Below are 111,663 nucleotides of genomic sequence, written 5' to 3'. Positions count from 1 at the left end.
TTAGCCATCTCGGCCTTGCCCCAAAAACAGCCACATCGCTTGAGGCGAAATGGTAAGTGAAAAACCCAAAGTGCTCCTTTGGAACCCCGAGAACCGGGTCTGTGGCAATCACAAGGTAGTTGTCTTCATCGTATTCCAGAACAGCTGCATCAAACCCTTCTTTTGGCCCTATTAGTATTTTATCATCAACTATGGGAAGATTTTCCAGGACGACTTCTTTCAAAATTTCGTTTCTAAGTTTTCCCAGAGGAAGCATTGGCAAACCTCCTTTTGAGCTCTTTAATGACATTGTTAGCCTCTTTCAGGATTTCATTATTACACCCGTGGCACATTATCTCGAAAGAGGGCACGCGGACGCTCATTCTAACCTTATACTTCCTCGCTATTTTGCTTATTTCATAGTTTGCCTCATAGGCCAGATCGAGGTACTCCTCTCTTATTATCTGCTCCTTGTCAATATACTGCAAAGGACACCCCTCTCTCCACTGTCTCCTCCTTCCGTACTCGTACATCCTAAAAACTCTTATTCTCGCTTCCTCTGCGAGAATTTCTACTTCTTCAGCTGTATAGTTTATCAAAGGCCTTAGAATTGGAATCCCGATTCTTGGAAGGTTGCTTAGCCTGTGGTCACCCTTCCATTGATCAAGAAGTGCGCCCTTTACCTTATCGTTTGCATTGTCCCCCTTTGCGATAATGTCGAACCCATTAACTTTTGCAAACCAATAGGCGTTTTTCATCATGACTTTTTTGCAGTGGATGCATATGGGGCCTTTTTTTCCAATGGCATTTTTTAGAAGGCCCTCAGTTATATCCACAATGTAGTGCTCTACACCCATAGAGGCGGTAAATTTGAGCATATGTGGGAGAGGCTCCTTCCAGCTCCACTTGTGGATGAACGTTATTGCGGAAACATCTAATCCGGCATTTTTGAGGAGATAAAGTGCCAGACTGCTGTCCTTACCCCCACTAAACATTAGCAGAATCTTTTTTCCATAGAGCCCCTCTTTCCTTGCGAATTCCTTTAGCTCCTTTAGGGCTTTGGAGAGCATTTTTTCACCTATCATGGCTTTTCATGGCTTTGAAGCAACTATGCCTAAAGCTTCATCGACACGTTTGATATTTTTGAACCCTACATTTCTTAGTCTTTCCCTTACTCCCTTCTGGAGATCTTTTCGTCTGTATTTCTTGCCGGGATTTCCAACATAGTGGAACAACCTTCCCTTTGGCTTTAAAATTCTGAACAGCTCTGCATAGAATTCTTCGCTGTACAGCTGTCCGGCGAGGGAGAACCTTGGTGGGTCGTGTATTACTACATCAAAGCTTTCATCATTAAACTTTTTTACGACCTCAAATGCATCCCCTTGGATAAGCTGAATGTTTTGAGATGTAAACACTTCTCTGCTCCAGGGATTAAGTCGTGCGAGCTCAATAACGTTTGGATCCTTCTCAATTGTAATCACATAGGCTCCTCTTTTCGCGCTTTCTATTGCAGTGTAGCCGAGTCCCATACAGGTGTCCAAAACAAACTCCCCTTCTTTTGGGTTTACTGTCTCTATCTTATTTCGGGTATCTTTTAATGGGTTTACTTCTTTGGTGCGGTGCATTCTGATGCCGTTTATCTCTATGGTAGGTGGTATTGTGGGAACTAACTTGTAAAAGCCATCGGTGGCAATTGCGGCTTTGTACAAATGCCCTCCCCTTAAAAAATAGACAGTGCTATCGTCCTTTGCTATTTTCTTTAAGAGGTCTTTCTCCACTTCGCTTCCATCTGGGAAGATAACCTTGTCTTCCTCAACAATAACCACATGTGATCTGTTAGTTTTCCTTAAATCAAGGTTTGCCCTAACCTCTCCTTTGGAAAGCAGTAACTTTCTGGCCTCTCTGAAGGTTAGAAAATAAACTTCCTCCATTTTCTCCACTCAAAAGAGAAAAACATAAATGGGTTAAAAGGTTTTGGCTACCCAGCGACTCTTTCAAAAACCCTTTCAAAGTTTTTGAAGGTTATTGCTTCCACTTCTTTTTTGCTGAAAGTTTCGTTTAGCCTGTTTAAAAGCTCCGGGATTTTGCTTTCGTTTTCAAATCCCTCAACACTTTTTCCGCTCCATCCTTTGAGGTAGTACACAAAGTCAAACCCGAATCCGGCGTGTTTGTAGCCTACCAAATCCACAACGTACTCTATGTGAGCTATCATTTTTTCTAGTGTTGGGTTTTCCTTGTCAACAAAGCTTGGAATAGCATTAATCCCTATGACTCCTTCCCTTTCGGCTATGGCCTTTATTTGATCATCTTTAAGGTTTCTGGGATTGGGGCAGAGAGAATAGGCGTTTGAGTGGGATGCTATGATTGGAAATGCCGTTGTTTCAATGACGTCCCAAAAGCCTCGCTCGTTTAGATGGCTCACGTCCACGATTATACCAAGCTCCTCCGCTTTTCCCAGCACCTCTATGCCAAAGTTAGTTAAGCCCCCGTTAGTCCTTTCGAAGACGCCGTCACCGATTGCATTTCTTAGGCTCCACGTTAGCGTTAGGACTCTTACACCTAGGGCGTAAAATACCTCAAGAAGGTTCAGGCTGTCTTCTATTGGTTCTCCTCCTTCCAGTCCAAGCCAGAGCGCAACTTTTCCATTTTTAATGGCGTTTCTCATTTCCTTTACGCTGGTTACAAACTCAAAGCTTGGACTCTCAATGATATCTTTGTGGAAGTTGTTCAAAACCTCTAATGCGTATCTCAAAGCTATAGGTCTTCTTTCTGGTGGCGTCCAGATGGCCATTACCCGCGATTTTATATAGCTTCCAAAGAACCTTTCAAAGTTTTTCTCCAGAACTGCATTGTCGTTCTTTCTTTCCTCATAGATATAGGTTGGCAAATCAGAATGTGCATCAAATATCATTTTTTCACCCTATTTAGTTATTTTATTTTTAGTATTTTAATATTTTTCTCAGCTCCGCTAGTGTAGCGGTGCGAACATAAGTATCCGGTATCGACTCAGCTATCTTAAAAGCGCCCTCCACTTCTTCGCTCCTTAACATCTTAATGGCTATCTCCGCTAGAATTTCGGATCTTATTCTCATGTCTTCAATGTTCATAGAGAGCTTTAACGCTTCTTCAAACTTTTCAAGCTCGGCCAGTAACCTAATCACATAATGGAGATAGCGCTCGGATACCTGAAGTTCCTGCAGATATTCAAGGGCGGCTTTAACGATGCGAGTATAGCCAAGGGTTTCGTTCTTTTTCATCCACAGAGCTACTTCTAAAAGACCAATAGCTGCCTCTTCATCTTTGAATATCTTTAGAATTAACTTGGCGGCGGAGATATACTTGCCCTCGGAAACGGCTTTCCTTACTTCAGGTAGACCAACTGTGATAAGAGTCCTAGCTAGGTCGATTTTCCTCTCAACGGTTGCAGCTTTCGAAGGTACGTGGAGCTTTTCAAACAAATCGCGAGCTCTTTCGTAAAATTTAAGTGCCTCTTCTGAGGGGAGTTCATCACCAACGCTCTCTATTACGTTGCCCAGATCTATTAAATACTCAGTTTTCTTCACGTAGTTTACTTTTAGGTTAACCACTACGTCAAAAACTCTCTCAAATAGCTCCATTGAAAGGTCAACGAGTCCAGAAATGCCTAGATAGTATGCAACACTTGCCAGAGGATATATCCGATCCTCGAGCTTCTTTATTTTTTCCGCTTCCTTTATTGCGTCTTCAAACATCTTTAGAGCGTATTCTGTGTCCCCTATTTCGTAATATGCAGAGGCAATGTTTGCGAGTGCATTCGCTTTCTCTCCCCTGTCTTTAATTTTCTCGGAAAAGTACTCTGCATCTTCCAAAAAACCATAAGCTACCTCCATATCTTGTGGATAAATCTCCTTGGCCATAATACCAAGAGCTGATACTTTATCCAAATTACTGCTTAAATTGTTAACTAACTCCAATGCCTCTTCATATTTTCCATTCCTCACCAAAAATATAATGTCATCAATCTCGACCATTGTTATCAAAAAACATATTGGGGAAACAACTTAATAAACGTTCCCACTTTCTTAATATAGGGGAGTGAGATGCTTACCTTGGCACTCTACAATTCATACGATCCTAAGAAGCTTCACGAGGCCCATCTAAGAGCCATCGCTAGGTCAGCTCCCATCTGCTATGCCTTTGATTTCCATCTTGCCCTTATAGGGTTTCCCTTTGAAAAAAAGAAGCCTGTGGAAGTAGCCAAGGAGATATCCCAAAGTACAACCATCGGAGAAGATGGGAAGTACCTCCTAGAGCTTGCAAGAGCCAATAAGTTTCATCTTCTTGAGTTTCCAAAAGGGGGTTTCCCTCCCCAGTTTGGGCATGCTGTAGCAACTACACGAAAACCCAACGAGAATAAGGAAATCTCCCCACGCCATCTTGCGGAGAGGGCACTTAAAGGGGAAAGCTTTATGTTGATTGTGGGGCTCGGAAGGCATGGACTACCGAAGGAAATCTTTAAGTTGGCCAACTATCATTTAGATATCACGGACGGGAAGAGAATAAGTTTGGAAACCTGCACTGCCATAGGAGCGATACCAGCAAAAATTAGAACAATCATGGAGGAGTTAAAATGGAGGAGAAGCTGTTAAGTGGGTGGAAAGGAGACGTTGCATTCCTGATTATCAGTCTTGTAGTTGTTTTTGCCGTACATAACGGTTTAAAAATTGCCCTTCACACCGATTCACCCCTCGTTATTGTAATAAGCGGTTCAATGGAACCAACGTTTTATAGGGGGGACGTGGTTCTTCTCAAAGGGGTTCCCCCGAGCGAGATAAAGGTAGGAGATGTTGTAGTTTATAAGAGGCCATATACAAGGTATCCAATAATCCACAGGGTTAGGGATATAATTGAGTACAATGGAAAAAGATGCTTTGTTATTCAAGGGGACAACAACTGGATACGCGACTTCTATCCCCTCGACATAGAAGAGTTTCCATTTCTTAGAGACTATATCGGCCTGGCTGAAGGGGGTGTTCTCCCATGCATTCCCCAAGAAGCCATTGAAGCCAAAGCATTGCTCGTCTTTCCAAAAATTGGGTATCCTCCGCTTATTGTAAGGGAACGACTTGGATTGGGATGATGTGAAGGGTAGGTTGCTGAGAAGTGATGAACTAATCGGCCCCTGACCGAACCTTTCTATTTTTAATCCATTTTTAAGCACACATTTTTAAGCCCTTGCCACATTCCTTCCTTGGTGGTGTTATGAGATTCATTCCCCTAATAGTCGCAAGACCCGAAGTGCAGATGGCGATAGATGAGGCAATAATGAGGGCAAGAATTGAAGGAAAAGTGGAAGATACTGTTAGACTTTACGTCTTTAAACCGAGCTCCATCACTATTGGCAGGTTTCAGAGTGTTGAGCACGACGTTAACTTGGAGAAGTGTAGGGAGCTTAACATTCCCGTTGTGAGAAGGATTACAGGTGGAGGGAGTGTTTTCCACGATCAATACGGAGAGATAACCTACAGTGTAATTATAGGCGAGAATTTTCATGAGAGTTTGAAAAATGTAGAAGAGAGCTACAGGTTCTTGGCTGCTCCGCTTGTTAAAGCCCTTGAGGAAGTAGGAATAAAGGGCGGTTTTGCCGGGCTGAACGATATAGTTGCTAACGGTAAGAAAATCAGCGGGTCCGCTCAGACGAGAAGAAAAGGAGTCATCCTACAGCATGGCACTTTCATGTATGCAACTCGGCTTGAAGTTCTCGCTTCAGTGCTCAAAGTTTCCCAGAAAAAGCTACAAGATAAAGGCGTTTCAAGCATATGGGAAAGGGTAACAACGCTGGAAAGAGAAGGGGTAGAACTTAGAAGGGATGAAGCTTACGAGCTGTTGAAAGAGAAGTTCTTTGAGGAATTCCCCCTTGAAGAAGGAAAACTGACAGATTACGAGTTTGAACTTGCAGAGAAGCTTATAGAAGAGAAATATGGAAACGAGAACTGGAACTTTCAAAAATGACGCTCAGCGATCACCTTTCCATCCTCATCCTTCGGTTCGCCCATCACTCATCATCGCGTATTTTTCTTGAGGGCTTTTGTTTTTAAAGGGTATGCACTATCTTTTTAAACTTCTTTTTGGAGTGAAATTAGGTGGAGGAAATGGTGAACCTGCTTACAGCAATAGCATTAATACTCGGCTTCTGGGGTGTTTTGTACCTCGCATTTGGAAGAAAAGCCGAAGAAAGCGAAGAAGGGCTACAAGTTGGGGCTTTCATTGCGATATGGAGAACCAAAAGATTTGTCGATTTTATAGACAAAGTTGGAACGAAGTATAGAAAATTCTGGAAAGGGTACTCTACAGTTGGTATAATCATCGGCTTCATTGGGATGGCATATGTTTTTTATACCCTCTTTACCCTTGCCATACAGAATCTCCGCACAAAAGCCGCAACTCCGGGCGTTCAGCTTGTTATACCTGGCGTTACGATTCCCCTTTGGTACGGATTGATAGGGCTTATGGTAGTTATGTTTGTCCACGAGCTGAGTCACGGATTTGTGGCCAGAGCTGAGGGATTGCCTTTAAAGTCAGTTGGCCTCGTGCTTTTCTTTGTAATTCCCGGAGCGTTTGTTGAGCCGGATGAGGAAGAACTACTCAAGGCTCCCTTGCTGAGCCGACTAAGAGTTTATGCCGCAGGCTCTATGGCAAACATTGTAACAGCTCTGCTGGCGATCTTGCTTTTAAGTTATGCGTTGAATCCCGTACTGCAGCCGGCTGGAGTTGAGGTTTCAAAACTTGCTGTGGAAGGACCTGCTAAGGACTATCTCCAAGAAGGGGACATAATAGTTGGAATAAACGGTCAGCAGATAGCAACTGTGGAGGAGTTCTTTAACTTAATGAACAAAACCCGGGCTGAAGAAACAATAGAGGTTGAGGTAATAAGGAAAGGAGAAAGAATAGTTCTCAAGATTCCTCTGGGCTCTCATCCGGACAATCCCGAAAAAGGTTACCTAGGGGTTTATCCCGCACAGCATATAACCTCCAAAGTGGGCTTTAGTGGTATTGTGCTCCCGCTTGCGTTTTCGCTTTACTGGATATACGTTCTGAATCTGGGCATAGGGTTGATGAACCTCTTCCCGCTGATCCCATTGGATGGGGGAAGGATGCTCGATGATATTTTGAAGGCCATCTTTCCACCAAAAGTTGCCAAGTCCATAACGTATCTCTTCGTAGGAGTAGGGTTGTTCTTGCTTGCAGTAAACATGTTCCCAGCTTTAAGGAGCCTTCTGGGGTGATAAAATGATCCAGATAGCCATAGCGGGCTCAAGCGATAGCGAGCCCCTACCAAAAGCCGTTGCAAAGACAAAGGAATTCATAAAAGAGTTAGCCAAATATAAGGATAACGTTGTTCTCCTTACCGGTGGCAGAGGGGGCATTATGGAAGTAGCAAGCAGAGAGTTCACCAAGTTTGGAGGAATCGTTGTAGGAATTCTCCCAGAAAGGCAGGAAGGAAATGAGTTCAACACAATAAGAATAAAAACCGGGATGGACTTTGTCGAGAGAAGCGCGGTTATGGTTAACTCCGCTGACGTCCTCGTGGTTCTTGGGGGAGGAATAGGCACAATGGTGGAAGCATTGATGGCATATGATTGCTCAAAGCCAATAATCGTAGTCACTGACACCGGTTACCCCAGTGATCGGCTTGAGCTTTTGGCAGAGGATGGCTACTTTGACCACAAAAAACTCGTAAAAGTGCGTTTTACAAAAGATGCAAAAGAAGCCGCCAGGCTTGCATTAGAACTTGCTAGGTAATGATTATCTTTCCGTTTTCTATTTTGAATATACGTGTGGTTGGTCTAAAGCCTGACAAAGGAGATTTCCTTATGAGCATCGTCTCCTCCAGCTTTCCTTCTTGAGATTTGAAGTCGATCTGACACTGGCTGTAGAGAGCAAGCCATGAGAGATATCTTTGCGAAACTCTGTCCCTGTTTAGGAGTACTATATTTATCGGTCTTTTCCTTTTCTCGTAGAGTCGAGCGTTTTCTTTTTCGGCCAGATTCTTTTGAAGGTTTCTAAGTTCTCTTTCTTCTCCCAATAGGAATGCAAATCCATCTGCAGTTAGCTGGATTCCTATTGGTCTTCTGTCTTTTATTCTCTCCTCCAGCATCTTTCTATAAAGGCTCGTGAACTTCGGGAAGTACGTTTCCCGATCCATATCAGTGTAGTAGACATAAGGCTGGTTATATTTTATCCCATAGAATGACGCGAAAACATCAATTATCCCGAGATTTCCCTTTTCACCTTCCTCGAAGATATCAAAGCCAATTCTCTCAAGCTCCATGTTCAGCATTGAAAGGGGAAGCACAGAGTTTATTATCACTCCAAAATCCCCTTCTTCTATTCTTCTTCTTAGAATCTCAAAAGCGAGAGTCCAGCCTTGTGAGTAAGTGTCGTATGTTATCAGAACAATGCTGTCCTCAATTAGCCCCCCTCCAAGGGCTTTATCAAGCGGAGGAATATTAGTCTTTATGAGTTCCATAGTCATCACCATACGAATGAGAATATTGGGCTTATTTTATTTAAGTTTTTCATTCTACCTTGATCGAAACGGGCAATAAAGGGTTACATCTTGGAATTTACAAAATAAAAAATTAAGATAGTAGTATTAGCGAATGCAAACTAAATTCTTTAGTAACGAGGTTACTGACCCATATTTTCGATATATTTTTCAAATTCTCAAGAGTAGCGTTGAAAATATCTTCACGGAGTCAATGAGTTGCTGAATTTCAATATATTCGTTTGCCACATGAGCTAAGTTTTCATCTCCAGGACCAAAGGTGAGTGCCTTAATTCCTTTGGCTCCAAATAGTGCCATTTCTGTGAAACCCGTCTTGACACCAACCCTTGGCTGAACACCGGTAATGCTTTCTGTGATTTGAGAAATAGCGCTAATAATGCTTCTATCTCCTTTCAATACGTATGAATTTTCGATATCCTCAACAATAACTTCATAAGACGCCCCTAACTCTTTGCTCTTACTCTTTATGAATTCAATAATCTCGTTATAAGCCTCTTGCACGTCCTCATCAGGCAGTACTCTTCTGTCTATTGAGAAGCAGAATTCATCTGGAATAACGTTGGTTTTACTTCCTCCTTTGACGTATCCTCCTAGTTCCATTGTTGCCCTCTTCGAATTTTGATCGTGAAATTCATATTTGGATGTTCTTGCTGTTACTTTTGGCTTTAATTCTGTCAATATTGCATGGACAAGTAAAACGCCCTTCTCAAAAGCATTCTCTCCAAGCCATGGCCTTGAAGCATGAGCGGCTTTCCCCTTAACGCAAACTTGCATCCATATTCCGCCCTTGCATCCAATGTCTATGCTCTTCAATGAAGTCGGTTCTGTGATTATTGCATAATCCGCGTTGACGAGGTTTTCTTGGATTAGGTACTTAGTTCCCATTGATGTAGTCTCTTCATCTGGAACGAGCGAAGCATTTACCCCAACGTCTAAATGATCCTCAAATTCACTAAGGATTCTCAACGTGCTAATAATGCTCGCAATGCCGCCCTTCATATCGCTTGCTCCTCTTCCATACAATTTGCCATCTATGATTTTTCCGGAAAATGGGTCTATGTCCCAGCCTTCCCCTGCGGGAACGACGTCATAATGGCCGTTAAAGTGCATTGTAAGCTCTCCCTTCTTTAGCTCGGCTAGAAGAATAAATCGTGGGTATTCTTGGGGATTTTCGATGAAGTTCTTTGCAAAGCTTTCCGGAATTCTCACGACTTTTGTTTTTATTCCTTTTTCATCTAGGTATTCTTTAGCTGTCATAACGAATTCTTCGTAATTCTCTCCAGGAGGATTTTGAGTAGGGATTCTAACGAGACTTTCGAGTATTTTTATCATATCCTCTTTTTCTTCTTTAATTTTCTCAAAAATTTTTTCTTCAATTTTCTTTTCCATTAATCTTCCCTCCTTAGATACCAAAAAGAAAAGAATGAAAAAAATGGCTCAGAATGGCCCGAGATTTATTACTACTGCTATGTAAATTAAGATTATTGCTGCTATTGAAAGCTTTATCACAAGTGGGACTGCATATCTTAGCCATCTGTCATATGGTATTTTTGCCATTGATATTGTTGCCATTACAACTCCACAAGTTGGATAGATTATGTTTGTTATACCATCACCAAACTGGAACGCAAGTACTGCTACCTGTCTTGTGATCCCAACGACATCAGATAATGGAACCATGATAGGCATTGTTGCAACTGCTTGACCACTTCCGGAGCAAATGAGGAAATTAATTAGTGTTTGCACGAAAAACATGCCTACTCCGATTAATCCATGAGGTAGTCCGCTGAGTGGTTGAGATAATGCATAGACTATTGTGTCCAAGATTTTACCGTCGCGTAAGATTACTGCGATTGTTCTACCAAATCCCACAATCAATGCACCGTATGTTAGTGAAGCTGCACCTTTTATGAATTGCCTGACTATTTCGTTGGGTTCCATTCTTGCAACGAGTCCGATAACAATAGCGCTTATTATGAAAAGGGCAGATAATTCGTTTATGTACCATCCATACTTTAGCACGCCGAAGATTAAGACAACAAAAGTGCCCATGAATGCTAGGAGAGCTAATTTTTGATTTGAAGTAAGCTTAACTCCTTCCATGTTCTGAGGAACTTCAATTTCTTCATAGGGTATATCTGCGACGATACTGGCTTCTGGGTTCCTCTTTACTTTTGAAGCATAAGATAGAACATGGTGGATGGTTATTGCCATAAATACTAGCCAAACAACAATTCTAAATTGCATGCCCGAGAAAAGTGGCAGTTCTGCTATTGTTTGGGCGACACCTATTGTGAAGGGGTTCATAAATGCTCCTGCGAACCCTGTGGCTGCTCCTAAGAACGATATAGAAATTCCGACAACCCTGTCATAACCCATAGCTACTGCAAGTCCTATCATAAGAGGGACAAAAGCTAGTGTTTCTTCTGCCATTCCAAATACAGAGCCTCCAAGACCGAAGAGAATCATCAAGGCTGGTATAAAGAGAGTTTCCTTACCTTTCATCTTTAGAGCTGCTGCCGATAAACCTGCTGTTAACGCCCCTGTGGCTTCAACTACTCCTATAAGGCCTCCAATTATGAATATGAAGAATATTATTGGTGCAGCTTCGTTGAGCCCTTTTACTATCGAGAGGAACATTTCCCAAGGTCCTATTGGATTTTTCTCAACATAGTGGAAGGTCCCTGGGACTACTACAGTTCTTCCGCCTACTTGTGTGCGTTCAAATTCTCCAGCGGGAATAATCCAAGTTGCAATTGCCGCCAAGACTATTACTATGAATATTATCACGTATGCATCTGGAATCCACCTTTTTCTTTTTCCATTACAATTTTCGTTATTTCCTTTGCATCCCATTATTATCCCTCCGACTTCTCTTTGGGCCTCTATTTTCTTCAGCTGGTGTCAGTATCAAGTATTTCCACGTCATTCACCAGCCTCACGATTTTCACAAAAACATGATTTAATATAAAAATCTTACGGTTTTATAGGGCATATGACACAAAAATTTTGATGATAATTTTAATGATGTTGTATATTATCAAGATGTGCTGTGCATGTAAGGTTTAACGCTATATCAAAAAGAACAGAGAGTTCGTAGGAAAGGCTTTTTAAGGGATGTTCTTTCCCTTCAGTGAGGCGAGGGAAATGAAATGCACAAAGTGTGGAAGAGAGGCAGTATATCATGCGAGATATGAAGGTAAGTTCTACTGCCACAAACATTTCAATGAGATGGTTGAGAGCAAAGTAAAGCAGACTGTGAGAAAATACGGGCTAATCAAGAGAGGAGATAGAATAGCAGTAGGAGTGAGCGGTGGAAAGGACAGCGTCGTTCTTCTCCATATCCTTCACAAGCTCAACCAAAAGTTTCCTTTTGAGATAATCGCAATAACCATAGATGAGGGGATAGAAGGGTACAGGCCTGAGAGCGTTGAGATAGCAAAGAGGAATGCAAAGAAGCTTGGAATTGAACACAGGATTTATTCGTTTAAGGAATACATAGGCTTTACCCTCGATGAGACTGTTAACATAATGGGGAGCTTTGAGAAAAAGGAAAGGGTTGGGGCGTGTTCTTACTGCGGCGTTTGGAGGAGGTGGCTCCTCAACTACGCGGCCAAAGATGTTAATGCCGATAAGCTCGCCGTTGGCCACAATTTAGATGATGAAGTGCAGATGTTCCTCATGAACATAATGCGTGGAGACGTTGCCAGGCTGGGAAGAACTGGCCCTTATTACGAGGTTATCCATGAGGGGCTTGTGCCGAGGATAAAGCCCCTCAGAGAAGTGCCGGAAAAGGAGATAGTGCTTTATGCTGTTCTGAATAACATTGAGGTGGACTTCAGCGAGTGTCCTTATGCAGTAGAAGCATTTAGAGCAGAAATTAGAGATTGGCTAAATGAGATGGAGGAAAAGCATCCCGGGACAAAATACCAGATACTAAGGAGCTATGACAAGATGTTTCCCCTATTGGCAAAAGCCTACGCTCATAGAGACCTCAACAGGTGCAAAATCTGCGGCCAGCCTACAACTGGAGAGATATGTAAGGCTTGCAACTTTAAGCTCCAAGTGCAGAAGAAAGCAAAAGAGAAGGGAATCACTTTTAGGGTCGAGTGAACTTTCCATAAATTGGAATTTTTTCTCCACACCTCGGGCATTTGCTGTCCTTTAGGTTCCATTTTAATACTCTGAAACCAGAACGTATTATCAGCTTTTTGCCGCATTTGGGGCAGTACGTTGTTTCGTGCTCAACTGAGCCGATGTTTCCAACGTAAACATACCTCAAATTGTACTCTTGCTGAGCTATCTCTTTTAGCTTTAACAGCTTCTCAACTGGGGTAGGCGGCTCTTTCCAGTAGTTCATTGGGTAATAGCGATTTATATGTAAAGGGACTTCTTCTCCAAGCATTTTTAAGTGCATGCTGAATATCCAGCGGTAGCACTCTTCAAAATCGTTGGCATTTGGAACTACAAGGTAAACCATTTCAACGTGAGCTCCGAGAGTTATGGCTTCCTTGGCGTTCCTGAAAACCTTTTTGTGATCAACAGTCCCTAGAACCTTCATTTCGGGGCAGCCTTTGATGTCTATACTAAAACCGGAAGCTCCGCTCTCAATAAGGTTCCTCAAGGCTTTGGTGGTAAAATAGCTGTTTGTCACCAAACAGCAGTACAGCCCTTTTTCCTTTCCAAGCTCAAAAACGTCTAGGAGGTAGGTATAGAGGGTTGCTGGTTCGTTAAAGCTTGCACAGAGCCCTTGGTCTTTATTTCTCAAAGCCAAAGTTAAAAGCTCCTCTGGGGAAATCTCTCTAATCCACTCCGGGATATCGGAGAAACTTAAATGGTAGTTTTGGCACCAAGGGCAGTAAAAGTTGCACCCAAAGCCGGAGAAAGTTAAAGCGGTGCTGTTTGGATAATAATGAAAGAACGGCTTTATTTCAATGGGTCTGCTTTCAAGGGCACTCAGCTTTCCATAACCTACGTGCACCAGCCTCCCTTTCAGATTGGCATAATTCTTGCATAGTCCTCTTTTGCCCTCATCTATCAGGCATTTCCTCTCACAAACAAGACACCTAACACCTTTGTCGTGTTTTTCATAAAGCCACTCAACTTTCATCAAAATACTCTTGCTTTCACTAAGCTTAAGGTTTTCTCTGAAATTCAGAGAAACGTCACACTATAAATAAAAGGATATAGTACTCTAAGCTGAGGTGAGAAATATGGAAGAAGTTAAGGAGCTCAAGGGCATGCTTGAGAGAGTTGAGAGAAAATTGATAGCGGCGCAGTATATGTATGGGGCAATGTGGTTTACAGCTTTCCTCGTAGCTATGGGGCTTTACTATGTTCTTGGAGCAATTTTAGGCTTTAGCGGTATCTTCTCCGCTATTTACTGGATTGGGGCTTTTGTTTTTATAGGATGGATAGGGACTATGATAGGTAAACGGCTTGAAGCTCTCCTCAGAGCACAAGAAAAAAGAGAAGGATCTAGTTACTCTCCCATATTTCTCTCTTGGATTGTTGGAGCAATAATCGGATGGGGCATAGTTCCAAGACTTAACCTGGGAATAACGGAGGAGGCAAGTGTCGCCGCAGGCTCTCTTACGTTCATATTCCTTGGAGTCTTTGGAATGTGGCTCACATCCATAAAAGCGGGAATAGTAGACAAGGCAATGATTCCAGCATACTTGCTGCCTGCCTTGGGGATACCAATAGTCCTTGGAATGGAAAAAGGCGCCATAATTTGGGCGGGTTTTCTCGTTACCACGGGGTATGCTTTAACATCTCTGCTCTACCTCTACTTTGCTTTCAAAGTCATTGAGCGGTGATAAGATGGATCGGCTCAAGGAATTCATCAGCAACCACGTACTTGGAAATCCAACTAGGCTGGCTATAATGCTCTACCTTCTCCCAAGAACTCGAGTTTTGTTTAAGGAGTTACTCGAAGTGCTGGAAATAACCCCCGGTAATCTCGATTCCCACCTTAAAGCTCTTGAAAAAGCAGGGTACGTTAAGATTAGGAAAGTCTTTTCCGATAGGCCTAGAACTGCGGTAGAAATAACCTCAAAAGGTGCCCAAGAGACTGGAAAGTACCTAAAATTACTCCGCGAGATCCTAGATGAGGTCTAATGACCTTCTTCAGCCTTTTTCTTAAGCTCCTTAATTCTCTCCATCCGGTATTCCTCTACGAGTTTCAAAAATTGCTGGACTCCTCTCTCTTTTTCCTCCTCTTCCCAGTGCTTTAGCTTAGCTTCTATTGCTCCTTCGAGCTCTTTTCTATCCACTATTGCGAAGTCATCAACCCTCTTAACCTCGATTTCATCCTCGTATAGAATCGGTATTCTTTTCTCTCTTAGCGTTTCGTACACAATGCTTGGAAGTTTTTTCGCACTTATGAGTGCTTTTATCTTCTTTTCGGCTATATACTCGGCTATGCTCTTTCCAGCCCCGGCCGGGTTGATAACGTAGAGCACGTCTTCTCTTTTAATTCCCGCGGAGCGTTCTAGCTCTTCGAGCTTTCTCCATGTCAGGTTTTCAATCACTTTAAGCGGAACTGCAGTACCCCTAAGCTCCAGTAAGTGCATCCTTTTTGCCAAAACAAGGTCTCTGCTCAGCTTCTCTATTATTGACTTTGCCTCTCTAAGCTCTTTTTCGAGGTATGCTATTCTTTTATCCCTTATTTCCAATTCTTTCTCTCTGAGAATCCTTTCCCTAATTTTTTCGTCGTAAGTTGCTAACTTATTCTCCAGACTTTCTATGATTCTTCTTTGCTCTTCGATCACAGCTCTCAGCTCTTGGTTTTCTCTTTCCATTATTTTTATGGTGTTTTCGAGCTCCCTTATCTTTTCAATGTATGGTGTAACATCAACGGGAGCTTCGAGGGCTTCAGCGGTTTTTGTTTCTTCTTTGACCTTTTCTTTTTCTTTAACCTTCAGAATAGCCTCTCCTAGGTTGTATCCCTGAAGGACGAGAGCCTTTATTTCTTCACCCTTTTTCGTAATTCCCATTTCCCTAAGCTTTGCCTCTACATGGTCGAGCTTCGGTTTCAGCCGGAGGTAGGCCTTATAGGCAGCAGCAAGGGCATCGCGTTGGTGATCATCATCAACAGTTATGCCCAGGTTTTTTAGAAGCTCGTTTTTCTCTTCCACGCGGAGGCTTTCTCTCGGAACGAAGAGCTGAGCCTTAAACGAGCGAGAAATTTTTTCCACCAAGCCGGGAGCAGGATTGACATCAGTGGCTATTATTATCGGATGACCAACGTCGCTTATAAACCTCACAATATCGCTAATGGCCATGTTTCTCTCACTGTAAAGCGCCAAAACCTCTCCATTCAAATCCAAAGCCGCTATACCAACTGTAATGCCAGGATCAAGCCCAACAATAATGCTTTTTCTTTCCTTTATGACGCTTTCACTCTTTAGCGGAACAAACTCAAACGTCTTCCTTTCTACTGGACGGATTCTGATTTCAACGTCTCCTCCTCTCATGGGCTTTATAAGTCCCGCAAGCTCCTCTCTGGAGGTGTAAACCCTGAATTCCCCTCTCTCCAATCCCTGATCCTTTTCCTTAATTTCGAGGTCAAAGGGAATGTTAGCCCTTTTGAGAGTCTCCTCGATTTCCCTGACTTTGTTCTGTATCAAGTTATGGACTCTTCTTCTATACCTATCCTGACTCCATCCACCTTTTCCTTGGCTCCTTCCACGCGAAACCTTTATAATGACCTCGTCCTCAAAGGGAAGGACTTCGTAACCGACTCCTCTAGCTGCTAAAAGGGCGCATACCTTTGCCTCTTCGTAGGGGTTGAACTTGTCACTCACTCTAATTCCATACTCTCTTGCCAAGCTCCAAAGGGATCTTTGCTCTCCGGGTCTGCCTGTTACCTGCACTATCTTTGTTCCTTGTGGGATTGCATGTATGAACTTTCTAAGGTATTCCCCAAGCTCATGAATGTTGTCCATGGCAACTATGTCGGGCTTCTTTGCCCTTATGAACCTCAGGAGGCGGTAAAAAGTAAACTCCCCATGCTTAATCAACTTTCCATTGAACCAGCTAACCACGGCAAAGCGTTTTGGCTCTTCGCTGATTATATCAATTCCCACTATCAGAATAGACATCACCCTCACTTCACTTACGTGTTTTATTAAGATTTTGGATGCTTTAAAAAGATTGTCTCTTTGAACTGTGGAGAAAAACTTAAATATTCATCTGTACACAACATTGTATAAGAGGTGGTCAAAAATGATGCTTATATTGGAGGCTTACTTTAAGAACTTTCCAGCCAGGAGGAAAGTTGCTGAGTTTCTTTTTGAAAACGGATTAAGTGTAAGAAATGGAAAAATTTATTTGAGAGATGTCGAGGTGCCAATAAGCGAACTTTCCCGTATAATAGGCGTGAATAGAAAAATAATCTATCACACAATAGATTACATTGAAAACACATATCCTCTGCGGATGATATTTGAAAGACTTAATCCCCTACCAAGCCTCGTAAATGTTGCCCCTATCATGGGATGGGAAGTTCTTGAAATAGAATTCGATAAAGAGGAGTACTCTCGCGCCCTTTCAGAGTTGCTTGAATATCTTTACGAGAGTGGTGTTCCAGTCATGGAAATCTTCAGTAGGAACCTCAGACAAGAGGATGCAAAAGCGTACATCGTTATAGATGGAACTCTGCCGGTAGATGTTTTCATGAAGATAAAGGACATCCCCGGGTTTAAAAAGCTCGTTCTTCACACCCCAGAAAAGAGCAAAGAAAAAATTGTATGCAGCCACTGTGAAGTCAATTATTGTCCTAAAAAAGTTGTTATTGAGAATCTAAACTACAAACATTAGCCTATAACCCTAAATCCTTTTTCTCCTTTTGGCTCTTCCCAAGTAATCTCTACTCTAGTGACTTTTGCCAGAGGAGGCCCCTGATGCGCCCATGCAATTAACGCCTCAACTCTCTCCCTTTCCCCTTCGACTACTGCCTCTACACTGCCATCGGGTAGATTCCTTACCCACCCGTTAACACCAAGTTTCTTTGCTTCTCTCTGCATACTCCATCTAAAGCCCACTCCTTGCACCCGACCATATATCCTTAAATGTGCTCTTACTATCTCCATATCCTAACCCCCATTAAAAGTAACTTCCATAAAATTTAAGTTTATCTTCTCGAACTTTTTTGGGATGTGAAATGGGAGAAATGATCCTTGTATATACAACATTTCCTGACTGGGAGAGCGCTGAAAAAATAATAAAAGAGCTGTTGGAAAGAAAGTTAGTTGCCTGTGCAAATCTAAGGGAGCACAAAGCTTTTTACTGGTGGGAGGGGAAGATTGAAGAAGACAAAGAAGTTGGGGCAATACTGAAAACAAAAGTTGAGCTTTGGAGTGAGCTCAAAGAGGCTCTAAAGGAGCTTCACCCGTATTCTGTGCCGGCGATAATAAGAATAGACGTGGATCACGTCAACAAAGAATATTTGGACTGGCTTTTAGAGGTAACAAAATGATAAGGAAAGTAAAGCCGCAAATAAGGGTTATTGGCTTTGATGATGGCACCTTTTCTTTTAAATCTAAACTTAAGCGGGAGAAGACCATTTTGGTTGGAGTTATCATGAAAGGCTCGCAAGATATCGTTGGGATTGTCACGAGATGGATTGAAGTTGATGGGAGAGATTCAACAGAGAAAATGATCGATGCTATAAACAACTCCCGATTTAAGGATTTGCGGGTTATAATGCTCAAGGGAATAACGTATGCGGGGTTCAACGTTGTCGATATCGAAAAGCTTAGCAAGGAAACTGGACTGCCAGTGATAGTGGTGATAAGGAAAAAGCCTGATTTAGAGGCAATGGAAAACGCATTGAAAAAACATTTTGCTGATGCACATGAAAGAATAGCCCTCCTCAAAAAAGCGGGGGAGATAAGGGAGTTAATCCCGGGGAAGATTTTTTACCAGGCTTATGGAATTCCACCAGAACAGGCTGAGGAAATAATAAAACTAACCCAGAAGAGCTCTCTTATACCCGAACCTTTAAGGCTGGCCCATATGATAGCCTCTGCCGTGATGACAGGGGAGTCTAAGAGGGAATAACTTGGGATGTGGCTTTGTTCTAGATGGGTGAATAGTATTACAAAACCTTTATATACTCTTCACGGATAGTATTAAATGGCGGCGGACTAGGCCGGGGGGTTCGGCGTCCCCTATACCCGAAACCGCCGATATGCGGGGGCCGAAGTCCGAGGGGCGGTTCCCAAATCCAGCGGCGGAAGCCGAGAGGAGCCATGAGCCCCTGTCCCACGGGGCCGGCGGTGGGAGGGGCGGAGCTGAAGGGCTCCGTTAACTCCCTTTGCTCGCCGAACCCCGCAAGGCCCGGAAGGGAGCAGCGGTAGGCGGGACGTTCGGCGCTCGTGGGGTAGCGGGGGCGAGCAAGTCTCGGTGGAAGCCGCTGGAGGAGGGTTCCCACCCTCGGGCGTGTCCGCCGCCGTAAAAAGATTCGACACACTTAAACTGGAGTTCTTTTCACAAAGTTCTAAGCTTCGGCTCGTAACAGGAACCCAATACACTGCTCCCTAACTCGGTTACACGGACTTCAATGGAACTCGCAAAGAAAAGGGAGAGTGCCGTTTGTTCACACTGGAGCTTATTAGTATTCTCATAGAAAACCTCTGAAAAACATTCCCAAGAACAACAAGCATTAAATACTTAACTTAAAAATTAAATTGTATTGCGATGATGCTTAGAGATAAGCTCAAATATGTTGCCTTCGGCTATCTTTCAACGACACTTGTGATAGCTTTGTTAAGCTTCGCTCAGGATTACTTTAGATACCTTCATGACCCAAATCACATTCCCTTCTCGCCTCTTTTTCATGCTTTTGCGCTTTTTCCCTGGATTTTAATTCCATTTTTCTCGTATAAGCTCTGGACATTTGGGATAGTCATATGGGGCTTCATGTCATATTTTCTGATTAAATTTGACTCAAGAATTGAGGAGCTTTCGATTATTAAAACAGTCATAAAGCTCGGCGCGGGGTTTACCCTTGTGATGTGGACACTCTTCGTCGTACGGTTCTTTATGTTCCCTTTCGTGTTCAATTAAAAGATAAAAACCTTAATAGCAAACTAACTCTTCTCCCTTTGAGGTGTCAAGATGGCGGACTTAAGGTCGAGCTCTTCGAGATACGCTTTGAGAACCTCATTCTTGCGTCTGAAATCAACAATTATGATAATTATGATTTCATGCAGTGGGCCAGGTGCACAAAGAAGACACTGGAGTAAGGTATTTATAGTATAAAACCATACTATACTATGGTGAGTTACTATGCCAATAACCAAGGTCACCCGCAACTACCAGATAACGATTCCCGCCGAGATTAGAAAGGCCCTCGGGATAAAAGAGGGGGAATACCTTACCGTTGAGCTTAGAGGAGAGGAGATAGTCATTAGAAGGGCAAAGAAGTCTTGGAAGACTTTTAAGCTTGGACGGAAGCTCACGGCAGAAGAGCTTGAAAAAATCTCGGAAGAGGCCATAGAGGAGGAAATGTCATGGAAGCAGTGATAGACGCCAACGTTTTCATATATGCCACGGTTGAAGATTCAGAGCACCACGAGAGTGCGCTGGAGCTTATTCACTCCCTCGACCGCTGGCTCGTCCCGATAATAGTTATCTATGAGACCGTCTGGAACTTCAGAAAGCTCGGTTTCAGCACCGATGAAGCAAGGGAGCTAGCTGAGCAGATAATTCTTGATCCCCGAGCCACTCTTGTGGACGACAGAAAGTATCTCTTGGAGGGCTTTGAGCTCCTCAAGAGCCTAAGCTTGAGGCACTACAACGACTCCGTAATCCTCGCGATAGCCAAAAAAGCTAGAGCCCTCGCGACCTACGACAAAAAGCTCAGAAACCGTGCGAAAAAACTGGGGATTAAATTGCTTCCGGAGGTGGTCTAATGAAGCGCGCCGTGGTATTGTTTAGCGGTGGTCTTGACAGTACTGCATGCCTATATTGGGCAAAGGAGAACTACGATGAAGTTATCATGCTAACAATAAACTACGGGAGCAACGAGGAAAAAGTCATGAACAAAGTTGCGGAGTTCTTTTCAAAGGAGCTTAGCGTTCCGCTTAAAATAATCCGCCTAGACTTTTTAGAAGAGTTCTCAAAGCTTAGGGGGACAACTTTAGTTGGTGGAGAAACTCCAAAGGTCACAGCAAAGGAATTAGAAAACACGGAGAAAGCCCAGGAAACCGCAAAGAGTGTTTGGGTGCCGGCGAGAAACCTTGTGCTGATTAGTGTTGCCGCTTCACTTTTAGATGCCCTTGGTGGAGGAGACATTATAGTGGGCTTTAACGCAGAGGAGGGTGCTACTTTCCCTGACAACACGTCCGAGTTCGTGGAAAAGGTTAATGAAATGCTGAAATACGGGACATTGAGCGACGTAAAAGTGGTTGCTCCTCTTATTAACCTCGATAAAAAAGGTATAGCAAAGCTTCTGAAGGAACTCAACGCAAAATACGAATACTCCAACTCATGTTACATGCCCAGAGGTTTTACAGAAGATGGGAAGCCCGTCCACTGTGGAGAATGCGAGAGCTGTGTCAGGAGGCACAGGGGACTTCTTGAGGCTATTGGTGAGGATAAGACAGTTTATCAGATAGAGCCACTCACTTAACGTAAATGTGTTTGGAATAATGCTTTTATACTCCTATCTCCAAAATACTAATCTCTCAAAATACTAAAAACGCACACATGTGGGAGGGAAATGTCATGAACATAGTAAAAATACGAGCAATACTCTCCACAATTTTGCTCGTGGTATTCCTCGCTGTTTTGATAATTACGATAGGAGTGTTATACACAACAAGAACTGGGCATACATTTCTTGGCATAAGTAAAGCAGAGTTATTTAATGCTAGGAACATTTTAGGCCCTATAATGAACATATTGATAATTATCCATCTGAGTATTAACTGGGGCCTATACAAAAGAGAACTAAAAGTGTTGTTCAAAAAGTAGATCTTCATAAACTGTAAACTGTGGGAAAAAGATTTCGCCTTGCAAGAACTCTTTAGGGCACTTCGCCTGTAGGGAATAAGGGGATTAGAAAAAAGTTTTTGGATTTAGCTAAGATATTAAATATTGTTTGAGAAACTTTTATTGATCACTTCACTAAAGTTCTTGATTTTCTTTTCTATCATAGGGAGTAAGATATTCAAAAGAAAAAAGCAACAGAATACCTCTAGAAGAGTTGAGGAGTTAGCGGAATTCGTCTTGCATCTGTGGAGGTTGTTGATAGAAAGTATATGATTGAAGTTTTAAAGGGAGCATAAATAAAAGGTCTACTAATTTTGGTATTTGATTCTTTGAGTATCTTCTTTCTTCTTTAGGGGTATAAGGTAGTTCAGAATTCCACTCTTTTCCTTATTATTTCTTCTGGCCTAATGACACTTATACCCGTTTGCTTTCCAAGAACCTCAATCCAAACGTACCAGTCTGGATTTGTAAGGTCAACCCTAGCCTTCAAGCTTTCTTTTATTTTTGCTCCGAGTTCTATCTCTATTTCCTTTCCAGACCGAATCCAGTTGCCCCTTCTTTTGCACCTTACCGCAAAGCTGTCTCCTTCTTTAATGTATTCCCTTGCAAGCTGGAAAGCCTCATCCAGGATTGTTTCTTTTTTGCTCTCAACGAATTTCTCTATTGGTATTACCTTGAATATAGCCGTCGTGTCGAACTCTCTGATCCTTTCAAGGGCTTCTTCTTTCTCTAGGGGCGTTCTAGCTATCAGAACTCCCCTCCACTTTGTTCGCCTTATCTTCACATCCCCAAGTGCCCATTCCAGCTCAAGAGCGGCATCTCCTTCTCTTCCACCAGGCACAGTTACAAGCAGAGTCGTCATTTTCTTCCCTCCATGGACAAACTTATATATCTCCCCGCCTAAAACTTAGAGTTGGTGGGTAAAATGGAAAGACCAAGCACACTTAAAGTTTATTCCCCTCCCTCTTATGAAGTCTACGGTCTGGCGAAAAATCCTTTCGAACAGTTGGCAAGTGAAGGGATAGAGGATGTGGAAAGCATACACGTTTATCAAGAGGTGGACATGCGCCTCTCGATGATAATCTCAGAGGTCATAGGAAATAAAAGCTCAATAGCCTTTTCCATAGTCGGTCCACTTGGAATGGGAAAAACCCAGAGACTCAAAACCATCTATAGGGCGATGTTAGAACAGGGAGGAAAGCCCATCTACATCAAAGTGGACACAAACGATATCCTAAAACTTACAAGGGACATGTTCAACGGACTGAAGCCCCCAAAGACAAGGACTAACATCTTTTTCGAGAATCTCTCAAAGAAGCTCGGCTTTATAGACAGGCTCGAAAAAATGCTCTCTTCAACAAAAGAATACAAATCGAGGGATATTGCAGAGATGCTTACAAAGGAGCTCAGCAAGTATCCTTATTCCGCCCTCTTGCTGGATGAGCTTGAAAACATGCAGACAGCAAGTGAGCAAGATAAAATCTTATTCTTCGAGATGCTTAGACACTTTATAAGCAACATGCCTCCTGGATGCATTTTTGCCTTTGCATGCGTGCCAGAGGCGTATGAGGAATATTCTAAACTCTTTCCAGCGTTCTTTATGAGGCTTCACTATGAGTTCAAGCTTAGACCAATGAGCCTTGAGGAGACCTTTGAGCTCGTTAAGAAGAGGCTCAACAAGGTTAGGATAAGGGACACGGACGATCCGATATATCCCTTTACAGAAGATGCAATAAGGCTTATCCATGAGCTTGCAAAGGGCAACCCGAGACAGATTTTGAGACTCCTGCATTACGTTTTAAGCGAAGCTAGCAAGCACAAATTCGACCCGATAGACGATTACGTTGTTACAACAATCCTGGAGGAGCCCAAGAGCCTTGAAGAATACTTGACAAGGATTCCCAAGGAGTACAGAGACCTTGTAGAGGTTATAGTGTATAAGTTCAACGGCGGACCAGTGAGCTATATTCAAGTTGCTAAGGAAGTTAAAAAGCCGGGAGTTCAGGTTTATGAACATCTTGAAGAACTCATACGGTTAGGGTTTTTGGTTGGGGATCCAAAGGGCAACTATAAAGTGCCGGACTACGTCAGGAAGTTCCTTGAAGAACAAAAGGAGGTGAAGGAGAAGTGAATTACGAAGAGCACGTCCTTAGTGGTATCTTAACTTACCCTCTTGTTATTTTGCTTGCATCTTTTTTGAAGCATTATGCGAACCTTCCTTTTGAACTAACTACTCTCTCCATGATAGTTGGGTATGGGGTTTACGTTCTGGGGTCTGATTTACCGGATCTTGATCATCCCGATTCGCTCATCCACATGGGAGTAAAGCCATTAGTAGCCCTAATGGTCGGCGGTGCGGTTTTTGTTAAAGGCGGAAACCTCGTATCTGTTGGAAATTCAATTGTGGATCTAACTCTTGGATGGGCTATAGCAGCTTTGTTCGCTTTTGCATCGTGGTATGTTTTCTCAGCTTTAATGCCAAGGCATAGGGGAATAGTCCATTCTCTAGCGTTTGCCTCGATATATGGCATCGTAATTTTTGCTTCTTTCGAGCGCGGTCTTGGGTTTAAATTTGGAGAAGCCTTGTTTATTGGCTTTGCAGCCTTTTTGGGGTACACTCTCCACCTGATAGTTGATCGGGAAGTGAAGGTAATTTAGGTCTCAAATCTGTTCCATAACGTTTTTAAGTATTCAACCAAAAGTTATAAACCGGAGGTGAAAAAATGTTCAGCTTAGGAGGACTCTCACAGAGAGTTGATGAGACAAAAACATGGGACGTTCTAATAATCGGAGCAGGCCCGGCAGGTCTTACCGCAGCGATATATGCAGCACGTTATGGGCTGGAGACCGTTATAATTTCAAAAGACATAGGCGGGAACGTTGCACTCACGGATTTAATTGAGAACTACCCCGGATTTCCCGAAGGAATAAAGGGAGCAGAGCTTGTCAGCAGGATGCACGAGCAAGTGAAGAAACTTGGAGTGCCAATAGTCTTTGATGAAGTTGAGAGAATAGACCCTACAGAATGTGCTTATTATGAAGGCCTATGCAAGTTCAATGTAAAAACGAAAAACGGCAAGGTTTACAAGGCCAGAACAGTCATAATAGCTGTTGGAGCAGAGCCAAGGAAGCTTAGGGTTCCTGGAGAGGACAAATTCTACGGAAGGGGCGTCAGCTATTGTGCAACCTGTGATGGTCCGCTCTTTAAGGGCAAAAAGGTCATAGTGGTAGGAGGAGGAAATACAGCGCTGCAGGAGGCTCTGTACCTAAAAGAGATAGGAGTCGACGTTACTCTGGTTCACAGAAGAGATAAGTTCAGGGCAGACAAAATACTGCAGGATAGGTTCAAAAAAGCTGGAATCTCTGCGATTTTAAACACCGTTGTTGTGGAGATAAAGGGAGACCAGAAAGTTGAGAGCGTTGTGCTCCAAAACGTAAAAACTGGTGAAAAATTCGAGATGAAAGTTGATGGGGTGTTTATTTTCATAGGCTACGAACCTAAAACGGATTTCGTTAAGCACCTCGGCATCACCGATGAGCAGGGCTACATTCCAGTTGATATGCACATGAGAACAAAAGTAAAGGGAATCTTTGCGGCTGGCGACATAACAAATGTCTTTAAGCAGATTGCGGTAGCTGTTGGACAGGGAGCTATAGCGGCCAATTCCGCAAAGGAGCTTTTAGAGGAGTGGAAAACTCAAGTAAATGAAGAGTGATCTGTTGTTTTGCTTCTTTTTTACGGCCATTTTTTATTGCAGAAGTCCACTTTAACCCCAGTTATTTTCGAAAGTTTTTCGAGCAAAAAAGGAGTTTAGAGAGCATAAAATTATATAGGTGAGAAATATTCTATACATCGGTGAGCGAATATGGTGAAGGGACCCCAAGTTAAAGGAATCCCCGGACCAAAAGCTAGGGAAATAATAGAGAAACACCACAAATATATGGCAACGACAACAAACGATCCAAACGAGTACTTCTTGGTTATAGAGAGGACGGAAGGCAACTACTGGATTGATGTTGATGGGAACAGAATTCTTGATTTCTCTTCTGGTATCGGAGTCTTAAACGCCGGTCTTAGAAACCCAAGGGTTGTTGAAGCATTGAAGGAACAGCTTGACAAAGTCATCCACGCTGCTGGAACGGATTATTACAACCCATACCAAGTTGCTCTGGCAGAGAAGCTCGATAGCATTGCTCCAGGTGATTTCGAAAAGAAGACTTTCCTTTCAAACAGCGGTACTGAGGCAAATGAAGCGGCTTTAAAGATAGCAAAGTGGTCGACACAAAGAAAGCTCTTCATAGCGTTTATTGGGGCTTTTCACGGAAGGACACATGGAACGATGAGCCTCACCGCAAGCAAACCTGTCCACAGATCAAGAATGTTCCCCACAATGCCAGGTGTTGAGCACGTTCCCTATCCAAACCCCTACAGAAACCCGTGGCACATAGACGGTTATGAAGAACCCGATGAGCTTGTGAACAGGGTTATCGAGTACATTGAAGATTACCTCTTTGATCACTATGTTCCACCGGAGGAAGTGGCTGCCTTCGTGGCTGAGCCAATTCAAGGTGAAGGTGGTTACGTTGTCCCACCAAAGAACTTCTTCAAAGAGCTTAAGAAAGTTGCAGACAAGCACGGCATACTTATCATAGACGATGAAGTCCAGATGGGAATGGGAAGAACTGGTAAGATGTTTGCAATTGAGCACTTTGGAATTGCCCCGGACATAATAAGCCTCGCAAAGGCCCTCGGTGGAGGCGTTCCAATCGGAGCGACTGTATTCAGGAAGGACCTTGACTTTGGAGTCCCCGGAGTGCACAGCAACACATACGGCGGAAATGCATTGGCATGTGTAGCCGCCTTGACTGTCATTGATGAGCTTGAGAACGGCTTGATTGATAATGCCAAGAAGCTTGAGCCGCTGTTCAAAGAGAGGCTCCAAGAGATGTACGACAAATACGAGATCATTGGCGACGTTAGGGGTCTTGGTCTTGCCTGGGCGATTGAATTCGTAAAGGACAGAAAGACGAAAGAGTACGCAAGCAAGGAAAGGAACCAAGTCGTTGTTGAGGCACTCAAGAGAGGACTTGCAACCCTCGGCTGCGGAAAGAGCGCCTTAAGACTAATCCCACCACTCACAATCGACGAAGAAGAAGCCAAAATCGGTTTGGACATCCTTGAAGAGGCTATCAAAACTGTTGTTAGCTGATTTCGTATTTTACTCTATTTTTCAATTTCTAGTTTTGTCTTTTCTGCACGTATACAAAGATAAAGTTTTTTAAGTTCGATTTCAAGTTAAAACTTGAGAAACTAATAAAGTGAGGTGATGAGAATGAGTATGGAAGCAATTGCGCCTTATGGTAAGTGGGTCTTAATAACCGTTGCAGTCCTTTACTTTGTTTACCTCTTCGTGCTTAAGAAGAAAGTGTTTGAGGTTGCAGTTGGTGTGGCTCTTTCAGGCATAATGGCCGCACTGGTAGCTGTAGTGACAATGTTCATCCAAATTCCGACTCCTCTAACGAGAGGATACATTAACGTTGGAGACAGCATGGTAATGCTTGTGGCAGTCCTCTTTGGGCCAACGATAGGTGCATTCGCAGGTGGCTTTGGTTCTGCAATGGCTGATGTAATTACCGGCTACGCACATTGGGCGCCATTTACGCTGGTGATAAAGGGAGTGGAAGGATTCGTCGTTGGATACATAACATCAAAAAAGGACGACTTCACGACAATCCTCTTGGCAACAATCCTTGGTGGAGCGCTGATGGTCTCAGGGTACTTCCTTGTTGAGGTATATTTCTACGGATGGGGAGGAGCCATCTCCTCACTTCCCGGAAACACCCTCCAAGCAGTTACCGGAATCGTCGTGGGTGGTGGAGTAGGACACATAGTAAAAAGAAGAGTCAAAGACATGCTGGTATCTCTTCAAATTTAAAGTCCCTTCAATTTTCTTTTGAAGATTCGATTTCTTTTTGACTCTTTTTGGCACCCTCTACGATCTGCACACCACTTGAAGTGCCAATTCTGTTTGCGCCTGCCTTTATCATCTCAAGAGCTTGTTCGTAGGTTCTTATACCCCCTGCGGCTTTCACTCCAAGCTTGTCTCCCACGACTCTACGCATCAGCTTGACGTCCTCGACTGTTGCTCCCCCGGTTCCAAATCCTGTTGATGTTTTGACGAAGTCTGCTCCAGCTTCCATAGCGAGCTTACAGGCTATTTCTTTTTCTTCGTCGGTAAGGTAGCACGTCTCAATTATAACCTTCACTATTGCCCCTTTCTCGTGAGCAACTTTAACGACTTCTGCTATGTCGTTTTTAACGTACTCATAGTCTTTATCCTTCAATGCGCCGATGTTGATTACCATATCAAGCTCGTCTGCCCCATCTTCGAGGGCTCTTTTTGCTTCGAAAACCTTCACTTCAGTAGGTATTGCTCCAAGGGGGAACCCAATTACGCTTGCAACTTTAATGTCTGTGCCTTTGAGTTGTTCTTTTGCGAATTTTACTCTATAGGGATTTACACAGACAGCATAGAATCCGTATTTCTTTGCCTCCTCACAAAGCTTTTTTATGTCCTCCTTTGTAGCATAGGGCTTCAGGTTCGTGTGGTCTATATACTTCGCAATATCCATATCTTTCACCTCACCGAGAGTTGGTCTAAGTTGTATTTAGAGTTTTCACAAAAAGCTTTAAAAATTAACCCCTTGAGTAACCTCCGGGAGGGAAAAAATGGCAGTAGAATACATTATAACCTTTGGAATCTTCGCTTTGGGGTTAGTAATGTTAATCAAGGGAAGCGACTTATTCGTTGAAGCTGCCACGAGAGTTGCCAAAGGGTTTGGAGTTAGTGAATTCATAATAGCCTTAGTGTTGGCGAGTATTGCCACAACTTTGCCGGAAGTTACAACTTCGGCTATAGCCGCGTATCAAGGGGCCAGCGGCATAGCTCTCGGAAATGCGATAGGGAGTGCTTTGGCAAACATTGCTCTGATTTTGGGACTATCTGCACTCATAATGCCGCTTGATGTTCATAGAATTGCCTGGGAAAATACACTCTTTATGATTGGTGTTACCCTTTATGCATGGGTTTTGATGAGAGATCTCGTAATTTCGAGGATTGAGGGGCTGAGTTTGGTTTTGATGTATCTGGGCTTTTTATACTACCTTTACAAAAAGCACGTAACCCTGGAGGAAGCCAAAGAGGGCAAGGGGCATCTAAAGAAAGACATCGCGATTTTGTTTGCGAGTGGACTTGTGGTTGTTCTTGGAGCTAGGCTTGTCGTTGATAGTGCAGTAAAAATTGCAACCGCCTTTGGAATTCCCGAAGTGATTATCGGCCTTACGCTGGTCTCAGTTGGTACATCCCTTCCAGAGATGGCAAACTCCATAGCAGCCACACTGAAGAAAATTCCTAACATAAGCGTTGGCAACATAGTCGGAGCGAATATATTGAATATCCTGATAGTAATTGGTGTTGCAGCTCTAATAAGGCCTATAAACGTGAATCCCGACATTTACTCTTTTACAATGCCCTTAACGCTTGTTGTAATGGCGATATTAGCAGTTTCTCTAAAACTAAATAACAGGGTTGGAAGAAAAACAGGGGTTGTCCTTTTGGCCCTCTACGCATACTTCCTCTACGTTAGTTTCACATAACGCAGCATTCGTAAATGATTTCCACTTCCCTTATCTTTTTTGCCCATTCGATGACTTTTCTTGGGGGATTCGTTATTCTGTCGATCCCATTCTCTATTGCTCCTTTGTCAAACTCCAGCCTCCATTTTCCGAGGGGCCGCATGCATCCAATGCTCAGCTCGCCATTAAATTTCTCCCTTGCGTATTTGACAACTTTTAGACTCTCTTCTACAGAAGGAACAGCTATGCCTTCCATTTCTGTCCCTTTTGTGGGAATCAGCACATTAAGAACCAAGACATCAATTGGATATTCCACAAGCATGTCAATGGCCTTATACTCCCACCAGACCTTTCCAAAGTCCAGGCCAATCGTTATGTGCGGTGCAACTTTAACTCCATTCGATACTAAAAGCTCCAATATCTCAATGTAATCTTTAACGCCCTTTTCTATTTTATAGACCCTTTTGATGACTTCATCACTACCCACAAAATCGAGCGAAACCACATCTACATGCCTTATCCATTCTAAGTCCCTTTCATCTATGAATCCAACGTGGGCGTTGAGTTTTAACTTTGTTCCCTTTTTTATTCGCTCTATCTCCGAAGAATAGAGATCGAGCGGTACTTTCAGGCGGGAATCCATTCCTCCACTTAAGAGACAGCCTTTACAACCCTCTTTTTCAAGAGACTTGCAGTATTCAAGGAGACTCTGTTTTGTAACCTTCTTCATTCCTTCAAGATAATGCCTCCCGCAGTGAGCGCAGTTTAAGGCGCAGTAGTTTCCAGTAAGAGAGATTGATGGAAAAGAAACTCCCGGTATGTAAACTTTGAGCTTTTTCAAAGCAATCACTCCTCGTCAACACTTGGTTCTATTCTTTCTACCTCTTCGAGAATATCTTCTTCCTCTTCTTCAAGAAGGAACTGCCCCTCCAGTCTTCCTTCGAGGCTAATCTTCTTCTTTTCTTTCATGGTAAGTTTTTCTGCCTCTGCCACCATACTTAAAAGCACAGCCGCTAATCTCGCAGCAGTCTCGGTTCTCATTGAAGCCTTTGCCTCGATGTCCTCGTTGTGAATTATCATGCTTATGTTTGCAGGTCTAAAATTTCCATACTCATCTGTACGGGCGTCCCATAGGCTTAGAGCGATATACTTGTCTTTGCTTCCCATGTAAATCCTTATCGTATACCTCGGCTTATTTGCCATAATCTCCACCACTTGTTGTTTTTTGCCTACTAATAAAAGTCTTTTGAAACAATGAAAAACATTTAAAAACTCCAAGTTAAGTGTATAACACCCAATGAAGAGTTCAGCCTTATCTGAGTTGTGATGAGGGAGTGACGGACTGAGGGGTTTACAATGGAAGAACTCTACAGGCCTCTGATAGTCAGTATTTTTGGAAATATTCTTTTGGCCATTCTCAAAGTTCTTGTGGGGCTCATGTATTCAAGTTTAGCTTTGATTTCCGATGGCATTCACTCCCTCTCAGACGTTGTTACGAGCGTTATAGGCTACATAGGAGTTAAGATATCCTCAAAGCCAGCCGATAAGACTCACCCCTTTGGGCACTCCAGATTCGAACCCTTGTTTGCCCTCTTCATTGGTATGGGACTCTTTCTGGTTGCCTATGAGATAGGTAAAGATGCTTTAGAGAGAATTTTCGTTGGATACGTCATTGAAGTCAACTCGCTTATGTTTGCCGTTGTTGTGGTCTCTATTCTCTCAAAAGAAGCTATGACACAATACTCCCTTAGAGTGGGGAGGAAACTCAACAACCAGATATTGATTGCAGATGCATACCACCACAGAAGTGACGCCCTGAGCAGCGTAGCAGTGTTAATAGGCTTGCTCTTTCAGAAACTTGGGTTTGGCTATGGAGATGCCTTGGCAGGGCTTATTGTGGCATTGATGATAGGAAAAGCAGCCGTTGAGATAGTCCTCAGGAATGTGCACTACCTAACCGGCACTTCTCCGCCGTTTGAACTTTGTGAAAAAATTAAAAAAACTGCCCTTGAGGTGGAGGGTGTTATCGGCGTTCACGACCTAAGGGCGCACTATGTTGGGCCAAAACTTCATGTTGAACTGCATATAGAGGTTCCCCCGCATTTGACTCTTAAAGAGGCCCATGACATAAGCGAAGAAGTTAAAAAGAGAATCGAAAACCTCGATGAGGTTGAGGTTGCATTTGTTCATGTTGACATCAAAGGGGTAACGGAGTGAGGCAGATGAAGCTCGAAGAGCTTTTGCAAAAGATAGTTCATCAGGAGAATGAGCTTTACAACCTTTACAAACTTGGAGAGACCTTTGCGACTTATGAGTATCCTCACTTAACCGGGCATTTCCAGTGGCTCGCAAGTGAGGAGTTAAGGCATAGAGACACAATCGAAAAATTTATCAGTGAAAAGACGCTTGAGGGTACTCCGGTTATAGACTACGTTGACTTGCTAAGTCTGGAACCTTACTTCCAAGATGGGAGGGCTGAGCCGCAAACTCTAAACGATCTCGTTCTTGAAGCGCTTATAAGGGAGAAACACAGCTATGAACTGTATAACAAGTTGAGTGAAATCTTAAGCGGCTCCCTAAGCGAGATATTTAAGATGATGGCTCAAGAAGAGCTCAAACATGCCTACAGGCTGAAGATTATCTATGAAGGCCTAGAGGAATAGTTGGATAAAATATCCGACTTAAGGGTTTTTCTACTCATTATTATTTCGACAGAGCTTCTCTATAATCTTTGTCATCTCGGCAATCTACACCGGGGCAAGATATATTTACCTCACTTGCTCATTACTCTCTACTGATACTTTTACTAAGGTATCATGGAACAACAAAATACTACGACAGGGGGGTTTATATGCCAGTTGAAAAAGTGATGAAAAGAGATGGCCGAATAGTTCCTTTCGATGAGAGCCGTATAAGATGGGCTATACAAAGGGCAATGTGGGAAGTTGGAGTTAGGGATGAGAATCTTCTCGATAAGATTGTTAAAGATGTCGTTGATAGAATTAATGAGCTTTACGAAGGGCAGATTCCCCACATAGAAAACATTCAGGATATAGTTGAGCTCGAATTAATGAGAAATGGCCTTTTTGAGGTTGCCAAAGCTTACATAATCTACAGAAAGAAGAAAGCCGAAATTAGGGAGGAGAAAAGAAAAATCCTGAATAAAGAAAAGCTCGATGAAATAGACAAGCGCTTTTCAATAAACGCTTTGAGAGTTTTGGCAAGCAGATACCTCATAAGGAACGAAGAAGGAAAGATCATCGAAAGCCCAAAACAGCTCTTTGAGAGGGTAGCTATTTTAGCAGCGATTCCGGACCTTCTTTATGACGAAAGAGTGTTCTCTAAAGACGGAAACTACACTCAGGACTTGAAGAGGGTTGAGTACTATCTGCAGAACTTTGAGAACTTTGACGGCGTTTACAGCATAGGCCGCTTTAAGCTTAACAAGTACCACTTCGAAAGAATGGTAAACCTCTACAAAGAGCTGGCAGAACAAGGGAAAATGAAAGTAAGCATCGACGAGTTCTTGAAGATGCTTGAGAACGGTGAGTTCGACAAATACGAAGAGGTTGTAGAGGAGTTCTTTAACTTAATGGTAAACCAAGTTTTTATGCCCAACACCCCCGCTTTAATAAACTCCGGAAGACCCTTGGGAATGCTTTCTGCGTGCTTTGTTGTTCCAATAGAAGATGACATGGAAAGCATAATGAAGGCTGCCCATGATGTAGCCATAATACAAAAAATGGGTGGTGGGTGCATAGACGGGAATGCTAGGATACTCTTCGAGAACGAAGGCGAGGAGCATCTAACAACGATGGCGGAAATGTACGAGCGCTACAAAACTCTCGGCGAATTTTACGACCCAGAATATCATCGCTGGGGAATAAATGTTGAAAAGGTTCCGATATACGTAAAATCATTTGATCCTGCAAAGAAGAGAGTCACCAGAGGGAAAGTCACCGTTATCTGGAGGTATGAGCTTGGTGAAGAAGTGACTAAGTATGAAATCAAGACTAACAAAGGCACTAAGATTCTAACATCCCCATGGCACCCGTTCTTTGTACTCACGCCCGAGTTTGATGTCATTGAAAAGAGAGCAGATGAGCTCAGGGAAGGGGATATTTTAGTTGGAGGAGTTCCGGATGAGGATACCCCTGAGTTCCTCTTTGATTACTGGCTTGCTGGATTTATAGCAGGCGATGGATGTTTTGATAAGTATCACTCGCATGTCAAGGGACACGAATACATCTACGACAGATTGAGGATATATGACTACAGGGCTGAAACCTTTGATATAATCAACAAGCATCTTGAGAAAACCTTTGGAAGGAGATATACCCTTCAGAAGGACAGGAACATTTACTACATTGACATAAAAGCCGGAAAAATAACCTCACACTACTTGGAACTCTTGGATGGGATAGACAATGGGATCCCACCAAAAATTCTCAAGAATGGTCGTGATGCCGTGTTATCATTTATAGCTGGGCTTTTTGATGCTGAGGGACACGTCAACAACAAACCGGGTATCGAACTTGGAATGACAAACAAAAAGCTGATAGATGCTATCACTCACTACTTAAACGCTCTTGGAGTAAAGGCTAGGATGAGAGAGAAACCTAGAAAAGACGGAGTTGATTATGTAGTTCACGTTGGGGAGTACTCTTCACTTCTCAGGTTCTATGAGCTCGTAGGAAAGCACCTTCGGAACAAGGAGAAGAGAGAGAAACTTGAAAATCTCATAAGCAAACATAAGGGAGGAACCTTTGGTCTTCCGCTCAGCTTTGAGGCGTTTAAGAAATGGGCATCAAAGCATGGCGTTGAGTTTAAAACGAACGGCAGTCAGACCCTAGCCATAATCAAAAACGAAAAAATATCTCTTGGCCAGTGGCACACCAGAGGAAGGGTTTCGAAAGCGACCCTCGTGAAAATGCTTAGAAAGCTCTACGACGCAACAGGAGCTGAAGATGTTAGGAAAATGCTCCACCTTGTCGAAGGTCTTGAGGTGGTTAGGGAAATAAGCACAACAAATGAGCCAAAGACCTTCTACGACCTTACCGTGGAAAAATACCAGAATTACCTTGCCGGTGAGAATGGAATGATTTTCGTCCACAACACGGGAATTAACTTCTCAAAGCTCCGTCCTGAGGGGGATTTAGTGGGAACGACAACGGGAGCAGCTTCGGGGCCAATTAGCTTCATGCACCTCATAGATGCTGTTAGCAATGTTATAAAACAAGGTGGAGTAAGAAGAGGAGCTAACATGGGCATCCTCGAAGTCTGGCACCCAGATATTGAAAAATTCATCCACGCAAAAGAGCAGAACGTTGGAACCAATGTTTTGAGCAACTTCAACATAAGTGTTGGTCTTTGGGAGGATTTCTGGGAGGCTCTCAGAGAAGGCAAGAAGTACCCCCTAATTAACCCAAGAACAGGAAAGAAAGTGAAGGAAGTTGATCCCAAGAGCCTTTTCGAAGAGCTGGCATACATGGCATGGGCAAAGGCTGATCCTGGTGTAGTCTTCTTTGATGTAATAAACAAGAGGAACGTTTTGGAGCCTGCTAAAGGCGAAAAGATAAGAGCAACCAACCCGTGTGTTGTTGGGGAGACCAAGATTTTGACCGAAGCTGGAGAAATGACAATTAAAGAGCTGTTTGAGCTTGCCAAGTCAAAGAGCGCCGAAACTCTCGACGTTCTTGATGAAGGAGCACTTGGAGAGGGAGGCGAACCAAGAGCATACCTGAGCCCAGTTAAAGTAATAGCATCAAACGGTGAAAAAGTCGAAGCATACGTTTGGAAGGTTGGATTCAAGCCAGCGATAAAAATTGTTCTCGAAGATGGAACGGAGCTCATAGGTGATGAAGAGCACGAAGTCAAGGTTAACGGAGAGTATGTACGGCTGAAGGATCTTCAAGTAGGAGCATGTGTTGAAGTTTATCCCGAGGGATGCAAGAAGGTCATACACATAGAGCCTGTTGGCAGTAAACTAGTTTACACACTGACTATGAAAAAAGTCCATGAATACATAGCAAACGGTATAGTCAGTAAGAACTGTGGAGAAGAGCCTCTCTACGACTACGAATCTTGTAATCTGGCCTCTATAAACCTCGCAAAGTTCGTAAAGTATGACGACAAAGGAAAGCCCTACTTTGACTGGGAGGAGTACGCCTATGTGATTCAAAAGGTAGCTAAGTATCTCGACAACACTATCGACGTCAACAAGTTCCCTCTTCCGGAGATCGACTACAATACGAAGCTCACAAGAAGAATAGGTGTCGGAATGATGGGCTTGGCAGATGCGCTCTTCAAGCTCGGTATACCATACAACAGCAAAGAGGGCTACGACTTCATGCGCAAAGCCACGGAATACCTAACGTTCTACGCCTATAAGTACAGTATAGAGGCTGCAAAGAAGAGAGGAACCTTCCCGCTCTACGAAAAGACAAAATACCCGGAGGGAGAGTTGCCTGTGGAAGGCTACTATCACAGGGAAATATGGAGTCTTCCGTGGGACGAGCTCGTTGAGGAAATCAAGAAACACGGCGTAAGGAACGCAATGGTCACTACCTGCCCGCCAACTGGAAGCGTTTCAATGATAGCTGACACTTCAAGCGGAATTGAGCCTGTGTTTGCTCTGGTTTACAAGAAGAGCGTTACCGTTGGAGAGTTCTACTACGTTGATCCCGTCTTCGAGGCAGAGCTTAAGAAGAGAGGTCTCTACAACGATGAGATCCTTCAGAAGATAAGCGATAACTATGGAAGCGTGCAGGGACTGGAGGAAATACCCGAGGAAATGCAGAGAGTTTTTGTAACCGCAATGGACATACACTGGCTTGACCATCTCCTTGCTCAGGCTAGTATTCAGCTCTGGCTTACGGATAGTGCAAGCAAGACAATAAATATGCCCAACGATGCAACGGTTGAGGACGTTAAAGCCGCTTACCTTTTGGCCCACGCGTTAGGATGTAAGGGAGTCACGGTTTACAGGGATGGGAGCTTAAGTGTTCAGGTTTATAGCGTAGAAGGAGAAAAGAAGAAAAGAGTGCCAGCGAAGCCGAGCGAATATGCCAAGAAGATACTAAGGGAAATAGTCGAGAGGGAACCCTGGCTCAAGAAGTTCATCGATGTTGAGGCAATAATAGATGGAACCAACGGAAAAGAAGTTCCAACGTTCTCCCTGAACCTTCCCAAGACAAAAAAACCTGCGAAGGAAGATGTTGAGGAGAGAAACTTAAAAGATCTTCTTGGAGTAGCCTACTGTCCGGTCTGCTACGAGAAAGATGGGGAACTTGTGGAGCTTAGGATGGAGAGTGGCTGTGCAACATGTCCCAAGTGCGGCTGGAGCAAGTGCGTGATCTCTTAGTTTTCTATTTTAAATTTGTTCCACGCTGTTTTAATGATATGAGAAGTTTCTCCGGATCGTTGTAGAGTTGCATTACAATTTGTTAAGTAATGCTTAAATACTTTGAGATAATAAATCAAACGATATCGAGAACCCATAATGGGGAGTATTGATGAGGTTCCTAATAAGATTAAGCGGGGAGAATTCAGAGTTTAAAGTCCCTTACAATCACCAGTACTACCTTCAAGGCCTCATCTACCATAGAATCCAAAAAATAAACCCCGAATTAAGCCTCTCCCTCCACAGGCCGAAAGTGCCAAAACTCTTCACATACTCGCTCTTCATGAGCGAGAAGCGAAAGACAATTCCAAGAGCAGAATACTTCCTCGGAAAAGGAAAGGGCTTCTTTTACTTCTCAACGCCCATACCAACTATTGCAGAAGCCTTCATCGGAGGCCTCCTCCAAGATCCAGAGGTAACGCTCTGGGGCGAAAAATTCTACGTGGAGGAAGTTAAAGCATTAGCAGAACCCTCCTCTTATGATGGGAGGACTTACTTGACCCTCTCGCCCATAGCGGTTACTACGTTAAAGCCCGAGCTCGGAAGGCTTAAACAGTACGACCTGAGCCCGATGGAGGAGAAATTTTACGAGAACTTAAAGGAGAATTTGAAGGAGAAGTACGTCTTGCTTTATGGGGAGAAGCCTCCCAATGAGTTTGAGGTTAAAGTGCTGAAGGCCAAGCCCAAGCGCTTTGAAGTCAAGCCCGGGATTTTTCAGAGGGCGTGGCACCTCGTGTTTAAGGCTTACGGGGATGAGAAGCTGATAAAAGTTGGTTATCAAGCGGGCTTTGGAGAGAAGAACTCACTAGGATTTGGGATGGTGAAGGTTGATAAACCTGAGAGAGGAGGTGGAAAGAATCGAAAAAGGGAAGGTAAAGCCTCTTGATGCGTTCCTTGAAAACCAACAAGAAGAAAAACATACCAACTCGCTTACAAAAAAGCTTACGGGTAAAGTGAAAGAACAGAACTCTCAGTTCTATTGGACGGGCCATCCCTTCGTGGATGCTGGTCTCGTTGCAGTGCTTTTAGTTGCTGGCAAGAGCTCCCCCGAAGAGCTTACTGAAGAAGATATAGGGAATGCGATAGAATTTGCCTCGAAGCTCTATGCTCGTAAGGAGTGGAGCTCTGGATATATTCACGCGATGATGCTACCAAACAGCGGAATCCTTATGGCTAACCCAAGTATGTCTAAAAAGAGATCCCCCAATGCAATAGCTCAAAACCTGAGGGCTCTTTTGGAGGAGCCTGAAGATCCTAATGCGCCAATCTGCGAAATCTGCGGAAGAAGGCATTCTCGTCCGAAAGCCGTTTACCGTTCAGACTTTCCATTAGTCGGCACCGGTGGCGTTCCAAATTACTTTCCCTCTGCCAAAGATGGCTTTAACGTCTGTTCCCATTGCTTATTCCTTGCTCAGTTCCTGCCCCTTGTAACTTACAAAGTTGGGAGAAGAGTTCTCGTGATTCACGCTTACCCCTACGAGCTTATGCTCGAACTTCACAAGGAGGCCATAAACGATGTTAGAAAAAGCTTCCTCGCTTCGACTGCACGGGACTTCAAGAGGCCGGAGAACTTTCTATTCCATCTCCTCGGAGAGTTAATGCGGAAGACAGAGCGCGACGAGCTATGGGCAAACGCCTCCATAGCCCTCTATTACTTTGTGAATAACAACCAAGGGCAGGAACTTGACATAATCCACGTTCCAACGCCGGTTCTTCGCTTTGTTGCTCACGCAAGCAAGAAAGATTCACAGGGGTGGAGGAGAATAGTCGCAATGGGTTGGCGTAAACGGCCGAGTGAGGAAGAATTTGAGAAATACGAGAAAAGCTATGCCAACGAGGTTTACGCTAGGCTTTTATCGGGAGAAAGCATCTTGCCATACTTCATTGACATGAAAGACCGCCGTGCGAACTCGAAATGGTCGCTCCTGTCTTTCTACTGTTCGGAGGTGTTGGGTTTGGATAAGGATGCTTTGGAGTTTATTAAAAACGTTGGTGATAAGATCGTTGAAACGCTGGAGAGGCTCCCTGACAACCAGCTTTCAAGGCGCGTCAGGGAACTGGAGAGGACTGAGAAGCTCTACCAGTTTGAGGCCTTCTTTGTGAACCTTGAAAAGCTCCGCCAAAGGCTCGGAATAGAGAAACCCCTTATGACCTTCGACGAGTTCGCGACGATTCTCACATCGTACGGTGAGGATTTAAACGTATCATGGAGGACAGTAAAGCACTTGCTTCTCTTTAGGGTCTACGAAAAGCTCCACGACCGCCTTATGAAGGCCTCTGAAGAGGCCGAAGAAGAAGTTGAAGAAAATGAAGAAGTTGAGATATTCGGAATGGGGGTGGAAGAATGAGATTTGCAACTGGAATGGTGTTGATTGACGCACCTCACTCTGCGTTAAACATGCTTGGAATTGATGAGAGCCTCGCCGATAGGAATGTAACGAGAGTTAAGACCCTCAAGAGAGGCGGAAGGCGCTATCCCTACGTCTCCCCACAGGCCTGGCGTTACTGGTGGCGCTTTACCCTTAAGGAACACTTCAACTGGGAACTTTCTCCGCTCTACCGCGAGCAGAAGCAGGTCTTTACTGCAGCAAATCCACTCAAGTATCCCGACGATGATGTCTTCGGTTATATGAGAGCCTTTAAGAAGAGTGGGATTAACGTTACGGTCACAAGAGTATCGCCCTTAAAGAACACACCATTAATCTCAATACTCCCGGATAGAAACTCATTAACCGTTGATGAAGGCTATGCCTCAAGGCATGAAGGAGACCCCGTTCCTTACAGCCAGGAGTTCTACTCAACAGTTTTCAAAGGAGCTTTTTCATTAGACCTCGACTCCGTTGGAAGGTTCACAATCATTGGCAAGGCAGGTTTCAAGAATTTACTCACGTGGGACGACGTGCCTAAAGATAAGAATGGCAACCCTAAGAAGGGTACAGAAGACGTGGTTAAGGAAATTGAAGAGATGGAAAAAATAGCAGAGGAACTCGGCGTTGAGAGAAATGACAAGGAGTGGCTAATGCCCTCTAAAATCAGAAAGAAGCGCGCCACTGAAGCGATTAAAGCACTCCGCTTCCTGACTGGTGGGGCTAAGCAGACCCAGTACCACACTGACGTAACTCCGAAGTTTGTCCTGCTCCTTAACATCGATGCAGGCATTAACCCGTTCATAAGCGACATCGTCTTCGAGGAAAGTGGCGAAATCCGCTTCGACGCTGAAGCCCTTGCGAAGAGGCTCACTGAGCTGAAGACAGTAATTCCTGAAGGTACAAAGCTTTATATAGGTTATGACGCTGGTTTTGTCCGCTCTCTTGGCTGGAACGTTGACGACATCGCTAAAACAGTGAAGAAAGAGGGTATTGAAGTCTTTACAGGCACCATTGGGGAAGTTATAGAGAAGTTTGCGGGGGAAATTGAGGCATACTACGGGTGAGCCCATGATAAGGGTCAAGCTGCGGGCGTGGACTGCCTCTTTCCGTTATCCGACTTTCCAGTCAGGTTATCAACCAACACTACCAGTCCCACCACCTTCAACAATTCAGGGACTCCTCTCAGCGGCAAAAGGCGAGCCCGTTTATCTGACCGAACTGCCCTACCTTGGATATGTATTCAAAAGTGAAGGTAAAGGCGTAGAGTTAGAGAAAATCTACGCCCTCGGGAAAGTTGAAACAGACATAATGAAGCGCGAATTCCTGTACAACGCCGAGCTCTACCTTTATCTCCCTGATGAGTGGGAAGAACACTTTAGACGACCTAAATACCAGCTCCTCCTTGGCCGTTCAAGCGACGTAGCGACAGTAGAGGAGATAAGAGAAGTTCATCTTGAAGAAAAGGAGGCACCTGTTGGGGGAACTGTCCTTCCCCTCGAACTTGGAGTCCCTGGCGTCGTTCATGCTCTTGTAGTCGAATATGATTACTCTGTAACCCCCAGAAAAGCCAGAATGGTTAGACCCTTTGTTGTCCTTCCGTTTTCGAAGGGCAGGGCACCTAAACTGAAGCTTCCCTACGATGAAGAACTAGGGGTCGGGGTCTACCTACACAGGTGGCACGAATGAGGGTCTGCTATGCAAAGTTCCTACCCCACGATTTCCTTGAGTGTCATACCAACGACGCTATAAATGTACTAAAGAGCATGAGGTCTGCATTTAAGTGGTTTGAGGAGTTTTTTCCGCGCGTCTGGGAACTTTCCTTTTATTCAGTTCTTCTTCACGACCTTGGCAAATGTGCGAGTGGGTTCCAGAAAAATCCTCAAAAGTGGGGTTACCGTCATGAAATACTTTCGACACCATTTACAGCCTTTTTAGACCTCCCCGAGAATGAAAGAAACCTCGTTGCCCTCTCAATCCTAACCCATCATAGAACCCTCGACGAGATTGAGGAAATTTTGCCAAGCAAGGAACATAGGGAGGAGTTCAACGAGAAGGTAGGAGAACTCCTCCAGAACCGTGATTACATCGAGGAGATTTTCTTCGAGCGAATCCCTTACTGGGAGCTATACTTCTTTGGAAGGCGAAAGGGAGTTTTCAAACCACCCGCTAATTGGACTGACCAAATTGGGAACTACGACTTCGATTCCCTGCTTAGCTGGTACGAAAAGAATACGAAAAAATATTGGAACGAGCTGATTTTTCTCCGCGGAATCCTTAATGCGTCAGACCACCTTGCCTCCGCAAGTGAGCTAGGTATTCGCCTTCTATCGGACATAAAGACAGCCGTGGAATTGAGGGTTTCACCTGAAAGATGGCGACCAATCCAAAGACAGGCAGGCGAAACGGAAGGCAACTTAATCCTCCGTGCTCCAACTGGCTACGGTAAGACAGAAGCTGCTCTTCTTTGGGCAAACAGGAATGCATTCAGAACTAAAAAAGGAGTATCCAGCAGGATATTTTACGTTCTCCCTTACAAAGCCAGCATAAACGCCATGCATTCTCGCCTTTTAGCGCTCTTCCGAGAGCCGGAACTCGTAGGTGTCCTACACAGCTCCTCGGGGTTCTACTTGTACTCATCTGAACTTGAATACAAACGCCTCTCTTCTCTCTACAGAAAGATTTACACGCCCCTTAAGGTTACCACACCGTTCCAGCTTATGAAACCATTTTTCGGCGTCGGATTCCCCGAAATGGGACTAACAGAGCTAACTGGTTCCCTCCTTATCTTTGACGAGATTCACGCCTACGAGCCGAATATCCTCGGAATAATCCTTGCAATGCTTGAACTACTGAGGGAGCGCAAGGTCAGAGCCCTAGTAATGAGCGCTACTCTTCCAGAGTTCCTTGAACAACTCCTGCGGGATGTTCTTAAGCCCAATCTACTCAGCACTCCACCCGAGGAAGCCGATCGCTTTACGAGGCACCGTGTGAATGTCATAGAGGGTTCAATGGACGACATAGAAGAGTTACTAACTGAAATCCACGCTGATGGCCCCATTTTGGTAGCTTGCAATACAGTATCGAGAGCTATGGATGTCTATTCACGCTTGCGTGAAGATTACAAAGCAATGCTCCTTCACAGTAGGTTCACATATGGAGATAGGGAAGAAAAGGAGAGGGAGCTTCTTGCCAACTTAAACGACTACGACATCGTTGTCGCCACACAGGTCGTTGAGGTTTCGCTTGACATAAGTTTCTCTACAATACTCACTGAACCTGCACCTCTGGATGCATTGATTCAGCGCTTTGGTAGAGTCAACAGACGGGGATTTGGAAAACCGCAAGACGTTTATGTTCTGACACATGGGAGCGACGGAGACAAGAGGATATATCCGATAGAAGTCGTAAAAGAGAGCATTAGACTCTTGAAAGAACTCGACGGAAAACCACTCCTTGAATCAACTGTCCCCAAGCTCGTTACCCATGCATATGAGCCATTATCCAGCAAGCTCACCGACGAAGTTCGGACTTACTACGAACAGGCCATTGACCTGTTTAAAGACTTGAGGCCACTAAAGAGTAATGAGAGCGAGAGGAGATTCTACGAGATGTTCCACGGTCTTGAAGCTGTTCCAGGGGCTTATCAGGACAGAGCTCTGGAGCTTATCAAACAAGGAATGTCAATTGAGGTTCATCGCTACTTCGTGCCCGTCCCTCTGTGGCTATATGCAAGTGAACACGAGGTTTTTCATAGGCTCTCTGACAGTGGGCCAGGAAAGTACGTGCTTGTAGCGGAGCTTGAATACAGCTCAGAGCTGGGCCTACAGAGGGAGCCTCGGAGTGGAGGGGAAATATGGTAAGTTCCAAGGAATACCCTCTCACAGACCTTCTTATCCGCGGCACAGAAATAAACTACCTCTTCATATGCCCCACGAAGCTCTGGTACTTCTCCCATGGACTTACAATGGAACAGGAAAGCGAATGGGTGGATTTAGGAAAATTCCTTCACGAAAGGAGCTACTTTGGAGAAGAAAAAGAAGTCCAGATAGGGAGCATAAAGATAGACTTCATCAAAAAAGGAGACATTATTGAAGTTCACGAGATCAAAAAGGGTAAATCAATGGAAAAAGCTCATGAAATGCAGGCCCTCTACTACCTCCACTACCTCAAAAAGCTTAGCATCAGGGCAAGGGCTGTCATCAACTACCCCAAGCTCAGAGAGACTAAAGAGATAACCTTGGAAGGCAGGGAAAGCGAAGTTGAAGAAGCCATAGGGAAAGTCGAGCAGATAAAATCTCTTCCTGCTCCACCAAAACCCGTAAAAACAAAGAAGTGCAAAAAATGTGCGTATTATGAGCTCTGTTGGGTTTGAGGTGGTGATATGAGAAAGCTTCCCCTACTCATTGCGGCAATCTTGGTGCTTGTCTTGGCCTTCATTCCTTTATTTAGACAACAAAATTCGATCAGGCAACAGGAAGAATATCCTGACAAAGACAAAATAATCATCGTCTATGACAACAAGGCATTGAGCGGCTTTAAAAGCGCATGGGGCTTCGCTGCCCTTGTGAAATTCAAAAACTACACGATTCTTTTTGACACCGGTGGCAATGGTGAAATCTTGCTGAACAACATGGAGAGGCTTAACATTAGCCCAAGCTCAATCCAGTATGTTTTTCTCTCTCACATTCATGGAGACCATACCGGTGGATTGTGGGCAATTTTAAGGGAAAATCCAAATGTGACGGTGTTTCTTCCGGCTACCTTCTCAGAAGCTTTTAAAGAGAGAGTCCGCAGCTTTGGAGCAAAAGCCGTTGAAATTAACAACCCAAGAGAAATTTTGGAAGGTATTTACACTACCGGGGTAATGTTTCCGGTAGGGGAGCAAGCTCTTGTTTTGAAGACTTCAAAAGGCTTGATCGTGGTAACTGGGTGCTCTCATCCTGGAATAGTCAAGATAGTGGAGAGAGCAGAGAATATAACAGGAGAAAATGCCTACTTAGTTGTTGGGGGCTTTCACCTATTTGGAGCACCAGAAAGAGAAGTTAGAGCAATAGCTACAAGCCTCAAAAAGTTAGGAGTTCGAAGGGTCATGCCCTGCCACTGTACTGGGAGCAGGGCAGAGCGCGTTTTTGCAGAGGAGTTTGGAACGAATTATGTGGAATGTGGTGTTGGAAAGAGTGTAAGCTGGTGATATTATGAGAAAGAAGTCCCTAACTTTATTTTCGGATGGGACTCTCACCAGAAGGGAAAACACTCTCTACTTTGAAAACGCCCAGGGCAAAAGACCTCTTGCCGTTGAAGGAATTTACGACATCTACATCTACGGCCATGTAAATATAAGCTCACAGGCTCTCCACTTTTTGGCTCAGAAAGGAATAGCTGTTCACTTCTTCAACCACTACGGCCACTACGATGGTAGCTTTTACCCAAAGGAAAGCCTCCATTCAGGGGATTTGGTTATAAAGCAGGCTGAGCACTATTTGAACAAAGAAAAGAGGCTCAAATTAGCAAAGCTGTTTGTAATTGGTGCAGCAAAAAACATGGAGCGAAATTTGGCAAGATTTGGTGTTAAACACAAGTTCTATGAGTTGCTGGAGGAGTTGGATGAATGCGAAAAAATTACAGATGTCATGAACGTTGAGGCGAGGATAAGGCAAGAGTACTATGCTTTATGGGATGAAGCCCTGCCAGACGGCTTCAAGATTGTAAAAAGGACCAGAAGACCACCTGAGAATGAAATGAACGCTTTGATAAGCTTCCTGAACTCAAGACTCTATGCCACAATAGTTAGTGAGCTCTACAACACCCAGCTAACCCCAACGGTAAGCTATCTCCATGAGCCGAGCGAAAGGAGGTTTTCTCTTGCTTTGGACTTAAGTGAGATCTTCAAGCCGATAATTGCCGACAGGATAGCGAACAGGCTTGTGAAGCAGGGAATAATAAAGAAGGAACACTTTAGAGAGGAGTTAAATGGTGTCCTGCTCACAAAGGAAGGGATGAAGATTGTTTTGAGGACTTATAATGAAGAGCTGAGTAAAAGCGTGAGACATCGTAAACTTGGGAGAAACGTCACAAAGCAGAGGCTGATACGTCTCGAAGCATACAAACTGATAAAGCACCTCATTGGGGTGAAGGAATATGAGCCTCTAGTGGCGTGGTTTTAATAAACGCAATGGGGTGGTGTTTCATATCCACGACTAATGTTCCCAAGGAAGAGTAAAACACCATTATTCAGGCTGTTTTCCTGAGTGGTTCACAGCTCTCTTTCAAGTGTTTTAATTTTTTGAAACATATGGCCTATCCGGATGAAACATTTAATCCGTGGCAAAGCTTATATATTCTAAATGCACACTTTGTTCTGAGGTGATTCCAGATGGACTTCCCTGAGATTGTAAACATGCTGAGGTTCTTCATAAGAACGGGGAACTTTGGCTATGTGGACAGAATAGGCAATGCTTTGACCTACGAACCTGTGGAAATGGCCATCCTTGAAGCACTCAGAGCCTTTCGCTCGATACACGAGAGCGCTAAGACCGATGAGAATTATGGAAAGTATATCGAAAAGGACGGAAAGAAAATATATCTCCCGAGAATACCCAGTGAGGAAGAGATTAGAACATTTCTCAATGCCGTGAGGAAAGATATGAGTGTTGCCAAGCGCGTTGCCACGCTAGCGCTTGCCTTTCCATCCAAAGGGGGTGAGGAATGATGTTTTTAAGCGTTGGAGTTAGATTTGAGGCAAATGTAGAGGCCTTAAACATGGTTGAGACCGCAGGAAATTACACCAAGCACCGTAGGGTTCCCTACCTAGTCGAAGAGGATGGGAAGCTGAAGACCGTCTACGTTCCAGCCATAAGCGGCGAAAGCTTAGCACATGCCTACCAGTGGAGTCTAGTCAAGGAAGCACTTGGTATGAACCTTCCGGTATGTGAGGACTGCGCAAAGGGAGAGTTCTTTAAGTCAATGAACAAAGCACACCTCAAAAAGAAGATTGACCCAATACCAGATGATTCCAAGAAAATCGAAGCTACAATCATAAAGAGCTGTGTCATTGAAGATGTTGGTGGATTTCTCTACGCTGAAAAGCCTCCAGTCAGAAGAAGTTCAGCGTTTCAGGTGAGTTATGCCCTGCCAATAAAATCCATGGCACTCTTTGCTACAGCTGAGCCCCAACTCCATGCAAGGCACGCACAGATGGATGCCAAGGGCAAGAAGGGCAACGTCTCTGAGCAGATGATATACTACGTGGAAACAGGAACCGCCCTGTACGGTTTCACTTTCAACCTTGACCTCGATGCTATAGGCGTTAGCTCTCTCGGTGCTGGTCCAATCGTCCCAGAGGAGGAGATAAGGGCAAGAAGGGAAGCATCGCTAAAGGCTCTGTTCAGAATGCTCTCCTCGGCACAGTTCGGAGCAAAACTCTCGCGCTTCTTCCCTGTAGGTGGAATTACAGAGCTTACCGTTGTGGTGACGGAGCACCCCTTCGTGGTGACTTCACCAATCTATGACAGCTACATAGAGAGAACCAAGAAGAGGCTTGAAGTCATAAAGGAAGCCTTCAGGGAGGAGTACTTCTTCGACTCCACGAATGAGGTTCCTGAAGAGGTCCTCAGGAAGGCTATTGAGTACCTCAAAGAAAAAGGCTATGTCTGAGGTGATTTCTTTGATTTCCTTTTTAAAGGTGGAGGTGAGGCCCGCTGGAATAATAGCGCTCCGTTCACTCCCTCAGAGCAAGATGCGCAACGCCTTCCGCTATCCGCCGCCAAGTACGCTGATTGGAGCATTGGCGTATCCGTTGCTCCACATAGCTGGAGACAGAACGGAAACGCTCGAACCGAAGAGAAATGCACGTAGCTCTGCTGACAGGATAAGACCTCTCATAGAGTGGACAACGCTGAAAGTTTCTGGAAAGCCAAGGGTCTACGGCTCGATACTGAAGATAAACCGTCTTCACAGGGGAAGCGTTGAAAGTGCTGTAACCTCGTTTCCGATGGCGGTGATGTATGGTGAAAGCGACTACACCTTAACGTTGCTCTATCTCCTTAACGATGACCTCATCAGGGCATCGGAATTCTCAGTGAAGGACTTCGAGAGAGCCGCATGGGGGATAAGCAGGATCGGTTCGAGGGAGTCTGTAATCAGTGTTGAGAGCGTCGAGCTGGGAAAGGGCAGAATCATGGAGAAAGAGATAGCAGAAACGGCCTACGCCTTTCCTTTGACTGGTAAGAAGGTTCAAGGAAATGGTGTTGTTCAGGGTGTCATAGACTGGAAGGAAGGCATAGGGAACTACTCAAAGGCAAGAATCATGGTGATGTTCTATCCCGAAGGCAAGGTTAAGGTCGAAGGAAGGCTTAGGGTGATAGATGTAGGGGAGGAGGTGGTGCTATGATTCTCAAAGTGATTAAGGAGTTTCCTTTAAGCGGTCTCAGCAGGGAGCTTGCTCTGCTTGGACTGGGTTGGGTAGTTGACCAAGTAGGGACTGAGGTTTCGAATGAAGACTTTGCTCTTGCACTGGAAAACGCTATGGAGACCCTGAGCAATAGAGCTACAGTGAACTCCTCCAAGATGGGACGCAACGACAGAGCATCTTACGAGAAGGTTCTCAGAGCTTGGTTTGGACGTTCGGCGCCGAACACTTACACAGAGTTCTTCGGTATAGTAGTCGAGGAGACTGTGAAGCTTATTAAAGCAGGAAAGCTCGACGTCGAGAAAGCCTTAACATTCTTCTCCGTGGACAAAAAAGGCATTAACCTTGGTGTTCCCTTCAATGGAACCTACGCCATAATGCCAGCCGTTGTAAAGCAGCCGGAGTTCTACGAGTTTCAGACTGAATTTTTGAAGCCAACAGCGGGAACTAGGGCAATGGTGAACCTCGACCCAGTTTGGCTCTCGCTGATAGCGGTCGGCTTCCTCACGGCCTTCGCAGGCTACATTGGCAGGAGATACTACCTGATGACAAAGCCCGGAATGGAGACCCTTTTCCCTGACGTAGGCAATGTTCTTGATGGAGTTCTCCTCTTAACTGATGCCAACATGAAGTCTGGGGCAAGAATAGACTCAGAGGAGCTTTATGAACTCCGCCTGACAATGAAGCTCGCCGAGGAAGGAAAGAGCGTCTCTGAAGAGACTTATCCCCTGACCCTACATCTGATAAGCCTTGAAGGCAATGTCTACACCGAGCTTAAAACAGTGCAACTCGACCTCAGAGAGCTTCAAGGATACCTGAGTAAATATGTGAAAAAAGTTGAGAACCTATCAATCAGGGGTATAAACATAATGGTGGAAACCGATGACGGCAACTTCTATCCTCTGTGGGTTCTCGTTGACATAGCAGAAACAGAGCTTAGGAAGGGTGTTTCAGGTGACAACCAGATGCTAGCATACATTTTCGTGAAGGATTTGTACAGGGCTATAAACTCCGGTAACAGGGAACTCCTACAAGACTCAATTTTCAGACTCTTCAGGCAGGGAAGGGCGCTGATAGAGGGAAGCGCAAAAGCCAGTGGATTGCTTGTAAAGACGCTGAGAGCTTTTATGAGCGAAGCACACATGGAGGCTTTGCTATGATATCTGCATATAAAGAAGTTGTGAAAAAGCTCGCAGAGCTAAAAGACTTCAAACCTGAGCCGAGACCACTCATAGAGGAAGTCATTAAAGCCTTAGATTCCTCGGAGCTTCCTTTTTTCCTTGTAAGGGCTCCAACAGGCTATGGGAAAACCACGATAAGCTACACCTTAGCTCTCCACTCCCTTAGAGATGCCTCCCTCTACGACCGCGTCGTCCACGTCCTGCCCATGCGTGCCATCGTTGAGGACATTGATATGACTGCCAAAGAAGCACTTGGGTTTTCAAAGACAAAGATGATGGGCTCAAGCGAGGAGTTCATGCACCTCTTTCCGCTCAATGTAACCACAGCTGACACGTTTACATGGGATATTCTCAAGCTGAACACCAAGCGCTACAGCCTGATAAAAGCTGGGAAGGAGTTCGGCTATGATTACCTTACCCAAGCGTCGATTCTCACCTCTATCGTTATCTTTGATGAGGCACATTTTCTCCTTGAAGACAGGCGAATGAAGGAGGTTTTTCTAGCTGTTTTGAGGTTTCTCACAAAGGAGAAAGTCCCGATAATACTTATGACAGCAACCCTCTCTAACGGCTACAGGGAGCTCTTCCAAGAATACGCTAGGAATAGTGGCTATGACTTTGATGTTTTTGAGCTCAATGAAAACGACCCTTTCGCAAGGAGAGAGCTTTCCAAGGAGTTTGAAATTTCAATAGAGACTGGAAATCCACTTGACTTCGTGGGACGTGGAAGGAGGAATCTGATCATAGTGAATACCGTGAGGAGAGCTGTGCAGATATACAAGAATGCTAAGAGCTTGAGATTTGGAAATATCATGCTGATTCATGGCAGAATGACCGCAGAGCACAAAAGGCAGCTCATAGAGAGGCTCAGAAAGTGGAAGAACGAGGAGAAGTTTTTGATAATAGCGACGCAAGTTGTAGAGGCTGGTGTGGATGTCTCAGCTGACGTTATGATAACTGACGCAGCTCCAATGAATTCACTCCTCCAGCGCTTCGGTAGGGTTGCAAGATATGAAGAGGGCAAGGGAAAAATTGTGGTAATCAGAGATGCTGATGGACCGTATGATGTAGAGAAAGTTCAGAAAACAATATCACTCCTCGACAAAGCAGAAAACTTCCATCCCCGCCTGCCATGGACGTATCAGGAGATAGTCGATGCCGTTCACGGCAGGAAAAAAGTTGAGGTTCTTAAAGTAAACAGAGCATTTATTGGAACCTTAGTTTCCAAGCTTACCAACCCGGCAGAGCGCTCCATTCATGTACTAAAATGGATTGAGGTGCGGATAAGGAGAGGTGAGCCTCTGCTAAGAGACTTCCTGATTCCTGTTGAGGTTGGGAATGATGTTGTCCTTGTAAGCCCAGAATTTCTGTGGAAGCTGTGGAAGAACGGAGAGGTTAAGGTTTTGAGAGAGAATGTTCCTTGGATTCCTGCGAACAAAAACGACACCTACGAACTCGCCAAGTACGTTGCTCTTGGGAAGCCTGTTAAAGTTGTTCTCAAGAGGGAATATGACTGGGAGTGTGGGCTGGCATGACGTGCTGTGCGTTTTTTGACAAAGAAACAGGTGAGTGCATTGAGACCATGGAGGAGCACATAATGACGGGGCTTGAACTCATTGAAAAGAGGTATATAGCGAGGAACTATGGAGCATTCCTTGGAAAACTTCTTGGTCTTCAGAAGGAAAAGGCTGATGAGTTGCTTCGCTTAGCTTACATTTTCCACGACGTTGGAAAGGGACTGGGAGAGTTTCAAAAAAGGAAGCAAGGATTCAAGTATCACGAGTACTACTCTGCCCTCATAGCTAGAGAGATACTGAAAGATTGGGGCAAAGCAGGAATTGTGGCATCTACAGCGATACTTCTCCACCACCATGATTGGATACGAGACGGCATTCCTCAGAAAAAACGCCTAAAGCTATGTCCAGAATGTAGAAAATTATTCAAAAAACTAACCGGCTTAGAAGTTCCAGAAACAATCTCTGCCACAAGCACTGAAGAGCTCACCGAGACGTTTAGGAATAAATTGAGATCTGTCTACGCAATTCTACTTCCTGTAGTCGTAGCAGATAACTTTTCGGCTTCAAAAAACCGTTTAGGAAAAGGAACTTATCTCGGAAAGGAAATTTTAGAGTCATCTAAGCTTTATGGGGTGGTTTAATGCTCGTGGTCTTTCCACTCGGCTTTGATGAGAAATTCATAGTAAGGGCTCTGATAAGAAACAAGCTAAAAAAGGAAGACAAGCTGCTCGCGGTATTGCCCGAGGGTTATGAAAAAGAAGAAAGAACAATAACTGCCCTTAAAAACCTCCGAGGGCTTCTAAAAAGCCTCACTTCAGAAGACAGTATCACCATCGTTGAGGTTCCCTTAGGAAGTGGTGAGGATATGGTGCTAACGATAAGGGAAGAAGTGTTGAGGCACATTACACCCGACAGAGAGATTCTTGCCGTTCTTTCTGGAGGCATGAGAGCTCTAACAGTTACAACGCTAGCAGCACTTTCCTCTCTTCAAGATGTTTCAGTAAGGGTGGAGAGTGACTTCGAAAATCTGGCTGGCTTTATTTCTTTTGACTTAACACCGATTTTAGCACCTGCTGACATCAGGTGGGTCAGAATTCTCTGCGCCCTCTACAAAGGTAAGAGCGTCAGAAAGACTGCCGAAGAGATAGGTATGTCTCCTGCAACTGTGAGCAGGGAACTTCAAAGAATGATGAGCTACAACCTTGTTCATCCGGTGAGAGCGATTACTCAGGTTGTCAGATATGAAATAACAGAAGGAGGACTGTTCTACCTTAAGCTCTATGGAGGTGATTGCACTGAGGTTTAAGCTGATTCTTGCCTGTGATAGATCCTTCATTCTTCCCTTCAATTACCCTCGATCGCTCTACGGCTTTGCACTTAAGGCGATAGAGACGTCAGATTTACACATCGCATGGAGGGTGCACAATGTCAAAAAGGATATTAAGTTCGTTCTTTCTGAGCCAAGGGCTGTTGGAAAGAGGGGCAGAGACTGGACCGTAACGAACAGAGGAATCCTCGTGAATTCCAAAAAGTTCAAGCTATACTTCTCTACTGCCGAATTAGCAATAGCAAATGCTTTTGCTGAGGGAATAAGTCAGCTTGAGGAAGTGAAGTTGTTTGGCGTGTCCTTTTGTGTCGAAGAAATTAAGCTCCTAAAAGAACCGAATTCTCTCTCAGGAAAGCCTCTTAAGACACTCTCGCCGATAAGTATTATAGACAACAATCCTCCGAACGGAAAACATCAGTGGGATGTTTCCCCCTTTCAGAGCAAAAACAGTCCTTACAAGAACGAGCCACTCGTGTGGAAACACTTGCTCTTCGAAAATCTGCGCTCTAAGTATCTAATGCTACATGGAGAAACATATGAAGGAAGCTTCGATATTGAAATCCTAGACAAACCAAGACTAAAAGAGAAAAGGTTAATAGCAGATAGAGACAAGAAAACAGGAAAACCAATATGGGCAATAGCATGGCATCTTGGATTGAAGCTCTATGGAGATGAGGATCTCCTAAATGTTGGGTACCAATTGGGCGTTGGGGTTAGGAATACACACGGATTTGGAATGATTGAGCTACAATAAGACTTCAAAAGAATTGAAAATTTGTGGCGTGGTTTTAGATAATATCCTCAATCGGGTTCTTTTCCACTCCCAGGCTTTCCCTTTTTGGCATTGAGCGGAGCTTGTAAATGAGAATAGAATCTTCATCCTCATTGATGATATCCGTAAGACCTGCTTTTATGCGCTCAAACTCAGCTAACGTTATTTCACCCTCAAAAACGCTGTTCTGAACCCAGTGGAGGTATTGTCTTAGAAACTTTTTGACTTTGTTTACTCTCTCAACGGCAACATCGTAAACGATAATCACGTACATAATACCACCAGTGGTTATTTAAAACATACTCTCTTTTATGTTTTTTGGAGTGCTATCACGTTTAGGTTTTTGTTTTTTGATTTTGGTTATTTTTGGGAAGTTATTTTTGGATTTAAATGCTTGAGAGGGATTTGGAAGTCTTTAGTAACCAGAAGTTATTATCAAACGAGGGGTTATAAGATTTTGGGAGTTTTGTGACGAAATTTTTTCGGAGTTTTGAACGAGGCAAGCTTGTGGCATCTTTCATAATTCTTCCTCGTGAAAATTGAATCTTCTTGTTTTTAACTCGTTTTTATGGTTTTATTTTTGATTTGGGCTTTTGCTTTCGCTCTGGAAGCCTCATGAGCAAAGTTGTACACGAGTAGAACGGGAGGGTTTCAAGTTAGTAAACATTCCAAAGTCTCTTCTTAGAGCTTGGATTCGAGGCTTGTGAGAGCTGATTTATTCACCCTTCGAGAAAAAGTTTATAAGATTCAAACTCTCTAATTACTTTACAGCCGATTTAGGAGAAAATCGCCCCCCTGTTCCAATAAGACTTTAGAAGAATTGAAAGTTACTATCTGACAAAGAGTCGCAATATCCTTTGAATTGTTCCAATAAGACTTTAGAAGAATTGAAAGCAGTGGTCTAATTATGTGCACGTTCCCCATTCTCATCGTTCCAATAAGACTTTAGAAGAATTGAAAGATTAGCTACGACTTCTTAAGAAATACGTGGAAAAAGCTTGTTCCAATAAGACTTTAGAAGAATTGAAAGCGGCGATGGCGATGGGTACTTTTCCCTCTCCGTCGTGTTCCAATAAGACTTTAGAAGAATTGAAAGCTTTTATAAGCGGAAGTTTAAACTTCCTCGTTGCCGAGTTCCAATAAGACTTTAGAAGAATTGAAAGAATGTCGCCACGCTTAGAAAATGGTTCTACTTCCTCTTGTTCCAATAAGACTTTAGAAGAATTGAAAGTACGAAAGCATCTTTAATAAGGCCTAAGAATCCCACTGTTCCAATAAGACTTTAGAAGAATTGAAAGCAATTAGAAGGTTCTGGAACGGATACTGCAGAAACTGGTTCCAATAAGACTTTAGAAGAATTGAAAGTGCCTCTTTTCGTTACATATGGGAGTGCCTTATCAACGTTCCAATAAGACTTTAGAAGAATTGAAAGCTTGTTATAGCCGATTTAACCGTGTTAAAACCATTTAGTTCCAATAAGACTTTAGAAGAATTGAAAGCTGAAAAGATTGCCCAAGAAGAGGCTGAGAAAAGAATGGGTTCCAATAAGACTTTAGAAGAATTGAAAGAACATAATGGGGAGAAGGCGCTTCTCTAATTCTGGCGTGTTCCAATAAGACTTTAGAAGAATTGAAAGCTCAATTTCAGCGAATGGAGAGACGACGATTTATATGTGTTCCAATAAGACTTTAGAAGAATTGAAAGTTTTTTATTCCATATGCATACATCTCTAAGCCTCCTTTTTAATCAGTTCCAATAAGACTTTAGAAGAATTGAAAGTTACAGATGCATTTTACAAAGCAAAAGCAGTAATAAGTTCCAATAAGACTTTAGAAGAATTGAAAGGCCTCTTCTTCCGCCCCAAACTCCACCGCTGGCTCCTGGTTCCAATAAGACTTTAGAAGAATTGAAAGCTGAATTTTTCCACCAAGTGCCATCCGTCCATGCTGTGTTCCAATAAGACTTTAGAAGAATTGAAAGGCGTGCTTGTTATGTCGATCTTTTGTCTGTAAGGCCACCGTTCCAATAAGACTTTAGAAGAATTGAAAGCGTCTTCTTTTTGCAGAAGGTCTTTTGCTATAAACGCGTTCCAATAAGACTTTAGAAGAATTGAAAGCGTATAATTTTACTGACTTAAAGTTCACTGGCCACCACGTTCCAATAAGACTTTAGAAGAATTGAAAGAGAGGAATGCCATATGTTTCAGTTCAGATTCAGGCTCGTTCCAATAAGACTTTAGAAGAATTGAAAGAACCGATGAAAAAACTAATAACGCAAGGTTTGGCATTGTTCCAATAAGACTTTAGAAGAATTGAAAGAAAAAGGCACAATAACGGATGAAATGCTTGCAAAATTGTCCCAAGTTCCAATAAGACTTTAGAAGAATTGAAAGCATGGACAACAAAAGCAAGCCCATCACAATTGAATTTGTTCCAATAAGACTTTAGAAGAATTGAAAGATATATACCGTCGGATACAGCTACGACCACGACCGCGTGTTCCAATAAGACTTTAGAAGAATTGAAAGAGTGCATACTTTGCAATTGTTTCCCTCCTTCTTTCTTCAAGTTCCAATAAGACTTTAGAAGAATTGAAAGTAATTAAAGCCGTTTGCCATGGCTTCCATTCGGGCAAGTTCCAATAAGACTTTAGAAGAATTGAAAGTTGTACATGGTAGAGTAGAAGGTTAGAGTTTAAAAACCCAAGTTCCAATAAGACTTCAAAAGAATTGAAAAAGAGGGTGAGAGAATGGACAAGGTTTATCTAACATGGTGGCAGGTTGACAGGGCGATCTTCTCACTGGCTGACAGTTTAAGGGAATACAAACCAGACGTCATCGTTGGGATATCAAGAGGAGGGCTCATTCCAGGAGTAAGGCTCAGCCACATTTTGGGGGATGTTGAATTCAAGGTAATTGACGTGAAGTTTTACAAAGACATTGGCGAGAGAGGAGAAAAGCCAGTGATAACAATCCCGCTCCACGGAGACCTAAAGGGGAAGAAAGTCGTTATAGTAGACGATGTCAGCGATACGGGAAGGACTCTCCAGGTTGTTATTGATGAAGTAAAGAAAAAAGGCGCAAAGGAGATCAAAGTTGCTTGCCTTGCAATGAAGCCATGGACTTCTGTCGTCCCGGACTTTTACGTCTTCAGAACTGACAAATGGATAGTCTTCCCATGGGAAGAATTCCCAGTGGTGGTTAGAGAATGAGGGCGTTTATAGCTATCGATATTAATGATAACGTCAGACAAAAGCTCTTAGAAGCTCAAGAGAAAATAGAGAAAACTAAATCAGCAAAAATCAAATTCGTCGAGCCAGAAAACCTCCACCTTACTCTGAAATTTCTGGGAGAGATAACGGAGGAGCAGGCGGAAGAGATCAAACGAATTCTTGAATCAATAGCTAAAAAGCACAAGAAGCGCAGTGTGAAAGTTAGGGGAATAGGAGTGTTCCCGGATTATAACTATGTCAGGGTAATCTGGGCTGGAATAGAGAACGATGAGGAAATAAGGAAGATGGCAAAGGAAATAGACAACGCACTTTTCAAACTCGGTTTTAAGCGAGAAAAAGACTTTGTTTCCCACATCACACTTGGAAGGGTAAAGTTTGTGAAGGATAAGGTTGAGCTTATGATGGCTCTGAAGGAGCTTTCTAACGAGGAGTTTGGTGAGTTTGAGGTAAGCGCAATAGAGCTTAAGAAGAGCACCTTGACGCCAAAAGGGCCCATCTACGAAACCCTTGCCAGATTTGAGCTTGCGGATTAGGTGAAGCATTGATGGAGCTGTTAAAGGAAGTCTTGGAAAAAATAAAGCCCTCTGAAAAGGAAAGGGCAATAGTTAATGCCGTAACAAAAGAAATAGTTGGAATAGCGGAGGAGGAGATAGAGAAAAAAGGCGTAAGTGCAACTCCGCGCCTCGTGGGTTCAATAGCGAAGGATACCTATTTAGCGGGAGACCACGATGTTGACCTCTTTTTAGCATTTCCTCTTGAAACCTCTCTCGAAGAGCTAAGAAAAACCGGTTTAGAACTCGGAAAGAGCATTGGCGAGAGGCTTGGGCACTATGAGGTGGCTTATGCTGAGCACCCGTACGTGAGATCCACTTACAAAGGCTTTGAAGTTGATATCGTGCCGTGCTATAACGTAAAAAGCTGGAAAGATGTCAAGACTGCAGTGGACAGATCCCTCCTCCACACCGAGTGGGTTATAAAAAACATAAATGGGAGAAACGACGAGGTAAGGCTTCTCAAAAGATTCTTGAAGGGGATAAAGGCATACGGCAGTGAGGTCTATGTGAGGGGCTTTTCCGGTTACTTAACAGAGCTCTTGATAATAAAATACGGCTCCTTTATGAACTTGCTTGAGAACGTTGAGTTCTTGGGAAAGAGCAAGATAATAGACCTTGAGGGATGGCTGAGGAAAGAGCCCGAAATAGCCTATAAAACCGTGGAGAGAGAAAAAGAGAGCCCCCTAATAGTCATAGACCCAGTTGATCCAAGAAGAAACGTTGCATCTGCACTAAGCTGGGAGAAGTTCGGGGTGTTTTATTTCAAAGCAAGGGAATTCCGAGAAAAGCCCCGACTTGAGTTTTTCTTTCCACCTAAAAAAGAGACTGGCGATTATAAGGAGATACTCAAGAAAAAAGGCACACATCTGGTTACCCTTATCTTTCCAAAGCCTGAGCTTATAGATGACATACTCCTCCCCCAGCTTGAGAGAAGTGCGAAGGGATTTGAAAAAAGCCTGAAAAGGGAGGGCTTTGAGGTTTTTGATTTAAACTGGGGTTATGTTGAGAGAGCCTTCATTATGCTTGAGGTTGACAGAGTGGAGAGAACGAAGGTGCTCCTAAAGCCCGGTCCGGAATTCTTGAGTGAGAGGGCACTTGATTTCTACGCAAAGAATCAAAAGGTATGGATTAGAGGGAAGAGGCTGTACTCCGAAAAAGCTGTCAAGGAAAGTATAGTGGACGTTATTGAAGAACTTCTCGCCAAGAATCAAGTTGCCCTGGGCAAAAACCTGAGGGAGCCCATAAAGGAAGCAGAGATTTTGTTAAATTTCGTTCCTCCAGAACTTGAAGAAGAAGCTTACCTGTTCCTCAGCAAAGAAAAATGGAATATAAAAGGCTAAACCTTAGCCCTGTGTTCGCACCATTCCTTGTTTTCCCAGTTTCCGTGCAGTTCTCCCGAGATATGCCCGGTATCTGCAACCGCTTTTTTGAAGTCGTAGAGCACCTCCAAGGCATTTCTTATGTCCTCTGGGAGATCCTCTTTTCCAACGTAAAGGGCTGCCCTTGTTACTACGTTGTAATCGCAGTTTGGAACCTCACTCTTCAGGCTCTCAAACCATGCTTTTTCTGTTGTCTCCCATCCCTCAAGCCCCGGCATCTTGAAAAGCTCATAATCATAGTAGAGCTGAGGGAATGCAAGGAGCTTCATGTATTCGAGGAAGAGGTAATTGGCTCTTTCGTGCATGTTCTCTTCGATGTAAACTTTCATGAGTTCTATTAGGGCCTTGCTGATTGCAGAGACGTTTCCAAAGGTTACCCTTGTGTCTATGTTTTCCCAGAATCTTGGATCTGAGTGGTTTGCTAGAAGCATCATGTAGTATATCCTCCCCAGCTTTAGGGCTAACGTTGGGTCGAGGTCTTTTAGAGGCTCCATTACGTACTCGACTGTAGTGTCCATTTCAAAGTATTCGTAGTGCTCCCTGAAAAATATCCTCGCATATCTTACTAGAAATTCCTTTATATTCTCGATACTTGCCTCTGGAAGATATTTATGGATTAGATCAATTACACCAAAGCGTATACTCCTGTTGAGCTCTCTGAACAGCTTTGTAAAAGCGTATTTCCAGAGCTGTGAAACTTTCTTGCCCTTGTAGATGCGGTTGACTACCTTACCGTCCTCTCTTCTCATGCCGAGCCATCTTATGTCGCTCGTCCTTCCGTCAATGCTTAAGTCGTAATAGTCGCTCCAGCTTGAGTAATCTTTGATGTTTATCCTAAAGTGTTCACTGCATTCCCCTTCCAGCTTTTTGAACTCTCCAGTTTTCTTCTTTCTAATGAAGTCCACCGCGTTTATTACTTCAACTCCCCTCTCTTCAAGCTTTGAGACCCAGCTTAGGAACTTATCCAGCTGCTGCGGGTTGCTCAATAAAGCCTCCAGGTCGCTAGCTAGGTAAACCAAGTATGGAATCTCAGAGTTCTCCTTGAAGACGTCTACTCTTCCCTCTACAACTGCCCTCACAAGGCCATCAACGTCAAGGGTGTTGAATGCAAAAGCATCGCTCAGCTGGTGATCCCTTCCGAAGACATAGACTATTTTGCCGTCGCATTTGTAGGTGTTGCAGGAGAACTTCGCTTGGGGAAAGTGAAGACCAACGAACTGCCTCTCGTCCAAGAGAAATAGTATTTCCTTTTGAGTCGACTCAGCAACAATTTTGGCGGTTTCCCGTGTTATGACGTTTTCTGGAAGCCAGTAGCCAACAACATCCCTATCTTTGATGAAAGGTTCATAAAAATCAAAGGAAATTCTCGCAAGGATTTCCTGCTCGAAAGTGCTGAGGTGGGGCATTATCGGATGGAAAGGCGTTGTAGGAACGGGCTCGACTTTATTCATGAGCAGGTCAACTATTTCTCCATATATCCTTGGCTTGTACCTGAGAATCATGTAAAGTGTGAACGGCTCGAAATCGACACTCACGCTCCGAGGCTTAAGAGACCCTAAAGCATCACTGGTGTATTCATATGCCTTAATAATGGTTCTTGTCCAGTTTCTGGATTTTACTTCTATGTCTCTTATTTTCAGCGACACTGGGCTTAGTCGTTCCGAATATTTTATAGGGTCCCATCCAGAGCCATCGTGAATATAGATGATATCTCCCGGCTGATAAGCATGAAAATGGTATCCAAACTTCTGGTACATCTAATCACCCTAAAGGTTTAAAGTTGAGGTAAGTATTAAGAGTTGCGGTGGTTTTATGGAGAAGCTGAAACCATATCTGGAGGAGATAGACCGTAAAGCGGGTTATGCAGAAGAGCTTTATGGGATTAGAATAAGGTACGTTCCCCTTGTAATTGAGGAGAGAACGATTGTATTTGACAGGTTGAACTGGGAAATAAAAGTCTTGGAGAAAGGGAGACGCCTTTCTCCGGAGGAAGTAGAAAGACTTGAAGAGAAAATTCTGGAGAATATAGAAAAAGGTGTTGTAGAGCTTTACCTAACGCTCACATTTGGAGAAGACGTGGGCTTGGGAGAATAGCCCTCCATAAACTACCGGGAGTACCTTTAAGGTATCGCCATCCCTTATTGGATGATCTTTCGAGACTTTCCTTTCATTCAAAATTAAATGGTGCTCCGACTTGCTTATTCTCAAGATTTTAAGGACATCTCTAACGGTTGCTTCTCCTTCAATCTCTATTTCGACCTCTGCACCGTGTTTTAGGGCGAGCTCCCCGTAGAGCTTAACCTTTATCTTCATTCTTGAGTTCCTCCAGAAATCTCCTTAGCTTTATGTATATTTCCTCGGGAGCTTCTTTTGATGGTGAGACCTTTATTTTGGGTTTTTCTAAGCCTATAATCAGCTTTTCAAAGAACTCGAGTGCATTCTCTAATGCTTCCTCTTCTGTTGCTCCGGGAGGAATGTCGGTATCAAAATAGTACCACACGTCTTTCTCCTTATCATATAAAGCTAGGCTCGGGAACCATTCTTCACATTCTCCTCCTATGCTAAGCTCAATCAAGAGCTCCTCGTTTTCAAGAAAGCCCTGCTTAAGCTTTTCGCGCCACATTATTCCCACCAGAAAAGGGTAAAAATAAATGTTTAAAAACTTTCAGCACTTTTCAAATTCAACCTTTACTGGAGTTGGGTTGGTCAAATTATCGCTAACCGGACAGCGCTCCTCAACCTGTTCAAGCCACTTCTTGAGGGTCTCCTCGTCCGCGTCGGTCTTCACCTTAACCTTGGCCCTTATCTCCTTGTATCCAGCCCTCTGGTCTCCCTTGCCGTAGAGCTTTCCCGGGTTGAAGACGCCCTCGACCTCAACGCTCAGGTCTTCGATGTTTATCCCCATGTCCTTGGCAACAAGGGTCGCGACTATGTTTATACAGCCGGCGAGGGCGGCAAGAACGTAGTCTATTGGGCTCGGAGCCTCTCCGCCGAGCTTGTCCATCACTATCTCAAAATCTCCGGCTTTAACCTTCATCTTGGTCGGGGAGAGCCTCTCCCCCGTAACTTTTATAACCATGTCTTTGTACTCGACCATAACATCACCGTTATATTTTTGGCAGTAAAGCCTTAAAAAGTCCACCAAAACCAGAGGTTTAAAAGAAAAGGTTAAAGACTTAGGCGCTTTTTGATTCTCCGGACTTCCCTCTTCGCCTCTCCAAGCCCGAGCTCCTCCAGTACCTCCTCCTTCGGAATGCCGTTTTCGTCGTAGCCAATCTCCTCGTAGTACTGCTTTACCTTGACCTTTATGTCCTCCATGCTTGGGGCCTTTCCTTTCGCCGGCCCGCTCGGGAGGGGCTCGTAGAACCTCGGCGGGTTGTCGTCGTCCTTCCTCGGGTCCCAGTAGACGTCCGGCCCCCCGAGGAGGAGCAGGATCCTCTGGAGGTGAATTATCCTCAGGCCGGTCTCGTTGAACCACTTCTCCGGCGTGAGGTCAAAGCCTGTTAGTGCGTTTCCGAACTCAAGGATTTTCTCGAAGCCGGGTTTTGTAACGAACATACAGACTACTGCGGAGTCGTAGAACGCGTTCACTATCTCCCCTTCGTAGCTCTTCGCCGGAAGGGCGGCTGTCGAGGTGTGGTCTCCTCCCTGGACAGAGACGGCGTAGCTGATGTCCCTCGTGTAGTCGAGCTCGCTCCTTACGCCGTGGGCGCCGACGCCGATGCCCTTTACGTGGACTGCATACCTGGTAGCATCTACTCCCTTCATCTCTGAAATCTTCAGCGCAGCCCTGTAAGTTCCTTCGGCGAGTATCTCACCTATTCCCTTCCTCTCAGCTATGAGGTGCAGGAGCTTTGCAAAGGCCTTCTCGTCGCCCCATTCGAGCTTGAAGCCTATGTCTTCCTCCGTAAGGATTCCGCGCTGGTAGAGTTCCGCGGCAAAGCCAAGGACGTTGCCCGCGTTTATGCCGTCCAGGCCGAGCTCGTCAACCAGGTAGGAGAGGTAGACGATCTTCTCTGGCTCAAATATGCCGAGGTTGGTGCCCATGTAGGCCATGAGCTCGTAGTCGGGCGCGTCTGTTATCGAGCCCTTGTACGGGCCATAGCGGAGGTATGAAATCTTCATACAGTTTACAGGACAGCCGTAGTCGGCCCAGTACTTCTTTATCCAGGCCTTGTTTTCAAAGTTGACAACGCTGATCTTCTCGTCGTCGTGGTACTCCTCCTGCCAGTTCCTTATGGGCTCGCTCGACCTGTCGTGGCCAACACTGTAGCCACCGGCCCCGGTGCCCCACTCCCTGAAGGTCGTCATGGAGAACAGCTCTTTCCAGAACTCCCCCAGCAGGGACTTCATTTTCTCCCTGTCGTGAACCTCCGGCAGGGACTTGCTTCCCTTCACGAGGATAGCCTTTAGGTTCTTGCTGCCCATGACCGCCCCGTAGCCTCCGTAACCAGCCGCGTGCATGAGCTTTGTCATTATCGCGGCGTAGCGAACCTGGTTTTCGCCGGCCCTGCCGATGTACATCATCGCGGGCTCCTTGGGAACGCCCTTCAGCTTCTCCTTCTTCCTTATCTCCTCGTGGACTTCCTTCAGGAGGGTCTTGTGGAGCTCAACTCCACCCATACCCCAGTATTTGCCCGCGTCCCTTATCTCAACGGTGTCGTTGTGGACAAACAGATAGACGGGGCTCTTGGCCTTTCCCCTGATGATTATCCCGTCGTAGCCGCTCGCTTTAAGTTCTAGGCCAACTTCACTGCTTAAAACGCTCCCAACGACACCGTTGCTCTCTGGAGACTTTGACACTACAGCGGTCTTCATGCCGGGGTAGTAGCCTGTCAGCGGGCCGGTGAGGATAAGGAGAAGGTTCTCCTCGCCGAGGGGGTCAACCTTTTCCCACTTCTCCCCCAGCTCCTTCCAGAGTATATAGGTGCCGAGCCCTCTCCCACCGTAGAACTTCCTCAAGATTTCCTCGTCCAGCTCGACTTCCCTGACTTTCTCCCTGGTCAGGTCAACATCAAGGAGCTTTCCAGCATACCCGTACATGCTATCACCCCAGGAACTCCTCCCCAAAGACCTTTTTTGCCACGTCGGAGCTCTTCTCCAGGGGGTCTTTGGCGAACGTCCTGAAAATGGGTCTGTAGTCTCCCCTGACGAGTTTTAACGCATCGTGCCCCGCTTCGTGGCAGACCTCGACACACTTTGGCTCTCCTCCACAGAGGTCGCATATGACTACACTACCCTTGCCGGCTGGAATCCTCGGGACGTTGCCGGGACAGGCAAGAACACATGCCCCGCACTCGGTACATTTTTCTTCGTTCACAAGCACCGCGCCGGTTTTTTCATCAACGCTTAGAGCACCGAATTTACATGCCTCAACGCACGGGTAGTCGGGACATTGGACACAGGTGTGTGGGATGTTAATGCCGGGGAGCATTTCAAAAACTCTTATTCTCGAAGCTTCTGGCCATATTATTCCCTCGTGCTCCAGAGAACAAGTGACTTCGCACAACCTGCAACCGCTACACCTCTCAGGAGTTACCAGAATCCATATCCTCTCTTCCTTATTTTCCTCACCCATGCTATCACCTAAAATTAGTATTGCACTGCTCTCTATATAACAATTATGAATAATGCACTGCTCAAAGCAAAAACTTGAGCAATCTGGTTAAAAACTTATAAAGGTACGAACTCTATTATGAATGTGAACCGCGCTGAAATAATACTCCTTGGAATCACTGCCATTTGGGGATTTACATTTCCGGCAATGAAGGTTAGCCTTGACTATATTCCTCCGATTTTATTCTTGGTATACCGTTTCGGAGTAGCTTCTCTTCTTATGCTCCTTGTTTTCAGGAAGAGAGCCTTAGCAAAGGAAACACTCTTTGAAGGGCTTATTTTGGGAGCAACTCTTTTTTTCGGTCATGGATTCCAGATAGTAGGGCTTAAATACACCACTGCCTCAAACTCCGCATTTATTACTTCGCTCTACGTCGTCTTTACACCCTTTATAGCATACTTTATTCTTCAGGACAGGCTTAAGTTCAAAGATGTCATATCGCTTGCGGTAGCTCTTATTGGTCTCTACTTGATTTCGGGGACCAGCTTGAGCTTTAACTACGGAGATTTTTTGACAGTCCTGTGTGCAGTTTCGTTTGCATTTCAAATAGTCCTCGTTCAGAAGTTTGGAGAAAAAGATTATATTAGCCTTGCCTTTTGGCAGATCTTTTGGAATTTTGTATTCTCGACGGTTTATGCTCTGATTTTTGAGGGATTTGTACTGCCAAGGGAAGTGGCACCTTGGGTTGGTATCCTCTACACCGGAGTTTTCGCGACAGTGGTTGCGTTTACACTCCAAATAAAGTATCAGAGAGAAACAAAAGCCCACAAAGCAGCACTTATCTATTCTGCCGAACCGATTTTTGGGCATATCTCAGCGCTTTTGACTATTGGGGAAGTTTTAACCTTGAAAGGCTATCTTGGGGCATTGTTGATATTGATTGCGATCTGGAATGAGATAAGAAATGAAAACCGCTAGGGAGTTGGTTGTGGATTTACGTCGGTTGAAAATACTGGACTTTTGTTTTCTTGTTTAAGACCGATTCCCAGAGCTGCCTTAACCCTTTCTATGTCAACGATGGTGTTTATGCACCCGGCCCTCAATAATGGCACGGCTTGAAGAGGAATTTTCAGTATGGAGAGCTTTTCACCGGCTTCGGCAAGCTCGGGCCAGCACGCTATCCCCAGTGCGGCTTTTATTTCACCCTTGGGGACTTTCTCCTTCAGTATCTTCTTTACTAAACTTCCCCCTGGGACTATATAGAACTGCTTATAGCCGAGTTTCTCTCCATATTCGATTATCTCGCCTATTGCGCATTTTCCGCATTTTGTACACTTCCATCCATATTCTCCAAACTCGGCCGGGCATTCTTTTACATTCCTTAGACACTGAGGGATGAACACGGCCCGCTTTTCGACCGGAACTTTTGCAAAGTCTTCTTTGTACGCTTTATTCTTTATTTCCACATAGATTTGATCAGTGAGCTCCTCGTCCTCGCTTATTAGAGAGAGTGCCATTTTTATTGCATTTCTTGTGCTTAAATCAGCACCTACTGATGCCAGCTTGGCAATTATATTATCTATTCTCATCTTTTCACCATTTGACATTGAGTCAAGATTACATATATAAATTTTTGGAATCAGCTGAGAACCCTTTTTAGCATTTCAAGCTCCCTTTTTCCCCATGCCTCCTCCTCAATTACCAGAATTAGAACTCCGTTATATAAAACCGTGAAATCTTTTAGGGAGGCAAGGAATTTTACGAGGGTCTCAAAATTATTGTACATTTTTAAATATTCAGGACAGTCTATAACAATTATTCCTTCAAACCCCTTTTCATTAGCCTCATGCAGGTATCTGATTGCTATATCAAGAATTTTTGCAAGATCTGTTGGGAATATGGATTTTCTTTTTTCCGTGGTTGTTATGAAGAACGCATTCCAAGCCTTAGGAACGTGTAGATCTCTAATAAACGCCAGCACCGGCACTTTTTTGAGCTTCTCTTTTATTTTAACGTACTCTTGTGGTTTGACTATCATAACTCCTGGCTTGAGGTCTATTTTTATGGGGGGCTTTTCGACCCTTATGAACTCTTCCGCAAAGACAAATTTTATCATAAAGTAAACAGAGAGGACGCTGAATACTGAGCCGAGGGTAAACCCTATTGGAGAAAACCATTCTACAAGCCTTAAAACTGGAAAGTCGAGCTCATGAAGCCCGGAAATTATGAGAATGCTCCCTAGATAAAGAGCCCTGTTGTTGTAAAACTCCCTGAGGGATAATACCATAAATCCAGAGGCAATAATGAAAAGGGCTGAAACAGCGTAGGGCAGACCGAGAAGTGTAAACCAGTCAGAAGAATATCCTAAGATACCTATTAGAGTTCCATACAAGCTTATTACAATAGGAACTACTGACAGCACTTGCAGTTTTCCAATTGCAATTCCATTCTCCTCCAGAAGGACGAGCGTACCATAGAAGAGGAACATCGCCCAGAAGGCTTCTGACAGCGAGAGTAAATATACGCTCTTACTTATGTCGGCAAATATTGAAGAAGCGGCGGCAGCCCAGGAAAAAGACCAATAAAGGGCGGGCTTTCTGTTATGCTTCAAGTAAACGTGAGCGAGGACTAAAGCCCCCACTATCTTTGCTGAAAGACTGAGCACCTGGCCTAGGAGAAGCACCGTATGGTGCATGAGCTTCACATTTAATATGTTAACTCTTTCTCTATATAACAACTTTGCTTCTTTTCTTCGTAGTGTGTCTAAAGAAAAGATACATAAAGGACTCCTAAAATGAAGAATACGAATCCGGGAATTAGCATTGTTTTGTAAACTTTTCCAAGGTCTGCTTTGTAATATTCCGCGGAAAAAACCAAACATAGATGAACTGGGCTGAAAAGCATTCCCATATATCCGCTTAAGTAGGCAAGTGCAATTTTATCAAAGCCCGTAAAAAACGGTGCCAATAGGGGAAACGTCATTCCTACGTAAGCAAAGCTTATGCCCGTTATCAATCCGACTAAAAATGGCGTTAGAGTTATTACGAGTACTATAGGGAGATTCAGCTCTAAGATAGTTGCTGGGAGAGCTTCAACAGCCCCCGTAACCTCAAGAAGCTTTTTGAAGTACATAACTGAGATCAGAAGAAATATTATCTTGGGCTGTAGGGCATATTTCAAGACCTCTTTTTTGTCTATTTTCTTGAAGTGAGGTATTAATGCAGATAAAAAGCCAACGAATGCCCCGTAAACCATATCATATCCGAGAACAATGGATATGAGTATGATTACAATTATCGGATACGTGCTTTTAAGAAACAGCTTTAGGCCATCTTTTATATTTCCCCTTTCATTGTCTTGAGATTTTATCGGCTTAAGGAAGAAAAGGTAGCCAACAATTGCCATGAGCACCGTTAGGGGGAACATCTTGCTGCTGAATTCTTTTACTGATATGCTTAGAATGGCCGAAGCAATTATTATTGCCTGATACATCGGCCAAGAGTGCTCCCACATATGCCTGAACCAGTAGTTAGTTATGGTCTTCTTCTCGGGAGGAAGGTTAAACTTATCAGCTACAGTCTCTATCATGGGAGCTGAAACTAAGGCGCCGGCGGGCATTGGCATTAAGCCTATTAATGCTGGAAGCGCAGCTAAAGAATATTTTTCATTTGGGAACAGCTCTTTTGTTGCCTGTTCCATCATTTTGAGGTAGCCTATCTGGGAAAGGATGCTTGTCAAAGCCATTATAAGGGCTATAATCAGAATGAGCCTTATAGTTGACCATTCTGTGGATGAGACGTAAAAGGAACGTAACAACTCAACCGGCCTTAATCCAAAGAGAACTCCGAGCAAAAGCGAACCTAGGAAGATAGATACCCCTATATTTACCTTTAGTCTTATGAATCCTATGATAACCCCAAAGGAAAGCAAGAGATACAAGAGTTCGTTCATTGTTTTCACCACTGTATTAAGGTGTAGATTTATATCTTACTGGGATTTATAAAGGTTGTTCCGGGTTTTAGAAACAAAAGGATAATAAACGTTGGTAACGATGATATTTTAGAGGTGATGAGATATGGTGCACCAATACATTAAAGAAAAGTCAAAAGAGTTCACAAAAGAGGAAAAGGAAAAGAGGTACAAATATCTCGGCAAAGAAGTGATAGATGTCGATGATCCGGGGCTTGACAGCATTCCAGAGTTCTACGGGATAGCAAACGCAATATGGCGCGACTGGAAAGAAGGCGAGATAAGCACCAAGACAGCTTTGGGAAGGCTCGCACTCCTTAAGCTGCTGACATACAAGACGAAGAACAAGAAAATCCAAGACATTCCCGAGGATGATCTTGAAGAAGTCAGAAAGTTTATCGATTACGTTATCCAAGTCATCAAGAACGAGAGCAGGAGAAGGGGTGAACCTGAGGAAGAAAGGCAGGTCGAAGAGAAAGCTTAAAATTCAAAAAGCTTAATCTCTATTTGGCCCTCCCCTCTCACACCCCCGTGAACGGTGAGCGGGGGGCGGTCGGGGAGGGCACATTTCCTTGTTATTTCCTCCCGAAGAAGAGCTCCTTGTTTAATCTCGGTATCATAGCCATCAAAACTGCAATCTCGTTCAACTCGGTTCTCGTTAGAAGACCTTTACTCAAAACACCTATCGCACCGATTTTCTTCTTTAGCTCAAGGTCGTTAACAAGTCCACCCATTGCAATGCCTGCCTCAACGCCCTCATTGAGGATTCTTTCAATGACTATCGGCGGATACTCAAAGCCCGGGCCGTGACCAATGGTTATTACTCCATCAGGGCTCGCTATTGCGCATACTTGAATATCAAGGTAGCCCGTTAGAGTTTGAGGGAATGGATATATTCCTGCCTCGATTCCCACGCCGAAGTCAGCACTTGTCTTCTCTAATGCCATTTTTGCCCTGTTAATTGCTCCTTGCACTATCTCTTCTATACCAACTGGCTGATCTGAGACTCCACTCTCAACTTCAACGCCAAAAACTTCAACTTCACCGTAAATCTTCCGCATCACGTTCTCAACGGCTTTAACTTTTGTCGGGTTTGTTGAACCAACTGCGATTCTCATGCCACCACCAAAACTGCTTGGTAGAAAACCTTATAAAGAACATTCCCAATTTTACCCCGATGCCCATGAGGGGGGAGTGTTTTATCCTTCGCTTTGCATTTTGCCCATGATTCCCTGGGCTATTCTGCTAACCTAGTCTATTCTACAAATCTCAGGAGGTTTTTGAAATGATAAAGGAGCCAGAGATGAGGGAGTATAACCCACAGGCATTAGAAGAAAAAATAGAGAAGTTCTGGAAGGAAAACGACATCTACAACAAGGTGAAAAAAGCACGGGAAAATGGGCCTGACTACTATTTCCTTGACGGGCCCCCATACGTAAGCGGTGCCATACACCTCGGAACAGCTTGGAACAAGATAATCAAGGACATGATAATAAGATTCAGAACCATGCAGGGCTACAACGTTAGAAGACAGCCGGGCTTTGACATGCACGGTTTACCAATAGAGGTTAAAGTCGAGCAGGCTTTAGGGTTGAAGTACAAAAAGGACATCGAAGAGAAAGTTGGAGTTGAGAACTTCATAAAGAAGTGTAGAGAGTTCGCCTTAAATAACCTCAAAATCATGACAGAGCAGTTTAAAATGCTCGGAATTTGGATGGACTGGGATAATCCATACATGACAATCAAAAATGAGTACATAGAATCAGCTTGGTTTACTTTAAAGAGAGCATGGGAAAAGGGACTCTTGGAGAAGGATCAGAGAGTCCTTCACTGGTGTCCCAGATGTGAGACCGCTTTAGCCGAGCATGAAGTTAGGGGAGAGTACAAAATAAGAGAAGACCCGAGCATATACGTGAAGTTCCTAATAGAAGGTAAGGAAAACGAGTACCTTCTCATTTGGACAACTACTCCATGGACTCTTCCTGCAAATCTGGCTGTTGCTGTCCACCCCGAGTACGAGTACGCAAAAGTGAGAGTGTCCTTTGATGGAAAGGAGGAGTACTGGATAATCGCTAAGGCACTAGTCGAGAAAGTTCTCAACGAGGTTGGTGCCGAAGGCGAGATAGTAGAGGAAGTTAAGGGAGAAGAGCTTGAAGGTCTAAGGTACGTCCATCCGTTCTTGGACGAATATCCGAGACAAAAAGAGTTTAGGGAGAACTATGAGTGGGCTCACCGTGTAATACTCGGAGAGCACGTAACTCTTGGCGAAGGTACAGGATTAGTTCACACAGCTCCGGGACACGGTGAAGAAGACTTTGAAGTAGGAAAGCAGTACGGCCTGCCAATATACTCTCCTCTTGACGACGAAGGAAGATATGTAGAAGGCAAATGGAAGGGCAAGTTCGTTAAAGATGCTGATCCAGAGATAATTGAGTATCTAAAGCAGAAAGGCCTTCTTGTGAAAGCGGGCACAATAGAGCACAAATATCCACACTGCTGGCGTTGTAAGACTCCATTGATCTTCAGGGCCACAGATCAGTGGTTCCTCAAGGTGAGCAAAGTTAAGGAGAAAATAATAGAAGAAAATGACAAAAACGTCACATGGTATCCGGATTGGGTGAAGATAAGGTACGACAACGGAGTCATGAACAGCGGAGACTGGTGTATTTCAAGACAAAGGTACTGGGGAATACCCCTACCAATATGGGTATGTGAAGAGTGCGGCAACATACATGTGGTAGGCTCTTTTGACGAGCTCAAAGAGATGAGCAAAGAGCCAATAGAAAAAGACTTCCATGAAGTAGATCTCCACAAGCCTTGGGTTGATACAGTTGTTCTGAAGTGTCCAAAGTGCGGAGGAGACATGAAGAGAGTCAAAGACGTCCTTGATGTGTGGTTCGACAGCGGAATAGCGAGCTGGGCTTCCTTAGACTACCCAAGAAGGAAGGACTTATTCGAGAGGCTCTGGCCTGCCGACTTTATAGTTGAGGGCGAAGACCAAGTTACAAAGTGGTTCTATTCACAACAAGCTGCAAGCGTTATTGCGTTTGACACAGTTCCATACAAGAAAGTGGCAATGCACGGCTATGTCCTCGACGAGAAAGGCGACAAGATGAGCAAGAGCCTTGGAAACATAATAAGACCAGAAGAAGTCGTCCAAAAAGAAGGAAGAGATCCTTTTAGGTTCTACATGCTCTGGGCAACGACTCCCTGGGAGAACTTGAGGTTCAGCTGGAAAGGCCTTGCACAGGTCAAGAGAATGCTCAACATCCTGTGGAACGTCTACATACTGGCTTCAACCTATATGAGCTTGGACAACTTTGATCCAACAAAGCTCGACCCGAAGGAGCTTCCATTTAGAGAAGAGGATAAATGGATACTTTCAAGGGTAAATACCCTCATAGATGCCGTTAACGATGGAATAGAGACCTTCTATCTCACGAGGGCAACAAGGGCGATAGAGTACTTTGTGGTAGAAGACCTAAGCAGATGGTATGTGAGACTTATAAGAAAGAGGCTATGGGTCGAGAAGGACGATCCAGACAAACTTGCCGCCTACTGGACATTGTGGAAAGTATTCGACGTCCTGCTCAGGTTAATGGCACCATTTACGCCCTACATCACCGAAGAGATATACCAGAACCTCATAAGGCCGTTCAGCGGAAAAGAAAGCATCCACCTCGAGGATTGGCCCAAGAAGGACGAAGCATGGGTGGATGAAGACCTCGAAAAGGAGATGGAGATAGTAAGAAAAATAGTGGAGACAGGTTCCGCTGCAAGGCAGAAGGCAAAGATAAAACTCCGTTATCCAGTTAGGCAGATAATCATAGAGACCGAAGATGAAATGACAAAGAAAGCCGTTGAGAGGCTTAACCGCATTCTCAGAGACCAGTTAAATGCAAAAGAAGTAAAGGTTGGCCGCGTCGAGAGGGAAATAAGAGTGAAGCCAAACTTTGCCAAACTCGGCCCGCACTTCAAGGGAGATGCAAAGTTAATCGCAAAGTGGATTGACGAGCAGAACGACAGGGAACTCTACGAGAAGCTTATGCAAGGAAAGCTCAAAGTAGAGATAGAAGGCAAGGAGTTCACACTCGAGAGGGGGCACATAGTGGTGGAGGAAGAACTTCCAGACTTCCTCGTCGGAGAAGAATTCGACCACGGCAAGGTCTTTGTTGACAAAACGCTTACAAGAGAGCTCATGATGGAAGGACTTGCAAGGGAGTTCGTCAGAAGAATACAGGAGATGAGAAAGCAGCTCGACTTGGACGTCAACGACAAGATAGTGGTTTACATTGAGACGACCGAGGAGAACAAGGAGCTCCTCAAAGAGATGCTTGATTACATGAAGGGAGAGACAAGAGCCGTTGAAATCAAGTTCGAAGAGCCAAAGGGCTATGTAGTTGAATGGCCAGAAGTGGAAGCAAAGATAGGAATTGAGAAGGTAGAGAGCTGAAGCCCTCTTTTCTATATCTCTCGCCTTAGGCCTTTTTTATTATTTCTAAATTTTAACCCGTGACACGTTTTCTCCTCAACCACGAAATTCCGAGGAAGACCACCAGCCCAGGCTATGAGCGCCAAGTTCCTTGTTAAAAACTCTTCTTTCCCCAGAAAGAGATAGTCAAGCAGTATGTCTCCAGCGATGAAGAGCACTACCAGCAGCAGGCCGAATGGAGGGTTCTTCTGGAGGATTGCTCCAAGAATTCCTCCACCTTATCCTTGCTTTTAAATTTCCGTATCACAACAATGGGCATCTTCACGACGCATCACCTTTCAATTTCAGCTAATAACCTGTTCATGTGCTCCTCCAGGGCTTTTCTTTTTGTCGTATCCGGTTCGTTTGAGAGTATCTTTTTTGTTTCTTCAATGAGAGACTGCCTGAGCGCACTCTCATCGTGACACTTGAATTTCTTGGCTGCAATTTTGTACCATGAAAGCAGATACTCAATCTGCATCTTTTTATAGAGCAGGGTTCGCCTGGCGTAGCTCACATACCACAAGCCAAAGGCAATGAAGATAATCAATGATAAGCGCCCCTCTATGCTCTCCAAGTTTTTAATCCCGTAACCGAAAAATGGAGCAGCCAAAGCCGTAGGTATAAAAAGCGCCCACCCTTAGAATCCCATTGCTCTCAGGGCAGTTTTTAATTTCACGGTTTCATCCTCCTATTGAGACTATTAGTGAGGTTATGGCCCACCCTAAGAGGGCACCTAACATGGATATTAACCCGAGTATCGCGTCGTTCTTGAGGGATTTATCTCTCGACCTCTGAAGAAAGAATGTGAAGATTATCACGTATCCAATTACCAGCGCCAGCATAAGTAAATCCCGCGAAACTCTGCTTATGGTGGCAGTTATAACCCTAGCAAGCATTCCGTAGAGAAAGTTAACACCAAAAATTGGAACGAAATCTCGAAACGTGCTTCCCATAAGACTACCCCCCATAACATTTCACTCATAGAGTATCACCCATGAAGGGTACGGGAGACAATTTGTACTACTTTCAGGAATTTTTAATCTATTAGAAGTATAAGTGTGAAAATTTAAAAAAACTTCCTTTTTCGGGGCAAAACAAAACATTAAGCCCCGACAGCAACAAGAGCCCCCTGTATATCTCGCTGTCTGAGTAGATGTTCAAAAGGGGGCGTAATACTACAACGCAAGATTAATCAAAAAATCAAGCCGAATTTACCTTTTTCTCCTGAGCTGCCGGTTTTCTCCCTGAAACCAAACCCAACCAAGGGCTTTACATAGCTAAAGGCATCATATGCTCTTTTTATCGTTGGGAGTATTATTGGTGAACAAATATGTGAGAAGGTTCAAGGGAAAGCTGAAGAGGTTAGAGGAAGAGGTTGGAACGTTATAACGACACCCTGCTCTTAATGTGAGTGCGTCCACATGAGAGTCTTGAACAAAGTGTAGGCGATGAGAGGAACTGTGAGCAGTATAAGTAAAATTCCGAGTTTTCTCTTCTTGGAGTAGATTAACATTCCTTGGAGGCTGTAGAGTGCCTCTGATCCTGAGAGCAACAGGACGTATCGATACACTGTAGGCTCTTCTCGGTAGAAGTTCAGAATTGGACGTATCGCCTCAATATGGACATCGGAGTAGCTCGCAACTAAACCCACCACAACCAGGAATACAAGCGAGAGGAAAGAACCAAGAAAAATCTCCTTAGAACCCGGAGAACCGTCCTTTCCAACGAAACGCGCGTAGAGAAATATGGGGAAGTCTATAAACAGCACTCCTATTGCCAGGAATACGGGAAGGCAAATCATCACGCACATCACGGCGAAGTTGATAACGTAAATAACGCCCCTCTCAAACCCCATATCCACAAGGGCCGTGCTGAGGGAACCCCACATCAGGATTATAAAAACGATGTCCTTTGCCGAATCTTGTATGACCCTGACGTCCGTCTCGTCAATAATTTGAAGAAGTTCTCCAAACCCAAATTTGGAATTATGTTCCTTCTCAAGGCGCCTTTTGAGTATGAATAATGCTACTGCTAGAGCGACGAAGAATGAAACGCCCGCCGTTATCACTCCGGAAAAGGCAATAGTCATCTTTTTGGAGGGGGATGGAGGACGGAAGTAGTACAGTCCCCAAAATGCCAACAGAATCGCTAACGGGATTAGCACAGCTTCCAGAATCAGCTTTCGTCCGGGCTTCATCTTAGACACCCCAAGCAGAATTTAAAGGTTGAAATATGCTCCAGACTACGAATATCATGGCCACAGCAATCGAGAGCAGAACTAAAGTGAGAAGTCTTTTCCCAATCCTGCGCGGAAGATATACTCCCAGAAAGCCGAACAGAGTGTTTAGGAGCGAGAGAGCCAGGAACTTCTCGGCATTCCTAATCACGGCGTTGAACATTCTCAGAACGTCTTCCGGGTAGTTCTTGGTTGAAACGTAAGAGGAAACGACCCAGATAACGGGAATCGCGAGTGTGATGGCGAGGGATGTTTTACCAATGCCCTCAAAGACGTACTCTGCTCTTCTACTCTTGAGAAAGTACAACGGGAGAGCTACAATCCACACTGCCATTGTGGCGAAGACTGGATACATCACTACCATAAGAAAAGCCAGGCCAACGAACGCCATGATGGCAAGGAAAACATCGTGAAACCCCAGGAGAAACGTACTGAAAATTCCCCAGAGAATGAGGTGATGGGCTATGCATTCCTGTACGTCGTACTTTAGGTACCCTGAATCCCACGGTTCCTTCCAGTGCTCCTCAAGAATCTCGTCAATTCTCTTGATGTCACTTTTCCTGTATCCATGCTTCTCTAGAATGCGGGCGAGGAAGAAGACCATTGAAGCTACCATGAGGGCAAAAAGAAGGATCGTACTAAGAACCCATTCACGGGTTATGACGCCGAGTTTCACCCAGGCAAAGCCAAACAGCACCGCGGAGAGCACCATAGGAAAAACGAAGATCTTAAGAATAATTTTTCTCCTCCTCATTGAGACCACCGGGGGTTTTGCCCGAACTACAATGAGTGCAGTCGGATAAAAATCTTTATCACGAGGGGAATGAGAGCCAGGGCAATCATCAGGAGCACTAAGAGGCCAACCTTTCCCCTCCGAGGTAGAATGAAAATGCCAGTAATGCCATACAGAGCGTTCAGAGCAGAGAGCAACAGGAGGTTCTTATATAGATCTCTGTTTACGTAGAATTTTAAGAGAGAGTGGAATACCCTAATTTCTGAGGCCCCAGGATGTGAGAGTACAAACCCTAAAAGGACCAGAAAGCCCCCAGAAACCAGTGAAATCAGCAGGATTTCCTTGAAGATGGGCGAGAGCCGTTTTCCAGTTAAACTTTCATAGAGCATCGAAGGAACGTCCATAAGTAATATCACCATAGAGACAATCAACAAAAGTCCAACAGTTATAAAAACCAGAGCAAAGCCAATAGCAAGGGTTATTCCCTTTTCAGTGCCATTAATCAGAACTGCGGAACTAAAAGCACCCCATATTAAAACAACACGAAAAATTCCCGATGTCAAATCCTTGATGTTCTCCGGGTTAGTTCTCTCAAGAACTTTGGGAAGCTCTTTAAATTTGAAGTCGGTATGACCTGCCTTTCTCAGGCGCCTTTTGAGTATAAGGACGATAAAAGCCAGTGCAAGGAAGAGAGAAACTACCGCTGTAATCAGCCAGGAAGCGTTGAAATTCTCACGCCGAATACTGGAGGTTGGATGCACATAGAGAAACATCCATATAACTACCCACGCTACTAGTGGAACTATTACAGCCTCTATTACCAACCTTTTTCCAGATTTCATTTTGACTCCCTCACACTGTCCTGATTCTGAAAATTAAAAAAGATTGATGGACTCAAGACTATGAGAATACTGTGTCACAAATCTGAGGACAAATCATTGGGGCTAAAACTGCACCACAAGCATCTGCACAAACGCTTCCCAATATTCCACATTTACTCGCACAAAGTCTCTTTAGTATCTCCGAACATCCAGCAGAGCATGTTCCTCCTTTTGCAATGCTAGTCCAGAAGTCCTCACCACACATAGCGGCACAGAGACCCGAGCATATAAAGCTTCCCGCGAAGCATATAATTGAGAGCACTCCTCCACTACTCCCTGCTGCGGCTATACAGGCAAGGGTAAAAAGTCCAGTACATGACAAGTCGCAGAGATGAACGCACGCTGAGTAATCATCGATGACTATAGCATACCCTAAGTTTGCTTTTCCATTGTACTCAGGTAGTTTAAGCCTCACTAGGTGCGAAAGGTGCCTGAGCTCGTAAGCACTTCTAGTCCAGATCCACTTAGTCTCGTCGTTCTTGTGCAGCTTTAGGAGAACTTCATTAAGAGTCCAGTAATACTCTGAAAGCGTAAGGTTTTCGGCAGTAAGGATTGTATCTCCAACGGGTAGTGCTTTATCCTCCCTCGGAGCAATGTTCATTCCAGTAACGAACACCCTGTATTCTCCAGTCTCAGGGTCTGTGAAGATCCTCGTGATGAGGGTAAAGTTGTACTGGCTCCTCTCGGCTTTGTAAACGAGGGCATACATTGTGTAGTTGAAAGTCTCGTTGTAGATGTTTATCCCGAAGAACAACAACTGCTCGTCCTTTTCAGTCATGTTGTAAAGCGTGGCTACAGAAACATTAACGTTCGCAGTCACGTTGGAAGAGCATGAGCTTGAATTATGACAAGCACAGTGAGAGTTGCTCAAGTTCGCGAAGTCTATAGTCCTGTTGATCCAAGTGATGTTCATCTGGAGTCTTCCCTTCTCATCGTGCCAGGCAACAACAGCCCTGCGGAAGGTCACGCTGGCGTTGTCAGCGCTCATTGCCACGGCTTGTGGAACGGCAATCAACTGCGTGCTCAGCACGAGGAAGGCCACCAAGAGGCCAAGCCCAAACTTCCTCCACTTCATAGGACCACTTGACCAAGTGGTCAGGAAAAATAAGACTTCATCGTATATAAGCTTTTTCTTTTACGAGTTGTATTTAATAACGTTTTTTTTTTTCGTAGGATTTTTGATTTCCAACAGTTACAAAACAACGAGAATCAAACGAAAAAAGCAAGAGTAAAAGAGTGAACAAATGAACACAACGCATAAAAAGCTTGTTTTTCAACCATTTAGTTGAATCATTGAGTTCCACCATCACGAAGCTTCAGCCTCAGCCACCCAATAAGTGTCTCAAAGGGAAGAAAAATCGTCGTAAATATGTACAGAAGCCTGAACATGGTCAGCAAAGACTCCCTGATAGACGAGGCGCTGTAATCCCCCGTGACAACCATTAAAGCCACCATCACTCCAAGCCCATAAAAGACGGCATAAAACAGACGTCCGGCCCCGATTTCAGCATATTTCCTCTCCAGCAGTCCTTCCTCTATGAGCTTCCGGGTTATCTCGTAGTCTTTTTCAGACACAAACGCAAAGAATGCCCCAATGAGAGCACTAAGGACTATATTGCCGAGCACAAACAGATACAGCCCGGACGTGACCGCTGCAAAATTTACAACTGCCCTGATTTTAAGCACCCGGTCAGGAACCACATACTTGTGGGCCATCATGGAGTAGTACCAGCCCGCCAGAACGAAGACGTAGAGCGCCATCGAGACGCTCTTTTCCAGGCCTACCCCCGAGAAGCAGGCAACCGCAAACACGAGGAGGGACGTTGAAAGTTCTTTGAGGAAGTTCTGCCAAGAATAGCCGACTTTCTCAAGTTTTTTCTCACTCTTCTCCTGCAGATTCGCCACGAGAAACAGCACAGACGCACTGATTATGAACAAAATGCCGAGCATTTTAGCGATAGGGATGAAAGACGTGCCCGGTTTTGCAAACGCTACATAGATAAGCTCGAATAAAAGCAGTGCGAACCCAAACGAGACCAGAACAACTAGCATAAGCCTCATGTAAGGTGATTTTAGAGATTGAGACAATCCCTGCCGTTTATCATGTCTTTTCCGGAAGATGTATGCTGAGGTATAGAGAAGCGACAGGAAGCCCGCAAATAGGAGGCTTTCCCATAGTGAAAGCGAAAGGCCGTAGTGGAATAGAGCCGTTAGAACAACTGTCCCGAGGAGGAGGTTTAGAATGAGAAAACGTTTCTCCCTCCCCTCCATATTCATCTCACTTCCCCAAATCTTTTGGAGAATGGTTTGTAGTTGACGAGCTTTCCGATGAGGAGTGTTGTAAGGACAAAGCCCACCGCAAGGCCGACCCAGAAGTACGGTATTTGAGGCCCATAATAAAGCAGCTTGTCAGTGAAAGCGTAGAATGTTGCAGCCACACCAGCACCAGCAAAGTAAGAGTACGCGAGATGCTTATTGTACGGGTAAATGAGGGAGCCTATCAAGAATATTGTTGCAAAATTCCACAGGAATGTTAAGACCCTGTTTTTAAACCGCTTTGGAAGCGCTGCGCGGAGGAAAATGAGCGATACAAGAACAACCAACGTCAAGTAATTTAGCTCTCTCAAAGGCACTAAGATGTTAAGTACTCCCACTCCAATAGCGAGGAGAATAACTGAAAAGAGTACGTAAACTGTTTTCATTGCCTACCTCCTCTAATCCATAATTAGGGCTTAACCATTATAAGCATTGTCTGTCAGCAGCATTAAAATTGCGAAAACGAAACAAAAGAAACGAGCATAAGATGAGCAAGAGGGCACAGAAAATTTATCTCTTCAGAACCTTCACCTTAAGTCCGTATTCCTTGAAGCGCTCAAAGTCTCTGTCACAAGTGTACAGCGTTGCATTGTGCGCTATTGCAGTTGAGGCTATCAGGAGATCGTTCAGTGGTGGCCGTTTCCCTTTCTTCATCATGTCCCTAAAAATTGCACCGGCAATCTTCGCGGAGTTCTCGTCAAACTCAACCTTCGGAATCATCTCAAGCATAAGCTCCTCCCGTTCCTTCAGGTGCCCACAGTGAAGCTCAAAAAGAACAACAGTTGGTAGGGAGTATTCTTTGTTTCCCTCTTGATAAAGCCCATCTACGACTCTTCTGTTCCCGCCAAAGATCTCGATTACCACGCTGGTGTCCAAGAGTCCATCCATTCTTCGACCTCCTTTAGCTCCTTCTTGAGCTCTTCGAGCTCCTCAGGAGTCCTTGTCCCAAAGGCAATCATCAATACCTCTAAGTTACCTTTCTTTTTCTTCCCTATGAGTTCTCTCAACAGTTCTGAGAAGCTTTTGTCGCCTTTCATCTTGACGAGCTCGTTGTAAACATCATCCGCTATGGTTATGGTCTTCCCCAACTTTCTCACCTATAAGTGCATGCATGCACGAAATATTTAAAGGTTACTCTCAAATAGTTTGAAGGTCATTTGTAGCTGGCTAACAAAGGTGAGCAGTGAGTAAGAATTTAACTTAAAAAGAAACGGAGCCGAATAATAGACTGCTTGTCAAACTTATTTCAAAGGATTAAGGCAGAGGAATTCTCTCAACTTCTATCCTATCCCATGTCGGATACTCCTCAACTATGTAGAACTTCACGTCTCCCTCTATTGCATCGGCAAGCTCCTCTGCAACTTCTATGGGCATTTCAATTCTCTTCTTTTCCACGTTTATGTAGAGCCATTCTTCAGGAACTTCGGCTTCGTTTACAAGCAAGTTGTACAGCTCCATTAAGTCCTCATATTCTGCAATTCCGAACCGTAAGGTTCCTTCTTCGGTTATCTCCATATAGGGCTTGGCAACGTTTTTTGCCATCCTTTTGAGCCTGTTTCTCAACTGCACAGCGTCTTTAAGCTTGGCTGTGCACAGGTGGTAGTTCAAAGACGTGTTCTCTTCTCCCCATTCGAGGATCTTGAGCCCCAACTCAAGGCTCCCAGCTATTGCTGAACTTTCATTGCTTACCGTTCTGAAACCTCTAGCGAGGAGGGCATCTAAGTTGGTCTCACTGAACTCAAGCTCATTTATGTTAAGGAACTTTGCTCCGTGAGAATCCAGAAATTCAGCGAACCACTTAATCCTCTCTTCCTGCCCGGGAACGCTTGGTACTTCTCCACCTACATCCCAATCAAAGTCGAAAGCTCCCCTTATGTTCTCAAGCTCTTTCTGGAGAAGTTTTGAGTTGGGATTGAAGATATCCGGGTGGAAGCGTATTTCATCTAAGTCCGCTGAATAAAGCTTTTCAAGGTTCTCTTTTGTAGCCAAGACTCCAGTAGTGTAAAGATGAATGTGGAACTTCTCGCCGAAGTTTTCTTTCAGGGCTTTTATGTACTCTACCGTTCTCTCTATCCTTGAAAGCGGGTCTCCCCCAGTAACTCCTGCACCCAAAGCGTCTTGGATTTTGGCCTCTTCTATTATGTCATCAAGACTTTTTATGGGCCTTTCGTTTGCGTAGCTAACGTCTTTCCTTCTCCAGGGGCTTAGAGGGCAGTAAAAGCAATCTCTGGGGCACGCTCCGGTTGTAAATAGTACCAGCTTTGCCCCTTGAACACACAGTTTGCATCCCTCTGGGAGCTCTCCAACTGCGTATGAATAATATCTGGTTTTTCTCATGGTTCCTCCCTTATAGGAATTCTTTAAAACCTTTGCTATGCAACATCTACCTGCTCGTGTATTGGCAGCCCTTTCTTGTGCTTGAGTAACAGTTCATAAAAGAACTCCTTCATTTCTGGGCTCATATTATCGTCTAAAAGTAAATCCGCTTTTCCTTTGTAGCTTTTCTCAGCCTCTCTAATAAGGGTATGGAGGTTCGGCAATAGATGATTTATTAATGCCCTCACAAGCTCTGGATAGGCGTCTTCATCTAGCTCTTCATCGCTTTCCAAGCCTATGTAAATTATGTACCCTTTCATCTGAACGGCCAGCACGAACTCATTATCTGTGATCTCAACAAAAGAAAAGTTGTATCCTTTTGAGTCTGTTTTTGCTATCATGACGCCTTTTACCGACAAAGTTACAACCTCATCGTCAATCTCAAAGAGCAAATCCTTTGCAAGTTCTCTCTGAGCTACTGCATAGAGACTTATCATTCAACCACCTCCACAATCTCGCCGTTCCCAGGAGGCAGAATCTGCATTAAATCATCAACGTCCACTTTGTACCCCCATTTTTCGAATATCTTTGCAATTTTTTTGACGAGTTCGCTCTTTTTCATTCTTCCGGGGCGGATAATAATATACTTATCCGTGTGAGCTTTTAGGGCATCTACCGGCCCGCACATTGGAAGCTTCTCTCCTTCATATTCCACTATTCCAACGGCAAGCTTCAAAGGCAGTCCATGCATCCAGTTCCTCTTTCCGTAAACCATGAACGCTCCTTTGCCAAGATATTCTCCGCTTGGAGCTTTCTTTGTCACCTGACTTGGATCTGCCCAGTATGCATCGGCGGAGTATATTCCATCCTTCCATGCTCGTGACATCGAAACGGCGAACTGACAGGCTTCAAAAATCGTTTTTTCTCCAGCTTTCTTGCCATCTTTTATTACCACGTGAGGAGCACCGTAAATGTCAGCGTGGCAGTAGAGGTCGTTCTCGGTCATGTGCCTCTTTACGACTATTTCGTTTGTGGTAGCATCTTTTCCTCCTATTACGAGAAATCCCTCGCTGCTTATGAACCACCTAAACTTTTCAAACCACTTCTTCTTTCTCTTTTCAAGCTTTTTCACGCTGAGCTCCTTCTTTTCCTCTTCTTCTATGAGCTTTTCTATCTCTTGGATTTTCTTTAATGTGTCTTCATAAGCCTTCCTTGCTCCTTCAAGCTTGTGCTTGGCTTTTTTGGCCTTCTCATAATAAATCTCGGCGTTTTCGCCTATGCTCTTGTTGAGGTACAGCTTAACTTTTTTGCCTTCCAGCTCGATTGTCACTGCTTTTTCTTTTGGATCAACGTTTTTTATCATCTGGGCTACTTTGTTGCCCGCTTTTTTGCCTTCTTCTATTCTTTTCTTGAATTCTTCCCATCCAAGCTTTCCAGCAGCCTTTAAAAGCTCCTTGAGGAGATTTTCTACAAATGTGAAGTTAGCATAAATTAGGTCGCCGATTTCCTGGTTTTCCTGCATTTGTTTTTCGAAGCCCTTTATCATTTCTTCCTGTCTTTTGAGAGTAATTTCCAGCCCCTTCTTTTTCTCCTGAAGCTTCTTAGTTCTCTCCAGTTTTGCGCTTTCAATAGTTATTCTCCCAAAATATTCGTCCAAAGCTTCGCTGAAAGTTTCGAAGAACTTTTTCTCATAACCCTCATACCATTTAAGCTCAATGGGGAGAACATCTATTGGCGTGTCATCTTTATACACGATGTTTGGCTTCTTTGGGGAGTTAAAGACCTCTTTCATCTTTTCAAAAATAGTCTTAAGTTCTTCTTCGCTCAGCTCGTTGGCTTTCCTTGTTTTTTCTATTCCCGCCCTTAGGAGAATTTCCTCTGCATATAAACCGCCCATGTTAAGGCTTCTCGCTAGAGCCCTAACTATCTCAACTTCCTGAGAAGAAATAAGCTCTTTAAACCTCTCCCAGGAAATATCTACTGGATTTTCTCTCGCCGGAGGAAGTTTGTATTTGTGCTTGGGCCTTATTACTCTGTCTTTGAACTCTTCATATCTCATTGCAGAGATTATAATATTGTCCTTATCAACAAGGATGATGTTCCCTTTTCTAAAAAGTTCAGCTATTAGCGTGTAGTCCCCTATTTTGAGCTTTACTATTCTATCAAAGTCGTGCTGGTCTATGCTTTCAAGCCTTGAACCGCTTAAGTATTTTCTAAGCAGCATTGTGAAGGAAGATGGCTGTTGGGGGGCTTCCTTTATATAAGTGGTTAGATGAATTCTCTTCCCAGCTTCGATAATCAGGTCTTTTCTTCCCTCTCCGGTTACGTGAAGTTTTATCCTGATTTGGTCACCATCATGGTATATCTTGTCCACTCTAGCTCCTTCTAGGGACTTTAGCTCTTCTACGATGTACTTAATGTCAACACTGCTCATTTCTTGTTTCATGTTTCTCACCTAAAAGTGCTTATCCCAACGGTTTTTAAACTATGTTACGGTTTGAGTTTTTATAAAAATCTTTTATGAGCTGAAGTGATTATGGCATTTCACAACTATAAACCATTTTTAATCCATAAAAAGCATGTCCATTCCGAAATCGTTAAGTACTCAAGAGTTAATAAATTTTTGCAGTATTGTAGCATAGAGGTGGTATTCTATGGTTAGAGGATATTTTACATTTGTGTTGCACACCCATATTCCTTATGTAAGGAAGCATGGTAAATGGCCATTTGGCGAGGAGTGGGTCTTTGAGGCTATCTCCGAGACCTACATACCTCTTTTGATGGAGTTTGAAAGACTCAGGAAAAAAGGAGTAAAGTTTCAGCTGGTAATTGGTATCACACCGATATTAGCTGAACAGCTTGCAGATGAGTACATGAAGAGGGAATTCGAGAAATACATGGAAAGGAAGCTCAAGGCCATGCACCAGGACTTGGAGAAATACGATGATGAGAAGCTCAAGCACGCAATCTCTTATATGATTGAGTACTTCACCGGAATTTATGAGTACTGGAAAAGCATAAACGGCGACATATTGGGAGTTCTTAAACGGCTCCAGGATGAGGGTTACATAGAGATAATAGCATCTGGAGCAACCCATGGATATCTGCCTCTTTTGGAGAGGGATGAGGCAATTGAAGGACAGGTTGTTAATGGGATCCTTACCTACGAAAAACATTTTGGAAGGAGACCAAAAGGAATATGGCTCCCTGAATGTGCATACAGACCAGAGGGGCTTTGGCGAAGTCCAAGCAGTGAAGAAGTTGTATGGAGAAAAGGAATTGAGAAGTTTCTAGAGAAGCATGGGCTGAAGTTTTTCTTTGTTGAAAGCCATTTGATAGATGAGGGACCAGTAAGCCATGGTTATGGGAAAGTTCTCCCTGCGAAAAGTAGAAAGTCCACATTAAGACCTTATTTCATAAAGGGAACGAACATAGCGGTATTCGCTAGAAATAGGGAAACTGGCCTTCAAGTATGGAGTGCGGACATAGGCTATCCAGGGGATTTCTGGTATAGGGAATTCCACAAAAAAGCGGAGAAAAGCGGGGGCCAATATTGGAGGATTACATCTAAGGCTGTTGGCTTAGGAGAAAAAGAACCTTATGTCCCAGAGAGGGCTTTGGAGAGGGTAGAAGAGCATGCGAGACATTTTGTAGGCTTAGTTAAATCCCTCTTAGAGGACTACGAGAGGGAATATGGAGAAAAAGGAATAATTGTTGCACCTTACGACACGGAGCTTTTCGGTCACTGGTGGTTTGAGGGCGTTAAATGGCTTGGAAGAGTGCTAGAGCTAATGGCAAAAGAAAACATAGAGACTACAACAATTGCTAGGTTCTTGGAGAACTATCAGGGAGAAAGGTACGAGATAGAACTTCCAGAAGGGTCGTGGGGGAGGTACGGAACTCATTACACGTGGTGGAATCCAGAAGTGGAGTGGATGTGGGGGCACATACACCTTGCAGAGAGGAGAATGGTTGCTCTCGCGAGCAAATACATACACGAAGACAAATTTGGGGACAGGGTTTTAGAGCAGCTTGGAAGGGAACTGCTCCTCATTGAAAGCAGTGATTGGCAATTCCTTGTTACCACGGGTCAGGCAAAAGAGTATGGAAAGAGACGCCTTTTGGAACACGCGAACTACTTCCACCGCTTGGCAAATGCTCTGGAGGAGTACTTCAAGAGCGGCGAGTTTAAGGAAATGAACTTCTTGGAAGAAGTTGAAGAGAAAGACAACCCCTTCCACCCCATAAACATCGATGTCTATGTGAGCGAAGAGCCTCCAAGTGTCCCTGAGTACATCGAACCACCAGAAGTCCCATCTGAAGTAACAAAAGAGTAAGGAATTGATGGCTTAATGGCTTAAAGGTCTTAAAATGTTAATAACAAAGTTTGCAAAAGAAACAAGAATTTCAAAGAAAAGGGTGGAACAGCATTGAGATACTTTCAATTTAGAAAAGTTTATCTTTCCTTTTGCCTTATTATATTTGGTGGAACGTAATGAAAAAAATTGAAGCTATTGTTAGGGATGAAGACTTCGATAAAGTTCAAAAAGCTTTGAAGCAAATAGGAGTAGCTCCCATGACTGCCTATCCCGTCAAAGGGAGGGGGGTGCAAGGTGGAGTTCCACCTTATGAACTCATGCCGAAGATGAAGATTGAGATCATTGTTAAAGATGAGGATGTTGAAAAAGTTGTTAATACAATAATCCAAAATGCAAAAAGGGGCATTCCTGGAGACGGAAAGATATTTGTTCTGCCGGTTTATGAAGCAATAAGAATAAGAACAGGAGAAAAGGGAAACGAGGCCTTATACTAACACCTCAGAGGAAAGCGTGCCTGTGCTTGTAGAACATATAGATGGCGTAGCTTAGCAACAATAGTTCGGCAATTCCGAAGAGCACCATTACACCTGCAATAATCTGGGCTGTAGTAGCTGATACTCCTAGCCCTTGAGCAGCCTCTTGAAGTGCGTTGGGAGTTATGAATACTTCCGAATATGCCCTTACTGCAAGAGCCCCCGTTATTAACGGAATGGGGACTGCCGCGAAAGCTAACATAAGTCCCGTATAACCCCTCTTTCTCAAACTCAGGAGAGAAAGTAATATCGGGATTAACAATATGAGCGAGGTTATTTTAAACTCCACGGGTAAAAACGTGGTTGTGACAAAAAAGCTTACCATTCCCCACACGTATGCTTTATAGGCTCTGTTTACGTACTTCATATATCCAGCGAAATCATATGGTGCCGCTTTAGAGTATTTGAGCATTGCCTCTACATCTTTCATATATTCTTTTTCTCCCAGTTTTTCTATGGTTTTATCATTTGTAGCGTTCTTTAACCTAACAGCCCTCTTTAAGAAAAAGTTGGCAAGCTCTTCGTTATCAATAACAACGTCATCTGCCAGTTTTCTAAAATTTTCCTTTGCTTCCCTTATTTTATTTAGAGCACTCTGTTTCCTTCTCGGTGAAAGGACAGTTAGGCTCTTAATTTTTTCCTCTGTCTCTTCTAAAACCTTTGCAGTTTCCCTAAGAAGTTCTGGACTCTTCACAAAAACACCTCCTCCCAAATATTATAAAAAAGAAAAGGGCTTAAGACTTTTGCTGCTCTGCCTTGAGCAACTTAGTTATTGCCAAGTACATCCAGACCAATATTACGCCCCATGCAATAATCATAAATGCCAAAGCACTCGCTTTCATCTTTATCACCTCAGACCTTTATGATAACCTCGTTCTTCTCGAGCTCTTCGCCGTACTTCTTCTTGATGGCTAAATAAGCTTCAACGGCACCAATGATGAGAATGAATATTATCATACCTCTTGCATACCAGACCCAGTTGGCGTATTCTGGTGCACTCACATAACTAGGTACTGCTTTAAAGTATCCAGCCTTGTAGTAATCCCATGTACTTCCTAGCAAGAGTATTATTGTGTAAATTGGGGCTATGTACGTAATAATCGGTTTGACCCAGTTTGGAATTCTAATGTATGCTCCTTTGTGAAGTTCCTCCCAGAAGTTGTCTGGCTTGAAGAGCCACACTGCAACTATGATGTCAAAGAGTCCAAGCACGACGAGCAAGTATGAACCAACCCAGTTGTCAAGCTCTGTTAGGTAGTAAAGGTCGATAGTTGCTTTTGTTGGATCGAGGACAACTGGAAGTCCCAAGATGAAGTAAAGTGCAAAGACTATTGCGGAGCCTGTCTTTCTGCTTATCTTGAGATCCTCTTCAAGCAGGGCAACAAGGTAGTTGTACATTGCTATAGCTGAGGTGAATCCTGCAAACCATAGGAGGAGGAACCATGCTGCACCGAAGAGCTGTCCAGCAGGCATGTTCATAAAGACGTTTGGCAACGCTATGTACGCTAATCCAACGCCACCGGCTATAGCCTTTTCTGGGCCTAAGTAAGCAAAGGCTATTGGTATGGCAATTGAACCACCGAGGATAACTTCAGCAAACTCATTTAGTGAAACCGTTGCCAGACCTGAAAGTGCAACGTCATCCTCTGGACCAAGGTAAGAGGCATAGTTCTGTATGATACCCATACCAAGGGAGAGCGTGAAGAATATCTGTCCCGCTGCTGCAAGAGCTGACTTAAAGGTCACTTCACTAAATCTTGGCTCCCATAGGTACTCAAATCCCTTGATTGAGCTCCATTCCGGCTTAACTGGGGAACCAAGGGTGAGGGACCTTATGACAAGGAGTATTGCCGCCACGTACAGCAGTGGCATCATTACCTTGACCCATCTCTCAATACCTTTGCTAACACCTTGACCAACTGCAATGCCTAATAGTCCTACTGAGATTGCCCAGAATAAGAACACTTGCGTATTGTTGCTGAGATAGCTAATAAGGAATTCTACAGAGTCCTTTCCAAAGTATGCTCCGGTTGCGCTAAAGTATGTATAAGCAGCTGACCAGCCTACAATGTGCAGATAATAGCTGTTAAGCAGTGTTGTGACTGAGAATGCCAACATACCACCGATCATACCAAAGATGACGGCACTTTTTGGCTTCAAACTTTCTCTGGCCATCAGATAGAACGTTGGACCCAATGTACCATGGCCATACTTACCTCCGTACCTACCTTCGACCCACTCTGCCCACATGATGGGAACTCCGAGGAGGAACAGTGCAACAAAGTAAGGTATCATGAATGCACCGCCACCATTTACGGCGGCTTGGTATGGGAATCTCCAGAAGTTTCCTAGACCAATGGCATTTCCTGCCATAGCTAATATCAACCCTAATTTGGTTGCCCATCTATCCCTCTGCTCCATTCATTTCACCTCGTGTATCGTTGTATAAAATACCACGCCGATGTACAAATATCGGCGAATATGTATATGTTTTTGTTCATTAATAAACTTTTCTCTCGAGTTTATTTCGACAAAAGACGATTTACAAACACTTAAAACTTGAAATTAGACATTTGTCAAAGTGTGAACATAAAAAACAGGTGTAAAAAGGTTTTTTGTGTTGTATACAAAAAACTTTACAACATGAAAGAATATGTCAAAAGTTAAACAGGCTTACCTTTAAAAGGGTTTTTTGCGTAGCTAAGCACGTCCCGATGATTGGAACAAGAGTGAGCTGAAGGGTGATGACCGACTTCTCGCTGAGGGCATTATCCTACTTTAAAATATTTTGGCATAATAAAACTTTCCATACATCAATACGCTTTTTTAGACATTAGTGTATGATAAAAAAAGCTTCTAAGGGCTCTTTTACCAGAAAGCTTTTTTAGACATTTTGTATTTATAGGAAAATGTATGTACATAACCTTATTGTTTAAAAATATCGGTTCTCTAACCATTTCCAACGAAAAGTTTATATAGGCTATTGCTCAACTTTGTATCGCTAATCACCTAATTTGGAGGGATGAACATGGTTGAACTAGACCCATTTGAGATGGCAATTAAGCAGTTAGAAAGAGCTGCTCAATATATAGACATAAGCGAAGAAGCCCTTGAGTTTTTAAAGAGACCACAAAGAATTCTTGAAGTTAGCATTCCAGTTGAGATGGATGACGGTTCTGTAAAGGTTTTCACAGGTTTTAGAGTTCAGCACAACTGGGCTCTCGGTCCAACAAAGGGTGGTATTAGATGGCACCCAGAGGAAACCCTAAGCACCGTTAAAGCATTGGCTACTTGGATGACTTGGAAATGTGCTACTTTGGGATTGCCCTATGGTGGAGGTAAGGGTGGAGTAATAGTTGACCCTAAGAAGCTCAGTGATAGAGAGAAGGAAAGACTCGCTAGAGGTTATATAAGAGCTGTTTATGACATAATAAGCCCATACACCGATATCCCTGCTCCAGACGTTTACACTAACCCACAAATCATGGCATGGATGATGGATGAATATGAAGCAATTTCAAGAAGAAAAGTTCCATCCTTCGGTATCATCACAGGTAAGCCAGTTATAGTTGGTGGTTCTTTAGGAAGAAACACTGCTACTGCTCAAGGTGCTATATTCACTATAAGAGAAGCCGCAAAGGCTCTTGGCATGGACCTCAAGGGCAAGACAATAGCAGTCCAAGGTTATGGTAACGCCGGTTACTATGCTGCCAAGCTTGCTAGGGAGCAACTTGGCATGAAGGTTGTCGCAGTTAGCGACAGCAAGGGCGGCATCTACAACCCAGACGGACTCGATCCAGACGAAGTTCTCAAGTGGAAGAAGGAACACGGCACAGTCCAAGACTTCCCAGGTGCGACCAACATAACTAACGAGGAGCTCCTCGAACTTGAGGTTGACGTTCTCGCTCCAGCAGCCATTGAGGGTGTAATCACCAAGGACAACGCTGACAAGGTTAAGGCCAAGATAGTCGCCGAGATTGCCAACGGTCCAGTCACCCCCGAGGCAGATGAGATACTCTACGAGAAGGGCATACTTCAGATTCCAGACTTCCTCTGTAACGCCGGTGGTGTTACAGTCAGCTACTTCGAGTGGGTACAAAACTTGATGGGCTACTACTGGACAGAAGAGGAAGTAAGAGAGAAGCTTGACAGAAAGATGACTGAGGCATTCTGGGGCGTTTACAACATCCACAAGGAGAAGAACATCCACATGAGAGACGCTGCTTACGTAAGGGCAGTTAGCAGAGTATACGAAGCCATGAAGGCTCGCGGATGGGTTAAGAAGTGATTTCTTTCTCCTCTTTTATCTTGTTCTCTGTTTCTTAGAGAATTTAAAGAATTATTGTTGTACGCAGGCAAAAAATTAATTGAAAGGCTATGCCTTTGTCCAGTACTCCTTTTCCTCTACCATCGCTTGGATCATCTCATCCTCGTCTTTAAACATGGTTCTCCTTGAAGGATTCTGCATGCCGTAGAACTCCATGAACGGGCTTGGTCGTTTCTTAAATGGGTAATAGAGGTAAATTGCGCCCAAGGTTCTATATGCTTCAGCCATCTCACTAATAACCCCCGCGGAAACTCCTGGAGCATAGTGATAAACGGCTATGGCTTTGCTAACGTCCACTAAGTTGAAATCCCTCTCAACGAGTTGTCTTCTCAAAATGTCGGTAGCTTGTTCTATGTCTTCTCTATCTAGCTCTTCTACTTCCTCTCCATCGAAAATGTTCTTTATCTTTATCCGTTGTATCTCTGGGTTCTCTTCCACTTGGGCATCATATTCCGCAACGATCCACCAGTCATCAAGTGCTCCGGGGTCTAAAACAGTGAAATACTTGCTGAGCTTTTCGTAAAAGTCCCTGACCCTGTGATAGTACTCTTCCTCATGTCCCGTCATTGGATAGCTGAGATACACCAGAGGCTTTTCTTTTTCGTGGAAAATTAAGTCTATAAACGTCTGAGGCGGATGTCTAATTCCAAAGTGAAGAACGTATCTAACCTGAATCCCCTCTTTGTTGAGTTCATGCACAAGTGTTTTGACGTGGTTTATTGCATCTTCACGCCACATGACAAGGGTTGTAAGTTTGATGTTCTCTTTCTCATTTCCAAAGCGTTCAAACCATTCTTTGTCGTGGATTACCCTTCTTCTGACGCTTAGAATATCGTCCAGCATGATTATGACTCTGCTCGGCTTTAGGAGCTTTAAATTGCTTAGAGTGAAGCCTAAAACACTCCCGCTTCCCCATCTAAACAGTGCTGGAGTTGAGACCAAGTGGAAGGACTTTTCGCTGTTTTCAATTTCGTCTTTTATTCTTTTGAAAGCCTCATCGCGAATATCGTTCATAAGGTCTGGATGGCTTATTGCAAAGTCCAAAACGTTTTTTCTTGTGATTTTGACGCCTTTTTCTCTTCCAACTTCCTTCAGGTACTCAAATACATGATAATACTGAAAGCCCTCGTTTTTTGCGAGCTTTAGGGCTTTCTCCGTGTATTCGTCTCTTCCATTAAGAGGAGGGCCCGTTAAGAGTATTGTTTCCTTCATATCCCATCCCCCAACCTCTGTAATTGAAATTTGAGCTTTTCTCCTTTTCAACTTTGTGGGTGTTTAAATGAGTTCATGCAAAAATTTTAAAAATACCCCTACTAATAGATAGTGGAAAATATTTGCAAAAGCTTAGACTTATGAGGTTATCAAATAAACTACTGGGGGTGATGTTTATGCCAAGAAACGATAAAAATAGAACCGTTGAAGGCGAGGAAGTTATTAGAGTTCCTCTCCCTCAGGATAATCAAGTGTTTGGAATAGTAGAGCAGGCGTTGGGTTCAGGATGGATGGACGTTAGATGCTCAGATGGAAAGATAAGGAGATGCAGAATACCAGGAAAGCTGAGAAGAAGAATGTGGATCAGGGTTGGAGACGTAGTTATAGTCCAGCCCTGGGAAGTACAAAGCGACAAAAGAGGAGACATAGTCTATCGCTACACAAAGACCCAGGTCGATTGGCTTATTAGGAAGAAAAAGATTACTGAGGACTTCCTTACAGGCGGCTTAACTCTGTGATGGAGTATGAGAATCCAGGACATAGATAAAGAAATATCCCAGATTCTGGGATTAGACGAGCGTAGGGAAAAGGATAGCGAGCTTTATAAAGTGTTTAGTGAGGTATTTGACAGGACGACCGTTAGCACACTCCAGTATTTTCATCGAAGAGGAAACATAGAGAAGTTGTTGGGCGTAATTTCAACGGGAAAAGAGGCCAACGTGTTCAAGGGTGTTGACGCTGATGGTAATCCTATTGCTGTTAAAATCTATCGTACCTATACAACTGAGTTTAGGAGAATATGGGAGTACCTGGCAGCTGATCCAAGAGTTAGCTATCTACCAAAAGACATCAGGAAGCTCGTCTTTGTATGGACTAGGCGGGAATTTAAGAACCTTCAAAGGGCAATGAAATACGCCGTTAGAGCGCCAGAGCCAATAGCATTTAGCAATAACGTTCTCATAATGGAGTTCATTGGAGATGAATACCCAGCTCCAAGATTAAAAGACATAGAAAGAGAACTTGACAAAAAGGAATTCGAGGAGCTTTATACCTTTGCTATGGAGTCCATCGAGAAGCTATGGAAGAGGGGAGACATGGTTCATGGTGATCTAAGCGAGTACAATATCTTAATTTGGGATAAGCCAGTGATAATTGATTGGTCTCAGGCAACGGTAAAGAGGAACAGAATGGCACTTTCTCTACTTTACCGCGATTTGAGGAATATAATCAACTATTTCGCTAAAAAAGGAGTAAGCGTCGATAATCTAGATGAGAAATTTAGAGAGCTAACGGGTGATTGAAATGGACGAGTTCGAGGAGAAACTGAAAAAATATGAATACGTAGATAAAGAGGGAGAAAGAGAGGAGTCCTTTGAACTTGAGGAGTTTGCAGCCATTGGCGAGCAAGAAGAGTTTGTGAGAATTCCTAAAGAGAGAATTGGTGTGGTTATAGGAAAAAAGGGTGAGACTAAGAAAAAGATTGAAGAAGCCACAAAAACCAAAATAGAGATTGATAGCAAAACCGGAGAGGTGTTTATAACCTCAACGGAAAAAACTGATGATCCTTTAGCAGTGTGGAAAGCAAGAGATATTGTATTGGCTATTGGAAGGGGGTTCTCTCCAGAGAGAGCATTTAGGCTGCTCAACGAGGGAGAAGTTCTTGAAGTAGTTGATCTGACGGATGTTGTTGTAGGGAATGAGAAGAACGCTCTCCCAAGAGTTAGAGGCAGGATAATCGGTAGAAAAGGCAGGACAAGAGAGATTATTGAAGAAATGAGCGGAGCTGATATAAGTGTCTATGGAAAAACCGTCGCTATCATTGGAAACCCAATCCAAGTCCAAATAGCCAAAACTGCCATTGAAAAGCTCGCCAAAGGTTCCCCCCATGGAACCGTTTATAGATACCTTGAAAGAAGGAAAAAGGATTTAGAGCTCGAAGGAGGTATATACTATGGCAAATTCTGAAGCGAACAAGCTGTTTAAGGAGTTTAAGATTCAGAGCGTCAGTGAGTTCTTTAGAAGAAATGCTGCAATGTTAGGTTATACTGGGAAAATACGCTCCTTTACAACTTTAATCCATGAGGCTGTTACAAATTCCCTCGATGCGTGTGAGGAAGCGGGAATACTGCCGTATGTTAGAGTGGAAATAGAGGAACTTGGAACAGAGCACTACAAAATAATCGTTGAAGATAACGGCCCTGGAATTCCGGAAAAGTTCATAGCACACGTCTTTGGTAAAATGCTTGCAGGTACAAAGGCTCACAGGAATATACAAAGCAGAGGACAGCAAGGTATTGGTATTAGCGGTGCCGTGATGTTTGCTCAGATTACAAGTGGAAAAGCCACGAGGGTAATCACCTCTACGGGCGGGAATGAGATAATAGAAGCTTGGGTCGGCATAGATGTCGATAAAAACGAAGGAAAAATCTTCAAAAAGATAAAACACCCAAATCCCACGGGATGGAGGGGTACAAGGATAGAGATGGAGGTCAAAGAAGTTCGCTATGTTCGCTCCAAGCAAGGTCCTTACTGGTATCTTAAGCTAACTGCAATAGCCAATCCTCATGCTCATATCGAACTTATAGAACCAGATGGGAAGCTAATAGTCTTTCCAAGAAGCAGTGAGGAAATTCCAGAGCCTCCGGAAGAAATGAAGCCCCATCCCAAGGGTGTCATGACAGACGACGTCTATAGGATGGCCAGAAGAACAACGAGAACAACTGTGAGAACCTTCCTTATAGGTGAGTTCTCGAGAATAAGCGACAAGAAGATAGACGAGCTTGTAAAGTATATCACCGCGCTGAGGTTTATAAAAGAAGAAGAGGAAGAGAGCGTTAGAGAACAGCTTTTAAAGAGGCTCGCTGAGGGAGAAGTCGATAAGATCATTGCAAGCTTTGGAAGGAAGGGCAAAAAAGTCCTGAATGAAGTTAAAAAACTCATGGAAAAGCCTCCAGACAAGCTCACGTGGCATGAAGCTGAAGAGATTGTGGAAGCATTCAAGTACATGACCTTCCTAGCGCCGCCCACACATGGATTGAGGCCAATCGGAGAGGAGAACATAGAGAAGGGACTTTTAAGCATTTTAAAGCCTGAGTTCGTAACTGCGGTAACAAGACCTCCCAAGGTTTACCGTGGAGGAATCCCATTCCAAGTGGAAGTGGGTCTAGCCTTTGGAGGAGAGTTGAGTAGCGGTTTTGAGCTTCTTAGATATGCCAATAGAGTTCCTCTGCTCTTCGATGCAGGTTCATGTGTCATAACCTCTGCGACAAGAAATATCGACTGGAAGAGGTACAGAGTCGATGACCTTGAAAGGACACCACTAGTGCTTTTGGTTAATGTGATTAGCGTGCACGTCCCATATACATCCACAGGAAAGCAGAGCATTGCCAGTGAAGACGAAATATATGATGAGATAAGGCTTGCGGTTATGGAAGCTGCAAGGAGATTAGCAAAATACCTCGGAGGAAAACACCGCAAGCTCTATCAAGTAAAAAGAAGGAGGATATTTGAGAAGTACGTCCCAGAGATAAGTAGGGCTTTGAGCATTTTGACTGGAGAGCCTGAAACCAAGATAAAGAGCCTTCTGATGGAGATTATTGAGAAGAAATTTGAGGCAATAGAAGAAAAGCCACTGGAGGCTGAGGAGAATGCTTAAACGTGGGAAGCCTAAGGAACGCTTCAGCTACGACCCCAAAAAAGTCCTTCAGAAGCTTGAGGAATTTGGAAAAGAGATCCTTGAGGAGATAAAAGCCGGCAGAAACCCATTCATAGATGTGCCTACCAGAGGTCTTAGCAACGTCTACTTTGACGAAAAAGAGCGCTTAATTAAGATGGGTGACAAAACTTCAAGGAGATATCTCTTCCACGTTGCTCACACTAGAAAATTCATGCAGACGCTCTTGATAGCGGCTTACGTGAAGAGGTTGGTTGCTGAGGGTAAGCACGCAAGCTTGAGAGAAGCGTATTACGCAAACAAACACACAATTCCTGGTACAAAGGAGAACACATTTGAAGACCAAAGCGAGAGCGACCCCATTATAGAGGATCTTGAGAGAATGTTTGGTGTTTTGAGAGAAGAGATGCACATAACAGCGGATAGAAGAGGATACGTGTACGGAGACATAGTTATCAAGGATGGAGAAGACGAATTTAACGCTTCAAAGCTCGGTATGGGTGGATGGGCAGTTCCTGGAACTGTAGAGCACATAGAGTTTCCGGAAATTAACGTGGATTACGTCCTTGTAGTAGAGACTGCGGCTATGGCAGATAGGCTTATTGAAGAAAAGTACCCGAAGAGGGAGAAGGCCCTCATTGTAGCAACTCAAGGACAGGCATCAAGAGGTGTAAGAAGGTTAATTCACAGACTTCACTATGAGGAAGGTCTGCCAATAATCGTCTTTACTGATGGAGATCCCTATGGATGGTACATTTACTCAACTATCAAGCAAGGGTCAATAAACCTCGCCTACCTCAGTGAAAAACTTGCAACGCCAGAAGCTAGATTCGTTGGAATGACAATGGACGACATCAAGAAATACGGTCTTGAAAACGTTACTGAGAAGCTCAAGGGAATCTCACCAAACAAAAAGGGTGGCCCAACAGGAGACTACAAGCGTATCATAGAGGAAATGAACTACCCGTGGTTCCAAAACAAGGAATGGCAGAGACAGCTCAAATTAGCACTTAAATGGGGAGTCAGAATTGAACAGCAGGCTCTGGCAAATAAGAGTTTAGAGTTCGTTGCGAAGAAATATCTCCCCGAAAAAATTGCTAACGAGGAACTCCTGCCATGACGACAACTGAAGAGCTTATAGCACAAATAAACAGGGTTTTGGATGATATAAAGATAAACATGAGCAGGTTATTTGAGAATTTCGACCTTCTTTATTTGGTTTTCAATCTAAACCACAATCTTGCTCTCCTTAAAGATCTGGAAGACGAACTTTCGCGCAGAGTTAGTGAGACACTTTCTTACAAAATGTCCAGTAAAAAGGAGAGAGATCCGCACATTAGGAGAATTTTGCTGAGAAATCACTACCGTATGTTGACTCTCGAACGGCTTAGAACAGCAATAACTGCCCATAAAATGGCACTTGCCACGATAGAATCCCACTACACCTTTTACAAAGGGAAGAAGGTTATCGAAGTTAAGGACATAACCAGCAAAGAGGATTTCGAATCAATAAGAGTTTCCGAAAAGCCCATTAAACTTGGAAGAATGGAAATATTGCCTCACTTAGCTTATTCGGGGGATGTTCTCAGAATTCTGGGGCAGAAGAGCAATAAAACTAGAGATACCTTCAAGGAAATAAAATCCTTGCTTAAGGAAAAAGGACAGGTTCAAAGAAAAGGAATGAGAATAGAGGTAGAATACTGGCAGGGAGGAAGGCTAAAGAAGGAGAGGGTTGAGCTCCCAGTTGATGCCGATGTGGATGGAGAGCTTAAGAAGCGCTTTGGACGAAAATTCAGATGGAGGCTTTTAACCTACGTGAAAACCAAGGGAGTTTTGATAAACAGCCACTACACCATAGACAACCTTGCACTTGCTTATGCCACCCAGTATCCGGAGGATGGAGCTAAAATACTTGCTCTCGATCTGTTCAGGTATTATTACCTAACCTCTGAAAAAGAAAGAGAAGCAATTGGTTTATATCCTCAAATAAGACCCTGCATAGATTGCCACTATTCAATTTTTGACCTGCCATTTATGGGAGAGAAAGAATTCCGCACTGGATTTGGCAGCATGCTTATCATTAAGAAATGTGAAATTGAATCCCTCTTAAGCGGAAAAAGGAGCGAGATTTCAAACATCCCCAACTACCTTTTAGGCGGAGTTATCCTATATGGAGTTAGCCCCTTTGATGAGAAAAAGATCAGCGAGCTGCTTGGGATAAATGAAGAAGAACTCAAAGAGGCTATTGAAAAATTCGTGCTGTCCGGATTACACATGACGTTATTTGAGGATACGAGCAAATTTGAGAAGTTTATGCCAAAGAGCGATAAGGCAAAACAATTTTTGGAGCTCCTTCAAGGGTGAGAGAGATGAGGGTTGAGATAAAGGCGAGAAACAGTGAGGAGCTTCTGAGAAAGATAGAGGAGAGACTCAATATGGACGTTACTGAGGTTTACATAAATCTCAGGCCAACTAAAATAATTCTTGTGAAAATACTGGAAAAAGCTCCGAATGTAAAGACAATTGGATGTCCTCCAAGTTTGTATCCAAAGGTTTCCAAGAAAATCATTAAGGCGCTTGATCAGATGGGAATCAAGCTCGTTCCGATGAACCACTCCCGAGGAAGGCCAAAGAAATATGACCAATCTACCATTAAGCTTATCGAGGAGCTCGCTAAAAAAGGAAAAACACCTAAAGAGATAAGTGAAGAGCTAAATATCCCGCTAAGAACGGTATATTACCTAATAAATGGGCGGTAATGGAACAAATGCATTCCCTGCTTGTGCATTTTCTCTTTACCCACCCTAAAAAGACGAAACATGCACATCAGCTTGACAAGGAAGGTTTTTGAGATAAGTTTAAAAGAGCCGATTAGGTTTTCCTAATGGAGGTGAAGAGATGTTTGAAACTCAGGAGGAAGTTCCAGAAATCAAGGAGAGACTTCACAGAGTTGGCATAACTAACTTGAGAACGGTGGCGAGAATAAACTGGAAGGGCAAGCTCTACACGTTTATCCCTACATTCGAGATTACAATAGATGTGCCGGAGGAAAAGAAAGGCATTCATATGAGCAGGCTTGTGGAAAGTATTACCGAAACAATGAGCGAGGCTGTTGAGGAAGAAGTTAGGGAAGCGCACACTTCTCTTGAAGAGCTTGGTCTTGCAGTGATAAAAAGATTGGAAAAGAAGCATCCGCACAAGAGGGCTGAAGTCTGGGTTAAAACGCAGCTTATTATGGAGCGAGAAACCCCTGCCAGCAGAAAAATAAGTCTTGAGACGTACGATGTTGAGGTAGGAGTAATAAAGGAGCCTGATAAAGTTGAGAAAGTTTTGAAGGTAACTGTAATTGGAAACACTGCATGTCCTCATGCAATGGCCAACAACCAAGGAAAGACTCACATCCAGAGGGCTGTTGCAACGCTTGAAGTAAGGACGGACTACAATGAGGAAATAGCTCTAGAAGACATGATAGAGGTTGTGGAGAGTTCTTTCAGTTCTCCAACTTACACTCTGTTAAAAACCATTGATGAGAACGCAGTAGTTCAGAAGATGTATTCAAATCCCAAGTTTGTGGAAGACGTTGCAAGGGAAATCATCTTCAAGGCAAAGCAGAAGTTTAAGGGTAGAATCCATGTAAAGGTTATAAGCTATGAGAGCATACACAAGCATGACGTGATAGCAGAAACTTGGTATTGAGTTACTTCTTTTTTAACTTTTCCAAAAACATTAATTTTAAAAGAGAAGAGAAATCAAAGGAGCATTCTAGCATCAACTGCAACTGCACCGTCTTCGTAAGCGAAGATTGGGTTTATATCGAGCTCTTTGATCTCAGGAAGTTCAAGGGCTAACTCTCCAACTTTGACAATTATGTCAGCTAGGGCATCAATATCCACTGGTTTCTCTCCTCTTGCTCCAGCAAGGATTGGGTATGCTTTTATTTCTTTGATCATTTCAAGGGCTTCTTCTTTGCTTATTGGTGCAACTCTAAAGCTGACATCCTTAAGAATCTCAACGAAAATTCCACCGAGACCGAACATTACTGCTGGCCCGAATTGTGGGTCCCTTATCATACCAACGATAACCTCTTTGCCGAGTGGGAGCATTTTGTAGATTATGACACCCCAAAGGTCGGCATCTGGCTTATACTTTCTGGCGTTTTCCATAATAGTCTTAAATGCTTCTCTTGCCTCTTCGTCGTTCTTTATGTTGATCTTAACACCACCAGCATCGCTCTTGTGGATAATCTGTGGAGAAACTATCTTCATAACAACGGGGTATCCGATTTCCCTGGCAAATTGAACGGCCTCTTCTTCGTTCCTTGCGACTTTAAAATCTGGAACTGGAATGCCGTAAAGCTTGAGAATTTCTTTTGCCTCTGGCTCAACAAGTGGTCTGTTTTCGGCTTTTGCCTTCTCGATTATTTCCCTAGCTTTTGCAACCCTATCCATTTCTACCACCTCGATTATAGTGATGACAGTTTCAGTTATGTTGACAATGTTAAAAGTCTTTCCATTTCGAATGTGATTGAAGCTGTCGGCTACTATAAATAGAATGAGGCCAATGTTCTATTGGGTGATTTGTATGAGACGAAAAATTGTTGTAGGAGTTTTGATAGTTTTTGTTCTCTTGGCTGTAATTGTATTTCATCAAACAAAAGCCGAAGAAAGCCAGAGTGCACTTGCACTTTACGACTCAGCCAAGATTGGGGTAGTAGAAAAGACCATTCAAATTGAGCTGAAGAAAGGCATAAACGAAGTTCCGCTGGAAATGCTTGAAGGACTTCAGCTTGATGAGATTACACTAAAGCCCCTTGACGAAAAGGTCAAAGTACTCGGCATAATAAGCAAAGAACTCGAAGGAAAGAACCTGATAGAAGCCAATATTGGAAAAGTGATAAAGGTAACGCTGAAGAGTGGAGAAACTTTAACAGGAAAGTTTTTGGGCTATAAAGACGGAAAAATCGCAATCCAAGGGGATGATTACTATTTAATAAGTCCGGAAGAAGTGGCATATATGAAGATGACATCAATTGGAGAAGAAAGCACGGCGAAAACCTATGCCATAGTGAACTCCGAGGAAGATGGAAAATACTTCTTTAAGCTCATCTACCGGGTTGCGGGGATAAGCTGGACTTCAAGATATAAGCTTTACTTAGATGATAAGGCAGAGTTTTATGGTTACGTGGTAATTAACAACCCCACAAACAAAAGCTTTGAGAACACAGATGTTCTTCTTGTTTCTGGAGATGTGCAGTTTTATCAACCCCCTCAAGTAATCTTTGAGAGATACTATACGCTGGAAACCGCTTCCAAAGAAGTTCCCCAAGGTCCGATTCAAGGGACGAAATTAGAGGCATTTTACCTCTACAAGCTTGGAGTTGTTGACATAGAACCCCTTGAGAAAAAGCTCATTCCCTACATCTACCAAGAAAGTGAGTTCACGCGGGAGTATCTCTACGAGAGCTATCCCTATGGGGGAAGCCAAGACGTATATGAGATAATTTCCCTGAAAGCGAATGAAGTCCTTCCCAGAGGGGTTGTAGAGATATACAAAGAAATGGAGGACAAGAACGTTTTAATTGGAGAGCAAATAATAGACCACGCTGCAAAAGGTGATGTGCTGAGGCTTAAACTAGGCAGGGACATAGACTTGAAAGGAAAAACAGAGGTGTTAGAAGAAAGGCATGGAAATAGGTATTCTTACTACAAAATCAAAGTTACACTGGAAAACTTTGGTAGCGAAGGCAAAGAAGTTATTGTCAGACACTACAAATGGCATGGAAAAATCTTGGAAAGCTCTCTGAATCCAACAGAAGAAACTGCCAGCTATGTGGAGTTCAAAATAACGGTTAATCTGGGAGAAAAAGAAGAGATAATCTTCGATTATGAGGTAAACTATTAAAGCTTCCTCAGAAGGATCTCATAGCTTTTGTTTTCTTTTACTATTTCCAGCACGAGGCTTTTCTCATAGTCCAAGAATCTCGTACCCTTTAATGTGTACCCTTCTTTTTTTAAGTGGTTCATTATGCTCAACCCTAAGTCTCCAAAGAGTTCTGCCGCCATAGTGGCAAAACTCGGCTCTTTTATACCGAGTTCAACATGATACTTTTTAGCCAGCTCAAAAACATCCATACTATCACCCGTAAAGTAATAGATGCTCAAAGCTTTAAGCTCTTTCGATTAATCCTTAGAAAAGTTGTTAAGTGGCGGGCCGGACGGGATTTGAACCCGCGACCACCGGGTTAAAAGCCCGGTGCTCTAACCAGGCTGAGCTACCGGCCCTCGATAAGTTAGGGATTGCAATGCGCTTATAAATTTTTTGGTCATAGGTATTGTAATGTCGAGTTTGAATCTGATGCTTACACAATAGGGATAAGAGACATAAAGGCCGGGGTTCATTTTTGGTTGGCAAGATAGCGCTATTTTGTTATCAAGTCTTTAATCCCCTCTTTTCTCAAAACACCCAATGGCTCTGGAGAGCGCCATACCAAAAGCCTCGGTACCTACACAAAAAACTTTAATACTCCCTAAGCTGGGAATATATCAGGGCTGGATTGGAGGGCGGCATATTATGGATTCATATTTTTTAAGCACCCCTAAATATATTGGAAAAAACGAACTAAAAGTGCTTAAATACCTTTCTCAGGTGTATCCTTCACCAGCTTATCTTTCAGAAATCGCTAAAGCCACAAATCTAAGCATACAAGAAGTTGAAGATATCCTTTTGGGAACGGGCTTTACATATCGGAATGGCAACTCACTTGTGGGATTAGGACTAGTTGAGATCGTTAAAGGAGAAGGATTTAAGTATTACCGCATATCCGAGGATGGAAGGAAATTTATGGATTTTTTGGAATCCAAAGATTTTGAGGAAACATCGTTTTTCAGGAAAAATGTTGTAGAAAGCTTAATCCATGTTCTCGATACAACGTTATCTTTCGCTGTAGATTTGGCTCAGTTTAACTTGCTTAAACTCGGCTTAAAGTATGGAATATTTCACGCAATACGTGAGAGAAAGCACTATGCTGATGCCTTGGTAGATGTCCCTGTTAGTAATAAAGCTCTGCTCAAGACAATGTTGGAGACGTATACAAAGATAGGATTTGCAGACAGTGCGTTTAATAAAATTTGGAGCAAGAGCATAAACTACAATTTAAAACTGAACTCAAATTCCCTCTCGTACCTTACTCCTGATGTAATCACTATATTTGACAGAATGTATGAGTTTGCAGAAGCTTCTCTGAATTCCAGACCTCCGACGAGCTTTATGGATTTTGATAAGAATGCAGAATTTTGGGACATGCGTCTAAACAGTTACCTAACGAAAATTTACCGAGCAATTATCAAAGAGCTTGGTGGGATCACAAAGGGGAAAAGAGTTCTGGATCTTGGATGTGGGTCAGTATCTCCTGAGGAGGTTGGAAAAGCAGTTGGTCCTGAAGGATTATACGTGGGAGTTGATTTCTCTCATAACCTCTTAGACATTGCAAAAAGACGCGTGAAAAGAAATGGGTTGGACTGGGTGGTATTGAAAGAAGTCGATGTTCAGAATATTAAGCCGACGGGAGAGTATGATGTAGTGATAATGAGCTTTCTCTTGGAGTATATCCCGGACATTCAACGCGTTATAAACCGTGCTGTTGACGTTTTGAGTGAAGGAGGAAAACTTATAATAGTGGAGCCCTTTAGAGAGAATTACCCCGGAATTGAGGCGTGGGAATTTTTTGAAAAATTAACAAAAGAATTTATCGGATTTCCGAGCAAGAATGAGGTTATATCTTCCTTGGAAGCCACTGGTCGGACTTTTAGAGCCGAAGACTTCGGAAAAAGCGTTCTTGTGGTTGAAGTTTTATAGCAACCAAAGCAGTTATAAACCCACTAATTTTTCTCCTCTTGGGTGAGATAATGAGAAAAGGGCCAGTATTTTTGGGTAAGGCTCACATTTATTGGTGTGAAGAATGTAACGTTCCCCTAATAAGCGAGAAATGTGATATCCACGGTGAGGGCTTTAGGGTAGACTTGACTCCCCCAGCGGATGTAAGGTTTGCCTTTAAAAAGGATATCGAGTTTATTAGGCGTGAGTTCAAAGCCCACTACGGGGTTGATATTGGCGAGATAATTGACGGCAAGATCGTGCTTTTGAACAAGACTCCCGGAGAAGATGATGTGTATGAAATAATACTTGATGGTTACATTTTTGGGTGGCTTCGCTTTGATCCGCTTGAACTTAAGTGGAAGCCCGGATTGAAAATTGAGGGCGCAACAGCTCTGTGGAAGCACTTTGGAAAGAAGATGAAAAAGTGGGTTATAGTGGACAAGGGAGCAAAGGAGCCGATAAAGAACGGAGCAAACGTCCTCCCTGTGGGGGTTATTGAAGCGGAAGAGAGCATTAGAGTAGGGGACGACGTTATTGTAGTTTGTGATGATGAGGTTATCGCCACTGGGATAGCTAAAAAGGACTACGAAAAGTTAATTGACAAGACAGAGAGAGGGACTGGAATAAAGACAAGGCACCAACGGAAAGTTCAGTATCGTGAAGGCAAGACGGCAACCATGGGGGATGTAATAAAGGCCAACAAATCTGCGCTGGAAGAGAGAGTTAAAGAGGCTAGGTCTTTTATGAGGAAAACTGCCCAAAGCATAAACAAGCCAATGGCCGTTGCATTCAGCGGTGGAAAAGACAGTCTGGCTGTTTTGGGTTTGGCTCTTGAGGAATTTGGGGGAGATTTTGCAGTATTCTTCAATAACACCGGAATAGAGTTCCCAGAGACCATTGAGTACGTAAAAGAAATGGAAAAAGAGCTCAAGAAGAAAAACATAAAATTCATTGTAGCGGATGCGGGCAATGCCTTCTGGAATGCTCTTAGTGTATTTTCCCCTCCGGGAAGGGACTACAGGTGGTGCTGTAAGGTCACGAAGCTTGGCCCAATAACGTTAACGATAAAGGAGCACTATCCAGAAGGTGTCCTAATGTTTGTCGGCCAGAGAAAGTATGAAAGCATACAGAGATACAAACAGCCGAGGGTATGGAGAAACCCATGGGTACCAAATGAAATCGGAGCTTCTCCTATTTTCCACTGGAACGCTCTTGAGGTGTGGCTCTACATATTCTCCCGTAAGCTGAAATACAATCCCCTTTATGAAAATCGTCTGGACAGAATCGGATGTTTTATGTGCCCCAGCTCTTCTTTGGCTGAAATTCAAACGCTAAAGGAAGAGAAACCAGAACTATGGAAAAAGTGGGAAGACGAACTCAGGAAGTGGAAAGACCGCTTTGGAATGCCAGAAGAATGGATAACATACGGCTTCTGGAGATGGAGGCGGTTAACTAAAGGAGAAAAAGCCATCGCAAGAAAACTCGGAGTTGAAATTCCAGAAAAGAGAACCTGGGAGCCTGTAAAGTATTCGTTTGAAGAAAGAGATGGAGAGTTTGTTCTCAAAATAAACACGAAAATAATCTTGGAGAGAATCGAGGAAGTGGCCCCAATATTAGGGGAAGTAAGCAGGGAGGAAAACGCACTAAGAATAGGGGATATCTTGTTTACGACGGAGGAAGTTAGAGCAAAGAGCAGGGAAAATGCCATAAGGGCATATCACCTGATAAAGAGGGCATATGAGTGTGTTGGGTGCGGGGTATGTGTTGGAAAATGCCCAGAAAATGCTTTAAGAATAAACCCACATACGAGAAAGATAGAAGTTGACTCTGCTAAGTGCATTCACTGCGGGGAGTGTATGGAAGTATGTCCACTGTTAAAAATAAAAAATCCGCAAGAGGGAAGTCAGCTCTAGTAGTCCTATTTCTTTCCCTGCTGTTGTTTCCCGCCTCTGCGGCTTCCCAAGAATATGAATACAACTTAGATAGCTATTCCCTTTATTTTGATATCCTAGATGATTATAGGGTTAAAGAGACAATTGAGCTTTTGATGTCTCCAAACGTGCCAATTTCTCATTACACCTTCTACTCTGAATACCCAATTGAAAGTCCAGAGGCGATAATTGAAATCAACGGTAAGACTCAGATAGCCAACATAAGTGTTTCCAAAATTGTGGGGGATATAAATGCCATCTATATTGAATTCCCCGAGGTTTCGCCCGGGAGCAGATTAAAGATAAGAATAAGCTTTTACTCCGAAGGAATGCTACAAGAAGTGAATGGGAGGGAGCAGTTTTCATATTATGTCAAATTCAATCAACCAGTAGGATATTTCTATGCAAGACTGTACGCCCCTAAAGGTTATGCAATTTTGTCTCCCATAGTTCCGTCCCCAGATAAAGTTGAAAGCATGGGAAATGCCTTGATTTTGGAATGGAAAAAAGCAGACGTTAGGCCAGAGGAGGAGTTTTACTTTATAGTGGGATTCTCGGAAGAGGTAAAGAATCAGTTCCCATTAATGACATTTTTGGCAACGATTTTTATAGCCTTCTTGGGCGGTTTCTTTGCTGGAATCCTCTATAATGGGAGAGAAAAAAGTGTTGTTAACCTGAGGTCGGATGAAGAGAAGGTTCTTGAACTGCTTAAAGAAGGCCCACTCCACCAGAGTGAACTTGTAAAGCGGCTTGGCTTTTCAAAGGCAAAGGTAAGCCTTCTGCTAAGGGATATGGAAAAGAAAGGGTTAATAGAGAGAGTTAAAGAGGGAAGAACATATCTCGTCAGGTTAAAGGAAAGCTGAGCTAATCTTTATAAAGAGAAACCATCCAAAGCAGGAAGGTGAGTGAAAATGGAAGAGTATTTTGTATGTCCTGAATGCGGAAGCGAGGAAGTTGAAGTGTTATCGGAGAGAGGAAGGGAAGTCAAATTAAGGTGCAATGAGTGTGGTTACGTGTGGCAGATCACATTAAGCAAGCTCATTAAAGTCCCGGTAATAGTCAGCAAACATGAAAGGAGCTTCAAGAAGTTTGCAGAGCTTCCTGAGGATGAGGAGATAAAAATTGGAGATATAGTGGAACTCGAGGACGACGAAGTCAGAATTACTGGAATTGAACTGGAGGAGAACAAAAGGGTCAAAAAAGCTCCAATAAGAGAAGTTAAAACGCTTTGGGGAGAAAGCTTGACCTATCCAAAGGTCATCGGAGTTTCCATCTACCTCCCCAAGGGCATTACTCAGTCATTTAAAGTCAAAGTTGACAGAAATGAAGAGTTTGCGGTTGGAGAAGTTCTTGAGGTCGGAGGCTATACGTTCAAGATAGAGAAGATAAAAACAGAGAGTAAGATGCTAAGGCACGGGAAAGCTAAAGCAGATAAAATAGTTAGAATCATGGGGAGGCCGATAAGGGCAAGGGCAAGCAGAAGCCTCGAGATTTACAGAGGTTACGAAGGGGAATAACTTCCATAAACTTAAAATCCCTCTTTTGCAATTTTTATATGTGAGGCTTATGGAAGAGAATGAACTGTATAGAAAATGGATGAGGCTTGTTGAAAATCTTGAGCGAGAGGGGATTATCAAGAGTGAAAAAGTAAAGAGGGCATTTCTTAGGGTTCCCAGATACAAGTTCGTCCCTGAGAGGTATAAGGAATATGCTCACGTTGATGAGCCCCTTCCAATTCCCGCCGGACAGACAATAAGTGCCCCTCATATGGTCGCTATAATGTTTGAGCTTGCCGAGTTGGAGGAGGGAATGAACGTCCTTGAAGTGGGAACCGGAAGCGGATGGAATGCCGCCTTAATCTATGAACTCGTTAAACGAGACGTCTACACAATAGAAAGAATTCCCGAACTCGTTGAATTTGCCAGAAGAAACCTCGAAAGGGCCGGCTACAAGAATAAAGTGCATGTAATCCTCGGCGATGGAACCAAGGGATTCCCTCCAAAGGCACCCTATGATAGAATAATCGTTACCGCTGGAGCCCCCAAGATTCCCGAACCATTAATAGAACAGCTTAAAGTTGGTGGCAAAATGTTAATCCCCGTAGGAAGCTACCACCTGTGGCAGGAGCTCCTTGAAGTCATAAAAATAAGCGAAGACAACAAGATCAAGATAAAAAACCACGGGGGAGTAGCTTTTGTGCCGCTAGTAGGGGAATACGGATGGAGGGAATGAAATGTACCTTATAGCATTTGACCTCGAAGGAACCTTGGTAAAATCCAAATCGAGTTGGGTTGAGCTTCATAAGAAGTTTGGCACTTGGGACAAAGGAAAGGAATATGCTGAGAGGTTTTTTGCGGGAGAGTTTGACTACCCAACGTGGGCAAGGTTAGATGCTTCTCTCTGGAAGGGAAGGACGAGAGAAGAAATTATGGAATGGGCAAATTCAGTTGAATATTTTGAAGGCGTTGATGAGCTTTTCCAATTCTTAAGGCAAAAAGGCTTTAAAATTGCTATAATCAGCGGCGGTCTTAAATGCCTCGCTGAAAGAGTGGGAAGAGAGCTTAAAGCGGATTTTGTATATGCAAATGAACTTGTCTTTGATGAAGAAGGAAAAGTAACGGGAGAAGTTCTTCCCTGGGTGGACTTCAAGAACAAGGGCGATATTCTGCTTGAGCTTAAAGAAAAGCTCAAGCCAAAGCTAACAATAGCCGTCGGCGATGGACACAACGACATAGCCATGTTTAAGGTTGCTGATGTGAGCATAGCAATAAATCCCCACGAAGGCGTTAAGGGCGACTATCTTGCGAGAGACCTATATGAAGTAAAAGAGATCATCGAGAAAGTTCTGAAAGAAAAAGGTTAGGTCAGAGAAGGGCGTGCTCTTCACCTATCCGCAAAGCAAAAGCTCATCATCCCTTTGTCTTTCTATACTACCATTGGAGTCATTGTTTTTAAAGTTTAAAGCCCGCTACTTTTTAGCACAAACAGCCAGAATAAGTCACCGTAAAATACAGAAATCAAAAAGCCCAAGAACAACGCCGGTGCAAAGGGCATTGCGTTTCTGACCAGAAACTCGTCCTCAAGTTTTCCCTCTTCTACTAGGGCTTTGAGTTTTTCTATGTCTTCCTTTGTAAGCCCTTCAGCAGTCGGTGATGCTATTAACTTGTCGTATTCCACTTTCAGAGCGTTTAAGTTGAGGGTCTTTAAGGCTCGAAGGAGCTTGTCGAAGGAACTTTCTCTCTCCCTGTAAATCTTGTTATCTTTTTCGTATATCCACTCACCGAGGATGTCCCACTCCTTAAGCTCGTTAACGGAGACTTTTTTCATCAATACCTCTTCCCTTAGGACTTTTACGAGAGAGAAGAATACCTTAAGGGCATAGAATGTTACGGCAAGTTTTAAGTAGCTGTAAATAATCTCGGGCGTTTTAAATGCTCCATAAGCTAAAAGCAACAAACCAATAATGTCTCCTGCTTTTTGCAATCTTGCCAGAACGACCATTGTTATTATCCAGAGCAGTAGCCCAAAGTAAGGAGGAATAGCACTTCCAGCGATTCTTAGAACCACAAAAGCTCCAGATACCCAAATAGCGATTTCAAACGGCTTGACCCATTTTTTAACAAATACCTCCTTTAACCGGGAGATTTTTTTCTTTGTTATCAACACTGCGAGGGAGTAAACAAAAATAAAGGGAAACACTGCAAGTATGCTGTTGAACAGGAGCGTTATGCTGTGTAAAGGATATTTCACGGCATAAGGAGCTACTACCTTTGCGTAGCTTGAAGCGTATGGGAAGAGGGCGGAGTAGCCCATAAGGATTACAACGTCTCCACTTGCCCAGCCGCCCATGAGATAAAGCAGGTAACCCAATAGGAACCCAATACCCAACCCTATTAAGCCTGAGAGGGCGTGTAGAAGGTCATGTTTTACAACAATTCCATGATAAAGGTAATACAGAACTCCAACAGCCGCAATTGGAAACACGTGCCTATCATCTATAAATCCAGTTTTAATATCGGTGTAAGATGTTAGAATGCCCATTATAACCCCAAAACTTATTAAAAGTATCTCCATGCGACCACCTCACAGAGTTTCGAGGATCTTATCTTTTATAGTATCAATGTGTTCAGTTACCGCTGAATTTAACGCCCGAACACTACTAAAAACTACCCTAATAGTTACCATAACCAGTATTAGAACAGCAGCCAATATAAACAAATACTCCAGTGCACTTTGGGCTCTTCGCATACTATAGCACCGTATGTCACTTGGCTTTTAAATGATTTAAACCTTTTCATTTTGTGCAACATTTTTAAGACATCTGTCCCAGTAACTAAGGGAGCCATGAAAGTGTACAAACTATATGTAAGGGACGAATACCTTGAAATGATAAAAAGCGGAGAGAAAAAAATAGAGGTTAGAGTAGCTTACCCTCAGCTGAAAGGCATTAAAGCCAAAGATAAAATACTATTCAACAATGAAGTGCCCGCTGAGGTAATTTCGGTCAAAAAATACGAGACTTTCAGGCAGGTTTTGAGAGAAGAACCTATAGAAAAAATTTTCCCAGATAAGCCAAGCTTTGAGCAAGCCGTGAAGAGGTTCCACAACATGTATCCGAAATGGAAGGAAAACCGCTATGGAGTTATTGCCATAAAATTCCGCCTCCTAAAACCAAGGAGGGAATAAGATGCGAAACCTGAAGTTCGATGGAAAGTACAAGGACTTGCTCCTTAGCGGGAAGAAAAAGGCCACAATAAGGGTGGGCAAAGTAAACCTAAAACCTGGTGATGAGGTTCTCATACACTCCGGTGGTTACGTCCTTGGAAAGGCCAAAATAAAGAGGGTCGAGAAAAAAAGAGTTTCTGAGCTTACTGACGAAGATGCTCTTATGGATGGATTTAAAAACAAAGAAGAACTTCTCAAGGCTCTTAAAGAACACTACAAAAACATAAAACCCGATACGGAAGTGACAATAGTTGAGTTTGAATTTACCAAGCTGCTGGATAAACCCATACTGTCGGCTGACTTCCCCTATGAGGGCAATAATCCAATCGAGATAGCAGAGCTCGCATTGAAGCACTTAAACAATTTAAGCTTTGAAGAAGTTGCATTGTTAAAGCTCTTCTTAGAGTCGGGCAGCCTTAGAAAAGCAGCTTACAAACTTGGTGGACTCAACAAGCGGTATAAGATCAGAGAGGTTCTGAGGAAAGCTTACGAAGAGCTCAAGAAGATGGGAATTATGGAGCCAAAGTTGTGAGGTTTGGTTTTAAGGGGAGCTTCTTGCTGAATACCTAACGGGGCAAACCTTGAATTTCCCATCCCCTATTATGCAATTCAACTTTTGCTTAAATTCTTCCAACTTTTCTCTGTTCTCAAAGGTTAAGACTGCTATGAAGTCGTATTCACCATACAGCCAGTACCCTTTTATAGGGAGCTCTCTCAATACATCATCTCTAACACCCCACACTAACAACACAGCTTCGAGTGGAATCACCTCCCTGCGAATCATTCCGCCTTGTTCTATAAATACATTTTCCAAAATTTTATGTTCAAATGGCAAAATTAGGCAAAAATAGCTCTTGTAAATTGTCTTTTGTCCAATCATATTTCATGCTGGTTAGATATTTACTCTTCCTACAACAAAGTATTTTTAAGCTAAAAGACCATTTTTTGTATTGGTGATAATCAATGATAAAGGCCGTATTTTTCGATTTCGTTGGTACGTTGCTTAGCAAAGAGTATGAGGATATAACCCATCAGAACATAATAAAAGAGGTTCTAAAAGACGTTAAAGCAGAGAAAGTTGACCCCATGGAGGTATGGAAAGAGTACGAAGCCCTTACAAGCGAGAAATTTAAGGAGTTTGCAGGAAAACCCTACAAGCCAATTAGAATCCTCGAAGAGGAAGTTATGCAGGAAATTGCTAAAAAATACAACTTTAAGCTTTCTCCCAAGTTCTGGGAAATCCACCTCAAGATGCACCAAAAGTATGGAAAGCTTTACGATGAAGCCGTTGAAACCCTCAAAGCTTTGAAGGCCAAGGGGTATCATGTAGGGATTATCACTGATTCCGATAGCGATTATCTCAGAGCTCAGCTTGAGGCTCTCGGTATTCTTGAACTCTTTGACACCATAACAACAAGTGAAGAAGCAGGTTTTTACAAGCCTCATCCACGAATATTTGAATTGGCCCTGAAAAAGGCAAACGTCAAAGGAGAAGAAGCTATATACGTTGGAGACAACCCCCTTAAAGACTGCGTTGGTGCTAGACAAGTTGACATGGTCAGCGTTTTGCTTGACAAGAAGGGAAATAAAAAAGAGCTATGGAAAGAATGTGAATTTGTTATAAGCGACCTAAGAGAGGTGCTGGTAATAGTTGAAGAGCTAAACGGTCAGTAACGGCAGGGGTCTTCATAATTCCGTTAGCGAAATTTTCATCATCCCGCTTAGCTTCAGCTTAATCTTTTTTTAGCTTCCCATAATCTTTGGAACGCTGTTATCCATGCTAAGATTGCTACAGCGTAAACGCCTATATCCACCCTGTTGAAGATTGCTGTTATAATTATTATGAGGAGCCTCTCTGCTCTTTCTGCTATTCCAACTGCTAAGGTGCCGCTACCCGCGAGTTCTGCCCTGCATCGTTCGTAGCTAACCAAGTAGGAGCCAATAAGTGCAATTGTTGCAATCTCCCATTTTGCTAAGCCGCCGTATGCAATTCCGAAAAATATTGCGCCATCGCTGATTCTATCGAAGGTTGAGTCCAAGAAAGCCCCAAATCGAGAGGTTTTTCCCGTAAGCCTTGCTAAAGTTCCGTCAAGGGCGTCTATGAGTGACCCGAGGAGCAGTATTAAAGTAGCGATCCTCTGGGAGCCTTGGGCAAAGAAATATGCTCCTGAAAGAGATATCAGCAGTCCAAGAAATGTGAGCTGGTTTGGAGTAATGCCGAGTTTGACTAGAGGTTTTGCAATGGATTCTAGGTAAGTTTTGACATTTGCGCGGTATCTATTCAGCATCTCCCTGCTCCTCCAGTGATACCACTTTCTTGCCTTTTTCTTGAGGAATTATCTTAATCTTTGCATCCTTAAATTCCTTTTTTAATCCTTTTCCTTCGAGGAGCCTATCAAGGAATACTGCTAATGCCGCAACTTCGCTGTGTGGCTGATTTCCAACGGCCACGTTGTAGTCCGCTATTTCGTAAACTTCTCTGGGGACTTTCTCAGCTCCGACAACGACTAAAATGTCCTCTTTTTTCAAGTCCTCTCTTATTTTCGGAATAGCTTCATCGATTGGTATTCCATACATGGTTAAGTGAACTATCTTCCCTTTCCACTCTCTCAAAATCTGCCTCCAGTGTGGGTTGAATTCAATTTCAAAAGACCCTCCCCAACGTTTTACGACATCTGTGACACTCTCATATACGTGTTCATCCTTCTCAGCTGCTACAATAATTTTATCCGCTCCAAAAGCCCTTGCAGTTAAGGCTACGTGGGTTGTAATTCTTTTATCTCTCTCTGGTCTGTGCCCCAATCTGAGTACCACTATCATCTGTACACCTCCATAAGAATGTTCCAGTATTCCCTAAAGTTTTCTGGCCATTGTTTGTCTTTGTAAAAATTGTATAGGGCATCGACGTTTTTCGCAAGATTCTTTGGATCGGCCTTCTGAAATACGAGGTTTAACTCTCCCTGAGGAGCAGAAGCGAATAGGAAAAGGGTAAATATACGCTCGTTTTGATTCATGTCGATCAGCACTACGGATAATTTCGGCCTTAGGGTGGGGTTGAGTCTTTCTAATACGACCTCTTTTAGAGAATCCTCTATATTGGCTAAGTATTCGGGACTTACATCCACATGCTCATGTCCCTCTTCCTCTTCCGGTGCTTGGGCAACGAGATTGTAGAGCTCATTCGTTACCATCTGATAAATTCTGGGGAAGTATGGGGTCGCCATGTATTCCTCTCTTGAGCCAAAGAATCCTTTTTTAAAGTCCACCACATACCATTTTCCT

General features: G+C 43.7%; 120 protein-coding genes, 1 tRNA gene, 1 other RNA gene and 1 CRISPR repeat array (2 of these 123 only partly in view). Of the genes, 71 read left to right on the top strand and 51 right to left on the bottom strand.

The genetic code is table 11. From position 1 onward, the window contains the following. The 5 genes in view from NF865_RS08285 to NF865_RS08265 are tightly spaced (at most 47 nt apart) and all read right to left on the bottom strand, a layout consistent with a single transcriptional unit that may run on beyond the window. On the bottom strand, positions 1-256 hold the 5' portion of the coding sequence (locus tag NF865_RS08285; protein ID WP_253304268.1) for an AIR synthase family protein. It extends 731 nt beyond the left edge of the window; 256 of the gene's 987 nt are visible here — the first part of the coding sequence; it begins with the start codon at positions 254-256; its stop codon lies off the left edge, out of view. After that, positions 234-1,049, bottom strand: coding sequence for a DUF7411 family protein (locus tag NF865_RS08280; RefSeq protein ID WP_253304267.1), 816 nt, complete (start codon positions 1,047-1,049; stop codon positions 234-236). The genes NF865_RS08285 and NF865_RS08280 overlap by 23 nt, the downstream gene beginning before the upstream one ends. A gap of 21 nt (positions 1,050-1,070) precedes the next feature. Then, positions 1,071-1,910 (bottom strand): class I SAM-dependent methyltransferase, encoded by an 840-nt coding sequence (locus NF865_RS08275; RefSeq protein WP_253305633.1) that lies wholly within the window; start codon positions 1,908-1,910, stop codon positions 1,071-1,073. 47 nt (positions 1,911-1,957) lie between these two features. Continuing rightward, positions 1,958-2,890 (bottom strand): dipeptidase, encoded by a 933-nt coding sequence (locus NF865_RS08270; RefSeq protein ID WP_253304266.1) that lies wholly within the window; start codon positions 2,888-2,890, stop codon positions 1,958-1,960. Positions 2,891-2,918: 28 nt separating this feature from the next. After that, a complete protein-coding gene (locus NF865_RS08265; RefSeq protein ID WP_253305632.1) occupies positions 2,919-3,989 on the bottom strand; it encodes a DUF357 domain-containing protein in 1,071 nt (356 codons plus the stop codon). Between the two features lie 69 nt (positions 3,990-4,058). Between NF865_RS08265 and NF865_RS08260 the strand changes: the two genes are divergently transcribed. The 5 genes from NF865_RS08260 to NF865_RS08240 all read left to right on the top strand — a co-directional run bounded on the left by NF865_RS08260 (position 4,059) and on the right by NF865_RS08240 (position 7,761). Continuing rightward, a complete protein-coding gene (locus NF865_RS08260; protein ID WP_253304265.1) occupies positions 4,059-4,607 on the top strand; it encodes a DUF531 domain-containing protein in 549 nt (182 codons plus the stop codon). After that, the gene (locus tag NF865_RS08255) at positions 4,589-5,098 is read left to right on the top strand and encodes a signal peptidase I (RefSeq protein ID WP_253304264.1); all 510 of its coding nucleotides are present in this window, start codon (positions 4,589-4,591) and stop codon (positions 5,096-5,098) included. The genes NF865_RS08260 and NF865_RS08255 overlap by 19 nt, the downstream gene beginning before the upstream one ends. Positions 5,099-5,220: 122 nt before the next feature. Next, positions 5,221-5,970, top strand: coding sequence for a lipoate-protein ligase large subunit (gene lplA / locus NF865_RS08250; protein ID WP_253304263.1), 750 nt, complete (start codon positions 5,221-5,223; stop codon positions 5,968-5,970). Positions 5,971-6,110: 140 nt separating this feature from the next. Next, a complete protein-coding gene (locus NF865_RS08245; protein WP_253305631.1) occupies positions 6,111-7,244 on the top strand; it encodes a site-2 protease family protein in 1,134 nt (377 codons plus the stop codon). A gap of 4 nt (positions 7,245-7,248) precedes the next feature. Beyond that, positions 7,249-7,761, top strand: coding sequence for a TIGR00725 family protein (locus NF865_RS08240; protein ID WP_253304262.1), 513 nt, complete (start codon positions 7,249-7,251; stop codon positions 7,759-7,761). Here the strand turns inward: NF865_RS08240 and NF865_RS08235 are convergent. From NF865_RS08235 to NF865_RS08225, 3 genes are all read right to left on the bottom strand, one after another. Continuing rightward, positions 7,754-8,500, bottom strand: a complete 747-nt coding sequence (locus tag NF865_RS08235) for an RAD55 family ATPase (protein WP_253304261.1) — start codon at positions 8,498-8,500, stop codon at positions 7,754-7,756. The genes NF865_RS08240 and NF865_RS08235 overlap by 8 nt on opposite strands. Before the next feature lie 177 nt (positions 8,501-8,677). Beyond that, on the bottom strand, positions 8,678-9,916 hold the full coding sequence (locus NF865_RS08230) for a M20 family metallopeptidase (protein WP_253304260.1): 1,239 nt from the start codon (positions 9,914-9,916) through the stop codon (positions 8,678-8,680). A gap of 48 nt (positions 9,917-9,964) precedes the next feature. Further along, the gene (locus tag NF865_RS08225; protein ID WP_253304259.1) at positions 9,965-11,383 is read right to left on the bottom strand and encodes a YfcC family protein; all 1,419 of its coding nucleotides are present in this window, start codon (positions 11,381-11,383) and stop codon (positions 9,965-9,967) included. A gap of 291 nt (positions 11,384-11,674) precedes the next feature. Between NF865_RS08225 and NF865_RS08220 the strand changes: the two genes are divergently transcribed. Next, entirely contained in the window at positions 11,675-12,640 is a 966-nt protein-coding gene (locus NF865_RS08220; protein WP_253304258.1) for a TIGR00269 family protein, read from the top strand. Here NF865_RS08220 and NF865_RS08215 read toward each other — a convergent pair. Further along, a complete protein-coding gene (locus NF865_RS08215; protein ID WP_253304257.1) occupies positions 12,627-13,637 on the bottom strand; it encodes a radical SAM protein in 1,011 nt (336 codons plus the stop codon). The two genes, NF865_RS08220 and NF865_RS08215, sit on opposite strands and share 14 nt — an antisense overlap. A 103-nt stretch (positions 13,638-13,740) precedes the next feature. Between NF865_RS08215 and NF865_RS08210 the strand changes: the two genes are divergently transcribed. Beyond that, positions 13,741-14,346: a hypothetical protein gene (locus NF865_RS08210; RefSeq protein ID WP_253304256.1), complete on the top strand. Its 606-nt coding sequence runs from the start codon at positions 13,741-13,743 to the stop codon at positions 14,344-14,346. A 4-nt stretch (positions 14,347-14,350) separates the two neighbouring features. Beyond that, positions 14,351-14,647 carry a transcriptional regulator gene (locus NF865_RS08205; protein ID WP_253304255.1) on the top strand — a complete coding sequence of 99 codons (297 nt, stop codon included), beginning with the start codon at positions 14,351-14,353 and terminating at the stop codon, positions 14,645-14,647. On the opposite strand, the gene NF865_RS08200 is transcribed toward NF865_RS08205, so the two are convergent. Next, positions 14,644-16,632, bottom strand: a complete 1,989-nt coding sequence (locus tag NF865_RS08200) for a DUF460 domain-containing protein (RefSeq protein WP_253304254.1) — start codon at positions 16,630-16,632, stop codon at positions 14,644-14,646. The two genes, NF865_RS08205 and NF865_RS08200, sit on opposite strands and share 4 nt — an antisense overlap. A 124-nt stretch (positions 16,633-16,756) precedes the next feature. On the opposite strand from NF865_RS08200, the gene NF865_RS08195 reads away from it, so the two are divergent. After that, positions 16,757-17,350 carry a regulator of amino acid metabolism, contains ACT domain protein gene (locus tag NF865_RS08195; RefSeq protein WP_253304253.1) on the top strand — a complete coding sequence of 198 codons (594 nt, stop codon included), beginning with the start codon at positions 16,757-16,759 and terminating at the stop codon, positions 17,348-17,350. On the opposite strand, the gene NF865_RS08190 is transcribed toward NF865_RS08195, so the two are convergent. After that, positions 17,347-17,622 carry an acylphosphatase gene (locus tag NF865_RS08190; protein ID WP_253304252.1) on the bottom strand — a complete coding sequence of 92 codons (276 nt, stop codon included), beginning with the start codon at positions 17,620-17,622 and terminating at the stop codon, positions 17,347-17,349. The genes NF865_RS08195 and NF865_RS08190 overlap by 4 nt on opposite strands. An 80-nt stretch (positions 17,623-17,702) precedes the next feature. On the opposite strand from NF865_RS08190, the gene cutA reads away from it, so the two are divergent. The 9 genes from cutA (at position 17,703) to NF865_RS08145 (ending at position 21,511) form a co-directional block, all read left to right on the top strand. Further along, positions 17,703-18,008, top strand: a complete 306-nt coding sequence (gene cutA / locus NF865_RS08185) for a divalent-cation tolerance protein CutA (RefSeq protein ID WP_253305630.1) — start codon at positions 17,703-17,705, stop codon at positions 18,006-18,008. Further along, on the top strand, positions 18,005-18,592 hold the full coding sequence (locus NF865_RS08180) for an endonuclease dU (protein WP_253304251.1): 588 nt from the start codon (positions 18,005-18,007) through the stop codon (positions 18,590-18,592). The genes cutA and NF865_RS08180 overlap by 4 nt, the downstream gene beginning before the upstream one ends. Positions 18,593-18,671: 79 nt before the next feature. Continuing rightward, an RNA gene (gene ffs / locus NF865_RS08175) (signal recognition particle sRNA) lies at positions 18,672-18,983 on the top strand. A gap of 248 nt (positions 18,984-19,231) precedes the next feature. Then, positions 19,232-19,600 (top strand): hypothetical protein, encoded by a 369-nt coding sequence (locus NF865_RS08170; RefSeq protein WP_253304250.1) that lies wholly within the window; start codon positions 19,232-19,234, stop codon positions 19,598-19,600. 38 nt (positions 19,601-19,638) lie between these two features. After that, complete coding sequence (locus tag NF865_RS08165) at positions 19,639-19,779, top strand: hypothetical protein (RefSeq protein ID WP_253304249.1); 141 nt, start codon at positions 19,639-19,641, stop codon at positions 19,777-19,779. Positions 19,780-19,822: 43 nt separating this feature from the next. After that, on the top strand, positions 19,823-20,059 hold the full coding sequence (locus NF865_RS08160) for an AbrB/MazE/SpoVT family DNA-binding domain-containing protein (RefSeq protein WP_253304248.1): 237 nt from the start codon (positions 19,823-19,825) through the stop codon (positions 20,057-20,059). After that, on the top strand, positions 20,047-20,448 hold the full coding sequence (locus NF865_RS08155) for a PIN domain-containing protein (RefSeq protein ID WP_253304247.1): 402 nt from the start codon (positions 20,047-20,049) through the stop codon (positions 20,446-20,448). The genes NF865_RS08160 and NF865_RS08155 overlap by 13 nt, the downstream gene beginning before the upstream one ends. Then, entirely contained in the window at positions 20,448-21,167 is a 720-nt protein-coding gene (queC, locus tag NF865_RS08150) for a 7-cyano-7-deazaguanine synthase QueC (protein ID WP_253304246.1), read from the top strand. Before NF865_RS08155 ends, queC begins: the two co-directional genes overlap by 1 nt. A 77-nt stretch (positions 21,168-21,244) precedes the next feature. Then, positions 21,245-21,511: a hypothetical protein gene (locus NF865_RS08145; RefSeq protein ID WP_253304245.1), complete on the top strand. Its 267-nt coding sequence runs from the start codon at positions 21,245-21,247 to the stop codon at positions 21,509-21,511. Positions 21,512-21,896: 385 nt separating this feature from the next. On the opposite strand, the gene NF865_RS08140 is transcribed toward NF865_RS08145, so the two are convergent. Then, complete coding sequence (locus NF865_RS08140; protein WP_253304244.1) at positions 21,897-22,391, bottom strand: THUMP domain-containing protein; 495 nt, start codon at positions 22,389-22,391, stop codon at positions 21,897-21,899. A gap of 63 nt (positions 22,392-22,454) precedes the next feature. Here NF865_RS08140 and NF865_RS08135 point away from each other — a divergent pair, with 63 nt between their 5' ends. From NF865_RS08135 to NF865_RS08115, 5 genes are all read left to right on the top strand, one after another. After that, positions 22,455-23,660, top strand: a complete 1,206-nt coding sequence (locus NF865_RS08135) for an ATPase (protein WP_253304243.1) — start codon at positions 22,455-22,457, stop codon at positions 23,658-23,660. After that, positions 23,657-24,187, top strand: a complete 531-nt coding sequence (locus NF865_RS08130) for a metal-dependent hydrolase (RefSeq protein WP_253304242.1) — start codon at positions 23,657-23,659, stop codon at positions 24,185-24,187. The genes NF865_RS08135 and NF865_RS08130 overlap by 4 nt, the downstream gene beginning before the upstream one ends. Before the next feature lie 65 nt (positions 24,188-24,252). Further along, positions 24,253-25,245, top strand: a complete 993-nt coding sequence (trxB, locus tag NF865_RS08125) for a thioredoxin-disulfide reductase (RefSeq protein WP_253304241.1) — start codon at positions 24,253-24,255, stop codon at positions 25,243-25,245. 150 nt (positions 25,246-25,395) lie between these two features. After that, positions 25,396-26,739, top strand: a complete 1,344-nt coding sequence (locus NF865_RS08120; protein WP_253304240.1) for an acetyl ornithine aminotransferase family protein — start codon at positions 25,396-25,398, stop codon at positions 26,737-26,739. A 123-nt stretch (positions 26,740-26,862) separates the two neighbouring features. Continuing rightward, a complete protein-coding gene (locus tag NF865_RS08115) occupies positions 26,863-27,465 on the top strand; it encodes an ECF transporter S component (protein ID WP_253304239.1) in 603 nt (200 codons plus the stop codon). A 7-nt stretch (positions 27,466-27,472) separates the two neighbouring features. Here the strand turns inward: NF865_RS08115 and deoC are convergent, their stop codons facing one another. Further along, positions 27,473-28,162, bottom strand: coding sequence for a deoxyribose-phosphate aldolase (deoC, locus tag NF865_RS08110; protein ID WP_253304238.1), 690 nt, complete (start codon positions 28,160-28,162; stop codon positions 27,473-27,475). A gap of 97 nt (positions 28,163-28,259) precedes the next feature. On the opposite strand from deoC, the gene NF865_RS08105 reads away from it, so the two are divergent. After that, positions 28,260-29,186, top strand: a complete 927-nt coding sequence (locus NF865_RS08105) for a calcium/sodium antiporter (protein WP_253304237.1) — start codon at positions 28,260-28,262, stop codon at positions 29,184-29,186. On the opposite strand, the gene lipS1 is transcribed toward NF865_RS08105, so the two are convergent. After that, positions 29,179-30,006, bottom strand: coding sequence for a LipS1 family lipoyl synthase (gene lipS1 / locus NF865_RS08100; protein WP_253304236.1), 828 nt, complete (start codon positions 30,004-30,006; stop codon positions 29,179-29,181). The two genes, NF865_RS08105 and lipS1, sit on opposite strands and share 8 nt — an antisense overlap. Before the next feature lie 5 nt (positions 30,007-30,011). After that, the gene (locus NF865_RS08095; protein WP_253304235.1) at positions 30,012-30,377 is read right to left on the bottom strand and encodes a hypothetical protein; all 366 of its coding nucleotides are present in this window, start codon (positions 30,375-30,377) and stop codon (positions 30,012-30,014) included. 144 nt (positions 30,378-30,521) lie between these two features. On the opposite strand from NF865_RS08095, the gene NF865_RS08090 reads away from it, so the two are divergent. The 19 genes from NF865_RS08090 (at position 30,522) to cas6 (NF865_RS08000) (ending at position 52,122) form a co-directional block, all read left to right on the top strand. Then, positions 30,522-31,382 (top strand): cation diffusion facilitator family transporter, encoded by an 861-nt coding sequence (locus tag NF865_RS08090; protein WP_253304234.1) that lies wholly within the window; start codon positions 30,522-30,524, stop codon positions 31,380-31,382. A 5-nt stretch (positions 31,383-31,387) separates the two neighbouring features. After that, positions 31,388-31,828 (top strand): ferritin family protein, encoded by a 441-nt coding sequence (locus NF865_RS08085; protein ID WP_253305629.1) that lies wholly within the window; start codon positions 31,388-31,390, stop codon positions 31,826-31,828. A 188-nt stretch (positions 31,829-32,016) separates the two neighbouring features. Continuing rightward, the gene (locus tag NF865_RS08080) at positions 32,017-36,528 is read left to right on the top strand and encodes an adenosylcobalamin-dependent ribonucleoside-diphosphate reductase (protein ID WP_253304233.1); all 4,512 of its coding nucleotides are present in this window, start codon (positions 32,017-32,019) and stop codon (positions 36,526-36,528) included. Positions 36,529-36,679: 151 nt separating this feature from the next. Beyond that, complete coding sequence (gene cas6, locus NF865_RS08075) at positions 36,680-37,453, top strand: CRISPR-associated endoribonuclease Cas6 (RefSeq protein ID WP_253304232.1); 774 nt, start codon at positions 36,680-36,682, stop codon at positions 37,451-37,453. 67 nt (positions 37,454-37,520) lie between these two features. Continuing rightward, complete coding sequence (gene cas8a1 / locus NF865_RS08070; protein WP_436317672.1) at positions 37,521-38,915, top strand: type I-B CRISPR-associated protein Cas8b1/Cst1; 1,395 nt, start codon at positions 37,521-37,523, stop codon at positions 38,913-38,915. Next, on the top strand, positions 38,912-40,000 hold the full coding sequence (gene cas7i, locus NF865_RS08065; protein ID WP_253304231.1) for a type I-B CRISPR-associated protein Cas7/Cst2/DevR: 1,089 nt from the start codon (positions 38,912-38,914) through the stop codon (positions 39,998-40,000). Before cas8a1 ends, cas7i begins: the two co-directional genes overlap by 4 nt. A gap of 4 nt (positions 40,001-40,004) precedes the next feature. Continuing rightward, entirely contained in the window at positions 40,005-40,622 is a 618-nt protein-coding gene (cas5b, locus tag NF865_RS08060; RefSeq protein WP_253304230.1) for a type I-B CRISPR-associated protein Cas5b, read from the top strand. Further along, positions 40,619-42,796: a CRISPR-associated helicase Cas3' gene (cas3, locus tag NF865_RS08055; RefSeq protein ID WP_253304229.1), complete on the top strand. Its 2,178-nt coding sequence runs from the start codon at positions 40,619-40,621 to the stop codon at positions 42,794-42,796. The genes cas5b and cas3 (NF865_RS08055) overlap by 4 nt, the downstream gene beginning before the upstream one ends. Beyond that, a complete protein-coding gene (gene cas4 / locus NF865_RS08050; protein ID WP_253304228.1) occupies positions 42,790-43,308 on the top strand; it encodes a CRISPR-associated protein Cas4 in 519 nt (172 codons plus the stop codon). The genes cas3 (NF865_RS08055) and cas4 overlap by 7 nt, the downstream gene beginning before the upstream one ends. 9 nt (positions 43,309-43,317) lie before the next feature. Continuing rightward, positions 43,318-44,127: an MBL fold metallo-hydrolase gene (locus NF865_RS08045; RefSeq protein ID WP_253304227.1), complete on the top strand. Its 810-nt coding sequence runs from the start codon at positions 43,318-43,320 to the stop codon at positions 44,125-44,127. Between the two features lie 4 nt (positions 44,128-44,131). After that, positions 44,132-45,100 carry a type I-B CRISPR-associated endonuclease Cas1b gene (gene cas1b, locus NF865_RS08040; RefSeq protein WP_253304226.1) on the top strand — a complete coding sequence of 323 codons (969 nt, stop codon included), beginning with the start codon at positions 44,132-44,134 and terminating at the stop codon, positions 45,098-45,100. A 209-nt stretch (positions 45,101-45,309) separates the two neighbouring features. Further along, complete coding sequence (gene csa5, locus NF865_RS08035; RefSeq protein WP_253304225.1) at positions 45,310-45,645, top strand: type I-A CRISPR-associated protein Csa5; 336 nt, start codon at positions 45,310-45,312, stop codon at positions 45,643-45,645. Further along, entirely contained in the window at positions 45,645-46,589 is a 945-nt protein-coding gene (gene cas7a, locus NF865_RS08030) for a type I-A CRISPR-associated protein Cas7/Csa2 (RefSeq protein ID WP_253304224.1), read from the top strand. Before csa5 ends, cas7a begins: the two co-directional genes overlap by 1 nt. 130 nt (positions 46,590-46,719) lie before the next feature. Then, a complete protein-coding gene (gene cas5a, locus NF865_RS08025) occupies positions 46,720-47,325 on the top strand; it encodes a type I-A CRISPR-associated protein Cas5a (protein WP_253304223.1) in 606 nt (201 codons plus the stop codon). Next, complete coding sequence (gene cas8a2 / locus NF865_RS08020) at positions 47,322-48,503, top strand: type I-A CRISPR-associated protein Cas8a2/Csx9 (RefSeq protein ID WP_253304222.1); 1,182 nt, start codon at positions 47,322-47,324, stop codon at positions 48,501-48,503. The genes cas5a and cas8a2 overlap by 4 nt, the downstream gene beginning before the upstream one ends. Continuing rightward, positions 48,500-50,059, top strand: coding sequence for a CRISPR-associated helicase Cas3' (gene cas3 / locus NF865_RS08015; protein ID WP_253304221.1), 1,560 nt, complete (start codon positions 48,500-48,502; stop codon positions 50,057-50,059). Before cas8a2 ends, cas3 (NF865_RS08015) begins: the two co-directional genes overlap by 4 nt. Next, on the top strand, positions 50,056-50,682 hold the full coding sequence (locus tag NF865_RS08010) for a CRISPR-associated endonuclease Cas3'' (protein ID WP_253304220.1): 627 nt from the start codon (positions 50,056-50,058) through the stop codon (positions 50,680-50,682). The genes cas3 (NF865_RS08015) and NF865_RS08010 overlap by 4 nt, the downstream gene beginning before the upstream one ends. Next, entirely contained in the window at positions 50,682-51,347 is a 666-nt protein-coding gene (csa3, locus tag NF865_RS08005) for a CRISPR-associated CARF protein Csa3 (protein WP_253304219.1), read from the top strand. The genes NF865_RS08010 and csa3 overlap by 1 nt, the downstream gene beginning before the upstream one ends. Continuing rightward, entirely contained in the window at positions 51,322-52,122 is an 801-nt protein-coding gene (gene cas6 / locus NF865_RS08000; protein WP_253304218.1) for a CRISPR-associated endoribonuclease Cas6, read from the top strand. Before csa3 ends, cas6 (NF865_RS08000) begins: the two co-directional genes overlap by 26 nt. A gap of 34 nt (positions 52,123-52,156) precedes the next feature. On the opposite strand, the gene cas2 is transcribed toward cas6 (NF865_RS08000), so the two are convergent. Further along, positions 52,157-52,414 (bottom strand): CRISPR-associated endonuclease Cas2, encoded by a 258-nt coding sequence (gene cas2 / locus NF865_RS07995; protein ID WP_253304217.1) that lies wholly within the window; start codon positions 52,412-52,414, stop codon positions 52,157-52,159. Positions 52,415-52,937: 523 nt separating this feature from the next. Further along, positions 52,938-54,875: direct repeats of the CRISPR family, unit length 30 nt; unit sequence GTTCCAATAAGACTTTAGAAGAATTGAAAG. A 13-nt stretch (positions 54,876-54,888) separates the two neighbouring features. On the opposite strand from cas2, the gene NF865_RS07990 reads away from it, so the two are divergent. Genes NF865_RS07990 through cca form a run of 3 tightly spaced genes read left to right on the top strand, consistent with a single transcriptional unit; the run spans position 54,889 to position 57,265 of the window. Next, a complete protein-coding gene (locus tag NF865_RS07990; RefSeq protein WP_253304216.1) occupies positions 54,889-55,350 on the top strand; it encodes a phosphoribosyltransferase in 462 nt (153 codons plus the stop codon). Next, complete coding sequence (gene thpR / locus NF865_RS07985) at positions 55,347-55,904, top strand: RNA 2',3'-cyclic phosphodiesterase (protein ID WP_253304215.1); 558 nt, start codon at positions 55,347-55,349, stop codon at positions 55,902-55,904. Before NF865_RS07990 ends, thpR begins: the two co-directional genes overlap by 4 nt. Positions 55,905-55,915: 11 nt before the next feature. Continuing rightward, the gene (cca, locus tag NF865_RS07980; RefSeq protein ID WP_253304214.1) at positions 55,916-57,265 is read left to right on the top strand and encodes a CCA tRNA nucleotidyltransferase; all 1,350 of its coding nucleotides are present in this window, start codon (positions 55,916-55,918) and stop codon (positions 57,263-57,265) included. Here the strand turns inward: cca and NF865_RS07975 are convergent. Then, complete coding sequence (locus NF865_RS07975) at positions 57,262-59,061, bottom strand: polysaccharide deacetylase family protein (protein WP_253304213.1); 1,800 nt, start codon at positions 59,059-59,061, stop codon at positions 57,262-57,264. The genes cca and NF865_RS07975 overlap by 4 nt on opposite strands. A 55-nt stretch (positions 59,062-59,116) precedes the next feature. Here NF865_RS07975 and NF865_RS07970 point away from each other — a divergent pair, with 55 nt between their 5' ends. Beyond that, positions 59,117-59,398, top strand: a complete 282-nt coding sequence (locus NF865_RS07970) for a hypothetical protein (RefSeq protein ID WP_253304212.1) — start codon at positions 59,117-59,119, stop codon at positions 59,396-59,398. On the opposite strand, the gene NF865_RS07965 is transcribed toward NF865_RS07970, so the two are convergent. From NF865_RS07965 to NF865_RS07945, 5 genes are all read right to left on the bottom strand, one after another. Continuing rightward, positions 59,357-59,617 carry a MoaD/ThiS family protein gene (locus NF865_RS07965; protein WP_253304211.1) on the bottom strand — a complete coding sequence of 87 codons (261 nt, stop codon included), beginning with the start codon at positions 59,615-59,617 and terminating at the stop codon, positions 59,357-59,359. The genes NF865_RS07970 and NF865_RS07965 overlap by 42 nt on opposite strands. After that, positions 59,601-59,927, bottom strand: a complete 327-nt coding sequence (locus NF865_RS07960; protein WP_253305627.1) for a hypothetical protein — start codon at positions 59,925-59,927, stop codon at positions 59,601-59,603. Before NF865_RS07960 ends, NF865_RS07965 begins: the two co-directional genes overlap by 17 nt. A 42-nt stretch (positions 59,928-59,969) precedes the next feature. After that, a complete protein-coding gene (locus NF865_RS07955; RefSeq protein ID WP_253305626.1) occupies positions 59,970-60,401 on the bottom strand; it encodes an OsmC family protein in 432 nt (143 codons plus the stop codon). Positions 60,402-60,472: 71 nt separating this feature from the next. Continuing rightward, the gene (locus NF865_RS07950; protein WP_253304210.1) at positions 60,473-62,347 is read right to left on the bottom strand and encodes an aliphatic sulfonate oxidoreductase WOR-like subunit; all 1,875 of its coding nucleotides are present in this window, start codon (positions 62,345-62,347) and stop codon (positions 60,473-60,475) included. A gap of 4 nt (positions 62,348-62,351) precedes the next feature. After that, a complete protein-coding gene (locus tag NF865_RS07945) occupies positions 62,352-62,882 on the bottom strand; it encodes an aliphatic sulfonate oxidoreductase polyferredoxin-like subunit (protein ID WP_253304209.1) in 531 nt (176 codons plus the stop codon). Positions 62,883-63,005: 123 nt separating this feature from the next. Here NF865_RS07945 and NF865_RS07940 point away from each other — a divergent pair, with 123 nt between their 5' ends. Next, positions 63,006-63,839, top strand: a complete 834-nt coding sequence (locus tag NF865_RS07940) for a DMT family transporter (protein ID WP_253304208.1) — start codon at positions 63,006-63,008, stop codon at positions 63,837-63,839. Here NF865_RS07940 and NF865_RS07935 read toward each other — a convergent pair. The 3 genes from NF865_RS07935 to NF865_RS07925 form a co-directional block, all read right to left on the bottom strand. Beyond that, positions 63,836-64,450, bottom strand: coding sequence for a DUF116 domain-containing protein (locus tag NF865_RS07935; RefSeq protein WP_253304207.1), 615 nt, complete (start codon positions 64,448-64,450; stop codon positions 63,836-63,838). The genes NF865_RS07940 and NF865_RS07935 overlap by 4 nt on opposite strands. Before the next feature lie 50 nt (positions 64,451-64,500). Next, complete coding sequence (locus NF865_RS07930; RefSeq protein ID WP_253305625.1) at positions 64,501-65,556, bottom strand: DUF835 domain-containing protein; 1,056 nt, start codon at positions 65,554-65,556, stop codon at positions 64,501-64,503. Between the two features lie 68 nt (positions 65,557-65,624). Beyond that, the gene (locus NF865_RS07925; protein WP_253304206.1) at positions 65,625-66,812 is read right to left on the bottom strand and encodes a TIGR00529 family membrane protein; all 1,188 of its coding nucleotides are present in this window, start codon (positions 66,810-66,812) and stop codon (positions 65,625-65,627) included. Between the two features lie 124 nt (positions 66,813-66,936). Between NF865_RS07925 and NF865_RS07920 the strand changes: the two genes are divergently transcribed. Then, positions 66,937-67,314, top strand: a complete 378-nt coding sequence (locus tag NF865_RS07920) for a hypothetical protein (protein WP_253304205.1) — start codon at positions 66,937-66,939, stop codon at positions 67,312-67,314. Between the two features lie 91 nt (positions 67,315-67,405). Here NF865_RS07920 and yjjX read toward each other — a convergent pair whose 3' ends face one another. Beyond that, on the bottom strand, positions 67,406-67,948 hold the full coding sequence (yjjX, locus tag NF865_RS07915; RefSeq protein WP_253304204.1) for an inosine/xanthosine triphosphatase: 543 nt from the start codon (positions 67,946-67,948) through the stop codon (positions 67,406-67,408). A 167-nt stretch (positions 67,949-68,115) separates the two neighbouring features. Between yjjX and ileS the strand changes: the two genes are divergently transcribed. Continuing rightward, positions 68,116-71,283, top strand: a complete 3,168-nt coding sequence (gene ileS, locus NF865_RS07910) for an isoleucine--tRNA ligase (protein ID WP_253304203.1) — start codon at positions 68,116-68,118, stop codon at positions 71,281-71,283. A gap of 310 nt (positions 71,284-71,593) precedes the next feature. Here ileS and NF865_RS07905 read toward each other — a convergent pair whose 3' ends face one another. The 13 genes from NF865_RS07905 to rqcH form a co-directional block, all read right to left on the bottom strand. Continuing rightward, the gene (locus NF865_RS07905; protein WP_253304202.1) at positions 71,594-71,851 is read right to left on the bottom strand and encodes a hypothetical protein; all 258 of its coding nucleotides are present in this window, start codon (positions 71,849-71,851) and stop codon (positions 71,594-71,596) included. A gap of 133 nt (positions 71,852-71,984) precedes the next feature. Then, the gene (locus NF865_RS07900; protein ID WP_253304201.1) at positions 71,985-72,257 is read right to left on the bottom strand and encodes a hypothetical protein; all 273 of its coding nucleotides are present in this window, start codon (positions 72,255-72,257) and stop codon (positions 71,985-71,987) included. Positions 72,258-72,706: 449 nt separating this feature from the next. Then, positions 72,707-73,501, bottom strand: coding sequence for a hypothetical protein (locus tag NF865_RS07895; protein WP_253304200.1), 795 nt, complete (start codon positions 73,499-73,501; stop codon positions 72,707-72,709). 1 nt (position 73,502) lies between these two features. After that, entirely contained in the window at positions 73,503-74,252 is a 750-nt protein-coding gene (locus NF865_RS07890; RefSeq protein WP_253304199.1) for a hypothetical protein, read from the bottom strand. A gap of 68 nt (positions 74,253-74,320) precedes the next feature. Continuing rightward, on the bottom strand, positions 74,321-75,115 hold the full coding sequence (locus NF865_RS07885) for a hypothetical protein (protein WP_253304198.1): 795 nt from the start codon (positions 75,113-75,115) through the stop codon (positions 74,321-74,323). 58 nt (positions 75,116-75,173) lie between these two features. Beyond that, positions 75,174-76,229 carry a hypothetical protein gene (locus tag NF865_RS07880; RefSeq protein ID WP_253304197.1) on the bottom strand — a complete coding sequence of 352 codons (1,056 nt, stop codon included), beginning with the start codon at positions 76,227-76,229 and terminating at the stop codon, positions 75,174-75,176. Between the two features lie 215 nt (positions 76,230-76,444). After that, positions 76,445-77,425, bottom strand: a complete 981-nt coding sequence (locus NF865_RS07875; RefSeq protein WP_253304196.1) for a potassium transporter Kef — start codon at positions 77,423-77,425, stop codon at positions 76,445-76,447. 2 nt (positions 77,426-77,427) lie between these two features. Continuing rightward, a complete protein-coding gene (locus tag NF865_RS07870; protein ID WP_253304195.1) occupies positions 77,428-77,856 on the bottom strand; it encodes a hypothetical protein in 429 nt (142 codons plus the stop codon). 124 nt (positions 77,857-77,980) lie between these two features. Continuing rightward, a complete protein-coding gene (locus NF865_RS07865) occupies positions 77,981-78,358 on the bottom strand; it encodes a type II toxin-antitoxin system VapC family toxin (protein WP_253304194.1) in 378 nt (125 codons plus the stop codon). Continuing rightward, positions 78,328-78,558, bottom strand: a complete 231-nt coding sequence (locus NF865_RS07860) for an antitoxin VapB family protein (RefSeq protein WP_253305624.1) — start codon at positions 78,556-78,558, stop codon at positions 78,328-78,330. Before NF865_RS07860 ends, NF865_RS07865 begins: the two co-directional genes overlap by 31 nt. Before the next feature lie 166 nt (positions 78,559-78,724). After that, entirely contained in the window at positions 78,725-79,807 is a 1,083-nt protein-coding gene (locus tag NF865_RS07855) for a radical SAM protein (RefSeq protein WP_253304193.1), read from the bottom strand. Between the two features lie 35 nt (positions 79,808-79,842). Then, positions 79,843-80,283 carry a hypothetical protein gene (locus NF865_RS07850; protein ID WP_253304192.1) on the bottom strand — a complete coding sequence of 147 codons (441 nt, stop codon included), beginning with the start codon at positions 80,281-80,283 and terminating at the stop codon, positions 79,843-79,845. Continuing rightward, complete coding sequence (rqcH, locus tag NF865_RS07845) at positions 80,280-82,232, bottom strand: ribosome rescue protein RqcH (RefSeq protein ID WP_253305623.1); 1,953 nt, start codon at positions 82,230-82,232, stop codon at positions 80,280-80,282. Before rqcH ends, NF865_RS07850 begins: the two co-directional genes overlap by 4 nt. 208 nt (positions 82,233-82,440) lie before the next feature. Here rqcH and NF865_RS07840 point away from each other — a divergent pair, with 208 nt between their 5' ends. Together NF865_RS07840 and NF865_RS07835 are read left to right on the top strand one after the other, a co-directional pair. Then, positions 82,441-84,123, top strand: coding sequence for a 1,4-alpha-glucan branching protein (locus tag NF865_RS07840; RefSeq protein WP_253304191.1), 1,683 nt, complete (start codon positions 82,441-82,443; stop codon positions 84,121-84,123). 158 nt (positions 84,124-84,281) lie between these two features. Continuing rightward, the gene (locus tag NF865_RS07835) at positions 84,282-84,599 is read left to right on the top strand and encodes a P-II family nitrogen regulator (protein ID WP_253304190.1); all 318 of its coding nucleotides are present in this window, start codon (positions 84,282-84,284) and stop codon (positions 84,597-84,599) included. A gap of 4 nt (positions 84,600-84,603) precedes the next feature. Here NF865_RS07835 and NF865_RS07830 read toward each other — a convergent pair whose 3' ends face one another. Together NF865_RS07830 and NF865_RS07825 are read right to left on the bottom strand one after the other, a co-directional pair. After that, positions 84,604-85,332, bottom strand: coding sequence for an alpha-glucosidase (locus NF865_RS07830; RefSeq protein WP_253304189.1), 729 nt, complete (start codon positions 85,330-85,332; stop codon positions 84,604-84,606). 158 nt (positions 85,333-85,490) lie between these two features. Continuing rightward, positions 85,491-87,059 (bottom strand): sodium:neurotransmitter symporter family protein, encoded by a 1,569-nt coding sequence (locus tag NF865_RS07825; protein WP_253304188.1) that lies wholly within the window; start codon positions 87,057-87,059, stop codon positions 85,491-85,493. A gap of 607 nt (positions 87,060-87,666) precedes the next feature. Here NF865_RS07825 and gdhA point away from each other — a divergent pair. After that, the gene (gdhA, locus tag NF865_RS07820; protein WP_253304187.1) at positions 87,667-88,926 is read left to right on the top strand and encodes a glutamate dehydrogenase; all 1,260 of its coding nucleotides are present in this window, start codon (positions 87,667-87,669) and stop codon (positions 88,924-88,926) included. A gap of 87 nt (positions 88,927-89,013) precedes the next feature. Here the strand turns inward: gdhA and NF865_RS07815 are convergent, their stop codons facing one another. Further along, the gene (locus NF865_RS07815; protein ID WP_253304186.1) at positions 89,014-90,177 is read right to left on the bottom strand and encodes a hypothetical protein; all 1,164 of its coding nucleotides are present in this window, start codon (positions 90,175-90,177) and stop codon (positions 89,014-89,016) included. A 170-nt stretch (positions 90,178-90,347) separates the two neighbouring features. On the opposite strand from NF865_RS07815, the gene eif1A reads away from it, so the two are divergent. From eif1A to NF865_RS07775, 8 genes are all read left to right on the top strand, one after another. Further along, positions 90,348-90,695, top strand: coding sequence for a translation initiation factor eIF-1A (eif1A, locus tag NF865_RS07810; protein WP_436317648.1), 348 nt, complete (start codon positions 90,348-90,350; stop codon positions 90,693-90,695). A 6-nt stretch (positions 90,696-90,701) separates the two neighbouring features. Then, complete coding sequence (locus NF865_RS07805) at positions 90,702-91,478, top strand: serine protein kinase RIO (protein WP_436317647.1); 777 nt, start codon at positions 90,702-90,704, stop codon at positions 91,476-91,478. A 1-nt stretch (position 91,479) separates the two neighbouring features. Further along, complete coding sequence (locus tag NF865_RS07800) at positions 91,480-92,142, top strand: KH domain-containing protein (RefSeq protein WP_253304184.1); 663 nt, start codon at positions 91,480-91,482, stop codon at positions 92,140-92,142. Beyond that, on the top strand, positions 92,129-93,832 hold the full coding sequence (gene top6B / locus NF865_RS07795) for a DNA topoisomerase VI subunit B (RefSeq protein ID WP_253304183.1): 1,704 nt from the start codon (positions 92,129-92,131) through the stop codon (positions 93,830-93,832). Before NF865_RS07800 ends, top6B begins: the two co-directional genes overlap by 14 nt. Then, positions 93,825-94,970 carry a DNA topoisomerase IV subunit A gene (locus NF865_RS07790; protein WP_253304182.1) on the top strand — a complete coding sequence of 382 codons (1,146 nt, stop codon included), beginning with the start codon at positions 93,825-93,827 and terminating at the stop codon, positions 94,968-94,970. The genes top6B and NF865_RS07790 overlap by 8 nt, the downstream gene beginning before the upstream one ends. Next, complete coding sequence (locus tag NF865_RS07785) at positions 94,967-96,214, top strand: DUF530 family protein (RefSeq protein ID WP_253304181.1); 1,248 nt, start codon at positions 94,967-94,969, stop codon at positions 96,212-96,214. The genes NF865_RS07790 and NF865_RS07785 overlap by 4 nt, the downstream gene beginning before the upstream one ends. A gap of 5 nt (positions 96,215-96,219) precedes the next feature. Next, positions 96,220-96,609 carry a DUF1699 family protein gene (locus NF865_RS07780; RefSeq protein WP_253304180.1) on the top strand — a complete coding sequence of 130 codons (390 nt, stop codon included), beginning with the start codon at positions 96,220-96,222 and terminating at the stop codon, positions 96,607-96,609. A 139-nt stretch (positions 96,610-96,748) separates the two neighbouring features. Beyond that, a complete protein-coding gene (locus tag NF865_RS07775; protein ID WP_253304179.1) occupies positions 96,749-97,546 on the top strand; it encodes a GTP cyclohydrolase IV in 798 nt (265 codons plus the stop codon). A 53-nt stretch (positions 97,547-97,599) separates the two neighbouring features. On the opposite strand, the gene NF865_RS07770 is transcribed toward NF865_RS07775, so the two are convergent. After that, complete coding sequence (locus NF865_RS07770) at positions 97,600-98,298, bottom strand: acetate--CoA ligase family protein (RefSeq protein ID WP_253304178.1); 699 nt, start codon at positions 98,296-98,298, stop codon at positions 97,600-97,602. Positions 98,299-98,431: 133 nt separating this feature from the next. On the opposite strand from NF865_RS07770, the gene NF865_RS07765 reads away from it, so the two are divergent. Beyond that, a complete protein-coding gene (locus NF865_RS07765) occupies positions 98,432-99,751 on the top strand; it encodes a DUF4139 domain-containing protein (protein ID WP_253304177.1) in 1,320 nt (439 codons plus the stop codon). Here the strand turns inward: NF865_RS07765 and NF865_RS07760 are convergent. After that, entirely contained in the window at positions 99,748-99,981 is a 234-nt protein-coding gene (locus NF865_RS07760; protein ID WP_253304176.1) for a hypothetical protein, read from the bottom strand. The genes NF865_RS07765 and NF865_RS07760 overlap by 4 nt on opposite strands. A 72-nt stretch (positions 99,982-100,053) precedes the next feature. Further along, a tRNA-Lys gene (locus NF865_RS07755) sits at positions 100,054-100,131 on the bottom strand. A 343-nt stretch (positions 100,132-100,474) separates the two neighbouring features. On the opposite strand from NF865_RS07755, the gene NF865_RS07750 reads away from it, so the two are divergent. The 6 genes from NF865_RS07750 to NF865_RS07725 are packed head-to-tail and all read left to right on the top strand — an operon-like array spanning position 100,475 to position 106,519. Then, positions 100,475-101,704 carry an archaellum operon transcriptional activator EarA family protein gene (locus tag NF865_RS07750; RefSeq protein WP_253304175.1) on the top strand — a complete coding sequence of 410 codons (1,230 nt, stop codon included), beginning with the start codon at positions 100,475-100,477 and terminating at the stop codon, positions 101,702-101,704. A gap of 50 nt (positions 101,705-101,754) precedes the next feature. Continuing rightward, a complete protein-coding gene (locus NF865_RS07745) occupies positions 101,755-103,638 on the top strand; it encodes a phosphoadenosine phosphosulfate reductase domain-containing protein (RefSeq protein ID WP_253304174.1) in 1,884 nt (627 codons plus the stop codon). Further along, a complete protein-coding gene (locus NF865_RS07740) occupies positions 103,590-104,519 on the top strand; it encodes a helix-turn-helix transcriptional regulator (protein WP_253304173.1) in 930 nt (309 codons plus the stop codon). Before NF865_RS07745 ends, NF865_RS07740 begins: the two co-directional genes overlap by 49 nt. A 48-nt stretch (positions 104,520-104,567) precedes the next feature. Continuing rightward, positions 104,568-105,173, top strand: coding sequence for an HVO_0476 family zinc finger protein (locus tag NF865_RS07735; RefSeq protein WP_253304172.1), 606 nt, complete (start codon positions 104,568-104,570; stop codon positions 105,171-105,173). A 49-nt stretch (positions 105,174-105,222) separates the two neighbouring features. Further along, entirely contained in the window at positions 105,223-105,888 is a 666-nt protein-coding gene (locus NF865_RS07730; protein WP_253305621.1) for a protein-L-isoaspartate(D-aspartate) O-methyltransferase, read from the top strand. A 1-nt stretch (position 105,889) separates the two neighbouring features. Further along, positions 105,890-106,519 (top strand): HAD-IB family phosphatase, encoded by a 630-nt coding sequence (locus NF865_RS07725; protein WP_253304171.1) that lies wholly within the window; start codon positions 105,890-105,892, stop codon positions 106,517-106,519. A 95-nt stretch (positions 106,520-106,614) separates the two neighbouring features. On the opposite strand, the gene NF865_RS07720 is transcribed toward NF865_RS07725, so the two are convergent. Together NF865_RS07720 and NF865_RS07715 are read right to left on the bottom strand one after the other, a co-directional pair. Then, on the bottom strand, positions 106,615-107,730 hold the full coding sequence (locus NF865_RS07720; RefSeq protein WP_253304170.1) for an A24 family peptidase C-terminal domain-containing protein: 1,116 nt from the start codon (positions 107,728-107,730) through the stop codon (positions 106,615-106,617). A gap of 9 nt (positions 107,731-107,739) precedes the next feature. Next, a complete protein-coding gene (locus NF865_RS07715; protein ID WP_253304169.1) occupies positions 107,740-107,904 on the bottom strand; it encodes a class III signal peptide-containing protein in 165 nt (54 codons plus the stop codon). Positions 107,905-108,000: 96 nt separating this feature from the next. Between NF865_RS07715 and NF865_RS07710 the strand changes: the two genes are divergently transcribed. Both NF865_RS07710 and NF865_RS07705 read left to right on the top strand, forming a co-directional pair. After that, complete coding sequence (locus NF865_RS07710) at positions 108,001-108,342, top strand: ASCH domain-containing protein (RefSeq protein ID WP_253304168.1); 342 nt, start codon at positions 108,001-108,003, stop codon at positions 108,340-108,342. A 1-nt stretch (position 108,343) separates the two neighbouring features. Then, positions 108,344-108,913 (top strand): ASCH domain-containing protein, encoded by a 570-nt coding sequence (locus NF865_RS07705; RefSeq protein WP_253304167.1) that lies wholly within the window; start codon positions 108,344-108,346, stop codon positions 108,911-108,913. Positions 108,914-108,922: 9 nt separating this feature from the next. Here the strand turns inward: NF865_RS07705 and NF865_RS07700 are convergent, their stop codons facing one another. Continuing rightward, entirely contained in the window at positions 108,923-109,165 is a 243-nt protein-coding gene (locus NF865_RS07700; RefSeq protein WP_253304166.1) for a hypothetical protein, read from the bottom strand. 179 nt (positions 109,166-109,344) lie between these two features. Between NF865_RS07700 and NF865_RS07695 the strand changes: the two genes are divergently transcribed. Next, the gene (locus NF865_RS07695; RefSeq protein WP_253304165.1) at positions 109,345-110,055 is read left to right on the top strand and encodes a TIGR02253 family HAD-type hydrolase; all 711 of its coding nucleotides are present in this window, start codon (positions 109,345-109,347) and stop codon (positions 110,053-110,055) included. Positions 110,056-110,108: 53 nt separating this feature from the next. On the opposite strand, the gene pgsA is transcribed toward NF865_RS07695, so the two are convergent. The 3 genes in view from pgsA to NF865_RS07680 are tightly spaced (each overlapping or abutting the next) and all read right to left on the bottom strand, a layout consistent with a single transcriptional unit that may run on beyond the window. Continuing rightward, positions 110,109-110,669 (bottom strand): archaetidylinositol phosphate synthase, encoded by a 561-nt coding sequence (gene pgsA / locus NF865_RS07690; protein WP_253304164.1) that lies wholly within the window; start codon positions 110,667-110,669, stop codon positions 110,109-110,111. Continuing rightward, positions 110,659-111,201 (bottom strand): tRNA (cytidine(56)-2'-O)-methyltransferase, encoded by a 543-nt coding sequence (locus tag NF865_RS07685; RefSeq protein WP_253304163.1) that lies wholly within the window; start codon positions 111,199-111,201, stop codon positions 110,659-110,661. Before NF865_RS07685 ends, pgsA begins: the two co-directional genes overlap by 11 nt. Beyond that, positions 111,198-111,663, bottom strand: partial view of a transglutaminase-like domain-containing protein gene (locus NF865_RS07680; protein WP_253304162.1) — the 3' portion only. Its footprint extends 1,145 nt past the window's final position; 466 of the gene's 1,611 nt are visible here — the last part of the coding sequence; the start codon falls outside the window, past its right edge; its stop codon occupies positions 111,198-111,200. Before NF865_RS07680 ends, NF865_RS07685 begins: the two co-directional genes overlap by 4 nt.

Origin of the sequence: Thermococcus aggregans (assembly GCF_024022995.1) — an archaeon.
Classification (GTDB): Archaea; Methanobacteriota_B; Thermococci; order Thermococcales; family Thermococcaceae; genus Thermococcus_A; species Thermococcus_A aggregans.
Note: the sequence above shows the minus strand (reverse complement) of the source record. Positions and strands in the feature narration are given on the sequence as shown.

Coding starts and splice junctions, on each gene's coding strand:
- NF865_RS08140 (WP_253304244.1), bottom strand. CDS start 22,391: ATGACGACTCTGCTTGTAACTGTGCCTGGTGGAAGAGAAGGAGATGCC.
- NF865_RS08255 (WP_253304264.1), top strand. CDS start 4,589: ATGGAGGAGAAGCTGTTAAGTGGGTGGAAAGGAGACGTTGCATTCCTG.
- NF865_RS07710 (WP_253304168.1), top strand. CDS start 108,001: ATGAAAGTGTACAAACTATATGTAAGGGACGAATACCTTGAAATGATA.
- NF865_RS07855 (WP_253304193.1), bottom strand. CDS start 79,807: ATGAGAAAAACCAGATATTATTCATACGCAGTTGGAGAGCTCCCAGAG.
- cas3 (WP_253304221.1), top strand. CDS start 48,500: ATGATATCTGCATATAAAGAAGTTGTGAAAAAGCTCGCAGAGCTAAAA.
- NF865_RS08145 (WP_253304245.1), top strand. CDS start 21,245: ATGTGGGAGGGAAATGTCATGAACATAGTAAAAATACGAGCAATACTC.
- queC (WP_253304246.1), top strand. CDS start 20,448: ATGAAGCGCGCCGTGGTATTGTTTAGCGGTGGTCTTGACAGTACTGCA.
- NF865_RS08275 (WP_253305633.1), bottom strand. CDS start 1,910: ATGGAGGAAGTTTATTTTCTAACCTTCAGAGAGGCCAGAAAGTTACTG.
- NF865_RS07885 (WP_253304198.1), bottom strand. CDS start 75,115: ATGAAATCTGGAAAAAGGTTGGTAATAGAGGCTGTAATAGTTCCACTA.
- NF865_RS07790 (WP_253304182.1), top strand. CDS start 93,825: ATGCTTAAACGTGGGAAGCCTAAGGAACGCTTCAGCTACGACCCCAAA.
- NF865_RS08240 (WP_253304262.1), top strand. CDS start 7,249: ATGATCCAGATAGCCATAGCGGGCTCAAGCGATAGCGAGCCCCTACCA.
- NF865_RS07890 (WP_253304199.1), bottom strand. CDS start 74,252: ATGGTGCTCTCCGCGGTGCTGTTTGGCTTTGCCTGGGTGAAACTCGGC.
- NF865_RS08155 (WP_253304247.1), top strand. CDS start 20,047: ATGGAAGCAGTGATAGACGCCAACGTTTTCATATATGCCACGGTTGAA.
- NF865_RS07825 (WP_253304188.1), bottom strand. CDS start 87,059: ATGGAGCAGAGGGATAGATGGGCAACCAAATTAGGGTTGATATTAGCT.
- NF865_RS08225 (WP_253304259.1), bottom strand. CDS start 11,383: ATGGGATGCAAAGGAAATAACGAAAATTGTAATGGAAAAAGAAAAAGG.
- cas6 (WP_253304232.1), top strand. CDS start 36,680: ATGAGGTTCCTAATAAGATTAAGCGGGGAGAATTCAGAGTTTAAAGTC.
- NF865_RS08230 (WP_253304260.1), bottom strand. CDS start 9,916: ATGGAAAAGAAAATTGAAGAAAAAATTTTTGAGAAAATTAAAGAAGAA.
- NF865_RS07805 (WP_436317647.1), top strand. CDS start 90,702: ATGAGAATCCAGGACATAGATAAAGAAATATCCCAGATTCTGGGATTA.
- NF865_RS07725 (WP_253304171.1), top strand. CDS start 105,890: ATGTACCTTATAGCATTTGACCTCGAAGGAACCTTGGTAAAATCCAAA.
- NF865_RS08265 (WP_253305632.1), bottom strand. CDS start 3,989: ATGGTCGAGATTGATGACATTATATTTTTGGTGAGGAATGGAAAATAT.
- NF865_RS07775 (WP_253304179.1), top strand. CDS start 96,749: ATGTTTGAAACTCAGGAGGAAGTTCCAGAAATCAAGGAGAGACTTCAC.
- NF865_RS07925 (WP_253304206.1), bottom strand. CDS start 66,812: ATGAACGAACTCTTGTATCTCTTGCTTTCCTTTGGGGTTATCATAGGA.
- NF865_RS07770 (WP_253304178.1), bottom strand. CDS start 98,298: ATGGATAGGGTTGCAAAAGCTAGGGAAATAATCGAGAAGGCAAAAGCC.
- NF865_RS08270 (WP_253304266.1), bottom strand. CDS start 2,890: ATGATATTTGATGCACATTCTGATTTGCCAACCTATATCTATGAGGAA.
- NF865_RS07785 (WP_253304181.1), top strand. CDS start 94,967: ATGACGACAACTGAAGAGCTTATAGCACAAATAAACAGGGTTTTGGAT.
- NF865_RS08195 (WP_253304253.1), top strand. CDS start 16,757: ATGATGCTTATATTGGAGGCTTACTTTAAGAACTTTCCAGCCAGGAGG.
- NF865_RS07930 (WP_253305625.1), bottom strand. CDS start 65,556: ATGCACCATACGGTGCTTCTCCTAGGCCAGGTGCTCAGTCTTTCAGCA.
- NF865_RS07835 (WP_253304190.1), top strand. CDS start 84,282: ATGAAAAAAATTGAAGCTATTGTTAGGGATGAAGACTTCGATAAAGTT.
- NF865_RS07745 (WP_253304174.1), top strand. CDS start 101,755: ATGAGAAAAGGGCCAGTATTTTTGGGTAAGGCTCACATTTATTGGTGT.
- NF865_RS07970 (WP_253304212.1), top strand. CDS start 59,117: ATGGAGAAGCTGAAACCATATCTGGAGGAGATAGACCGTAAAGCGGGT.
- NF865_RS08205 (WP_253304255.1), top strand. CDS start 14,351: ATGGATCGGCTCAAGGAATTCATCAGCAACCACGTACTTGGAAATCCA.
- cca (WP_253304214.1), top strand. CDS start 55,916: ATGGAGCTGTTAAAGGAAGTCTTGGAAAAAATAAAGCCCTCTGAAAAG.
- NF865_RS08280 (WP_253304267.1), bottom strand. CDS start 1,049: ATGCTCTCCAAAGCCCTAAAGGAGCTAAAGGAATTCGCAAGGAAAGAG.
- NF865_RS08170 (WP_253304250.1), top strand. CDS start 19,232: ATGATGCTTAGAGATAAGCTCAAATATGTTGCCTTCGGCTATCTTTCA.
- NF865_RS07920 (WP_253304205.1), top strand. CDS start 66,937: ATGGTGCACCAATACATTAAAGAAAAGTCAAAAGAGTTCACAAAAGAG.
- cas7i (WP_253304231.1), top strand. CDS start 38,912: ATGAGATTTGCAACTGGAATGGTGTTGATTGACGCACCTCACTCTGCG.
- NF865_RS08220 (WP_253304258.1), top strand. CDS start 11,675: ATGAAATGCACAAAGTGTGGAAGAGAGGCAGTATATCATGCGAGATAT.
- NF865_RS07900 (WP_253304201.1), bottom strand. CDS start 72,257: ATGGGAAGCACGTTTCGAGATTTCGTTCCAATTTTTGGTGTTAACTTT.
- NF865_RS08210 (WP_253304256.1), top strand. CDS start 13,741: ATGGAAGAAGTTAAGGAGCTCAAGGGCATGCTTGAGAGAGTTGAGAGA.
- NF865_RS08105 (WP_253304237.1), top strand. CDS start 28,260: ATGGCAGTAGAATACATTATAACCTTTGGAATCTTCGCTTTGGGGTTA.
- NF865_RS07935 (WP_253304207.1), bottom strand. CDS start 64,450: ATGAGAATAGATAATATAATTGCCAAGCTGGCATCAGTAGGTGCTGAT.
- NF865_RS07695 (WP_253304165.1), top strand. CDS start 109,345: ATGATAAAGGCCGTATTTTTCGATTTCGTTGGTACGTTGCTTAGCAAA.
- NF865_RS08190 (WP_253304252.1), bottom strand. CDS start 17,622: ATGGAGATAGTAAGAGCACATTTAAGGATATATGGTCGGGTGCAAGGA.
- thpR (WP_253304215.1), top strand. CDS start 55,347: ATGAGGGCGTTTATAGCTATCGATATTAATGATAACGTCAGACAAAAG.
- NF865_RS07760 (WP_253304176.1), bottom strand. CDS start 99,981: ATGGATGTTTTTGAGCTGGCTAAAAAGTATCATGTTGAACTCGGTATA.
- NF865_RS07955 (WP_253305626.1), bottom strand. CDS start 60,401: ATGGTCGAGTACAAAGACATGGTTATAAAAGTTACGGGGGAGAGGCTC.
- rqcH (WP_253305623.1), bottom strand. CDS start 82,232: ATGAAACAAGAAATGAGCAGTGTTGACATTAAGTACATCGTAGAAGAG.
- cas6 (WP_253304218.1), top strand. CDS start 51,322: ATGGAGGTGATTGCACTGAGGTTTAAGCTGATTCTTGCCTGTGATAGA.
- cas1b (WP_253304226.1), top strand. CDS start 44,132: ATGAGAAAGAAGTCCCTAACTTTATTTTCGGATGGGACTCTCACCAGA.
- NF865_RS08120 (WP_253304240.1), top strand. CDS start 25,396: ATGGTGAAGGGACCCCAAGTTAAAGGAATCCCCGGACCAAAAGCTAGG.
- NF865_RS07800 (WP_253304184.1), top strand. CDS start 91,480: ATGGACGAGTTCGAGGAGAAACTGAAAAAATATGAATACGTAGATAAA.
- NF865_RS07765 (WP_253304177.1), top strand. CDS start 98,432: ATGAGACGAAAAATTGTTGTAGGAGTTTTGATAGTTTTTGTTCTCTTG.
- top6B (WP_253304183.1), top strand. CDS start 92,129: ATGGCAAATTCTGAAGCGAACAAGCTGTTTAAGGAGTTTAAGATTCAG.
- eif1A (WP_436317648.1), top strand. CDS start 90,348: ATGTTTATGCCAAGAAACGATAAAAATAGAACCGTTGAAGGCGAGGAA.
- NF865_RS07840 (WP_253304191.1), top strand. CDS start 82,441: ATGGTTAGAGGATATTTTACATTTGTGTTGCACACCCATATTCCTTAT.
- trxB (WP_253304241.1), top strand. CDS start 24,253: ATGTTCAGCTTAGGAGGACTCTCACAGAGAGTTGATGAGACAAAAACA.
- NF865_RS07715 (WP_253304169.1), bottom strand. CDS start 107,904: ATGCGAAGAGCCCAAAGTGCACTGGAGTATTTGTTTATATTGGCTGCT.
- NF865_RS08045 (WP_253304227.1), top strand. CDS start 43,318: ATGAGAAAGCTTCCCCTACTCATTGCGGCAATCTTGGTGCTTGTCTTG.
- NF865_RS07975 (WP_253304213.1), bottom strand. CDS start 59,061: ATGTACCAGAAGTTTGGATACCATTTTCATGCTTATCAGCCGGGAGAT.
- NF865_RS08200 (WP_253304254.1), bottom strand. CDS start 16,632: ATGTCTATTCTGATAGTGGGAATTGATATAATCAGCGAAGAGCCAAAA.
- NF865_RS07720 (WP_253304170.1), bottom strand. CDS start 107,730: ATGGAGATACTTTTAATAAGTTTTGGGGTTATAATGGGCATTCTAACA.
- NF865_RS08215 (WP_253304257.1), bottom strand. CDS start 13,637: ATGAAAGTTGAGTGGCTTTATGAAAAACACGACAAAGGTGTTAGGTGT.
- NF865_RS07965 (WP_253304211.1), bottom strand. CDS start 59,617: ATGAAGATAAAGGTTAAGCTCTACGGGGAGCTCGCCCTAAAACACGGT.
- NF865_RS07705 (WP_253304167.1), top strand. CDS start 108,344: ATGCGAAACCTGAAGTTCGATGGAAAGTACAAGGACTTGCTCCTTAGC.
- NF865_RS08235 (WP_253304261.1), bottom strand. CDS start 8,500: ATGGTGATGACTATGGAACTCATAAAGACTAATATTCCTCCGCTTGAT.
- NF865_RS07685 (WP_253304163.1), bottom strand. CDS start 111,201: ATGATAGTGGTACTCAGATTGGGGCACAGACCAGAGAGAGATAAAAGA.
- ileS (WP_253304203.1), top strand. CDS start 68,116: ATGATAAAGGAGCCAGAGATGAGGGAGTATAACCCACAGGCATTAGAA.
- NF865_RS08160 (WP_253304248.1), top strand. CDS start 19,823: ATGCCAATAACCAAGGTCACCCGCAACTACCAGATAACGATTCCCGCC.
- cas4 (WP_253304228.1), top strand. CDS start 42,790: ATGGTAAGTTCCAAGGAATACCCTCTCACAGACCTTCTTATCCGCGGC.
- yjjX (WP_253304204.1), bottom strand. CDS start 67,948: ATGAGAATCGCAGTTGGTTCAACAAACCCGACAAAAGTTAAAGCCGTT.
- cas7a (WP_253304224.1), top strand. CDS start 45,645: ATGTTTTTAAGCGTTGGAGTTAGATTTGAGGCAAATGTAGAGGCCTTA.
- csa5 (WP_253304225.1), top strand. CDS start 45,310: ATGGACTTCCCTGAGATTGTAAACATGCTGAGGTTCTTCATAAGAACG.
- cas8a2 (WP_253304222.1), top strand. CDS start 47,322: ATGATTCTCAAAGTGATTAAGGAGTTTCCTTTAAGCGGTCTCAGCAGG.
- NF865_RS07780 (WP_253304180.1), top strand. CDS start 96,220: ATGAGGGTTGAGATAAAGGCGAGAAACAGTGAGGAGCTTCTGAGAAAG.
- cas2 (WP_253304217.1), bottom strand. CDS start 52,414: ATGTACGTGATTATCGTTTACGATGTTGCCGTTGAGAGAGTAAACAAA.
- NF865_RS07730 (WP_253305621.1), top strand. CDS start 105,223: ATGGAAGAGAATGAACTGTATAGAAAATGGATGAGGCTTGTTGAAAAT.
- NF865_RS08085 (WP_253305629.1), top strand. CDS start 31,388: ATGAAGCTCGAAGAGCTTTTGCAAAAGATAGTTCATCAGGAGAATGAG.
- lplA (WP_253304263.1), top strand. CDS start 5,221: ATGAGATTCATTCCCCTAATAGTCGCAAGACCCGAAGTGCAGATGGCG.
- pgsA (WP_253304164.1), bottom strand. CDS start 110,669: ATGCTGAATAGATACCGCGCAAATGTCAAAACTTACCTAGAATCCATT.
- NF865_RS07735 (WP_253304172.1), top strand. CDS start 104,568: ATGGAAGAGTATTTTGTATGTCCTGAATGCGGAAGCGAGGAAGTTGAA.
- NF865_RS08260 (WP_253304265.1), top strand. CDS start 4,059: ATGCTTACCTTGGCACTCTACAATTCATACGATCCTAAGAAGCTTCAC.
- NF865_RS08090 (WP_253304234.1), top strand. CDS start 30,522: ATGGAAGAACTCTACAGGCCTCTGATAGTCAGTATTTTTGGAAATATT.
- NF865_RS08180 (WP_253304251.1), top strand. CDS start 18,005: ATGATAAGGAAAGTAAAGCCGCAAATAAGGGTTATTGGCTTTGATGAT.
- NF865_RS08245 (WP_253305631.1), top strand. CDS start 6,111: ATGGTGAACCTGCTTACAGCAATAGCATTAATACTCGGCTTCTGGGGT.
- NF865_RS07850 (WP_253304192.1), bottom strand. CDS start 80,283: ATGATAAGTCTCTATGCAGTAGCTCAGAGAGAACTTGCAAAGGATTTG.
- deoC (WP_253304238.1), bottom strand. CDS start 28,162: ATGGATATTGCGAAGTATATAGACCACACGAACCTGAAGCCCTATGCT.
- NF865_RS08135 (WP_253304243.1), top strand. CDS start 22,455: ATGGAAAGACCAAGCACACTTAAAGTTTATTCCCCTCCCTCTTATGAA.
- NF865_RS07880 (WP_253304197.1), bottom strand. CDS start 76,229: ATGAAGTGGAGGAAGTTTGGGCTTGGCCTCTTGGTGGCCTTCCTCGTG.
- NF865_RS08080 (WP_253304233.1), top strand. CDS start 32,017: ATGCCAGTTGAAAAAGTGATGAAAAGAGATGGCCGAATAGTTCCTTTC.
- NF865_RS07960 (WP_253305627.1), bottom strand. CDS start 59,927: ATGTGGCGCGAAAAGCTTAAGCAGGGCTTTCTTGAAAACGAGGAGCTC.
- cas3 (WP_253304229.1), top strand. CDS start 40,619: ATGAGGGTCTGCTATGCAAAGTTCCTACCCCACGATTTCCTTGAGTGT.
- NF865_RS07740 (WP_253304173.1), top strand. CDS start 103,590: ATGTCCACTGTTAAAAATAAAAAATCCGCAAGAGGGAAGTCAGCTCTA.
- csa3 (WP_253304219.1), top strand. CDS start 50,682: ATGCTCGTGGTCTTTCCACTCGGCTTTGATGAGAAATTCATAGTAAGG.
- NF865_RS07950 (WP_253304210.1), bottom strand. CDS start 62,347: ATGTACGGGTATGCTGGAAAGCTCCTTGATGTTGACCTGACCAGGGAG.
- NF865_RS07895 (WP_253304200.1), bottom strand. CDS start 73,501: ATGAAGCCCGGACGAAAGCTGATTCTGGAAGCTGTGCTAATCCCGTTA.
- NF865_RS07700 (WP_253304166.1), bottom strand. CDS start 109,165: ATGATTCGCAGGGAGGTGATTCCACTCGAAGCTGTGTTGTTAGTGTGG.
- NF865_RS08010 (WP_253304220.1), top strand. CDS start 50,056: ATGACGTGCTGTGCGTTTTTTGACAAAGAAACAGGTGAGTGCATTGAG.
- gdhA (WP_253304187.1), top strand. CDS start 87,667: ATGGTTGAACTAGACCCATTTGAGATGGCAATTAAGCAGTTAGAAAGA.
- NF865_RS07945 (WP_253304209.1), bottom strand. CDS start 62,882: ATGGGTGAGGAAAATAAGGAAGAGAGGATATGGATTCTGGTAACTCCT.
- cutA (WP_253305630.1), top strand. CDS start 17,703: ATGATCCTTGTATATACAACATTTCCTGACTGGGAGAGCGCTGAAAAA.
- NF865_RS07870 (WP_253304195.1), bottom strand. CDS start 77,856: ATGAAAACAGTTTACGTACTCTTTTCAGTTATTCTCCTCGCTATTGGA.
- cas5b (WP_253304230.1), top strand. CDS start 40,005: ATGATAAGGGTCAAGCTGCGGGCGTGGACTGCCTCTTTCCGTTATCCG.
- NF865_RS07875 (WP_253304196.1), bottom strand. CDS start 77,425: ATGGAGGGGAGGGAGAAACGTTTTCTCATTCTAAACCTCCTCCTCGGG.
- NF865_RS07865 (WP_253304194.1), bottom strand. CDS start 78,358: ATGGATGGACTCTTGGACACCAGCGTGGTAATCGAGATCTTTGGCGGG.
- NF865_RS07815 (WP_253304186.1), bottom strand. CDS start 90,177: ATGAAGGAAACAATACTCTTAACGGGCCCTCCTCTTAATGGAAGAGAC.
- NF865_RS08115 (WP_253304239.1), top strand. CDS start 26,863: ATGAGTATGGAAGCAATTGCGCCTTATGGTAAGTGGGTCTTAATAACC.
- NF865_RS07990 (WP_253304216.1), top strand. CDS start 54,889: ATGGACAAGGTTTATCTAACATGGTGGCAGGTTGACAGGGCGATCTTC.